We start from the raw sequence: 105085 nt of genomic DNA on the forward strand, positions 1-105085 counted from the left end.
CGCCGCCCTCGCCCCGCGCTACCCAAATCACAACAAATTGCCCGAAAATCGGGCCGGCGATGCTGCGGCAGCTGCATCGCACGTTACTTGTTACTGCCTCAACGTCTGGTCAAAGCGCTTTTTCAGCAGGGTGCTAGGGCTCAGCCAACTCGTCAGACGCTTTCTCTCCCCACCCCCGCGACACTTGCGCGGAGCAAAGAGAACGTCGAGTTAGGGGCGGGAGAGCATACCCGTATCTTTCCCGCAAGCGCAACGGTAGTCAATATATCTGGAATCATAGATGCTTATTTAGCTCCAAAGTCCGTCGGTTGTTAGCTCGCCATAGTGCTTTTGTATTCTATCAGAAGCCTGGCACAATCGCTTGGGGAGAAGACATGATTGCGTGACCTTCTGCGCTGCATTGCTTCTGGGTTAAAATATTGATCAGTCATATTCGTTATCCGTTTGTTTTCAGGAAAATATGCATTAATAGCATTTAAAATATTCGGGTCATTGATAAAAAGCGGAAAATCATATTCAACGTGAACTAGGCAGCCCACATATGGGAACCCATCAAAAAGGTCTGCCAATCCTTTATCGTACGTAAGCATATAAGGGACTATTATTTCGCCATTCGATCCAGTCATGCATTGCTGTTGACGAGAGTACACGTGATAGATGTCCCACGCAAGATTTCGAGAACAGCAGTATGCCCTTTCACCACTAGATCCGAGCTTGCTCAATGGCTTAAATGCCCCGCTTTTCAGAAAATATTGCACGCCTGCCCACAGTGGGACACCCACAATCGCACCAAGAACACTATCCATCCATTCAACTAAATCTGCAGTGTTTCGTGCAGCTTGACTCGTGGAGGGGCTTCTCCTCTTAAGTAAAGCTATTTTAAGCACAATTAATTCAAAGATATTTACTTGCGATTCCACTTGATCGTGCAAGCCTGCCTTCAGAGCGCGATCGAAGTGTTGAAGCTGGTCTTGCGCGCGCGCAATTGCCGTAGCTTGATCTGAGTCTAGAAATTCAATCCGTTGACTTTTGGCAAAAATCTCCTGGTTCAATTCTGAAAAAAGGAATTCGGCTAAAATAGTCTCCCATATCTCGGAGAGGTTTTTTCCCTCCTTCAACATATGCGCATTTTCTAGTAGATATGGTAAAGTATCCCAATTGAATCGGCGTAGGCAAAAATCTGCCAAAACCTTCCTAAACTTCAGGGTGACGTCCCCTTGGTTTTTTCCAAAAATCAATTGTCTAAGATAAGAAGCGACGTTTGAATCGAATCCTATACTGTAGTTTACCGGGATGTAGACTTCTTGATAGTTGGCTAGCCGATAAAGAATTTCATTACTAACAAAGAAAAGTGAATTTCGACCAAAAGGAGACCTTAGATATGCTTTGCCCTCAAAATCTTGACGAGCAGGCCAGTGCATACGCCCCGATTTCTCATCACAGGCAAATAGATAGGTGTATCCCTGTAGATCACTAGCAAAAGCAAGCCAAACCTCCTGAAGCTCTCCAATTGTTCTCACTCCCTGTAGTGCCGCGAGTATAATAGGATCAATAGTAGGAGTGGGGTTTTGCATCAAGTTGGAAGGTATCTGATTTTTCGCGTAACCGATTGCCGCAGTCAGATGCTCTAGCAATTTTGAACTGGGTTGCAAACTTTTCGAACCAACAAATTACTAGATCTACCGATCACTTGTAGAATTGGTCCATGAAATTGATCGAATGGACTCTGCATTGAACGAGGCTCACCGCCTAGACATAACCGTGCACGTAGCTCTCAACGCGTCCCGGACCTGCTCGACGTCAAAGCGTACCAGATGGCCAATCTTGATGTAGGGGATCGTGCGCTGGGCCTGCATCTGGCGCAGCCAGCGAACGGAAGGGCGGCAGCCTGGTTCAAACAAGGCTTCAAGCAGGCCTTGGGCGTCTACGAGCTTGGCGGAGTCGGTCTTGGTGGCGGCAGGTGCATTCATGACACTTACCGATACGCAGGATGACCGGAGTTTTTTGTGCGCACCAAAACAATTTCTACTCGCTCAAGTAACGTCCGTCTTCCTTGCGCCAACGCGGTGCGGCGGTTCCTTTCGGCAGAGTGCTCCAGAACGCATCGGCTTCTTCGACCGAATAGAGGTCGAGATAGTGCTTGCGCACGACGGCCTCTGAGTTGCCCGACTGAAGGGCGGCATCGCCCACGGAACGGAAGGCACCCACGGTCATGGAAATGTAGGTATGGCGCAGCACATCATGGCCCAGCTCCCAATGCTTGCGAATATCGAGCCACATGTCCACGAAGCGGCGGGTGGGCATAATGGGGTAGCGGGACAGGGGGTAGCGCTCCAGCCAGACCCGCAAGTTCGGCTGAATCTTGATCACGCGCTTTTCGTTCACCTTCGAGACCTCCGGCTCTACGAAAATGACGCCCGTATCGAGCCGGATGTCCTGTGGCCGCAGTTTGCCAATCTCCCCATGCTGCCAGTCCGGGCGGATACCGGCGAACAGCGTGAGCGCGAAATACGGCACCATGCAGCCCTTTTCGCCCCACCAGGTGCCGCGCTTGTTCTGCTGGCCACGATACGCTTCCAGCCACCGCATCAGTTCGGCCGCACGGGCAGCAGGCAGCGTCTCGGCCGTGGCCCGCGCCTTGCGGATCTTGAACTGCTCCACCTCCAGCACCGGGTTGGCGCTGACATACTTTTGCTTGAGGCAGAATTTGAAGAAGGTGCTCAGGTATCCCCGGCGATTGTTCCAGCTTTTGAGGCTGCCGCCCCGATCCTCCAGATACTGCACCAACTCCTGCGGGAGAATATCGGATACCTCGCGGCCCGCGAAGCGCGCTTCAAAACGGCGCATCGCCATCGACAGGGATTTGCGGTGAGGCGCCGATAACGTGCCGCGTTCCAGCTCCCGCTGTTTGAGTTTCAGGTATTCTCTGACCGCGGTCTCAACGGTCACCGCTTCGCTTGGCTCGCGGTAGTGGCGCAGGAAGAAATCTACCGCAAAATCCAGCGACTTGTCCGAGCGCGCATTCTTCAGCCGGTTGACGGCGGCAATCGCATCCCGGTTCTGTTCCTGGGTCAGCGTGGTCCAGACCGTCTGCCCATCGGATTGCCCGTTGAGGTGCTCGACATCCAGCTTTTGCCGCTCGGCCACCGCCTCCGCTCGACTCTGGAAGTTCTTGCGGATACGCTTCCCGTTGAGCGTTCCGGAAAGCCGCCAGACCTCTTCTCCACTGGGATTGGAGTAACGGCTAATCTGGAATCGCTGCTTGGCCACGATTTGCCAATTTGCCAATTCAAATTGGCAAATCCAAGCTAAAACCGCTTAAACAGTGGTGCCCGAGGGGGGACTTGAACCCCCACGCCATTGCTGGCAACAGATCCTAAGTCTGCAGCGTCTGCCAATTCCGCCACCCGGGCAGGGTGGGCGTGCCACCAGTGTTGAGGGCGGCACGCAAAGTGAGTAAAAAACGGGGCTTTGGCGAGCGGTTCAAGCTTAAAGCTTGGGGCCGGCGGTGGGCGCCCGGGGTGGCGCTGCCGTGGGGGCAGCGGCCGGGGGGTTGGCTTAGCCGTGGATCTGGCGGGTGAGGTATTCGACCGCGCGTTTCACTTCGGGCTCTTGCTCCATGATGTTTTCGACTTGGCGGCAGGCGTGGATGACGGTGCCGTGGTCGCGCCCGCCGAAGGCGTCGCCGATTTCCTTGAGCGGGTGGCTCGTGAGGATGCGGCTGAGGTACATGGCGATCTGGCGGGGGAAGGCGATGTTGCTGGGGCGGCGGCGGCTCGACATGTCGCCCATGCGCAGGTCGTAGTAGTCGGCGACTTTGCGTTGGATCTTTTCGATCGTGACTTGCTGGCTTTGCTCTTCCTGGAGGATGTCCTTGATCAGGTGCTCGGCCATGGGGAGGTCGAGCGGGTGCTTGGTCAGCTTGGCGTAGGCGGCCACTTTCAACAGCGCGCCTTCGAGGCGGCGCACGTTGCGGGTGACGCGCATGGCGAGGAAGTTGAAGACTTCTTCGGTGAGGTTGGTGTAGCCGAGGGCCTGGGCTTTTTTGCGCAGGATGGCGGCTCGGGTCTCAAGGTCGGGCGCCTGGATGTCGGTGATCATGCCCCACTGGAAGCGGGAGACGAGGCGGCTTTCGAGGCGGGAGATTTCGCTGGCGGGGCGATCGCTGGAGAGGCAGATCTGGCGCTGGCTTTCGAAGAGTTCGTTGAAGGTGTGGAAGAATTCTTCCTGGGTGCGTTCTTTGCCTTCGAGGAATTGCACGTCGTCGATGAGGAGCACGTCGACCTTGCGGTAGAACTTGCGGAATTCGTCGAGCGTGTTTTCGCGGATGGCTTTGAGGAACTTGTTCGTAAACTTTTCGCAGGAGACGTAGACGACGTGCGCGTCGGGGTCGTTGGCCTGGATGGCGTGGGCGACGGCGTGCATGAGGTGCGTCTTGCCGAGCCCGGTGTCTCCGTAGAGGAAGAGGGGGTTGTAGGCGTTGCCGGGTTGGGCGGCGACGGCGAGGGCGGCGGCGTGGGCGAGCTGGTTGGAGGGCCCGACGATGAAGTTGTCGAACGTGTTGCGCGGGTTGAGGTAGGCGGTGCGGCGTTTTTTGACGTCGCGCGGCTTGCCGGCGCGGTCGGGGCTGCGGGGGAATTCGATGGCGTGGCCGGCTTCGCTGGTGGCGTCTCCGGAGGCTTCACCGCCTTGGCGGCTGGTGATTTCGATTTCCATTTCGCCGCCGGCGAGGCTGGCCATCTTTTCTCGGAGGAGGTCTTGGTAGTTGTCCTCCAGCCAGATGGCGGCAAAGTCGTTAGGAGCGATGATCAGCAGGGTATCGTCTCCGACGACTTCGGCGCGCAGCGGCTCAATCCACGTCACAAAGACGTCGCGGGGCAGCGTGGCCTCGAGATCGGAACGCAGAACGTTCCAAATGTCATTTGTTACAGGCGTTAGTGACATGACAGGCGGTGGATAAGGCGTGTTTTATTCACAATGAGCCACCGAGCGGCAGCGGGCCACATGCGGTTTGCCGGCGTGCGGCAAAGCATGCTCCACGTCTGTTTTGGAGACAAGAAGTCCCTGAGGAAAAAGTTCGTTCGATAAGCCCATTGTGCTAGTAAAAGTAGTGATATTCAGCGACTTAAGTCGCTCTAACCCCCAAGATCCAGTTGCCAGGGCCGCCGGGTGTTGTTCAGGCACGAGGTTGGCGGAGCGAGCTGGCAGGATCGAGGGGAAAAGTTATTCCCACTCGGGCAGAGGTTTCAATCCTATCTTTTGCACAAGTTGTTCACACACCCCCACCAATAACTCGCGTCACAAAAATGTTGCTTTCCTGTTTTGGGCGTACACGCGTTTTTGGCCTGTACTGGGGGGCGTGATTATGCGCCGGGTGTTTGTTTGGCCATGTAGGAGATGAGCTGTTCGTTGAACATTTTGGCGGGGTCGTGACCAATCTGCTTGAGGGCTTGGATCATGGCCGCCACTTCCACCAGCCGGGCCAGATCGCGCCCGGGGCGCACGGGTAGAATAACGTGCGGGACGGGTTGGCCGAGGATGTCGAAGATGTGTTGTTCGAGGCCGGTGCGGTCTTCGTCCATGCCGGGTTTCCATTCTTCGAAGGTGACGACGAGATTTATGTTCTTGCTTAAGCGTACCGCGCGGATTCCGAACATTTCGGCTATATTTACGATGCCGAGGCCGCGGCATTCCATGTAGCCGCGATTTAATTCGCTGGAGCGGCCCTGGAGTTCGTTTTCGTTGATCAGGCGGATGTAGACCATGTCGTCGGCCACGAGGCTGTAGCCGCGTTCGATCAGGGCGAGGGCACATTCGCTTTTGCCGACGCCGCTTTTGCCGCGGATGAGGGTGCCGATGCCTTTGATGTCCATCAGCGTGCCGTGCTCGGCGATGCGGGGGGCGAATTCGTGTTCGAGCCAGACGGTGGCGGCGTTGGCGACGTCGCGGCTGTTGAGGGGGGAGCGCAGGAGGGGGATGCCGCGTACCTCGGCCATCTTTTCCATGGCGAGGGTGGGCTGGTAGTTGCGCGTGATGAGGAGGCAGGGAATCTGGCGGTCGGCCATTTCGAGCAGCACTTCGTGCTGGCGCTCGTCGGGCAGGTCGCGCAGGTACATCATTTCGCCGGCGCCGAAGAGCTGGACGCGTTTGTGCCCGAAGGTCTTGAAGTAGCCGGTGAGCGCGAGCGCGGGGCGGTTGAGCGATTTGTCGCGGATGAGGCGGTCGAGCCCGGCGTGGCCTTGCACCACGGTGAGCTTGAGGGCGTCTTTGAGCCCTTCGTAGAATTTCTGGACGGTGATGCTTTCGGGGATCTTCGGCTGCGGGCGCGGGGGCATGGCAGCAGCATACGGCCTGGGGGGCGGGACTAAAGATTAAAATCTTCGCCGAGGTAAACGCGTTTGGCGTCTTCGCTTTGCAGGAGGTATTGGCTGTTGCCTTCGACGAGGACTTTGCCTTCGTGCAGGAGGTATGCGCGGTCGACGATGCTGAGGGTTTCGCGCACGTTGTGGTCGGTAATGAGGATGCCGATGCCGCGGCGTTTGAGGCTGGTGACGATGTTTTTGACCTCGGCCACGCTGATGGGGTCGACGCCGCTGAAGGGTTCGTCGAGCAGGAGGAATTGGGGGGAGGTGACGAGGGCGCGCGCGATTTCGAGGCGGCGGCGTTCGCCTCCGCTGAGGGTGTAGGCTTTTTGTTTGCGGCGGTTTTCGAGGCCGAGCTCGTCGAGGAGGCGGTCGACCCACTTTTTGCGGCCATTGGGGCGCAGGCGGAGGGTTTCGGCGATGGCGAGGAGGTTTTCTTCGACGCTGAGCTTGCGGAAGACGGATTCTTCTTGCGGGAGGTAGCCGATGCCGAGGCGTGCCCGTTGGTACATGGGCAGCTTGGTGATTTCGTCGTTATTGAGGTAGACTTGGCCTTGGGTCGCGGCGATGAGGCCGACGATCATGTAAAAGGAGGTGGTCTTGCCGGCGCCGTTGGGGCCGAGCAGGCCGACGATTTCGCCGGCTTCGACGGAGAGGTTGACGTCTTGCACCACGGCGCGGCGGCCGTAGACTTTGCGCAGGCCTTTGGCTTCGATGCGCGCTTTGCTGGCAGCGGGGGTGGGGGTCATGTGGGCTTCCTCTACGGCTGCGGGGTGGGCTGGGCTTCGGGCTGCTGGCCTTTGGGGGGCAGGGGCGCGGCGGGGGCGAGTTGTTTGCCGGTGGTGACTTTGGCCGGGTCTTGCTGGAGCCCCATGTCGGGGATGCCGCCGAGTTTGAGGCGCGAGCGGCTGGCGGGGGGCGTGGGGAGGTCTGGGTCGGGCACGAGGCGGATTTTCATCTCGTTCTTGTAGAGCACGAGCATGTAGCCGGGGTCGGCGATGATTTCCGTCTCGCCTTGCACGACGCGGGGTTGGTCGCGGAGGGTGACGACGCCTTCGACCGTGTCCATCTCGGCGCGCCCGGCGTAGGCGTCGCGCCCGGCCTGGGTGATGTGGACTTTGCCTTCGGCGATGATTTCCTGCACGGCGCCGATCTGGCCGACGGTGCCTTGGGTTTCACGCTCGGCCCCGGTGGTGACGCTGAGGCGGTCGCAGGTGAGGAGCATGTTGTTGCCTTCCACCTTCACGTCGCCATGGAAGTAGAAGAAGTTTTGCAGGGGGGTGCCCTGCCATTCCATCTCCTGGCTGGTGATGACGGTTTTCTGCGCGGGGGCGGTCTGGGGCGCGGGTTGTTGCGCGTGGAGGCTGCCGTGGGCGAGCAGGGCACTGAGGCAAATGAGGCGGGGCCACATCATTCGAGCAAGATCAGGTTATCGGCGATTTCGACGCGAGCCTTTTCCTTGATCTGGAGGAGGCGTTCGGCGCCGTCCCAGGTCCAGTCTTCACCGTCGACGGTAAAGCCGGGGCCTTCCATGTGGAGGGGGGAGTCGCCTTGGGCGCTGCGGTCTTTGAGGTCGACGATGGCGAGGGGGGTCTGGATGCGCCCGAGCACTTGCAGGTCGGCCCGGCCGGAGTAGATGAGCATTTCCAGGCCTTTGATCTCGCCTTGGGTTTCGCTGAGGTAGCGGCCTTCGTCGCCGCGGATCTCCCAGGTTTTGTAGGAGCTTTCGCCAAACATGGGGAGGCGGAAGTTTTTCAGCGGCGCGTCGGGCGTCAACTGGGCCTGCAGGGCCACGCCGGCGAGGCCGAGGGCCGTCCAGCGTAGGGTTCGGAGGTGGCGCGTCATGTTCGGGGGTTAAAACACCGGGCTTCGGCAAAAATCTCAAGCCCAGTCGACTACCTGTTGCACGAGGCGCTCGATGCCGGTGGCGACGTCGGCCACGTTTTGGCCGAGCATGTAGGCGGGGCTGGTGACGATTTTGCGGGCGGCGTCGACGTGGATCTGGTCGACGGGGCAGTCGATGTGCTTTGCGCCGAGCTTTTCGAGGCCGGCGGCGGTGTCGGCGTCGTTGCCGATCGTCAGCTCCACGTGTTGTTCGCCGAGCACGAGGGCGGCGACGGCGGGGGAGATGCAGAGAAAGCCGAGCGGTTTGCCGGCGGCGTGGGTCTGCTTGACGATGCGGGCGACTTGGGGGTGCACTTTGGCGTTGGGCCCATCGACGGCGAAGGTGCAGAGGTTTTTGGCCGCGCCGAAGCCGCCGGGGAAGATGATGGCGTCGAAGTCGTCGACTTTGGCCCCGGCGAGGTCGCCGATCTTGCCGCGTGCGATGCGGGCCGATTCGACGAGCACGTTGCGCTTTTCCTGCATTTCTTCGCCCGTGAGGTGGTTGATCACGTGCATCTGGTCGGTGTTGGGCGCGTAGCAGACGGGTTGTGCGCCTGCGCGGTGGATCGCGAGCAGCGTGAGCACCGATTCATGTATCTCCGCGCCGTCGAACACGCCGCAGCCGGAGAGGACCACTCCAATTCGTTTCGCCATAAAGTCTTCTGCTTCTATTTGGGGGTGAACGGGGCCAGCATACAGGCAGGCGCGGCGTTTGCCAAGTTCTGTGGCGGGGAAAGCGTTTTTTGGCGGTGGTTCTGGGTGGGTGGGGGAGTTTTTTTAGCCGCAGATGAAACGCGGATTTGCGCGGATGAGGCTCACGCAAAGCCGCGAAGGCGCAAAGGAGGTTGTTTAAAAAAGAAGATTATCCTCTGCCGTTTCGACGGGAGGCTCTGAATATGTCTCTTCTCTTGGCGGCTTGGCGTGAGGCACCAACCTTCCTGCTGCCTTTTTATCCGCCCAAATCTGGGTCTATCTGCGGCTGAATATGCTTTTCCTTATCGTCCGTGCACGAGGATGGTTTTCCAGTTGCAGAAGCTGTAGAGGCCGGCGGCGCCGAGTTCTCGGCCGAGGCCGGAGTCGTTGATGCCGCCGAAGGGGACCCGTGGGTCGCTGGAGACGGATGCGTTGACGGAGCAGCAGCCGGCGTTGAGCTCGTCGCGGGCGATTTGGCGGGCGCGGGCGATGTTGCGGGAAAAGATGGCGGCGCCGAGGCCGTAGCGGGTGTGGTTGGCGAGGTCGATCATCTCTTGCTCGCTCTCGGCGCGGACGATGGCGAAGACGGGGCCGAAGAGCTCTTCGTCGAACGCGGCCATGCCGGGCTGGACGCCGGTGAGGATGGTGACGGGGTAGAAGGCGCCGGGGTGGTCGGGCACTTCACCGCCGCAGACGAGCGTCGCACCGGCTTCGACGGTGCGCATGACCTGGTGATGCAGGCTGTCGCGCAGGTCGTGGCGGGCCATAGGGCCTTGGTTGATGCCTTCCTGGCGTGGGTCGCCCCAGCGGTAGGTGGCCGCGTGCTTCGCGAGGGCGGCGACAAAGGCGTCGTGGAGGTCGGCATGGACGATCATGCGTTTGGCGGCGATGCAGCTTTGGCCGTTGTTGCGCATGCGCCCGCGGATGCAGTATTCGAGCGCGAGGTCGAGGTCGGCATCGGGCATGATGAGGTAGGGGTCGCTGCCGCCCAGCTCGAGCACGACGGGTTTGAGGTGGCGGCCGGCTTGTTCGCCGATCTGGCGGCCCGCGCCGTCGCTGCCGGTGAGGCAGACGCCTTTGAGGCGGGGGTCGGCCAGCAGGGTGCTGACGGTCTCGTTGGTGGCCTTGATCTCCTGGAAGACGTGCTGGGGGAAGCAGGCGTTGAAGGCTTCGGTCAGGGCGTCGGAGCAGCCTGGCACGTTTGGCGCGTGCTTGAGGATCACGGTGTTACCCGCCAGCAGGGTGGGCACGGCGGCGCGGAAGGTCTGCCAGAAGGGGAAGTTCCAGGGCATGATGGCGAGGATGGGGCCGAGGGGCTGGTAGCTGAGGAAGCGTTCGCCTTGGTCGGCTGCCTGGGGTTGATCGCGCAGCAGTTCGACGGCGTGGCTGGCATACCATTGGCAGAGCAGCGCACATTTGCGGATTTCGGGGAGCCCTTCTTCGGGTAGCTTGCCCATTTCGTAGGTCATGAGCTGGGACCATTCTTCTTCGCGCTCGGCGAGGAGCCGCTGGAGGCGTTCGACGCAGGCCACGCGTTCTTTGGGGGGCACGCGGCGCCACCGGGTGAAGGCTTCCCGGGCCTGCTCGAGGCGTTGCAGGCAGATTTCCTCCACGTCGTAGGCGTAGGAGGGGCGTTTTTGACCATCCAGTGGGCAGATGGGCTGGTGGGTGGGCATGGTGAGTGACGACATCGGGCGCTTCTGGTCAAAAATAGCACAGGCGAGGCGACTTTGCCATTAGTAGCCATTCATGTACCATGAAGCGATAATAAACAGTAGGGTGGCATTTCGTGGCCGGGGGAGACAAAAAAGCCCGGGCGCAATGCGTCCGGGCGTGGAAAGAATCTAGCGGCTGGCCGGGTGGGTGCTGGAGCCGGAGGGCGGCGGGGGCGGCGGCTCGCTGGGGGGAGGGGGCGGCGTGTAGTTGGGGGGCGGCGAGGGCGGGGTGCCGGTGGGGCGGCCTCCCGTGGCCGGGCGGGCGCGGGCGGCAGGGGCTTCGGCGACGGAGACGAGCTCGACGTCGAAGATGAGGGTGCTGCCGGGCTCGATGGGGCTGCCGGGGCGGGCCGGGGCGTCGCCGTAAGCGAGGTCCGACGGGATGTAGAGGCGGGCCTTGCCCCCTTCCTTGATCAGCTGGATGCCTTCGGAGAAGCCGGGCACGACGCCGTTGAGGGGGAACTGGACGCCTTCGCCGGAGTCGAACTCGGTGCCGTCGATCAGGGTGCCGGTGTAGTTGACCGTGACGCGGTCGCTACCGGTGGGCTGCTTGCCTTCGCCGAGCTCGATGATTTCGTAGCGCAGGCCGGATTCGGCCTTCTGCACGTTGTTCTCGGCATCGAGCTTGGTGAGGTAGGCGGCGCCGGCTTCCTTGTTGGCCTTGGCTTGCTCGGCGGCCTTGGCTTCTTCCTTGGCCTGGAAGGCTTCCATCTTGCTCATGTAGATTTGCTGAGCTTTCTGGAGCTGGGGCTGGAAGTCTTCGGGCATGGGCTCGTCATTGGCGGTGGCGCGCATGCCGTCGAAAATCTGTTGGAGCTCGGAGTCCGTAAAGCCGATGTTGAGGCGCAGCTGCTGGGCCATGAGGCGGCCCATCGTATTCAGTGCCTCTTCGTCGGAGACGTCGACTGCGGGGGCGGCAGCGGCGGCGTGGTCGTGCCCGGCGTGATCATGGCCTGCATGATCGTGGCCGGCGTGGGGGTCGCTTGCCCCGGCTTGCGCTCCCAGCTGGCACACGAGGGCCAGGGAGGAACACAGCCAGAGAGCGCGCGTGTGGGATAGAAGGCGCGTTACCATCGCCCGTAGTATGGTTTCGGGAATGTCGCAGCGTCAACAGGAAGGATGGATTTCTTACGATTTGGCGGGCGGGCGCGGCGGGGGTTTAAAATGCTGAGGGCCGCCCGGAGGCGGCCCTTTTGGGCAGGACTCTCTCAAAATCCTGCCCATATCTCTGTCGCTGTCTTAACTTAGGCCTATCGCTTGCCAGAAAACTTGTTGCTGTGACTCTCTCTTCTAAAAACTGTAAAGTTTGTTGCACAATTTTCACACTTGGGCAAGCCGAAAGTGGGGGTACGCGATGGATAGGCCTCAGTGTTTGGGCTGGGGTAAGTCCTCTGGGCGGGTAGGCTTTTTGCCGCCTGGTGGCGGGGTTATTCGCCTGCCTCGGCCGCGTCGCCGGGCGTGCTGGCTTCGGCTGCTTCCGCGGCTTCGCGGGCGGCCTGGAGGCGCATGGCTTCGATCTTGGACTTGAGGTGCTGCTCGAAGAGCTGGAGGTGTTCCTCGATCCACGCGTGGCGTTCTTCGGCGGGCATTTCGATGATGCGGGCTTCGAGCGTTTCACGTTGTTCGGTGGCGAGGGAGACCCACCATTGGGTAAAGCGGCGCTGGCGGTTGGGCTGCAGCTCTTGCACCACGATGGCGACCTGGGGCGGCATGGGGGCGGGGGAGCGCATTTCGGCCAGCTTGATGCGCATGGCCTGGCGTTGCTCGGGGCTGAGGCGTTCGATCATTTCGAGCGACTGGCGCAGGCGCTGGAGGTCCTCGGGCTGCATGTTGAGGAGGAACTCGAGGGTGCGGAGCTGGGCGCGCAGCTTGTCGGCGTCGGGCAGGTCCGTCGGCGGGGGCGGCGGGGTCTTGCCTTTGAGCTCGGCGGGCAGCTCGGGCACTTCGTCGGGCGGGCTGCCGATGTCGAGCGACGGGGCGGCGTGGGCGAGCAGGGGCAGCCCGAGGAGGCAGGAAAGGGGGATGAGTCGGCTCCAGAGCATGATGACTTATTCGGCAGCGAGCAGTGCCAGGGCTTCGAGGTCGAGTTGGGTCATTTGCGGCGAGCTTGCGTTGGTCGAGAGGTAGTCGGTGAGGGCGAGCACGGCGGCGGTCTCTTCATCCCAGTCGGGCACGGCGGCGCGGGTGCCGGCGGGCAGGGTGCGGCGCGCGGCGAGCAGGGAGGCGTCGGCCGGCGCGGGGCTTTCCTTGGCGGCGGCGAGGGTGGGGGCCTGGGCGGGCTGTGCCACGGGGCCTGCCGCAAACTGGAGGGCGCCGAAGGCGAGGGCGAGCGCGGCGGCGGCGGCCCCGGCCAGGGGCAGCCATTGGGGGAAGCGGATGATCTTGGGCGTGCGTTCGGCCTCGATGCGGGCGAGGGTGCGGGGCGTAAAGTCGGCCGTGGGCTCGATGGGCCAGGCGGCGAGGTGTGCCTCCAGCTCTTCGTCCAGCCAGTCTTCTTCGGCGGGCTCCGCCTGGAGGCGTGCCTTTACCTGGGCGGCAAAATCGGCCGAGGCAGGCGGCGCCGACCTCTGGAAGAGGGTGTCGAGGCGGGCGTCGATGTGGTCGGAGTCTGGCATTGGGCGATGTTCGGCTTTAGTCGTTCAATCTGGTTAAACCAAGTCCTTCAGCTCTTGTTTCAGCGTTTGTCGGGCTCGGAAGATCCAGGTCTTCACGGCGCTCTCGGTCGCGTCCATGACTTGGGCGATCTCGGCATAGCTCAGCTCCTGCTGTTTGAGCAGGAGGATGGCGGTGCGCTGCTTTTCGGGCAGGCGTTCGAGGGCGAGGTCGAAGGCTTCTTCGATTTCGGCGATGTTGCGCTCTTCGTCGCCGCGCTCCACCGCGTGCAGCTCGGCCGGGTCGACGGCTTCGAGGGGTTTGCGCTGGCGGCGGCGGAACTCGTTGATGAGCAGCCGGCGGGCGATGTAAAAGAGGTAGGTGGAGAACTTGGCCCGGGGCTCGTATTTGGCCGCTGCGCGGTAGAGGCGGATGAAGGTGAGCTGGGCGAGGTCTTCGGCTTGCTCGACGCTGTGGAGCGAGCGGTAGAAGAAGTTGATCAGGGGGGTCTTCCAGCGTTCGATCAGCTCTTGCAGCGCGCCGTCGTCGCCATCGCGCACCCGCAGCATCAGCGCCACATCGGCGTCGTCGGTCTGCGAGTCGTGGGTGTCGGTGGCCATTTTTTGGGGGGAATATCGCAGCACTTCGCGCCGGCGTAAAGGGCCGAGTTGCCGCCGGGGGCCAATTAGCGCGTTGGGCGACCGCTGGGCGGGGCGTCTGGGGTGGAGAGGCTTGCGTGGGGGGAGCCGGCAGGGAGTTTTAGGCTGGGCTCATCGCCTTCGGCCATTCTGAGGATGAGCTTTTCGAACTCGGGGTACAGGACACGGTTGCCGTGGGCGCTGAGGTGGTCGCCGTCGAAAAACAACGGCAGCTCGCCGTCCATGGCATGGCAGGTCTCATCGGGGCACAATGTGAAAAAGGGATCCCAGACGACCAGCTCCGGGAACTCTGCCTGGAGCATTTCCATTTTTTCCATGACGAGCTGGCGGTGCTGAAGCAGCTCCTCGCGTTCCATGGTGAGCCCTCCTTCCGCGATGGGGTTCATTTTGTTAAACCAGTCGACGCAGCGAAAGGCGGGGGAGCGGTAAACGGGCTTGGGGGCGTCGATGATCAGGTGGACGGGCAGGGCCGCCAGGAGCTCCAGCTCTTTGACGGCTTCGGCATACCCGAGTTCGTGGTTTTTCACGATCTGAGCGGGGTCCAGTTCGGTTTCGTGTGTGGTGAGGTCGCCCGTGAAGCGGCGGACGCGCAGGGAGGGGAGGTAAACGATGTCCCCCGGGCGTGCGTTAGCTTTGATTTGTTCGTAGCCTTGCTGGAACCAAGGCGACAGTTCGCCGTTTTTTCCCACCGGATACATCAATTTTGCGACGGGGCGGCCGCCTTCCACGATCATCACGACTTTGATGCCGTGCTGGTCGGCCAGGGCTTGCACCGCCGTTCTGAAGGTGACGCCGTGCGAGTCGCCAAAAACGAATAGCTGCCTGCCTTCCAGTCTTCCGGAGCTGATGGCATTCGGGTCTTTCCACTCGGCAGGGTACCAGGCCTCCTTGTCCCGCGTGCGGCTCAGGGTGTAGTGGCTTTTATCCTTGAATCCTTTGTGGGCCACGAATGCGCAGGCGCTGATGGCAGCGATGCCGGTGACGACGATTCCCCACTCCGGGAGCAGGCGGCCGAAGCGGTGTTTGCGGACAGGCGTTTCCACGAAGCGGTAGGAGAGGTCTCCAAGGGCAACGCTCAGGACGAGGGCGATGAGCATCGTGGGGGCGCTTTCCAGCCCTGCCGTCCAGCGGAGCAGCACGAATACGGGCCAGTGCCAAAGGTAGATGGAGTAGGAGCGTTTGCCTACCCAGATCATGCTCCGCGAGGCCAGGGCGCGGGTGATGAGGTTCTTTTCTTCGCTGTGGCAGATGATGCCTGCGATGAGAAGGAAGGTCCCCGCGACGGGGAGCAGGCCCATGGGGGAGGGGTGGTGCCCGTGGTTCCCGATCGCGACGCCGGCGAGGAGAAGAGCGGCGCCGGTCCAGACGACGCGGTTGCGCCACTGAGGCTGGAAGATGAAGAGGTTGCTGCCGGTCCAGAGCTGGTAGAGCAGGGCCCCGGCTGCAAGCTCCCAGAAGCGGTTCTCCAGGAGGTAGAAGGCGGCTTTGGGGTAGGTTGCAGAGCGGAAGGTCGACAATGCGATCGAGAGCAGGAACAGGCCGAGCAGAGTGTAGCTGCCGATCTGCTTTAGCTTCTGGTTTGCGTTTCTGGTCTTGAGCCAGAAGTAGACGATGGGCGGAAAGATGAAGTAGAACTGCTCTTCGATGCCGAGCGACCAGGTGTGCGTGAAGGCGTTGAACTCCGTACTGAGGGCGAAGTAACCGTGGCTATGCCAGAACAGGGCGAGATTCCCAAGGCCGAAGAAGGCCAGCACGCCCGTCTTGCCGGTCGTCTGGGTGTGCCACGACTCGGGGACGAACAGAATCACGGCAGCCGTGGTGAGTAGCAGGCACAAGACCAGCGCCGGGAAAATGCGAAGGATGCGGCGGGCGTAGAAGCCGGTGATAAATTTCCAGAGCCCGTCGTTGCGGTGGCGCACCAGCGAGGCTGTCACCACAAAGCCCGAGATGACAAAGAAGATGTCTACCCCGGTGAAGCCTCCGGGCAGGAAGCTGGCCTTGAGGTGGAAAATGACGACGGCGATAACGGCAAACGCCCTCAGCCCATCAATCGCGGGTATGTAGGAGGACTTGTCGTAGATGGAGGATTCAGTGATCGAGGCCATGGCAACGAGAAGAGATCGAAGGCAGGATTGTTTTCTCGTTGGGGCCCTGCAAACCTAATCCTTGGTGGAAAGCGCCGGGGGGCGGGCCACATTTCATAAAAGGGCCGAGTTGCCACCGGGGGCCAATTAGCGCGTGGGGCGACCGCTGGGCGGGGCGTCTGGGCCAAAGGGCACGTTGCCATTGCCAGCCACGTGCGGATGCGTCACATGTAGGCACCATGATTGCGCTCACGTCTCGACTGGCCTTGTGCCTGGCTTCTATCAGCTGCGCGGCGGCTCTCTCCGCTGCTACCTACCGCGTCCAGGTGGACGGGTTTACCACCGGCGAGCCGGATATGGATGGCGGGGGCGAGGTGCAGACGCGCCAGGCTGGGGTCTCGTTTGGGGTCGACGCGGGCGATTACCGCCAGGGCGGCCTTTACGCAGGCGAGCTGGGCTACAGCTTGCGCCACTACGATGTTTCAGACTGGGACTACGAGGGCGACTTCGAGCAAATGGGCCTGTCGCTGCGCTACGCCACCCAGCTGCAGGGGCGTTGGGGCCTCACGGGCTTTGGCGCGGCCAGCTTTGGCCAGGGCGAAGAGGGCGACTGGGGCGAGGGCGGGCGCTACATGGTGGCGGCGCTGGCGGATTACTCGTTTAGCCCCACGCTCACGGTCAGCTTTGGCGCGGCGTATATGACGCGTCTGGGGGAGAGCAACCGGGTGTTGCCGCTGGTGGCGATCCGTTGGCAGATCGACGGGCGCTGGGCGCTGCGCACCTACGATGGCGTGTATGTGAGCTATGATGTCACGGGCGACGGCCAGCAGTCGTTGGAGCTCTTTGCGAAGTGGCAGAGCGACACCTACTCGGTGGGCGAGGCACCCAATGGGCGGGAAAGCTACCTCGACGATGAGGGCTTCCTGGCCGGCGTGGCTTACAAGGTGGCTTTGCCCAGCGGCTTTGCGGTGCGCCCCTACGCGGGCTACTGGTTCAGCCGCGACATGGAGGTGCGCGATGAGGACGAGCGCACGCTGATCAAGCGCGACATCGACGACACTTGGCTCCTCGGCGTCACCGCCTCGCTGGAGTTTTAAAGGGCGACGGGCTTTTTTTAATTTGAGCCGCTGTAGGCACCCGTGGGAAGCGGGTCGATCGCTTCCCCGGGCGTGTCGCTAAATGCGGACGAGTTTCATCAGGGGCTCGAACCGCAGGAGGGAGGAGCGTCTGCCTGAGGCCGGTCGGACGATTTGCAGCAGCCCTTCGTCGAGCAGGAGGGAGGTAAAGCGGTTGGCCGTCTGGCTGGGGATACCTGAGTCTTTCGTAAAGTGACTGTTGCGGAAGACGGGGTAGGTAAACACGTAATCGAGGGCGTGCAGCGAATATTTCGAAGAGAGCAGGGTCGCGAAGCGCTCTTTCATCTGCTCGTAGAGCCCGCGGATGTTGCTGGTGATCTCGAGGTTGTACTGGGCCTGCTGGGCGACGGCATCGAGGAAGAACGAGCACCAGTCTTCCCACTTGTTGTCGGCCGAGACTGCTCGCATCTTCAGCACATACTCTTTTTTGTGATCTTCGAAGTAGCGGCTGATATAGAAGTGCGGGGCGGAGATGGCGCCTTCCGCCCAGAGCATGAGGGTGATGAGGACGCGTCCGACTCTGCCGTTGCCGTCCTTGAACGGGTGGAGGGCTTCGAACTCGACGTGGGCCAGAGCCGTCCTGATCAGGACAGGGATCGACTTGTCTCCAATGAGCTTGAACAGCGCTTCCATCCCGGTTTCCAGCTTTTCCGGGGCAATGGGCACGAAGTGGATCGTGCCAGAGGCCTCGTCGCCGATGTAGTTTTGCTCCGTCTTGAGGGCTCCGGGGGATTTGGTGGCTCCACGGCCAAAAGAGAGGAGTTGCTGGTGGATGCTCTTGAGCAGGGAGGAGGTCAATGGGCGCCCTTCCTGGATCTGGAGCTGGGCGGTGTGCAAAGAGCGCGCATACAGGATCGTCTCCACGGCATCGGAGCGTTGCTCGAGGGTGGGCTGCTCGTCGTCTGCCGCGTATTCGGCATCCAGTTGGAGAATTTCGTCCATCGTGCTGATGGTGCCTTCCATCCGGGACGAGACGACGGCTTCCTGGTTGCGCAGCGGGGCGAGGAAGATCTCGCTGTTGTGCATCGTCTTGAGCGCTTCGTCGTAGCGTGCGAGCGCGTCGGTGGCCTGCAGCAGCTCTGGCAGAAGGCGGCTGAAGTCCAGCTTCGACGGGGGGAATTGCCCGTCGTGGTAATGTACGGCGTGGCCTAGGTCGAGGTTCATGGGTGGCGCGGCTTGTTTTTTACCCAAGCCCTGTTTTTAAAGCACAAATGATTTTGTTCTTTATTTATGAGGAACAAAGTAGCTTGTCTCTCAAAATTCCGCATTTTTGATCAACAAACTATTTTGTATTTCATCAATGAGAGACAACGGGGCTTGTTTCTCATAATTCGCGATTTTTGAGAGACAAATCCTCCCCCGCTGGCTTACCGCTTTAATCGCAAACCCTGGTGGCTAGGGAATAAAGCCCCGCTCTCAGGCCTGTTCGGGGGGTACGGCGGCCTGGCCGTGGTTGATCGCGGCGACGAGGGCCGTGCCGCCCAGCACGTTGCCGATGAGGGTGGGCAGGAAGAAGCGCAGCCACACTTGGCCAAACGCGATCTCGCCCGAGAGGAAGGCGTAGCTCGTCTCCACAAAGCCCGCCACCACGTGCGAAAACGAGCCCAGCCCGATCACGTAGGTGATGATGATGATCATGGCCACGCGCGAGGTGCCGGCAAAGGGCAGCAGCCACACCAGCGAGGCGATCAGCCAGCCGGCAAAGATCCCGCCCATGAAGTTATGCGAGGCCGACTTTTCGGCCACCTTGGTCGCGATCTCGTGCGCGTGCTCCAGCACATGGGGTGGCATCGGGTCGGCGTAGTAGACGACGGCGGCAAAGATGAAGGCGCCCAGCAGGTTGGCCCCGAGCACGGTCGACCACAGGCGCGCCACGTTGCGCAACTCGGCCAGCCCGCAGTGGCGAAAGAGCGGCAGCACAGGCGTCACGGTGTTCTCGGTAAAGAGCTGCTGGCGGCCGAGGATCACGAGCAGAAAGCCGATGCAGTAGCCAAACTTGGTGATCAGCTGCGGCCACGAGGCATCGGGCGGGAGGTGGGCGGAGAGCGCGGCCTCCGTCACAAACGAAAAGCCCATCGCCAGCCCGGCCCCGAGGGCCGACCAGAAGAGCTGCGCGATGGGCCGATGCAGCTCGTGCTCGCCCTCCGTATATACGGCTTGGTAGACGGAGGCGGCGCTGGGCGCGGCAAACAGGCGCTCTTCGCGCACGCGGGTTTGAGATTTGGGAGCTTGAGACACAGCTGCCCCCACGCAAGGGACGTGCCGGTTTCGTGCAAGCCTGCCATCCGCCGGGTGAAAGTGGCCCTGCAACCTGCACGATGTAGCGGGTCGGGCAGGGCGGTGTGGATGACACAAGCCATTCATATCGAGAGGCTAAAGCGTTTTTCTGCCCTCGGCTGGCATGGTTGAAGCAAAAAGGGAGGGCGAAAAGCGCGCGGTGGCCAACCCCACCGAGCCCCGCCGGGTCCTGGAACCGCAGGCGGCTCTTCACTAAACCTCGTTAATCCGATGAAAAACCGTTACTATCTTCTCTCGACGCTGGCCCTCGCCGGCCTGGGTCTCGCTGGCTGCAACGATCGCGAACAAGCGGCCGAATACGACACGCAAGAGCGCTCCGAAGAGCTGGCTCAAGACATGGAGCGCGAGTCCGAGCAATTTGCCAACAACGCCGAACGCACGGCGCGCGAGTGGGGCAACCAGGCCCAGAACACCGCCGAAGAATGGGGCGACAGCCTCGAAAACACCTGGAACAACGTCCAGAGCTACACGGCCGACCAGAGCGAAGACTTTACGCAAGAGCTGCAGGAAGCCGGCGACAACCTCGAGGGCGAGCTGGCCGAGCTGCGTGAGCGTGGCGGCGACCTCTCCGGCGAGGCCCGTGCTGAATTCGACGAGGCCATGCGCAACCTGGAAGACGCCCGCGCCAACCTCGACCGCCGCCTCGAAGGCGCTGGCGATGTGACCGAGGCCAACTGGGAAGAATTCAAGGACGGCGTGGCCGATGCCTGGAACAAGATGAAGCAGTCGTTCCAGCAGGCCGAGAATGCGGTCGACGAAAACGCCTAAGCCGCACGATTTTTTCTCACCATCCAGCCACCTTCCGGATCCGGGGGTGGCTCTTTTGTTTGCAAAATGCAGCCAGCGGGTGGGGGTACCTGCATTTTGCCTGCGAAAAGCAATATCGCCGTAACGTAGGTCGATGTTAAATCGTTGAAAATAAGCGAATTGAGACGGTTTCGGTGCGCTTTGGCACGCCTCTGGCAAAAGGAAAATGGTATGAAACTCAAGAACCTCCTCTTCTTCCTCGGTCTCATCTCCGCCCTGTATGTCGTTACGGGGTGCAATACCACGGAAGGCTTCGGTGAAGACATCGAGTCGGCCGGCGAAAACCTTTCGGACGCCGCTCGCGACGCCAACTAAAACGGGCGCCGCAAGGCGCCTTTTCTATCCTTTCTCTTCTCTATCACACATTTACCAACCTCCTCCACTTCCGCATCATGAAACTGCACAACCTCCAGAATCTTCTCGTTCAACGCCTGCGCAACCACTGGGACTGCGAAGACAAGATGGTCGACACCATCCCGGCCCTGCGCATTGCTGCCAATTCCAACCGCCTCACCCTGGCTCTGGCGCACTACGAAGACCTCAGCGCCAAGAACATCCGCCGCCTCACCACCTGCTTTGAGCACCTCGACACCGTGCAATTCGGTGGCCGCTGCATCCCTTCCGAAGCTTTCATGATCGAGGTGGAAGACCTCGTCTCCAGCGAGGGCGACCCCCGCGTGGTCGACCGTGGCATCATTTCGCTGGTCTCCGCGCTTACGCAGCTCAAGCACGCGCTGTATCAGTCTACTGAGTCCATTGCCGAAGAGCTGGGCCTGAGTGAAGTGGCCGAGCGTCTGCGTTTTGCCGCCGAAGACGAGCTGGCTGCCTTCGAGGAGTTCCAGCATCTGGGCGTGCGCGAAGAAGCCCGCGCCGAGCCGACCGCCATCCCTGCCTAAACCCGTATCGCCATGGACGTTATCCGCATCATTTTCGCCATCCTTTTGCCGCCCTTGGGCGTATTCCTGCAGGTGGGCCTCGGCCTTCACTTCTGGATCAACATCGTACTCACCCTCTTTGGTTACATCCCGGGCATCATCCACGCGATCTGGATCATCGCCAAGAAGTAGCGCGCCCCAGCGTCCTAACCGCTACGCGCGCTTTTACCTCCCGGCGTCTCCTTCGCCCTTGACCATCCTCGCCCGATGGCCGTCTATTGCCGGCGATGGACTCGCTCTTCGCGCTGGCTTACTGGGTACACAACCTCGATCCCTTCATCTTTGAGATCCGCGAAGGGGTGGGGCCCCGTTGGTATGGCGCGGCCTACATTGCCGGCCTGCTGCTCGCGTGGTGGCTGTTGCGCCTCTATTACCGCCAAGGCCGTTCCTTCCTGGATGCCGGGCGGCGCGAATTCCTTTTTTACGGCCTCGTCATTGGCGTGTTTGCCGGTGGCCGCCTCGGCTACGCCCTGCTCTACGACCCGGGCCTGCTCTTCCCCAACCCGCTGAGGCTCTTTGCGGTGTGGGACGGGGGGATGGCCAGCCATGGTGGCTTCCTCGGCGTGGCCCTCGCCATCTGGTTCTGCGCCCGCCGCTATCAGGTGAGCACCCGCGCGTTGGCCGACATTGTGGCGACCACGGCAGCTCCCGGCCTGTTCTTTGGCCGCCTCGCCAACTTCATCAACGGCGAGTTGTGGGGCAAAGTCACGGACTTCAAATACGCCGTCATCTTCCCCGAGGCCCCCGTGCGGGCCGACCAGTTCATCACCTACAGCGAGCAACTGGGCCGCTACGTGAATCCCCGGCACGCTTCCCAGCTCTACGAGGCCGCGCTGGAGGGGCTGGTGCTCTTCGCCTACGTGCAGTGGCGCTTCTGGCAGCGCGACCCGGCGGCGGTCAAGCCGGGCCTGCTCACGGGCGAGTTCCTCATCGCCTATTCGCTCCTGCGCGTGGTGGGCGAAGTGTTCCGCGAGCCCGATGCCGCCCTGATCCTCGGGCTGAGCCGGGGCACCTGCTATTCGCTCGTGTTCCTCGCGGTGGGCGTAGGTATGGTCGTGATGGCTTATCGTAGTAAGCCTGTGGATACAAGGCCCCAAGCCATCGGGTAGAAGGGCCTCGAAAGGCGGCTTCTACTTGTCGTTTTGCGCTGCCGTGGCAAGGTATGCCGCATGGCTTGCGTATCTGGTATCTCGATGGGTGCCCGGCTCACCCGTAGCGGGCGCTTCGTAGCTTGGCTTTGGCTCTGGACGGCACTGGTGGCCGCGCTCCCGGCGGTGTTGCTCAAGTTCCCCACGATCGAAGACATGGCGCGTTACCCGGTGGACGGCCTGGAGCACCGCACTATTGTAGTAGCCCATAATTTCGACCGCCAGGGCGACGGCGGGGGCGGCGAGTTTTACCTCGACCGCTCGGGCCTGCTCGGTAAAGACGCCGAAAACGGCGTCACCATCTGGCAGGCCAACGGGCCCGGCCGCACGCAAACCTATTGGCGCAGGCTGGACGAACCGGGCGGGCAAGGCATCTCCTGGCGTTGGGCCGGCGTGCGCACCTCCGACGACCCTGCCGACGCGGAGGTCAACGGCGAGCGTTTCCGCGCCTTGGCCGAGTATCTCCGCCAGAGCAACCAGCCGCTGCTGCTCGACGGCGGGCGCGCCTACCTCGCCGGGGCCATCCACTTGCGCCGCCCACTGGTCATGATCCCCGCCGGCGGCATCATGGTCCGCGCCGACGAAGAAGATGTCTGGCAGTTCCAGCACTGGGTGCAAGACAACCGGGCGGCTTGGATCGATACGAGCGCCAAAAACCTGAAAGGCCCCATCCGCAACGCACGCTCCCGCCCCGAGTGGTTTGGCGCAACCGGCTACGGGGTCAAGGGCGAGCACAATGCCCCCCATATCAATGCCGCCTTTCAGATCGCGCGCGTGGTCGAAATCGCCGGCCACTACAACATCGGCAGCGAGCCCATTCGCTTTCCGCAAGATGGCCGGTTGACCGGGCAGGTGGCCGAGCCGGGGCGCGACTGGGGGCGCCCAGGGGCTTCCATCCTGCGCCGCACCGTCGACGGGGTAGGCCTGCTGATGGAGGGCGGCCCCACGCTGGCCCAGCAGCTCCGCTCCCTCCACCTCGACAACCTCTCCATCTACGGTGGCGATTCATCCTTTAGCACCAACCTGATCGAGGCCCGCCGCGTCGCCTACCTTATGTTCGACGAGTCGGTGACGATCACCGGCCCTTTTCCGCACATGCGTGAGGGTGGGTATCGGCTTTTTTACGGCGAGCAGGTCTTCGATTCGCAGTTTTTCTCCCGCTTCATGGGCGGCGGCAACGGCAAGGATATCCCCACCATCGAGATTCGCCCGGGCCCCAAATACAGCTCCAACCAGCTCTTCTTCGGCGCCCGCGTGATGGAGGGCTTCCGGGGCACGGCCGTCAAGATCGTAGGCCCCGCCAACCACATCACTTTCGACGGCCGCAAGCTGGAGACCAATTACCACACGATCCGCGGCGATGCCCCTCCCGCCCTGATCTTCGAAAACTGCAACATGGTGAATTTCGACTACGTCAACATTTTCTACGCCGGGGACGAGATGAACGTGCCGGCGGTGGTCGAGTTCAAGGACTGCTGGAACGTCTTTGGCCGGTTGATCATCGGGGCCTCCCGCTACACCACCCAGACTTACCCGCACCAGATCCAGGGCGGCGAGCTGGATGCAGGGCAGGAATACAAGGTGCAAAAGGCCTCCGCCGCCTTTGATGCCGCAAACCTCGGAGCGGAGGAAGATACCGACGGCCGGCTCAAGGTGGCTCAGAGCGGCTCCCCCGAAGCCTGGGGCGACACCGTGCTGCGCCCCCTCCTCCCGCCCTCCAACAAGGTCCGCTTCGATCACCTCATCCGCTTTTCGGGCAGCCACATGAAGTCGGGGATCGACCTCGAAGTCGTCATCTACGACGGCTCGACCGAGGTCATCAGCAACTTCCGCGACCACGTGGCGGTGCAGATCGACGAGCCTTATAACGCGGAGCGCATCGACGTGCGCGTGACCCCGCCTCGCCACGTACCCAATGGCCGCGTGCGCGCCACCAACCTCGAACCGCCCCTCGACCAGCCGGCCCAGAACAAATGAAGCTTGTCGTGGCGGCAAATGTTGCCTAGCTAGAGCGCCATGGCGTTTGACCGCATCCTCATCGTGGACGACGAGCGCATTGTGCGCAAAGCGCTCTCCACGTGGCTGCGCAAGCGCCAATACCAGGTCGGCGCCGCCGAAAGCCTCGAAGAGGCCCGCAAAAGCCTCAACCAGCTCGCCTACGACCTCATCTTCCTCGACGAGCGCCTGCCCGACGGTGAAGGCTCCGAGTTTTTGAAGGAGATCGCCGACTTTCCCGACGCCCCCATGGTCGTGATGATGACGGGCTTCGGCAACGCCGACTCGGCCATCCAGTGCATGCGCGCCGGCGCTTTCGACTACCTGATCAAGCCCTTCCCCAACGAGCAGATCGACGTCGTCGTCAAAAAAGCCGAAGACTACCGCCGCGTCCGCCAGCTCACCCGCTTTTACAGCGGGGCCGACGAGCAGCAGAAAGACTCGCTCCTCATCGGCCAGAGCGCCCAGATGCAACAGGTGAAGGACTTGATCCGCCGCGTGGCCCCCACCCAGGCCACCGTGCTCATCCACGGCGAAAGCGGCACCGGCAAAGAACTGATCGCCAAGGAAATCCACCGCAACAGCGACCGGCGCGACCAGCCCTTCATCCGCGTCAACTGCGCCGCCATCTCCGAAACGCTGATCGAGAGCGAATTCTTCGGGCACGAAAAAGGCGCCTTCACCGGGGCCGACCGCCGCCACGCCGGCCGCTTCGAGCTCGCCGACCGCGGCACCATCCTGCTCGACGAGATCAGCGAGGTGTCCCCCGCGCTCCAGGCCAAGCTGCTCCGCGTGCTCCAGGAGCAGGAATTCGAGCGCGTGGGCGGCACCAGCACCATCCGCGTCGACGTGCGCGTGATCGCCACCACCAACCGCGAACTGCAAAAAGCCGCCGAGCGCGGAGAGTTCCGCCAAGACCTGTATTACCGCCTCAACGTCTTCCCCATCTACAACCCGCCTCTGCGCGACCGGCAAGACGACATCCCCCTCATCGCCCGCTACTTTATCGACCTCGCCCGCCGCCAGCACGGCGTGGAAGTGACCGGCCTGAGCCCCGAAGCCCTGCAGGCCCTGCTCGACCACCCCTGGCCCGGTAACGTGCGCGAGCTGCGCAACCTGATCGAGCGCGCCGTCATCATGACCAGCGGAGGCGGCAGCATCCAGCCCGCCGCCCTGGGGCTCGAAACCGCCGCCGGCAGGGCCGATGCCCCGCCCAAAAAAGAGGGCACCCCCTCCCTCCAGCGCCATGCCTTCACCTCTTTGGCGCCGGAAAGCCTTCCGCCCCTTGAACAAATCGAACAAGAGCATATTCTGATGACTCTGAACGCTTTCCAAGGTAACCGCACGCGCGCGGCCGAGCAGCTCGGCATCAGCCTGCGCACGATGCGCAACAAGCTTCGCCAGTATCGCGACGCCGGTGTGCCGGTGCCCAATTAAACTCCCTCATGCCCAACTGTCTCGACCTCAGCCGCTTTGCCCCCTGGGCGGAAGAAGCCCGTGCCCAAGCCATGCGCAAGCTCCTCCACGACGGCGGCAACCAGCTCCTGGGCGTGCTCTCGCTGGCCGAAAGCTGGCGCGACGAAGAGCCAGACGAGGAATCGAAGGAAGACTGGCAGGAAGTCTACCTCGCCGCGCAGATGCTCAAGACCCAGCTCGCCCACATGCGCGAGATCCTGACCGAAGACAGCAGCTCCACCCGCGTCGAAGCCATCGCGTGGCTGGAGACCAATCAGGCCCTGTTGCAAGACCTGCTGCCGCGCGGCATGCGCTGGGAGTGCCACACCAACGCCGAGAGCGCCCGCCTCCCGGTGCCCGAATCGCGCTGGCGCGACTTCCTCGTGGCCTGCATCATGTTCCAGATCGGCGAAGTCACCGGCCAAGGCACGCTGCATTGCCGCCTGGAGCGCCACGGCCCGCGGCTGGAGCTCTCGTGGCTCTACGAATCCCGGCGCGCCGAGATTTTTGCCGAAATCCAGGAGCGCATGAGCGAGCTGTGTGCCGCCATCGGCTGCGATCACGAGATCGAAGTCCTCCCCGGCAGTATCGAGACCCGCATGGGTTGGACGATCGAAGGCGCGGAAGAACCGCCGCCGCTCCGCAATGAGTGACCCCTTCTGGTCGTTAATCGCCGGGGCCTGGGTCGGGCTGCTCTTTGCCGCCTCGTTTGCCAGCTCCACCGTCTGGCTCTGCCAGCTCACCTACAGCGGCTACGTGCGCCTCGCGCTGGCCGTGCTCCTCGCGCTCACGGGCGGCACCGCCTGGGCCGTGGGCCTGTTGAGCGCCGGTTGGCTCGTCGCCTGGTGGTATGCACACCCGCTGGCGCTGATCCTCGGGGGGCTGGCCACCATCTGGCTCTTCATCTCGGCCCTCGCCGTGCGCCGCGCCCCGCCCCTGACCGGCCTTGTGGTGGAGGTAGACCCCGAGCAACGGCGCGGCCTCGTGTGGCAGGCGCTCAAGCGCCCCCTCTCATTCTGGGGCACCTACGTTTTCGGCCTGGGCGCGCTCAATTTGGCCGAGCGTCACCCCGAGCCCTGGGAATTCATCGGCTGGCTCCCGGCCTTCCTCGGCGGCCTCCTGCTCGGGCAAGCCGCCTGGTTTTGCTTCTTTATCCTGCTCGCCTGGCTCGGCCGCTCGATCGAGCCCGAGATCTGTCTGCGCTCGCTCAACAAGCTCCGCTTCCTCAGCTTCGTCATCCTGCTCGGCCTCGCGGTGCTCAACCTCGTCAACTTCGTGACCTACCTGTTGGGCGGGCTGTGAGGAAGAGGGACAAGGGGTAATCTGGGAGTGCGGCGCTCTGCGCCGATCTGGATTCTGGAGCAGGCTGCGGTGGTCCACTACAGCGACCGTATCTTCAAACTCGCTTGGCGCTAAACCAGATCGCCGCGGAGCGGCGCACTCCCAGAGCGCGTGGGGCGAGGTGGTGCCACCGCCCTACCGCCCGTCCCAGGTCAGGGATTCGCCGGCGGGGAGGGAGACTTCGCGGGTGGCGTCGCCGTGGCGGAGCACGGCCTTGTTGCCGAGCAGGGAGCGCACGGTCGCTTGCTGGAGCTGGCCGCCCTTCCATTCCAGATCCACCTCAAAGCCGCCGCGCGCACGCAGGCCGTGGACGGAGCCGTCGGGCCAGGCGCTGGGCAGGGCGGGCAGCAGATCGAGCTCGAACTGCATTGATTCGCCCGCCAGCGACTGCGGATCGAGCGGCAGGTGGCTTTGCAGGAGCATCTCGACCATGGCGGAGGTGCCGCCAAAGTTGCCGTCGATCTGGAAGGGCGGGTGCGCGTCGAAGAGGTTGGGGTAGGTGCGCGAAGGGTCGAGCAGCAGCTTGAGGATCGAGTAGGCGCGGTCGCCGTCGTGCAGGCGCGTCCAGAGGTTGATGCGCCAGGCGATGGCCCAGCCCGTGGTGCGGTCGCCCCGGGTGTTGAGGGTCGTGCGGGCGGCCTCGCTCAGCTCGGGCGTGCGCTGGGGGGTGATCTGGTTGCTGGGGAAGAGCGCGTAGAGGTGGGAGACGTGGCGGTGCTGCTGATCGGTAGCAGAGGCGTCCCAATCTTCGAGCCATTCCTGGAGCTGGCCTTGGCTGCCCACCTGGTCGGGCGGCAGGCGGTCGCGCGTGGCGAGCACCTGTTGACGCCAGTCGGCATCGCGCCCGAGGATCTGGGCGGCGGCGGCCGTCTGGGCAAAGAGGTCGCGCAGGATCTGGCTGTCCATCGCCGGCCCTGCGGCAATCGAGAGGCCGCTGTGGTGCGCGTTTTCCGGCGACATCGAGGGGCTGGTGACGAGGTAACCGTGCTTGGGCTCTTCCACGAGGTTGGCGAGGAAGAACTCCGTCGCGCCCTTCATGATCGGGTAGGCGCGCTGGAGGAAGGCCCGATCCCCCGTATAAAGGTAGTGCTGCCAGAGGTGGGTGCTGAGCCAGGCGCCGCCGCAGGGCCACATGCCGTAAAAGGCCGAGTCGATGGGGCCGGAGGCGCGCCAGAGGTCGGTATTGTGGTGCGTTACCCAGCCGCCGGTGCCGTAATGCGCCCAGGCAAAGCGGCGGCCCGTCTTCGCGAGGTCTTCGAGCAGGGCCCAGAGCGGTTCGTTCAGCTCACCGAGGCCGGTGGGGTTGGCCGGCCAGTAATTCATCTCGGTGTTGATATTGATGGTGTATTTCGAGCCCCAGGGCGGGTTGATCGAGTCGTTCCAGATGCCTTGCAGGTTGGCGGGCTGGGAGCCGGGGCGGGAGCTGGAGATCAGCAGATAGCGCCCGTAATCAAAATACAGCGCGGCCAGCGAAGGGTCTTCGGCCTCTTGAAAGGCGACTACGCGCTCGTTGGTCGGCAGTTTGGCCGCCGGGGTGGTGGCCGGGAGGTCGAGCGTAGTGCGGTGAAAGAGGCGCTGGTGTTCGCGCACGTGGTCCGCCTTCAGCGCGTCGTAACTGCGCAGGGCGGCCTTTTCGAGGGCCAGCAGGTTTTTCGCCGTCGGGTCGCCATTCACAGTCTGGTAGTCGACGTAGCTGGTGGCGGCGCTGATCAGCAGCACGACGGCTTCGGCGCGTTCGACCCGCAGTTGCTGGCCCAGCGGCACGATTTCGCCCGCACCATCTTCGAGCAGCACACGCACGCGGGTTTCGAACTTCAGGCCTGCTTCGATGCCCTGCATGCCCGTGTTGGTGCCGCTGAGCACGAGCGTATCTCCTTCGACACGGCTCGTGGCGGGCAACGGGGACTGAAAGCCGAGGGTGAAGCCCAGCCGGCCAGTGCGGTCGGGCCGTTCCACGTTTTTGGCGCTGAGGCGGACGACGATCACCTGATCCACCGGGCTCGCAAAGACCTCCCGCACGTGCACGGTGGGCCCCGCCCGGAAGGTCGTGCGGGCGATGGCCGTATCGAGGTCCAGCTCGCGGCGGTAATCGCGGGCCGTTTCGAGGATGGAGGTGGTGATGAGCAGGTCGCCGATCGTCTGATACGGCATCTGCTGCATCGGCTGGGCCATGAAGCGCTCCTGCACGAGGTCCTGCGCTTCCTGATACTCGCCCCGGTTCAGGCGGTTACGGAGGCCGGGCAGGATGTCTCGTGCGTTCGGGCGGGCCGGGTCGTAAGGGCCGCCCGCCCACAACGTGTCTTCGTTGAGCTGCAGGCGCTCTTGCCCGATGCCGCCAAAAACCATTGCGCCGAGCCGCCCGTTGCCCACGGGCAGGGCCTGGACCCACTCCGTGGCCGGCTCTTGGTACCAGAGCACGGGGGGCGGGTCTTCCTCCGCTGGAGCGGCGGGGGTGAGCACGGGAAAGAGAGTCAGGGCTAGGAGGGCGAACGGGGTAGAGAAACGCATCGGCCCGAGCCTGTCGCCGCTTGCCAGGAAGGGCAAGAAGGCCCTCGGTCTTATTGTTGAATCACCCGGGCACGAAAAAGCGCGGCGGGGAAGGTTCCCGACCGCGCTTGGAGAAAGAATCGTTTGCGAGGCCGCCTACGCCCGTGCTTCCGCAGGCTGGAGCTCGTTTTCGAGCTGGCTCGTGCGAATGATGTAGAGCGGCAGGGCAACCACGGCGACCAGCGAAATGGCGGCCGCGACTTGATTGAAGGTGCTCTGGAAGGTGCTCATGTCGACGGCACCGGCGAGGGCGCTGTTGAGCACCGGCAGGCCGAGGGCGATCAGCACGCTCACGGCGAGGCCCGTGCCCGCCTTGGCCAGGTCGAGCGCGGCCAGGCGCACGCCCACGGTGACGGAGGTGGGGCGCTCCATGATGCGCAGGCCGATTTCGCGACCGGCGAGCATCCCGATGAAGACCCAGGTCGTGCTCATCGGCATGTTGCTGTGGAACTTGAAATACCAGAGCAGCACGCCGTAGAGCAGGTCGATCAACGTGGCCGAGCGGATGTCGACGGTGTTGCGCTTTTGCAGCACCACCTTCTGGATCGCGCCGCCGTGCGAGTAGAAAATGAAGCCCTGCACCGCGACCATCCACACCAGCGCCAAGACCAGCCAGCTGGTGTCGAGCGGGCGGGGCAGGTAGATGAAGATGTTGGCGAGGTCCTGCGTCAGCCAGCCGCTCCAGAGGATGGCCGTACAGATCCACTGGGCCACGATCCAGCCCGTGTGCGGCTCCTGGGCCTTGATGTGCAGCGTGCCTTCGGAGGTGGGCACATGGGCCGTCCCGTCGCCATTGGCGCCGATCACCGCCGGCTTGCGGTGCCACTTTTGCTCCAGCACCTTGGCGATGCCCACATAGATCACGAGGGCGGCCACCAGAGCCACGCCGTAGCCGAGCAGCGATTTCTCCAGCATGCCGGGCAGGGCCGAGCCCATGAACACCAGCAGGATCAGGAACGAAGTGCTGACGGGGAAGCCGAAGCGGGTCAGCCCCAGCAGGATCGCGGGTGCGATGAGGTGAGTCCAGTTGAACTGGATCTCCGAGAACTCAGGAAATTTTGCCAGACGGCCGTGCGTCGCGTCTCCATGGAACCACCCCCAGAGGATCGTGGCCACCATCACCGTCGAGGCGAAGGCGAAGAGCAGCCACCAAGGGCGTTTGCTGTTCGACGCCAGGAACGTGCCCAGCGTCTGTATGGAGTCGTTGGCGACGATCGCATACGCCGCCAACAGAAAACCGATTACCATCACAATTGTGTCCATATCGGATAAGTCGAAGTCCACGTAGAGGGATGGCCTCCGGTTCGCACCACCGTTGCTCAGACAATACCTCCACGCCCCATCTACGGCTGACGGCACACCCGTTGTAAAGATCAAGGGTTTGTCTTCACGAAAATGTAACATAAGTGCCGCTTTGTTACGATTTCGTAACTCAACGCGGTGCTGCGCCTTGCACGGAGGGGTGCGGCGGCGGTTCTTTGCCCCGGGCACGGTGCACGAGGGCGCTCACCCGGTGGCGGGCATCTTCGGCGGCCAGATAGGTCGCCGGCACCAGCAGGAGAGTGATCACCGTCACGAAAAGCACGCCAAAGCCGAGGCTGATCGCCATCGGGATTATAAAGCGCGCCTGCACCTGCGTCTCGAAGATCATCGGCGCGAGGCCCATGAAGGTGGTCAGCGAGGTGAGCACGACCGGGCGGAAGCGCCGGCGGCCCGCGTCGACCAGCGCCTTGTGCAGGTCCATGCCCTCGCGCCTGCGGTCGTTGACGGCCGCCACCAGCACGAGCGAGTCGTTGACCACCACACCACTGAGCGCGACCAGGCCAAACATGCTGATGATGCTGAGGTTGTAGCCGAGCAGCAGGTGGCCGATCACGGCGCCCACCAGCCCGAACGGCACCACCAGCATGATGATGAAGGGCTGCAGGTAGCTGTTGAAGACCACCGCCATGAGGCCGTACATCACCAGCAGCGCGATCAGCATGCCCGTCTGGAGCGAAGCCATCGACTCCTGCTGGTCTTCCTGCTCGCCCGAGACGAATTGCTCCAGCCCCGGGTAACGCTGCTTCAGCTCCGGCAACTCGGCGGCGAGAACCTGAGCCGTGATCTCGCCCCCGGTCGTCACCTGCTCGTCTACATCGGCCGTCACCTCGGCCACGCGGCGCCCGTCTTGCCGGTTGATCGTGGTGGCGGAGTGCCCGCGCTCGAAGTAGGCGGCCTCGGGCAAAGGGATCTCGCCCCCCTGCGGCGTACGCAGGATCAGGTTGTCGACCAAATAGCTCGTGTTGCGCTCGTCGTCGGGCAGGCGCACGTAGACGCGCAACTCGTCGCGCCCCCGCTGCTGGCGCTCCACCTCGGCCCCAAAGATCAAGCCGCGCAGCTGCTGCGCCAGATCGGCCTCGGTCAGCCCCCGCGCCCGGGCCGAAGGGCGCAGCGTGAGGTCGATCTGCTCCTTGCCCTCCTGAAAGCCGTCGTCGACGTCGCGCACGCCATTATAGCGGCGCAGGCGCTCCGCCAGCTCGGCGGAGGCTGCCTCCAGGGTGCGCAGGTCGCTGTGGACGAGCTGGATCGAGACGGCGGAGCCGGTGGCGGGCCCGGTATCGTAGCTCACGCGAAAAGTCTCCGCGCCCGGGATCTCACCGATTTTCTCGCGCAGCAGGTCTGCAAAGTCGCGGGTCGAGATCGCGCGGTCGGCCCCCGGCACGAGCGACACTTCCACGGCGGCGAGGTGGCTGCCGCCGGGCGTGCCGCCAAAGTTGCCCGGCCCGGCGGTACTGGTGGCCTGCGAGCCCACCATGGCAAAGATGCCCTCGGCGATGTCGCCCTGCTGGTCGTCACCCTGTTGCTGCCGGGCCTCGTCGAGCGCCGCGCGCCCACCGTTGACGATCTGGCGCATCGCCCGCTCGGTCTGCTCCTGCGAAGTGCCGTAGGGCATCGTCAGCGCCACCGAGACGCGGTCGCCGGAGATGTTGGGGATAAAGGTCGTGGGCAGATAGCCGCTGGCGACAAAGCCGATCACGATGATCAACACCCCGTAGGCCGCCGCCAGCGTCAGGTAACGCCAACGCAGCACGCGCTCGATCACCGGCGGGTAATGAGCGTCCACCCACGAGCGGAAGCCCTCGGAGAAGCGGTTTTGCGCCCGGCTGAGGCGGGCGAAAATGCCTTTGCCCTCCGGCTTCTTGTTCGGGTCGCCCGCGTGCTCGGCCAGGTGAGACGGCAGCACGAGCAGCGATTCCACCAGCGAGATGAGCAGGATGGGGATGATGATGAGCGGGATTTCGCTGAAGAACTCGCCCGCCACGCCCGGCACGAAGAGCAGCGGCGAAAAGGCCACGATCGTCGTCATCACGGCGAAGACCACCGGCACGAGCACCTCCTTGGTGCCTAGCAGGGCCGCGAGGCGGGGGTTGTCTTCCTGGCTGCGCCGGTCGGAAATGGCCTCGCCGACCACGATCGCGTCGTCCACCACGATGCCGAGCACCAGCAGGAACGCGAAGAGCGAGAGCATGTTAATCGACACGTCGAAGACCGGCATGAAGATAAACGCGCCCAGCAGCGAGATCGGCAGCCCTAGCGTGACCCAGAAGGCCAGGCGCGGCCGCAGGAACAGGCCGAGAATGATCAGCACCAGGATCACGCCCAGGCGCCCGTTTTCGATCAAGAGGCCGATGCGGTCGCGGAAAATCTCGCTGCTGTCGTTCCAGGTGGTGATGGAGAGGTTTTTGGGCAGCTCCAGGCGCTTGCGTTCGAGGTAAGAGCGCACGGACCCCGTAATCTCCAGCGGCGTCTGGTCGCCCACGCGGTAGATCTTCAGCCGCACCGCGCGCTCGCCGTTGAAGTAGGCCGCAATGTCTTCGTCGCGAAAGCCGTCGACCACCGCCCCCAGGTCGGCCAGCGTCACGACACTGCCGTTGGGCTCGCGGATCACCGCCACGTCGCGAAATTCGATCCCGTATTCGCGCTCCTCCGTCACGCGCAGGCGCAAGTCGCCACTCGGGGTCTCCAGCGCGCCCGCCGGCAGCTCGATCGAGGCGGCGTCGACGGCCTGCGCCACGTCCTGTACCGAGAGCCCGTAACGGCGGAGGTTGGCCTGCGGGATCTCGATGCTGATCTCCGGCTCCGGCAAGCCGTCCAGCTCCGTATAAGTGATCGGCGTCTGGTGCAGCAGGTCTTGGCGCACCTCCTCGGCCAGCATCTTCAGCTCTTGCGGCGTGGCCTCGCCGTGGAAGATCAGCGAGATGACCTGCGTGCGGTTGTCGGGGATGGTGATGATCGGCTCTTCGGCCTGGGCGGGGAAAGAGCGGATGGCGGCGACCTCGTTCTTGATGTCGTTGAGCGCCCGCTGCCGGTCGGTGCCGGTAATCAACTCCGCCAACACCGTGCCGCTGCCCTCCGAGGCCGACGCACGGACTTCCTTCACCCCGTCGACCCCGCGCACCGCGTCCTCGATCGGCAGGATAATGGCCTCTTCGACCTCTTCCGGCCCTGCCCCGGGGTAGGGCACGGAAATCGTCACCTGGTCGAGCTCCACCTGCGGGAAGACCTCCTGCTGTGCGCGGAAGGCCGTGAGCAGCCCGCCCGCCAAAAAGAGCAGCATGATAAGGTTGGCCGCGACAGGGTGGCTGATAAACCACGCCACGATGCCCTTCTGGCCCGCCATCGGGTCCTTTTTCGCCTGGTCGTTGTCTTGCTCGGCCATGGCTCAGGACGCGGAAGCGTTGGACGTTGAAGTTTGGCCGCCCGACTCCTGGCCGGGGCCGCCCTGCTGGTTCTGCTGCCGTTGCCGTTCGACTTCTTCGGCCCGGCGCAGCTTCATGCCCTGGACGGGGTTGGACAGCGGAGAGGTGACGAGGCGGTCGTCTTCCTGCAACTCGTCGCCCACGTAAAAATGTTCCGGCGTCTGCCACACGATGTCGACCGGCTGCAGGTGCAGCTTGCCCTCGCGGTAGACGTATACCTGGTTGCCCTCGCGCAAGGCCGACCACGGGACCTCCACCAGCGGGCGCTCCATCGGCGTCTCGATCCGCACCTCCACATAAGCGTTGAGCAGCAGGGGCAGCTCCGGGGTTTCGCTCGGTTCGGCTTCGGCGGAGGGCAGCCGCAAGGGGTCTTCGACCTCGATCAGCACGCGCGCCATGCTGCCGTTTTCATCGAGATCGCCATAAAGGCGGGAGACGCGGCCTTCGCGCTCGATCCGGCGCTCGCCCAGCTCCTGAATCACGCGCACGCGGGAGGCTTGCCCCGGTGTGGCGTTAAAGCCCGGGATGCGCAGGCGGTCGAGCTGGCGCACCGGCAGGCTGGCCTCGACCCAAAAGACATCGTCGCCAATCAACTCGATCAACTGTGTCTGCGGGGAGACGAGCTGCCCGATCTCCGCATCCTCCTGCCGGATAAAGCCGTCGAACGGCGCGGCGATGCTGGCCTTGTCGAGCTGCAGGCGGGCGCGGTCGAGCTGGGCGGCTGCCGTCTGCACCTGGGCGCGGGCGCTCGCCATCTGGGGCTCACGCAGCGCCAGCGCACGGTCGGCCGGGGCCTCGTTTTCGACGTTTTGCTGGTAATACTCCCAGTCCAACTCCGCCACGTCCTGCCGGCCCTCTTCCAGTGCCAGCTCGCTCTCGGCCTGGGCCAGTTGTCCGGCCGCCTCGGCCACCTGGTGGCGGTAAACGCGCGGGTCCACCTGCACCAGCAGCTCCCCGGCTTTTACGCGACCTCCCGGGCGCACGGCCGGGTGCAGCTCCACGATCTTGCCCTCCACCTCCGTCTGGATCCAGGCGCGGCGGGCGGGCATCACGCTGCCGTAGCCATGGACTTCCAGCGGCTCGGAGCGGCGCTGCACCGTCATCGTCTCGACCACCGGCCCGAGGGTCTGCGGCTGTTCCTTTTGCGGTGGCTGCTTGAAAACGAAAAGGGCCATCGTGATGCCGATGGCGAGCAAGAGGACGAGCACCGGCAGGCCGAGGCGGAGAAACTTGGCGCGTTTCTGATTCATGAGGCGGAGGAGGCACGGGGGTTGCGGACGGCGGTGGGCAGGGCTTCGTCGCTGGCGACGGCGCGGAAAAGCTGTAGGCGGTTCAGCCAACGGTCGCGGCGGGCTTCGAGCAGCGCAATCTGGGCGTCGCGCAGACCCTGCTCGGCCTCCAGCACGCGCAAGTAATCAATGGCACCGTTCACGAAGCGGCTACGGGCCAGCTCGAGGCTCTGCTCACTCTGGCGTAGCTGCGAGGCGGCGCTGGCTTCGTAAGACTGGAGCTGCTCGGCCTGGCTGAGGGCGTCGGCCACCTCGCGCAGGGCATCCAGCCACGCTTGGGCGTAAGAGAGGCGGGCCACATCGGCCTGGGCGCGGGCAATGTCTTCCCCCGCCGCGATCCGCCCGCCGTCGAAGATCGACTGCTGGGCCTCGCCTGCAAGCGTCCAGAACACTGTATCGAGCAGGTTTTCCAGCTCCGTCGCCTGCCAAAAGAGGTCTGCGGAGAGGCTCAGGGCGGGCAAGCCTTCGCGAGCGGCTGCAGCCGCCTGGGCATCGGAGGCCTGGAATTCGTAATACGCCTGCCGCAGGTCGGGGCGGTTTTCCAGCAGATCCAGCGGCAAGCCGGGCGCGGGCAGGGGAGGGAGCGGCGGCAGTTGCGGCGCAGCGTCAAAGGTCACGTTTTGCGGCGGGCGACCCGTCAAGGTCGCGAGCTGGTGCGCGAATTGGTCGCGCTCTGCCTGGGCGAGGTAACGCTGCCCGCGTAACTGCTCCGCCGTCTGTTGCTGCTGGGCGAGGTCGAGCGCAGACGTCTGCCCTTGGCCCACCCGGCGTTCGAGCAGCTCGATCTGGTCGTCGACGGCGTCGAGCTGGCGCTGCAGCAAGGCAAGCCGGGCGTCGGCGGTGCGCAGTTGCAGGAAGGCCTCCGTCACCTGCGCGGCCAGGGAAATGGCGAGGCCCTCGATCTGGGCCTGCGTGGCCGCCACCTGACGCTCGGCGGCGGCCTCCTGCGCGGCGAGGCGGCCCCAAAGGTCGATCTCCCACGAGGCGGCGAGCCCGGCGCGGTAGGTGGTGTCGGTGTAAGCGTCGGGGACGTCCTGCCCCTGTCCCCCGCCCGGCGACTGCTGACCACCCCCGGCCAACGCGGCGGAGGGGCCCATGATCGGCTGCTTGCTGCGCTGCACCTGCCCGGTGGCACTGAGCGTCGGGAGCCGCCCGGCCCCGGCTTGGCGGGCTTGCGCGAGGGATACCTCCAGTTGCGACCAGGCCTGTTGCCAACTCGGGTTGCGGTCGAAGGTTTGCGCCAGTAAGTCGGCCAGCTCGGGCTCTTGCCAAATATCGGCCCACTGCTCCGGCGGCACCGTTTCCTGCGCCACTTCACGAAATGCACCGGGCATCGGCACCTCCGGGCGCTCCGCATGGAAGTCGCTGGCCTGGTGGCAACCGCCGAGCACGAGTGCGGCCACCCCCAGAATCGGTAGACGGAGGCTGAAACAGGGAGACATGCCCGCAGTAGTGGCAGGTGCCGTACCATCCCCTCCCTCTTGCGTTGCATAACGTTGATAAAGGCTTGATCTGGAGCGTAAAACAGCCGTTTGCCCTTCAGAACGGGTCAGGCGGCTTTGCCATCTGCAACGTGCTGGAGCCGAAGAAGGTGCATCGTTGCGTTCGCCGAAGATGCGGGCCGTTAAAGACGGCGCGGATAGCTTGAACACCCGGTGGGTTCGTGTAATCATGGCGGCATGAGCGCACCGTTCACGGCCGAATTCGCGCCCGGTAAGCCGGGAGTTGCCCCACGCTGGTCCTCGACCGTCAAAGACGGCGTCGGGACCGCCTTCCAGCGCGAAAGCCTCGTCTGGTTCACGCTCGGGCAGGGCGTGGTAAAGGAGGTCTTTTACCCGACGATCGACACGGCCAACCTGCGCGACACCGGCTTCCTCGTCACCGGCCCCGACGGCTTTTTCTCCGAAGAGCGCGTCGATACCGAGCACGAGACGCAGATCCTCGAACCTGGCGTGCCGTTTTACCAGGTCACCAACACCTGCAAGCAAGGCCGCTACCGGATTCACAAGGAGATCATCTGCCACCCCGCGCGCGAGGTGCTGCTCCAGCGGGTCCGCTTTGAGGCGCTGCAGGGCCGGCGCGAAGACTACCGCCTGTATCAGCTCATCAACCCCCACCTGCGTAACAGCGGCGCGCACAACAACGCGCTGGCCATGGACATCAAGGGCCGCCCCTACCTCTGTGCCGAGCGGCAGGGCGTGTGGCTGGTCGCTGCCTGTGATCGCCCGTGGCTGGCCCGCTCCGTCGGCTACGTGGGCGTGAGCGACGGTTGGCAGCAGTTGAAGGAGCAGGGCGAGCTGCAAGAGCGTTACCACCGGGCGCCCGACGGCAATGTCGCCCTCTGCGGCGAAATCGAGCTGGGCGGCAGCGACGAGTGGATCCTCTCCGCACTCTCCTTTGGCCGGAGCGCGGCAGAAGGCGCACACCACGCACACGCCTCCATCATCGAAGGCTGGCAGACCGTCTGCGACGTCTACACCGACGCCTGGCGCGACTTTCTCAAGGGCTGCAGCGCGCCCGACCTCAAGGCAGCCGATCAGGACCTGCTCCACACCAGCCGCATGGTCCTGCGCGTGCACGACGGCAAGCAATACCCCGGCGCGCTCGTCGCCAGCCTGTCTTACCCCTGGGGCTCGCACGAAGACGGCAACAGCGAATCCGGCGGCTACCACCTCGTGTGGCCGCGCGACCTGGCGGAGGCCGCGCTGGGCTACCTGGCGGTCGACGACCCGCAGTCGGCCCGGCAATCGCTGATCTACCTGCTGGGCAACCAGGAGGAAGATGGCCGCTGGGCGCAAAACATGTGGCTCGACGGCAGCCCCTACTGGACCGCCAACCAGTCCGACGAAACCGCCTACGCGCTGCTCCTGGCCGAAGTGCTCCACCATGCCGACGTGCTCAAAGGCATCAACGTCTGGCCCGCCGTGCGTAAGGCGGCCGAGCACCTGCTCGTCAACGGCCCCGGCACCGCGCAAGACCGCTGGGAAGAAGTCAGCGGTTACCCCATCTTTACCCTCGCAGCGGAAGTGGCCGGCCTCATCGCCGGCGCACACCTCGCCCGCGCCTATGGCGACGACGCCTTCGCCACCTTGCTCGAAGAAACGGCGGACGACTGGAACGCCTTTATCGACGACTGGCTCTACGTGACCGATACCGCCCTCACCCGCGAGCTGGAGATCGACGGCTTTTACCCGCGCACCGTGCCCTTTGCCGGTGTCTCGGGCGGCGACCCCGCAGGCGCGAAAGTCACGCTGGCCAACCGCATGGAAGAGCCCTACGCCGTGCCCGCAGGCGAGCTGTCGAGCGCCGACGCGCTGTCACTCGTCTGGCTCGGGCTGCGCCACCCCAACGACCCCCGGATCGAGAACACGCTGAAGGCCATCGACGCGACGACCCGTTGCGAGACGAAGGCCGGGCCCGGCTGGTATCGCTACCGCTACGACGGCTATGGCGAGCGCCCGGGCGGCGAACCGTTTGAGGAGGCTGGCATCGGTCGCCCCTGGCCCCTGTTGACCGCCGAGCGCGCCAACTTCGAGCTGACCCGCGGCAATCGCGACGAGGCCAAGCGCCTTTACGAGACCGTCTCCCGGATGGCCAGCCGCTGCGGCCTGCTGGCCGAACAGGTGTGGGACGAGGACGACATCCCGGAGAAGTGCCTCTTCAACGGGCAGCCTACCGGCTCCGCGACCCCGCTGGTGTGGGCCCATTCCAGCTTCCTCCAGCTCTCGCGCTCGCTGCACGAAGGCAAGGTCTTTGGCTGGGCCCCCTCCGCCCACGCCCGCTACGTAGGCGAAGACGAGCCGCCGCCCGCCCGCGCGATGTGGCGCTTCGATACGCCCGTGCCCCGTATGCAGCCCGACCGCACGCTACGCCTCATGCTCACCAGCCCGGCCCGCGTCCGCTACACGACCGACGGCTGGAAATCGCAGCACGACCTCGAGACCCAGGCCAATGGCGCCATCCACTGGGCCGACCTCCCGACCGAAGACCTCGAAGCAGGCGCCGAAGTCGTCTTCACCTTCTACTGGACCGACTCCGCCAAGTGGGAAGGCAAAGACTTCACCGTGCGCGTGCAGGAGTGGTAGGGGTGCCCCCCCCTCAGCTCGAAGGCGAGGCGGTTTCTTCGAGCCATTCGAGGGCGGTGGCCAGCGAGTTGCAATGCTCGGCCACCGGCTCCAGATAATTGCGACGCGAAGGGTCGGGGTGCGCGGGGCGCTGGAGAAACATGCGGTAGGCTCCAGCTTCGCTTTGCCAGCCCCGCTCGGCCCAATCGGCCTGAAAGAGGCGCATCGCCCCATCTTCCGCCACCGAGCGGAGGGGGGAGAGGGCGGCGCGCTCGGCCGGGAGGCCCATGCGCTCCAGCATGACACGGCGGGCCTGGGCGCAAGGCTCGCGCGCCACATCGGCCAAAGTCAGGTGCGCAGGATCTTCGATCGTCGCCTGCGTTACCCGGACGCCGTGCCAGGCCCAGAGCTGCCAGCCATCCGGGAAGATCATGGCCGGGCCGTCGGCACAGTGCGGCAAGCCTGCCTCGTCGAGGTGCAGGCGGTCGGGCAACTGGGCCGCGATGGCCAGATCGTCGAAAAGCCAATACATGGAACAGACGCGGGCGATCTGGCGCAGCGGCAGCACTGTCCAAAAATGTGCGCTCGGCCCCAGGAGGGCGGCGCTGGCCTCGATTTCCGCCAGCTCGCTGGCCCCGAGATTGCCGAGGCCGGAGAGCAGACTGGCCTCGACCACCGCATCGGCATTGGGCGGCAGCACGTCGAAGTCCAGCTCGGCCAGGCCGGGAAGCACCTGCGCGAGGGCGCCGTTGGCCTGTTGGGCCACCTGTTGCCAGATATCCCCCTGGCGGCCCCATTGGGCGTGCAGGGCGTCGCGCCACACGGCACGCTGCACAAATTCGGGCAAACTGCTGCCCGTGCCTTCGGAAAGTGGTGCCGTCACGGTGCGCTCAATCGCCTGTCTGGCATCGTCGCGCAGGCGCTCGTGGGCCCATTCGCGGGTATCCTGGAGCAGGAGCTTGTTGAGGTCGTAAATCATGTCGACCATCTCGCTCGCCTCCGGAGTCTCGTAATCGTGCAGCCAACTCGCCAGCAACGCACCGGCCAAGGGGCTGCCGACCACCACGCGGTGGCGGGGTGGGGCATAGCCCAGGTGGCGGTAACAGGCGTGCAGCCGCGCTTGCAGCGCCACAGGGGGCAACGGCCCCACCAATCGCAAGCACCCGTTCCAGTAGCGGACGATTTGCTGGAGCCTCTGGTCGGACGAGGAAAGTTGCGATGGTTGCGGCATGGCGGCTGGGCAGGGGTTTTTACCCTAAATCGGAAGGATGACCGCTACTTTGAGTCGGTTTTTTTTGAATGGGCGATTTGTAAAAAATCTGGCCCTTAGTCCTTCAAGCAAATCGGCTACCAATCTGACTCACTTAAGGCAGGGAAGTACGGAAGATGTTCCAAATGCCTGTTTCACCCGCAAAATTTTCACAAAAAGGCGCGCCCCGATGTAAAAAACGTCCATTTATGCCAATCTTGCGCCGCCAGAAACCCTTTCAGGACGAGCCTCTTTTTTTCCTCCCCCTGCGCTGCCAACGGTGCAACCTGACCGCCAAGCGGCGTTCGTGTCGTTGTATTTTGAGAACCAGCACCTTCCGCCGCCGCCCTCAGGCCGGGCGCAGCGTGTGCAGCGTGATCTCCCCGGGGCAGTTGATCCGCGCGGGCACCCGGCAGCCCCCCGTGCCCCGGCTGGTATAGCCCACCATCTCGCCCTCGCGCCAGCCCCCGGCGATCACGCGGCGCGGTAGATCGTCGATGGCGACAATGGCACGGCCCCCGGGCAGGCACAGTTGCCCCCCATGGGTGTGGCCGCAGGGCGAAAACGCCACCTCGGCGGCATCGGCCTCGCGCGATACCTTGAGGTCGGGCCCATGTTGCAGGAGGATGCGCGGGCACTCCTCCGCTGGAGGAGCCCCATCCAAGGCCTTCGCGAGGTCCCCCGTCTCGTAAAAGAACGTGTCGTCGATCCCCGCGAGGGTAAACCGGCGGCCCCGGAAGGGCAGCACCACGTGCTCGTTCATCAACAGGCGGATGAGGCCGGTCGCCTCCAGCGGCTCCGCCAACTCCAGCTCGTCGTGGTTGCCCAGGGTGCCGTAGACGGGCTGGGGCAGGGCGGCGAGGATCTCGCGGTTGAGGCGCAGCACCAGCTCCTGCGGCGTGTCGTAATCGTTGCGGAAGTCGCCCGTGATCACGCACAAGTCGCACTCCACCCCGCGCACCCCCTCGACGACTGCCGCCACCAGGTCCGGCGCGATGTCGGCATGGAGATCGGTCAGGTGCAGGATGCGCAAGCCGTCCAGGTCGGCGGGCCAGCGCGGGCAACGGTGCTCCAGGTGCACCAGGCGGGGCTGCACAAATTCTTGTCGGGCACTTTTGTAAAGACCGGTGGCCCGCAGCCCCCACTCGACCAGCCGGTTGACGGGGAGGAAGCGCCCGGCGTGCTGCAGCAGGTTGCGCCGCTCCAGCGCGATGCTCTTGCGGCTCCGGTGGCGCTCCAGCCGGTGCGCATGATGGCCCGGGCCCAGCCGTTCGGCCAGGCTGTGAGCGGGTGGCGGGACGAAAGGGATGCGCGAATCGGCGACCTGCATGGCACGCGCACCATGCGTCAGAAGGCCCGCGTTGGCAAATCCTCTCTTCCCTTGCCTTGACTTGTCTTCCGGCCAGCCGCAGATTGGCCGATCTTTTACGTTTGCTGATTTCACCCGATGAGCGAAGATTTTCCCAATGCCGCGCTGATTGATGGAGCCGGGCTGCGGTTCGGCATCGTCGCCGCGCGCTTCAACCAGCGCCATGTCGACGACCTGCTCGTCCAGGCCCTGGACGCCCTCGACCGTGCCGGCGTCGCCGCCGAAGACATCGAGACGGTGCGTGTGCCCGGTTCGCAAGAAGTGCCCTACGCTGCCGCCATGCTGGCCAAGACCTACGAGTTTGACTGCATCATCGCGCTCGGCATCGTCATCGCCGGCGGCACCAGCCACCACGAGATCATCGCCGAGTGCACCGCGCAGGCCCTCCAGCGCGTGGCCATCGACACCGAGATCCCCGTTATCAACGGCATCGTGACGGTCAACAACGAAGCCCAGGCCGTCGAACGCAGCGCCGGCCCCACCGGCCGAGGCCGCGCCTTTGGCGAAGCCGCCCTGCAAATGGCGGACGTCAAGCGCCGCCTCGTCGGCCGCCTCGACGAGATCGATGCCATCCGTGCCGCCGAAGCCGCCCAGTGGGGCGCCGGCGATGAAGAGCCCCCTTCCCCCGAAGATCCTTGGAAACTGTAGTGAAGAATTCCCGCCGACGAGACAATCGCGTCGCTGCGATGCAATACCTCTTCCAGTGGTCCTTCAACCCACCGGAAACCCGCTTGCGCCTCGACCGCGACATCCGCGCGTTTTTCGAAACGATCGACCCGGAGCGCGAGCGCGTCTACTACAGCTTTGCCGAAGAGCTGATCTACGGCGCGCTCGACCACCGCGAAGAGATCGACGAAGTGATCAAACGCTACGCCAAGAACTGGGAGTTTGGCCGCATCGCCAAGATCGACCTCGCGATCCTGCGCCTCGCCATCTACGAAATGATGGCCCGCCGCGACATCCCCCCCATCGTCAGCATCAACGAAGCGATCGATCTCTCCAAGGAGTTCTCCAACCCCGATGCCAAGCGCTTCATCAACGGCATCCTCGACCAATACAAGCTCACCCTCGACCGCCCCCTGCGCACCGCAGAATAGAGGAGAGGGCCGAGAGCCGGTTTATTTTGAAAAGCAGCTTTCGCGAAGGAGGCTGCTTTTTTAGTGGGCGGGTGAGGGGCTGACCTCAACCCTACGCTAAGAGGTGCAAAGTTCTGGCTTGCAGGAGCATCGAGCATCCCGGAGGGATGACAGCTAGATAGCCGGTGGTTGAGGACGCCTCGCGTCCGACACCACCGGGACAGTAACGAATCAGAGTTTGCACCTCGGAGATGTGCCACTGCGGCACAGTCTGCCCCGCAGCCCCCTAAATCACCCCGGCGCGGCGGAAGGAGTAGACGTCCTGGCCGGCGATGATGAGGTGGTCGACGATGCGAAGCTCCAGCGGTTTGGCGGCGAGCTGGAGTTGCCTGGTCAACTGGATGTCGGCGCCGGAGGGCTGGGCGCGGCCGGTGGGGTGGTTGTGGACGAGGAGGATGCCGCTGGCTTTTTTACGCAGGGCCGTTTCGAGAATGCGGCGGGGGTAGATGTAGACGCTATCGAAATCGCCCTCTTCCACCCGGTCGAAGGCGTTCGGGATCAGGCGGTTGGCATGGTCGAGGTAGGCCACTTCAAAGACTTCGATCTGCAAGCCCCCGAGGCGGTGGCGGTAATAGGCCTCGATGTCGGTGCCGCTCTGGAGCAATTCGCCGCGTTCGATGCCCTGCTGCAGGTAAAGGTCGGCCGCTTCGCGGACGAGGCGGAAGACGAGGCTGCTGGCTTCGCCCATGCCGTCGATCTCCTGCAAATCGCGCGGGTCGGCATCGAGCACGCCTTTCAGGGAGCCGAAGCGTTGGATCAGCAGCTTCGCCAGCGGCTTCACGTCGCGCCGGGGGATGGCCAGCGTGAGGAGCAGCTCGACCACCTCGTGCGGCGCAAAGCCGTTGAACCCCGTCTGGGCAAAACGGTGCCGCAGGCGGGAACGGTGCCCGGCGGGCGAGGGGGTGTCGTCAGAGCGAGGAGGCATGGCCACGAAAGCCCTGGGAGTGTGCCCCATATACGGCTGTTTGAAAAGGCCCATTTGGACGCCCGCTCAACATTGGCCGGGTTTATGCAGAGCAAAGGTATGGAATCCGCCGTCCGTATTCTGGCCTTTGCGCTCATGTTGTCACCGACGTGGGCCTTCGTGCTGGACCACGCCCTTTTTGCTGCGAGCTTTGACAGCCTCACCTGGGGGCTGGGTGGGCTTGGGCTCGCGCTGCTGGCGGCCATGCTTTTGCCCGAGAGCGTGCGCACCCGCACGTTGATCGCGCTGGCGTTCCTGCTCGCCGGCCTGCTACAGATCGGCCTGATCAGCGTCTACGTCCTCGGGGAAGACGGGTCGTTCCTCGCGGTGTGAGCAGATGCGGCGGTCGTAAAGATCCCCGCGTGTCCAGGTAATTCAGGTAATTTCACCTACGCTACAAGAGGTTTCCTCGAGAGCCTTCATCAGCTCTTCAAGTGCTTTCGCCCGTTCGGATGAGTTCATTTCCATTGGTTCGTTGCATAAAAGGGCGCCGGGGCGGATAAAGGGAGGCCGCACCCGGCGCGGGGATCTGCACTGTGGGGGAAAGGCTCTAACGCTCCTCTTCCAGCGCTTCGGCTTTGGAGAGTAGCTCGACGAATTCCTGGCGGTCGGGGTCGTTGGCGGTGGCGCTCTTCGCCATTTGTAAGAGGCGCGGCCAGCCGAATTCTTCCACCGCATCGCTCTTTCGCAGCTTGAGGCCAAACCCGGCGACCGCTGCGCTGAAGCGGAAGTCTGCGCTGGCCTGCTGGGCGCGCACCGCTTTTTGCGGCGCAGCGACCGGGAACTCGCGCAGCGTGCTCGTTTCGCTGAAGCCGTCGAGCGTGCCGTTGTCGACCTCGGCGGCCTTGTAGCGCAGCTTGACCGTGGCCAGCTCGCCCGAGGCGGCAGCCGGGGCTTCCGCTGCGCGGGTGGGCTGATACTTCAGGCCGTCGACCGTGCCTGCGGGCTGCCATTCGACGCCGGGCGGGATGATTTCGTAGAGCGCGACCACCTGGTGCCCGGCTCCGATTTCGCCCGCGTCCTTCTGGTCGTTATTGAAGTCCTGGGCGGCGAGCGCGCGGTTTTCGTAGCCGATCAGGCGGTAGGCCTGCACGTGGGCGGGGTTGAATTCCACCTGGATCTTCACGTCTTTGGCAATCGGCACGAGGTTGCCGACCGCCCCGTCGACGAGCACCCGGCGCGCCTCCTTTTCACTGTCGATGTAGGCGTAGTTGCCGTTGCCCTTGTTCGACAGCTCTTCGAGCGTGGCATCCTGATAGTTGCCCATGCCGAAGCCGAGGATGCTGAGGTAGACGCCAGTCTTGGCTTCCTTTTCGATCAGGTTGACCAGCTCGCTGCGATTGGTGACGCCGACGTTGAAATCGCCGTCGCTGCAGAGGATCACACGGTTGGCCAGCTCGGGCGCCAGGTGCTTGCGCGCTTCGGCGTAGGCCCGCTTGAGGCCGCCTTCGCCGTTGGTGCTGCCGCGCGCGCCCAGTTGGTCGATGGCGTGCAGGATCGTCTCGGTGTTGTTGGCGGTGGTGGAGGGCAGGGCCACGTGGTCGCTGCCGGCATAGGTGACGATCGCCACCCGGTCGCGGGCATCGAGGCGCTGCACCAGCTCGCGCAGGCCGGCCTTGACCAGCGGCAGTTTGTTTTGGGCGTTCATCGAGCCGCTGACGTCGATCAGAAAGACGAGGTTGGTGGCGGGGCGCTCTTCCCAGGGCATTTCGTAGCCCTTTACCGCGATGCGCAGCAGCTGGTGCTCGGGAGCCCAAGGGGCTTGCGCGATCTCGGTGTGCACGGCCAAGGGCTCGTCGCGGGTCTCGGGTGCGGCGTCCTGATAGCGGAAGTAGTTCAGCAGTTCCTCGATCCGCACCGCGCCTTCTGGCGGTAGCTGGCCCTCGTTGAGGAAGCGGCGCACGTTGGCGTAGCTGGCAGTGTCCACGTCGACGGAAAAGGTCGAGAGCGGCTCGTCCACCGGCGAAACGAAGGGCTTTTCGTCCAACGAATCATACGCCTCGCGATCCGTCGGTGCAGGCTGGACCTCGATTGGGCGCGGCATGGGTACCGGCGGCACGTCGCTGGGTGGTGCGAAGTATTGCAGGGTGGAGGCCGCCGGGGCGATCTTGGCGGAAGGGGGCGCAGGAATGATACGGCGCCGCTCCACGCCAAGCGATGTAGTGCTACGAGCGTCTGCGGAGCTAACCTCAAATGGACTCAGATCAAACACCCTTTCGTCGGAGTCTGTGGCATCCGCTGCGGCTACCGGCGTGTATGGGGGCAGGCTTTGCGGTTGGGGTGCGCTTGTTTCCGGCGCGGCAGGCAGGCCGCCGACCATGGTCTGGGTCGAGGCCAGCCCCTGCAGGTCGGGCGTGCTCAAGTCGAGCGGCTGGAGCGGCACGGGGCGTTCGGGGGCGGCATGGGACACTGGCGCATCTAAATTATACATCTCAATGCGGGCGCGAGGGGAGGGGCGGGGGCGCAGGTCGACGTTTTGCAGCTCTTCAAGCGTGGGTGCGGCGTTTTGGCGGGCCTGCTGCTCGGTCTGCTCCTTCAGGGCGAGGAGGTCCACCTCCTGCAGCGCCTGCAGGCGGCGGTTGTCTTCGGCCACCCGGGCCGCTTCGTCGGCCTCCAATTGGTCCACCAGCTCCTGAATCGCGCCCCGGCGCAGGTCGTCTTCCGAGGTCGGCTCGATCCGAGTCAAGGTCTGCCCGGTGTTCTGCGGCTCCATCAGCATCTGGACGATGTTCATGGCGTAATACATGCCCACGAGCACGAGGCAGGCGGCCGCACTGGTGAGGAGCGCCTGATAGGTGAGGAAGGGCGTGCGCTTGAGCTGCGGGGCCTTGGCCTTGAGCGCCTCGACGCGGGCCTTGCGCTGGTCGTCGTTGAGCACCCGCTTCTGGGCGGCCTTGGGGGCGATAAAGGGCGTGGGATCGGCCACAGGAACCTGCTCCTGCAGGCCGCTGGGCAGCGGCTCCGCATCGTAGGCGTCGAGCAGCAGGTTGCCGAGCTGCTCGGTCTCCGCCACGTGGGCGGCGGCTGCGGGATCGTCGCGCAACAGTTGCTCCACTTGGGCGCGTTGTTCGGGCGTCAGGTCTTCGCCCAAGGCGTAGGCGGTCAAAAGGGATTGGTCTTCGGGCTTCATCGTGGTGGCTCCGGTTAGCGGGGGGAGGGCAGCAGGTCGGTCTGCGAGCGCACTTGCTCGCGCAGGCGCTGGAGGGCCTGGTGGAGCAGCACGCCCACGTGGTTGACGGTTTTCTGCGTCGTCTCGGCGATCTCCTGATAGCTGAGACCGGCCTGGAACTTCAGGCGCAAGACCTCCTGGTGGGCCGGGGGCAGGGTAGCGATGAGGGCGAAGACGCGAGCGGTCGTGTCGCTCGATTCGGCCGCAGCCGCCGGCGAGGGATCGCTGGCGGAGAGCTGGGCGGCGGTGGGTTCTTCCAGAGGGTTCATCCGTTGATGGCGGCGGAGGTGGTCGAAGACCCGACTGCGGCAAACGGTGAAGAGCCAGGCGGGGATGCGCGGCTCGAGCTTGGCGCGGCTTTCCCGGCAGAGGCGGAGGAAGGTCTCCTGCACGGCGTCGGCCGCCACCTCGGGATCGTGGGCGAGGCTGCAGGCGTAGCGCAAGAGCGCGGGCCGGTGCTCGGCGAAGAGGGCTTGCGCCCATTCGTGGTCTGGCGCGGCGGCAGGGTGGGGTTCCATTCGGCTCGGCGGGGGAAAATTCGGGTCGGTTATCAACGGGTATACGCAGCAGCGCACCCCTTTCTTAATCACAAAAGTGTGCGCATTTCCTCGCGCCCGCCACAAGGAAAACCCGCTGAGAGGCCGGATGGTTGCAGTTGGGGGCGGTAATGGAGGGCAGTCGAAGAAAGCCTTGCCAGTCAAAAGGCAGGCCGATTGTGTTTTGTGACAGTTTGGGAGGGAGTTCCACTCCTGAGCTATGGTGCGTAGTGTATAGAATTCTGTTATGCAAAAAAGCTTCTCTTGGGTCACAGGCGAAATACCCCTTCGCTGGAGGATTTTTCTGATCACTGTCGTCTGCACATTATTCGGAGCTACGACGATGCCGTGGGGCTACCTCACCGGCGATATTGACTTCAATATGGGAGATCGGTTGCAGCATGTGACGGGTCTTTACGCATATGCCCAGGATGACTGGCGTTGGCCGATTATGCATACGGACGATCTGTCCTATCCTGATGAAGTCAGTGCAGTCTATGCGGATGTGATTCCCGCCATGGCGATCTTGTACAAAGCCTTTTACAAGGTCGTGCCAGTCCTCTGGAACCCTTTTGGTTGGTGGATTCTCTTTTGTCTGGTGGCCCAAGGCGTCGTTGCCACCCTGTTAATGGATCGTCTGAACGTAAAGGGGACGTTGGCTGTGCTGTGCATCGCGATCCTGGTCGTGCATTTGCCTGCACAGTTATTTCGTTACGGGCATGCGGCATTATGTGCGCACTTTCTCTTTACGCTGTTCTTCTTGTTGGTAGTCGAGTCCAAACACAGGCATGGTTGGCTTGGGAGTGCGATAGGTGGCGCCTGCATCATTGCGCTTTCCCTTTTCATCCATGGCTACCTGTTTGCCATGATCACTCCCATGGTATTTGCATGGTGGTTCTGGTATTGCCTGCGTGGCAATGCCCCCCTGCTGGCAAAGCTTGCGACGCCTTTGCTCTACGCATGCCTTGCTTATGGGTTGATGGTCGGGATCGGCTATTTTTCCAAGGACAACCTTTTGTCAGGGGCGGGCTGGGGTGACTATGCGATGAATGTCGCCGCGCCCTTCACCCCCCAACGTTCCGGGATCATCCCCGGCTTTGATGGGATTTTTGAGAGTCGCTCCGGCGAGTACGAAGGGCTTAACTACCTCGGTCTCGGTGTGATTTTACTGTTGCTTTATTCCTTTGTCCGCTTCTGGCGTCAGGTGAAAGCCAGCGTCGCCCAATTCTGGCCGGTCGTGTTGATCTTGTTTGGCTTGATGGTGTTTGCGTGGTCCGGGAGAGTTTATTTTCTCAGCCACAATCTCGTTAATTACGAGATGCCAGACCTTACGAATATCTTTGGTACCTTTCGCAGCAGCGGCAGGTTTTTCTGGCCGGTAGGGGTGGCACTTGTTTATTTGCCCTGCCTTCTAGTGTGGAGGCACCATCGCCGCAGTATTGCGACGGGGATATTGTTGACTGCGGCCGTGATCCAGTTGGTGGACACCTGGCCTTGGCGCACTTTTCATCGGGTTCCCACCAAGCCGGAGGGTGTCGTCTTTTATGCTCCTGAGTGGGAGGATGAAATGAAGCATTACGAGCAGGTGTTCTTCTACCCGGGCGTGATGTGCAATGGGACTGAATATATGAGCGCGATGCAGCGCCTGTGGTACTATGCCGCCCGCGCCGGTAATTCTACCAATAGCACTTACCTCGCGCGGGAGTTTCGCACCTGCGACGATTACATGAACGACTTTGGAGTGGAGGATTTTGCAGAGGAAAAGGGCCTCTTCTTTGTCAGCGACGCCATCATTGAAGGTAAGTATCTGTCCATGCGCGTTCCTGCCTCCAAGTCGGTTTGGGAGTATGAGAAAGGCTATATCGTAGCCGATGGCGCGGAAACCTTCGATTCGTTGGTTTCATTGGGGATTGTCCGACGTCTGGATCCCGCGATCTCTTCGGAAGTTGCAACCTATTCTTTCGGGACGGGGGGCGAAGGCGTGTCGTTACTGGGCGAAGGGTTTTCCGGCCCTGAACCTTGGGGGGTGTGGGGAATCGCCCAGGATACGTCTCTTCGCATCCCGCTTGTCGAAGGGGCCACCGAAGTGATGATCGACTTGAAGATCGGAGCCTATTTGCCGGAAGAGAATTCGGAGCGGCAGATCACGCTTTCCGTCGATGGAGTGATGCTCGGGGAATATGCGTTCAACCGACCGACGGCTATCCAGACGATTTCGGTCCGCCTCCCGGAGGCTCAGTTGCGCGACCGGCGGGTGGCAACCTTGCACATCCGGATCAACGAACTGGCGCAGCCCGCCGACTACACCTCGGGCCCGGGCGATACGCGGACGCTTGGAGTCTCGTTTTACGAGATGCAGGTAAAGCAGCGTAAGCCTTCTCCGGACGCGGGGCAGTAGCTGCTGGGCTCAATCCATCCCGGCAGGCGCGGCCCTCATCTTTCTCCTTGCCATCGGGCGGCTTTTGCCTGAGTCTGCCCGACTCTTTGCCTCTGGACTTTTTCCAGGGGCGTTCTTACATCAACCCTCAGCAAGCGTAAACCCTTAACCCGTTGTCCATACAGGGCTTAAGAAGCTTCGGCTTTTGAAGCGAATCCCAGGCAGCGGCTTATAGTTTCACCCTTAACCAGATTATGGCATCCTCCGTAATGGAAGAACTGCTGGCCCAGAGTCAGTTCACGCAACTGACTGAAGGCCAGATCATCAAGGGAACGGTCACCGAAATCCGCGAACACGACGTCGTGCTCGACATCGGCGCCAAGGCGGAAGGCATCGTCCCGGCCCACGAATTCGAAGACGTGGGCGAGCTGCAGATCGGCGAAGAAATCGAGGTATTCCTCGAGCGCCTGGAAGACCGCGACGGTAACCCCGTGGTCAGCTACGACAAGGCGCAGCAAAAGAAGAACTGGGAGAACATCCTCGCCAAGTGCGACGAAGGCAGCGTGATCAGCGGCCGCGTCAAGGGCAAGGTCAAGGGCGGTCTCGTCGTCAATATCGGCGTCGACGCTTTCCTCCCGGCTTCGCAGATCGACATCCAGCCCCCGAAGAACCTCGAACAGTACCTCGGGCAAACTTATGACTTTAAGGTCCTCAAGATCAACACGGAGCGCCGCAATATCGTGGTCAGCCGCCGTGAGCTGATCGAAGAGCAACGCCTCGAAAAGCGCCGCAAGCTCCTGGCCGAAATCAAGCCGGGCGACGTCCGCCCGGGCACGGTCAAGAACATCACCGACTACGGTGCCTTCATCGACCTCGACGGCCTCGACGGCCTCCTGCACATCACCGACATGAGCTGGGGCCGCATCAGCCACCCGAGCGAAATGCTGAAGGTGGGCGAAGAGGTCAAGGTGATGATCATCGAAGTCGACCGCGACCGCGAGCGCGTTTCCCTGGGCCTCAAGCAAACCACGGAAAACCCGTGGGAAGGCATCGAGAACCGCTACCCGGTCAACGCCAAGGTGCGCGGCCGCGTCGTCAACCTCGTCAACTACGGCGCCTTTGTGGAGCTGGAAGAAGGCGTGGAAGGCCTCGTGCACGTCACCGAGATGTCCTGGGTCAAGCGCATCAACAAGCCCAGCGAGCTCCTCAAGGTGGGCGACGAGATCGAAGCGGTGGTGCTCGGCATCAACAAGGAAGAGCAGAAGATCTCCCTCTCCCTCCGCCAGCTCGAGCCCAACCCGTGGGATATGGTCCGCCACAACTACCCGGTGGGCGCCCGCGTCCGCGGCAAGGTGCGCAACCTCACCTCCTACGGCGCGTTCGTGGAGCTGGAAGAAGGCATCGACGGTATGGTCCACGTGTCCGACATGAGCTGGACGCGCAAGATCAACCACCCCAGCGAAATGGTGAAGAAGGGCGACGAGATCGACGCGATCGTGCTCGACGTCGACGCCCAGAACCAGCGCATCAGCCTCGGCATGAAGCAACTGGCCACCGACCCGTGGGACGAGATCGACACCTACTTCAAGATCGGCGACCTCGTGAAGGGCACCGTCTCCAAGATCACCTCCTACGGCGCCTTCGTGGAGCTGAAGGAAGGTATCGACGGCCTGGTGCACATCAGCCAGATCAGCGAAGACCGCGTCGAAAAGGTGAAGGACTACCTCAAGGTGGCCGACCAGATCGAAGCGCGCGTGATCAAGATCGACCGCGACGAGCGCCGTATCGGCCTCTCGATCAAGGCAGCCGGCTACGACGAAGCGCAAGTGCGCGCCGAGAGCCAGGCCTTCTCCTCGATCTCCGGCGACGAGCTCACCAGCCTCGGCGACATCCTCGACGAAGCCACCCGCTAGTCGGCTCCTCCCGAGTCTGCCAAGCGACCCTTTCAGCCTCCGATGCCTCGCGCGTCGGAGGCTTTTTTGTGCTCAAGCGCGTGTGTGCACCACGGGCAAAAGGGGTTGCTCTGGGGCGGCGCGCAGCCATAACTCCACCAGATGGCGGCGAATGACGAGCGTGTGAAGCGATGGCCGTGGCGGGAAGTGCTGCTGACGGCGTTGGTGGCCGCAGTGGGGCTGCTGGTCGGCCTGGGACGCACCTGGCCGCTGAACGGGCCCATCCTCGCTACAGGGGACGGCGGCACGTGGGAGCACTACCGCTGGCTCTTCGCACAACTGCTCGACTGGTGGCCTTTTCCACACCTTGAGTATGGCGGCGATCTCGCCTTCTACCCCTACGGCACTTCGCAAGTTTTCACTTCGTGGACGTTTGAGCAGCTTTACCTGACGACGGCGCTGGAGCGGTTATTCGGCCCCGGCCCATGGATCGACGTGTATTACATCGGCTCGCAACTGGCGACTGCACTCGGGCTCTACTGGATCCTGCGAAGAGTCTACGGGCGCGGTTGGGGGGCCTTGGCCGCGTGTGTGGTGGCGGGGGCGAATTTTTACCTGCTGGCGAAATTCCCCGGGCACTTCAACCTGTCTCACGCGCACTGGGCCTACTTCACGGTGGCGAGCCTGCATCTCTTGATGCACCGGCTGGTGGCCTTCGAGCGGCTTTCGTTGGGGCTGGTGCTGTGGATGGTCCTGTGCGGGATTTGCTGCCTGGGCATGGAGCTCGGGTATGTCGCCGGCTTTGCCTACACCTTTACCTTGTGCCACATCGCGGTGTTCCTCGTCTGGTGGCTCTGCCATCTGCGGCCGGTCAACACCTACCTCTGGACACAACTGAAGGGCTGGCAGGCAGAGCTGAAGAGCTGGCGGGTGTGGGCGCTGGGGGCGGCGATCCTGCTGGCGGCCTATCTTTACCTGCCGCAGATCTACTGGCTGTGGCGTGAGTTGGCTCAGTTCCCGTCAGCGGAAATGCCGCACGGGCTCAGCTTTACGCACCCGATGCGGATGCTGTTGCCCATCGTGCCCGATTTTACGCCCGAGATGGCGATGAACACCTCGTTTTTTCAGGATCGAATGGAGACGCCGTTTGCCTGGCAGCCGGGGCTCTCGCTTTTTGTACTGGGCATGGTCGGCTTCTTCCTCGCCGCCGACCGCAGGCGCAGTGTGTGGATCGGGTTGCCGCTGCTGTGTTGCCTGTTGATCTACGCACTGCTCCAGTCGAGCTTCCACCCGTTCAATTGGCTGCCATGGATGGAGCACATGCGCATGGCGGCCCGTTTCAGCCTGATGCTGCCGCTGTTGTTTGTGCTGGCGTGGCTGCCGCAGGCGGCGCGGATCTGGCGGACCCGTTCTGGGCAAGTCTTCTACGGGCTGCTCGGCTTGTTGTTCCTGTTGGAGCTGAGCACTGCCTGGCGCTTCCTCTGGGGGACGCGCTACGTTGAGCAGCCACCGACCCCGGAGTTTGTGCACCTGATGGAGACGATTCGGGAGAGCCCGGGCGAAGCGGTGCTCTACTGGCCTTTTTGCGTGGCGGGCGGCAACGGCGTCGGCACGGGGGAGTTCGGGCCCTATTACCACCCGCAGGCGGGGATGGAGAGCACCCAAGTGTTTCATGAAAAAAAGATGATGAGCCGCTATTTCGGCCGCATCCATTGGGACCAGTTGGAGCCGCTTTACCGGGCGGGTTGGGACCGCATGTTCATGCCCGACAGCGAGGAGCTGTTCACCGCGCAAGGGCAGGGCCGTGACTTCGATGCCGCGCAATGGGCGTTCATGACGGATTTCCTGCGGCTCAACGATTTCTGCGGCGTGCTCGTCTTTGCCAGCATGCTCCCGCCGGAGACGGTCGAAGGCTTCCGCGCCCGGATGGGCGAGCCGGTGGCCGAGGCCGTCGTCTATGGCGAGCATGCGTTGTTTTTCCGCAAGCCCGAAGCGTGGCAGGCCGGGGAAGACCCCGTAGCGGGCCGGGCGCTGAGCCTCGACGATTACGAGCAGGCGGAGGAATCTGCGCCGCGCGATTTTTAAGGTGCGTGCGTGCGGCCGAGCGCTTTTAATCCCCTCCCATGAAATTTGCGCTCATCGACGGCTACAACCTCGCCTTTCGTGCCTTCTACGGCTTGCCGGAACTGACCCGGGCCGACGGCTTTCCGACGGGGGCCCTGCATGGCTGGGTGCGCACGCTCTGGTGGGTCGATGACAATGTGGGGGCCGACCGCCTCGTCGTGTTCTTCGACTTGGGTGAGCCGACCCGCCACACCACGCTGCAGGCCGATTACAAGGCGCAGCGCACCGAGACGCCTGCCCCGTTGAAGCAGCAGATCCCTTACATCAAGCAGTGGACGCGCGGCATGGGCTACCTCGGGGTAGAGAAGGACGGCGTGGAGGCCGACGACCTGATCGCCAGCTACTGCAAGCACCTGACTGCCGAGGGCCACGAAGTCGTAATCGTGAGCGCCGACAAGGACCTGACGCAGCTCGTCAACAACGAGGTGATGCAGTGGATGCCGCCGCCCACCGCCAACCCCCGTCTCGGCTGGCGCCAGATGGATGAGGCGGCCGTCGAGGCCAAGTTTGGCGTGCCGCCCAAGATGATCCCGGACTACCTGGCGCTGGTCGGCGACACCTCCGACAACATCCCGGGCATCGCCGGCGTGGGGCCCAAGACCGCCGCCAAGTGGCTGCTGCAATACAAGTCCGTCGAGGGCGTGATCCAGCATTGCGGCGAGCTGAACCCCAAGCGCTTCCAGGGGCTCGTGCACGCCGGGCAAAACGACCTGCGCCGCAACCTGCAGATGACCACGCTCGACTGCACTCAGCCGATCGAGCCGCTGGGCGAAGGCCACCCGGATGCCGACCTCGTGATCAACCTCCTGACCGAGATGGGGATGACGCGCAGCGCCGACGAAGCGGTCAAACGCTTTGCGAAGCGCCAAGGCTAAGCGATCGCACTGCGGTAAGGTGATGCACGCCTCTGGTTTGCTGGATGCCCCAGCTCCCCGGAGGGTGTGCCACGGCGGAAATGTCCGCTCGAGGCTTCCCTAGTGCTTCGGCTCGTGGGTGCCCATGGGGGCAGCCTTGTCGTCACGCGAGGCGGTTGCCTTGCCGTCCAGCTCCAGCTCTTCAATCGGCTTGTTGTAGATGTAGCCGACGCCGTGGATGGTCTTGAACGCTTCGAGGTCGAGGCCGTGGGCGGCGAAATTGTTGCGGATCTTGACGATGTACTGGTCGAGGCTGCGGCTGCGCACGTCGGCATGGATGCCCCATACGCTGTGGATCAGGCTCCGGCGGGTGATGACCGCGTTCGGGTTCTGATGCAGGTAGGTGATGATGCCGAGCTCCTTGCGGCCGATCTTCTCGATTGCATCGTCGGGGAAGCTGATCTCCATGCGCGCCGGGTTGACGGTGGAGCCGCAGAAGCCGAAGGGCTGTTGCGAGATCGTGGCGTTGCGGGTGACGTGGTGGTCGTAGGCCGTTTCCGCCCGGCGCAGCACCGCGTGGATGCGTGCGATCAGCTCCGGGAAGCTGAAGGGCTTGGTGATGTAGTCGTCGGCGCCGATTTCGAGGCCCTTCACCTTGTAGATCTCGCTGTCGTCGGCCGTCAGAAAGATGATCGGCACGGTGATGTTCTGCTGGCGCAGCTCTTCGACGAGGGTGAAGCCACTCTGGTCGGGCAGGCGCACATCGAGCAGCAGGAGATTGGCGAAGTTGTTTTGCAGGAAGCGCAGGACGCCATTTGCCCGGTGGTATACTTGGGTGATCATGTCGGCAGCCTCCAGCTGCTCCGAGATCATCTGGGCGATTTGCTTGTCGTCCTCGACTACGAGGATCAATGGCTTGGATTTAGCCATAAGTAAGCGGTAAGTAGGGTGGAAACGGGAACAAGTTCGGGGTAGGCCGATGCTTGAACAATGGTAATAATCAGCGAGGTAGCGTAGCGTAGCCTAAGATTTTACATGTGTAAAATAAATTTTCCACGTATTGCAACCGTTAGTCTTGAGGGGATGTCTTTGGTCGCTTTCCAGGGGTAGAATATGGGCTTTACCCTTGCCGGCTAAAACGCCACGCTGCGCGGGATGAAGACCTTTGAAGAACTCTTTGCCGAGCTGAAGGCCAAGGCGGAACGCAACGACCCCAATTCCGGGACCGTGAAGGAACTGCAGAAGGGCAGCCACTTCATCGGCAAGAAGATCCTCGAAGAAGCGGGCGAGGTGTGGATGGCTTCTCAGCACGAGGGCCGCGAGCGCACGGCGGAGGAGATCAGCCAGTTGTTTTACCACGCCCAGGTGATGATGATCGCCCAAGGGCTGGAGCTGGAAGACGTCTACCGCCACCTGTAGGCCGCGAAAAAAATCGGCCTCGTGTCACAGGGGCCGTGGTTGCTTCGTCTGGATTGGTGATGAACACCCACACCCATTCCAAGCAACTTACGCCCGGCGCCAAAGTCCTCGTGGTCGGCGGCACCGGCCTCATTGGCGCCAAGCTGGTCGCCAGCCTGCGCCAGAGCGGTTACGACGCCGTGGCCGCTTCGCCTTCGCGGGGCGTCAACGCGGTGACGGGCGAGGGCCTCGCCGAAGCCATCCGGGGCACGCAAGTCGTCGTGGATGTCTCCAATGCGCCTTCGTTCGAGGACCAGGCGGTCTTCGACTTTTTCTCGGGTTCGACCCGGAACCTCGTGGCGGCGGCCCGCGATGCCGGGGTGCAGCATTACATCGCCCTGTCGATCGTCGGGACCGACCGGCTGCTCGCCAGTGGCTACTTCCGCGCCAAGCTCGAGCAGGAGCGCCAGATCGCAGCCAGCGGCATCCCCTACACGATTGTGCGGGCGACGCAGTTCTTCGAGTTTGTGGACTCCATCGCCTATGTCGCCACCCAAGGGCAAGTGGTGCGGGCTTCGAGCGTGCAGATGCAGCCCATTCTCGCCGACGATGTGGTGGCGCTGCTGGTGGAAGATGCGGCTTCCGCCCCGCAGAACCGCATCGTCGACATCGCCGGCCCGGAGGTGATTCGGCAGGACGCCTTCCTCGGCCAGTTCCTCACCGCAACCGAAGACGCGCGCCGACTGGTGGTGGACCCGGACGCGGGCTACTTCGGCATCCCGGTAGAAGACGACAGCCTGGTGCCGCTCGGTGAAGCGCGACTGGGGCAGGCCCGCTTCGGCGACTGGCTGGCGGCGCGCACGCAAAAGGTGACCGCGTAAAAGCGTCTGCCCATGCGCGTTTCCGCGTCCCCCAAGCTTGGCGTGGCGATCCTCTGCCGCTACGCTGCCACCCTCACCACCGCCGCCTCGTGATAGAAGCCTTCGATACCCACCGCTCGCTCATGTTCGGGATCGCCTACCGGATGCTCGGGCGCGTTTCCGAAGCCGAAGACGTCTTGCAGGAAGTCTGGCTGCGCTGGCAAAAGCAGGACCCCGCGCAAGTGCGTTCGGCCAAGGCTTGGCTGGTCTCGGCCACCACCCGCCGCTGCATCGACCAGCTCCGCTCGGCGCGGCGAGAGCGCGAGCAATACTACGGCGTGTGGCTGCCCGAGCCGCTGATGCCGCGCGATGATGCCGACGGGGGGCAAGCGGCGGAATTGGCCGACTCGCTCACCGTCGCCTTCATGATGCTGCTGGAATCGCTGGGGCCGGAGGCGCGGGCCGTCTTCCTCCTGCGCGAGGTCTTCGGCTACGACTATCCCGAGGTGGCGGGCATCGTGGGCAAGAGCGAAGCGGCGTGTCGGCAGAGCGTGCGCCGGGCCAAGGCCCAGCTCCAAGGGCGTCCGCAGACCGTCTCGGAGCCGACCGAGCTGGCGCGGCGGCTGGTTGAGGAATTTCTGGCCGCCGTCAACACGGGTGAAGTAGAGCCGGTGCTCTCGCTCCTGAGCGAAGACAGCCATCTCTACAGCGATGGGGGAGGGCGCGTAAAGGCCGCCGGGCTGCCAATCCTGGGGGCCGACCGCGTCAGCCGCTTCATGCTGGGCGTGTGGCCGCGCTTTGGGGCGCTGTTGGAGCGCCGTCGGGTCGACATCAATGGCGCGCCGGGCCTGTTGATGAGCCTCGATGGTCAGGTGCACTACGCCATTTCGTTTGAGGTCGCCCGCGGACGGATCCAGAACATCTACATCAGCTGCAACCCTGAGAAACTACGGCACTTGGCGCGGCAGGAGGCAGGCTGAGATGCTCCTCTCGTAGTCTGGGGTGGGTCGTTTCTTCCACTTTCGCAGCCGGGCCCGAGCGTTCTGGTAAGGTGAAGATGTGTTGAGCTGGATCATGCGACCGAGTGTCCATTGGCGGTACCACGCTTCGCCATATAGCTCCTGATTGCTGAGCTGGTTTACCTCGTCGAGGATCTGCCGCTGGGTCGTCCGCAGTCGCTCGATCCGTTGACCGTAGGGCACGGAAGCATAGTCCCGGTAAAACTTCTGTGCGAGACGGCCCAGTTCATTCCACTGGTATCCGGTTTCAGGGAGATCTGGGGGCTGCCCCGCTTTCGTTTGCGCGAGCCATTTCAGCACCAGCTCATGCCACCCCAGCAGGTAGGCTACGAGATCTGCCGGGCTCATGCGGGTATCCTTGGCGTGCCCTTCCATCGAGCGCACCAGCGCCTCGGGCTCGGCTAGCGCGTCCAGCTCCGGCAGCAGCCGGTTGAAATGCGTCTGGATCGCCACGACTAGTTCCTCCTTTTTGGCAGGGATGGCCATCAAGAAGTCCTTAGCCTTGGCTTTGAGAGGAGTCGAGCAGGCAACTTGGGCAAGCGCGGCTTGACCCTGCTGGTGCAATGAGGTACGCAGGCTAATCGATATGTACAAGATCGCTGTACCCAACAAGGGTGCCCTTTCCGAGGGTGCCGTCGAGATCCTCAACGACGCCGGTTACCGCTGCAGGCGGTATGGCCGGGAGCTGGTGGTGCGCGACGCGGAACACGAAGTGGAATTCATCTTCCTCCGCCCGCGTGACATCGCCGTATATGTGGGCTCGGGCATCATCCATGCAGGTATCACGGGGCGCGATCTGGCGATGGACAGCCGGGCCGAAGTCGTCGAAAAGATGAGCCTCAACTTTGGCCGCTCCCGCTTCTGCTACGCCGTGCCGGCGGAAAAGGACCTCACGCCCGAGCAGTTCGGCGGCCTGCGCGTCGCCACCAGCTACCCCGCCGTGGTCGAAGACGACCTGAAGAAGCGCGGCGTGGAAGCCGAGATCGTCCGCCTCGACGGCGCGGTGGAAATCTCCATCCAGCTGGGCGTGGCCGATGTGATTGCCGACGTGGTCGAGAGCGGTCGCACGCTCTACGAAGCCGGTCTCAAGATCGTGGGCGAGCCCATCATGCACAGCGAGGCCGTCGTCATCGCCCAACAGGGCGCGGAAGAAGAGCCGGAGCTGAAGTCGCTGTTGCAGCGCGTCAGCGGCATTCTCGTGGCCCGCAGCTACGTGCTGATGACCTACCTCGTGCCCCGCGACAACCTCGAAGCCGCCTGCAAGGTGACGCCGGGCGTCAAGTCGCCCACCATCGCCCCCGTCAGCGAAGACGGGTGGGTGAGCGTCTCCGCCATGGTCAAGAGCAAGGGCATCAACCGCATCATCGACGAGCTCGAAGCGCTCAACGCCAAGGGCGTCATCGCCAGCGCCATCAAGACCTGCCGCCTCTAGGGGCAGCGGGCGAGACTGTTTCTTGCGCCAACGAAGGGGAACCGTTGCCCCTTCGTTTTTTTTGGCCGATGGCAGAGATGGACGTCGCTTTTGGCAGGCAGTGCTTCACTCCTAAATGATTCTCCCCTTGCTCGTTGCACAAGCCGTGCTACTTTGCGGGGATGGATGAAGTGAGTATCAGCGTCCGGCCTCTGACCCTCGACGATTACGACGACCTGCGCGAAGCGATGGTGCTCGCCTATACAGGCGTGCTGGAGCCGGCCTGGACCAAGCGCGAATACCAGCGCCTGCTCAAGGTCTTCCCCGAAGGCCAGATCGCAGTGGTGGTGAACGACAAGGTGGTGGGCGGTGCGCTCGCCATCATCATCGACTACGCCAAGTTTGGCGACCGCCACACCTACGAGCAGATCACCAACCAGAACAAGTTCGACACGCACGACGAAGATGGCGACGTGCTCTACGGGCTCGATATTTTCGTGCACCCCGAGCACCGGGGCCTGCGCCTGGGCCGCCGCCTCTACGACGCCCGCAAGGAGCTGTGCGAAAACCTGAACCTGCGCGCCATCGTGGCCGGCGGGCGCATTCCCGCCTACCGCGACTATGCCGACGACCTCACGCCGCGCCAATACATCGAGCGCGTGCGGCTGAAGGAGATCTACGACCCGATCCTCACCTTCCAGTATTCCAACGGCTTCCACGTCAAAAAGATCCTGCGCGGCTACCTGCCCGAAGACCAGGCCAGCAAGACCTACGCGACCCTCCTCCAGTGGGACAACATCTACTACGAGGAAAAGCCCAGCCTCTACGCCTCCACCAAGACGGAGGTGCGCATCGGCATCGTGCAATGGGGCATGCGCCCAGCCGCCACCCTGCAAACCCTGCTCAACCAGGCCGAATATTTTATCGACACCGTCAGCGACTACGAGAGCGACTTCGTGATGTTCCCGGAGTTCTTCAACGCGCCGCTGATGAAGGAGTTCAACGAGCTGAACCAGGCCGAGGCCATGCGCCAGCTAGCCCAGTACACCGGGCCCATCTCCGAGCAGATGCGCCAGTTCGCCGTCAGCTACAACGTCAACATCATCGCCGGCTCCATGCCTTACGTGGACCCCGATGATGGCCACCTTTACAACGTCTCCATCTTCTGCCGCCGCGACGGCTCGTGGGACATGGTGCGCAAGATCCACATCACCCCCAACGAGCGCGACAGCTACGGCATGGTGGGCGGCAACGAAGTGGTGGCGCTCGACAGCGACTGCGGCAAGATCGGCATCCTCATCTGCTACGATTCGGAATTCCCCGAGCTGCCCCGCCTCCTGCGTGAGCAAGGCATGCGCATCCTCTTCGTGCCCTACATGACGGATCTGCAGACGGGCTACCACCGCGTGCGCTACTGCACCCACGCCCGCGCGATCGAAAACGAGATCTACGTGGCCATTGCCGGCAGCGTGGGCAACCTGCCCCGCGTCGACAACATGGACATCCAGTACTCGCAATCGGCCGTCTTCAGCCCCTGCGACTTCGGCTTCCCCACCAGCGGCATCGTCGCCGAGGCGACCCCCAACACCGAAATGGTGCTCATCGCCGACGTGAACATGGATTTGCTGACAGAGCTGCACCAAAAAGGCTCCGTCACCAACATCAAGGACCGCCGCACCGACCTCTACTCCCTCAAGCTCCGCGCCCGCGGCAAAAAAGAGCAGGAGCCCATCCCGGCCGAGCAACGGACTTCGCAGCAGCAGGGCTGAGACAGGGTAGAAGAGGTATTGTGAGCCGCAGGTTGGGTCTCAAGAGCCAACGACTTCCAGCCCCTGAAAAAGCTGGAAATGTCGATCATGCGTCATCAGCGGCAACCCCAATTCCTTGGCGGTTGCCGCGATCCAGATATCGTTTTCGGGTACAGGTGTCCCTGCTTGGGATAAGCCGAGCCTCAAACCAGCGTAAATCCTCGCTGTCTCCTGAGAAGGGGTGACGCAGGTCACCACCGACATAAACTCCTCCAGCTCCGCCAGCCGCGCCGCTTGGCGTTGTGCCTTCAAGGCACCGAAATAAAGTTCGCCATAGGCGGCAAGTGGCATGAAGAGCTGAGAAGCACGTAGGAGCGTAGCCTTCACCGTCTCATTGCGGCGAAAGTGAGCAACTACCACGCATGAATCCAGCACCAGAGAGTGCGAACTACCAGCCATCATGGTCGATTTGGCTGCATTCGTCGATGGCGGCAAGCCACTCCTTAGCCTCTTCGGCGCTCAAGCAGCCGGAGGTCCTTTCGAGCACCGACTGCTTTTTAACGGTAGCGGCACCTTTCAAGGCGTGGATAAACTGAGCGGCCTCTTGCTGCTGCGCAGGAGGCAGTGCCTTGAGTTCTTCGATTACAACCTGAAGCGTGCTCATCAGAGGATATTATTGTGGAGAGAGCTCGCGGAAGCAAGCCGCAGATCACGCATCCCGAGGAGATGAAAAAAAGCCCGAAGGCGCAGACCTTCGGGCGTCAGATCCAATTTGACTAAGAGGAAAGGCTAGTTGGCCATCTTGGGCTCGACGTTGCGGGAGTAGAACTCCTGCAGCACTTCCATGCGCTGCTGCTCGCGGCGCTCTTCCTCGATTTCGTCGGTCGAGCGTTGGCGCTCCTTGGCGACGAGGATCTTGCGCATACGGGTCAGCGCGATGTTCTGGAGCTGGCGGACGCGTTCGCGGGTGATGCCGAACAGTTCGCCGACTTCTTCGAGCGTCTTGGGCTTTTCGCCACCAAGGCCGAAGCGCAGGCGGATGATCTCGGCCTCACGCGGGTCGATCTGGGCGAGCATGCGGTTCAGCTCGTTGATCAGCGTCTTGTTTTCGAGGTCGTCGAGCGGGTTGATGCTCGATTCGTCGCCGATCAGCTCACCAAACTCGGTACCATCTTCGTCGCCGACGGGGGCGTCGAGGCTGGTCGGGCGCACGGAGACGCTCTTGAGGTGCGCCACCTTGTTGACGGGCATCTCGAGCTCGGCGGCAATCTCCTCATCGGAGGGTGCACGACCGAGGGCCTCTTCCAGCTCCATCGTTACGCGGCGCATCCGGGCGATCTTGTCGACCAAGTGGACGGGCAGGCGGATGGTCTTGGACTGGTTGGCGAGCGCACGCTTGATGGATTGCTTGATCCACCAGGCGGCGTAGGTGGAGAGCTTGCCGCCCTTGTTGGGGTCGAAGCGCTCGACTGCCTTCACCAGGCCGATGTTGCCTTCGCTGATCAAGTCGAGCAGCGGGAGGCCGAAATTCGAATAATCGTGGGCGATCTTCACGACCAGGCGCAGGTTGGCCTTGATCATCTTCTCGCGGGCACGGGGATCACCTTGTTGGATCAAGGCTGCCAGTTCCACCTCCTCGGAGGGTTTGAGGAGAGGGGTCTTGCCGATTTCCTGAAGGTAAAGCTTGATGGCGCTGCGCTCTGAAGGGGGCAAGTCGCGGACGTCTTCCGCCTGATCAGAGTTGGAGCGATTTTCCGCATCTTCGACCCGGAAACGATTGGGAGCCTTGAACTGAAGTGCTTGCATGGCGAATAGGTGTTCGGGTGAACCGATTTGACGACGACTACTCCTTTACCACTTTTGATGCCGATTCTGAAAAACCGCTCAAAATTTAGAACGATTCCAGATTAAAACGGTAGTTTATCTCGAAGCCAAGCTACCGCCAAATCAACGGGCAAGATGCACGTCCAGCGGTCTGATTCAGCCACGAGCGGTTAGTACCGTCTTTTCAGCAACAGCAGCATACTGCTTTGCCGGCAGGGGCGCAATCTCAACTTCAGCCTAAGCACGTTGGGGTGGCATTTTCCCTAAAGCGAATAAAGAACGACACTTATGAGAGTCGTCGTTCCCGAATTTATTCCGCTAGAATTAGCTTTGGGCCGGATTCAGATTTTCCGCCAGAGCGACGGCTTTCAGCAGTCCGCTCGCCTTGTTGACCGTCTCGAAATATTCACTTTCTGCGACGGAATCGGCGACAATGCCCGCTCCGGATTGCAAAATGAGACGTTCACCCATCTTGAGGGCAGTGCGTATTGCAATGCAGCTGTCGAGGTTGCCATCGTAGCTGAAGTAGCACACTGCTCCGGCATAAGGCCCGCGCTGCTCCTTCTCCTGCTCGGCAATGATCTGCATCGCTCGGATCTTCGGCGCGCCGCTCACCGTCCCGGCCGGGAAGGTGGCGCGCATCAGATCGTAGGCATCCTTTTCCTTCGCAAGCTGGCCTTCGACGTGACTCACAATGTGCATCACGTGCGAGTAACGTTCAATGGTCTGATATTCTGGCACATCCACTGTGCCATATTCGCACACTCTGCCCAGGTCGTTGCGCGCGAGGTCGACGAGCATGAGGTGTTCGGCCAGTTCCTTTTCGTCACCGAGCAGATCGACTTCATAGGCGAGGTCGTCTTCTTGCGTTTTGCCACGTGGGCGGGTCCCGGCGATGGGGCGCATCTCCGCCTTGCCGTCGGTCAGGCGCACGTGCACCTCCGGGGAAGCGCCGATGAGCTGAAACTCGCCCGGGTCGTAGAGGAACATGTAGGGCGAGGGGTTGACCACGCGCAAGGCCCGGTAGAGGTCGAGCGCGCTCGACTTGAATTCCTTCTCGAAGCGCTGGCTGAGCACCACCTGGATGATGTCGCCCGAGCGTACGTATTCCTTGCCGCGCTCGACCATCGCCTCGAATTCCGCCTGCTGGAAGTTACCGGCGGGCACCTGGATCTCGCCCGTTCCGGCGACCGGCACCGTGCGGACCGCCCGGCCTTCCTCCAGCGTGCGGGCGAGCTTGGTCAGCGTTTCGCAGGCTTTGGCGTAGGCCGTCTCGGCGTCGGTGCCTTCGAGGTGGGCGTTGACGAGCAGGCGCAGCGTCTGCCGCGCACGGTCGAAAATCACCAGCGTATCGCAAATGACAAAGTGTGCGACGGGCAAACCATGCACATCGCGCTCGGCCAACGGCACGGTCGGCTCGACGGCGTGGATGTATTCGTAGCCGAGCATACCGACGGCACCGCCGACGAAGCGGGGCATATCGGGCAGCTTCACCGGGCGGTAGCGCTGCATCTCGCGCTGGATCACGTCGAGCGGATCCTTCGGCGTGGCAAAACGCTCCACCTCGCCCGAGCGGTCGGTAATGGTCGTTTCGCCGCCCAGGCGCGCCTCGATCGTGCGGCGCGGGTGCGTGCCGATAAACGAGTAGCGGTTCAGGTTTGCGCCGCCTTCGATCGATTCGAGCAAAAAGGCCGCGCCGCCCCACGACCGCAGCTTGGTGTAGACCGAGACGGGGGTCTCGAAGTCAGCCATCAAGTCGGTATAAACCGGGATGAGGTTACCCTGCGCGGAAAGCGCTTTGAACTCATCGAGGGTCGGGGCAATGTGCATCCCACTAGCTTTGGCGTGCCACGCGCGGTTTGGCAAGAACGGGAAGTGCCCGAGGGCTAAGGCAGACCCTACGTGCGGAAGAAGTCGAGCGCCTCCGCCACCACCACCTCCGGCGCGTCTTCCTGCACCAGATGCCCGGCAAACGGCACACTTCGGAGTTCACAGTGCGGCAGCATGGCCGCCAGCTCTGCGCCGCGTTTCGCGGGGATCCACTCGTCCTCATCGCCCCACAAGAGGCGCACCGGGCAATCGACCTGCCCCAGCCCGTCGCGAATCTCGTCGGTATAGCGTTGGTCCATCACGGCGATCTGCCGGTAAAAGGCCGCCTGGTTTTCCGGGCCCAGCCATGGGCGCAAGTAGCCCTCCCAATCCACCTCCGGCAAGTCGCCCGACATGGCGGAGGAGATATAAGCGCGGAGCAGGGCCTTGTGCATGTAGGCCGGCATCCCGGCAAAAGCTGGCTCGTGTTGCCTTACGTGCTGGACGAAGGGAGAGCCCCAGGGGCTGAGTGCCACCGGATCGATTAACATCAGTTGACGGTAGCGCAGGCCCGAGACCACCCAGCCGCGCAAGGCTGTGCAGCCGCCAAAATCGTGCGCGAGCACCCGCGGGGCATCGAGCTGCCAATGGCGCAGCAGCTCGGCCAAGACCTCGTTCTGCTTGTCGAGGGTGGGGGCGACAGACGGGGCTTTCTCGGAGCTGCCATAGCCAAGCAAGTCCCACTCAAAGACGGTGTAGTGGCGCGCCAGCACCGGCACGATCCGGCGCCACACGTAGTGGGAAAAGGGCGTGCCGTGGATCAACACCAAGGGCTCGCCCGCCCCGGATTTCCACCACGCGATGCGACCATAGCGACTCTGGAACGCTTCCATATGTAATACCGAATCGAAGCCGCGGCCTGGTTCAACCGGTAGGGGTGGTTTTTATACCAAATTATCCGCCCAAGTAGATCACCCGCAGCCAGAGGCCGAGCGTGCGGGTATCGGGCGAATCGGAAACGGCGGACGGGCTTTGCGCGCCGGGCACGTGCAGTTCCAGTGTCAGGTCGCCCATGGTCTGCCATTGCTCGGGTGAGAGGGTCAGCTCGTAAACGCCGTTGTCGGGGTGGGCCCACTCGGCCACGGCCTGCCCGTGCAGCAGCACGACGACCTTTTTTTCGCCCCCGAAGGTGCCGGCGGTGAAGCGGATCCGTAGGGGCTGGCCCCGGGGCAAGGCGCGCAGCAGTTCGTGGCGCAGGGTGAGACGGTTGGGCGCGGCGGACGACCACCGGAAGTCGCCGTCGGGCGAATGCTCCAGGCCGTGCCAGCCTGCGCCGAAGCTCAGGCCCGGGTGCGTCACCGGCAGCGGCTCGCCGGGTTGGGCCGGCACGATGTCGCGGCGGTCGAGGGCCTGCCGTTGCCGCTCCAGCCGCTCGGGCGTGGCGAGGAACTGTGCGAAGCGCCAGTCCCAGAGGATTTCGCGACGCTCGTTGAGGTTTTGCACGCCGTTCCAAGCGAGCGTCGAAGGGTTATACAGCCCCTGCACGGCATTGACCCACACCGAAAAGGCACCCGTCACGAGCAAGGCCACGCCACCCACGGCGCGGCGCACCGCCACGGCATCCGTGCGCCAGGCGGCGAGCGCGAGCGGCCCCAGCAAGGCCCAGCCGGGCAGGCAATCGGCCAGCAGGCGCGGCCCGAATGACCAGCCACCCTCCCAGTATTCCCAGGAGGCGATCAGCACGAGGTAGGCTGGGATCACCACTGCCGGGATCAGCAGCTTGCGCTTGTCGGGCAAGCGGCGTGCGTAAACCACAGCCAGCACCAGCACGACCAGCAGCACGGGCGAAAAAACGAACAGGCCGCGCGAGGGGCTGAAGAGCACCCCGTAGGCAAGGATCTGCACGAAGTGCCACGACAGCTCGAACGAGGTGCCGGAGTAATAATGGGTGCCCGGCAGCTCGTGATACAGCGGGTAAAACACCGCCAGATAGGCGAGCAGCGGCGGCAACGAGCCCAGTACCGCCCACGGCAGGCGACGGCGGTCGCAGAGCAGCAGGTAGCCCAGCACGGCGGCGATGATGAAGGCCCCATGCGGGCGGGCGATGAAGACCAGAAAGAGGCAGAAGCCGCCCAGCACCGCCCATACGCGACGCTCCGCAAAGCGAGGATCGAGCAACAGCCAGAGGGCGGCGAGCGACCACAGCAGCAGACCCGTTTGCCCCCAGAGCACTGTGCCGGCGGTCGAAGCGAGCGAGGTGCCCAGCGTAAACGCGACCGCCCAGGCCAGCGCGACGCTGCGTGGCAGCCAAATGCGCGAGAGCGCGTAAACAAGTAGAAAGGCCGCGCCCAGCGTCAGTGCGGCCAGCCCTTGGTGCCACGCCCGCGCGTCCGCAATCTCAAACATGTCGTAGCCCAGTTGGCGCGCCAGCCAGATAGCCGGGACCGCCACGAGGCTGTTGCCGAGGGGGTAGGCGTAGAGGACCTCGCCCTCCGGCGTCTCGAAAAACTGATAGCGGTAGCCCCAGGTGCGGTAGTCTTCGCCGCGCTCGGCCTTGTAACCGCTGAGGCTCACCGTGCCGTGGTCGACGACCGACTGGCTGACGAGCAGGGTGCCGCGCGCGTCGGTGAAAAGCTGGTTGGGCGCCCGCCAGGCGATGACGGTCACGACGACCGCCAGCAGCCACGGCAGGATCCTGAGCAGGCGCGTACCCATGCCGAACCTGCTCCTATTCAACGGTCACGCTTTTGGCGAGATTGCGCGGCTTGTCCACCGGCAGGCCGCGTGCGAGTGCCACGTAGTAGGCAAAGAGCTGCACCGGGATGGTGAAGAGCACGGGGTTGAGGATCTCGTGGCCGCCCTCTGGCAGGCGCACGATGTCATCGGCCGCGTTGTCGGGCACGTCATTCTCGTTGGCGTTGGTGATGAGGATCACCGGGCCCTTGCGCGCGCGCACCTCCTGCACGTTGCTCAGCATCTTGGGCAGGCTTTCGCCGCGCGGCACGAGGAAGATACTGGGGCAGCGCTCGTTGATCAGCGCGATGGGTCCGTGCTTCATCTCCGCCGCCTGATAGCCCTCGGCGTGGATGTACGTGATCTCCTTGAGCTTCAACGCGCCTTCGAGGGCAATCGGGTACATGTCCTGCCGCCCCAGGAAGAGCATGTCTTCAAAGTGCGCGTATTTGTTGGCCAGTTTCTGGACCTGATCGGCCAGATTGAGCACCTGGGCGACATGGCCCGGCAGGCGTCGCAGGTTGTCGACCATCGCCCGGCCTTCGGCGTAGCTCAGGTCGCGCATCCGGCCCAGGTAGAGGGCTACCATCGCGGTCAGCACGAGCTGGGAGGTAAAGGACTTCGTCGCCGCGACGCTGATTTCCGGGCCGCAGTGCTGGTAAATGCCACCGTCGTTTTCGCGGGCGATGGTGGAGCCGACCGTATTGGTGATGGCCAGCGTGCGGTAGCCCTTGCGCATGGCCTCGCGCATCGCCTCCAGGCTGTCGAGGGTTTCGCCGCTCTGGCTGATCACGAAGACGAGCGTATTCTTGTCGAGCGGGGCGTTGCGGTAGCGGAACTCGGACGAGTATTCCACCTCCACCGGCAGGCGGGCGTAGCGTTCGACCATGTATTCGGCCACCATGCAGGCGAGGTAGGCCGTGCCCTGGCCCAGGAATACCACGCGGTCGATCTGGCGCAGCTCGCGCGGTTCCACGTTGAGGCCCCCAAACTTGGCGGTCGAGCCATCGTCGGAGAAGCGGCCCCGCATGGCGTTTTCCAAAGCCTTGGGCTGCTCGAAAATCTCCTTCTCCATGTAGTGGGCGAAGCTGCCGAGGTCGGCCTCTTCGATATTCCACTCCACCTGGCGCACGATCGGGTCGACGCTCTCGTCGAGCACCGTGGTGATCGAGTAATCCTGCGGGCTCAGCGTCACCACCTGACCATCGTCCATGTAGACGACGCGGCGGGTGTAGTTGAGGAATGCGGCCACGTCGCTGGCGATCATGTTCTCGCCCTGGCCGATGCCCACACAGAGCGGCGAGCCCTTGCGCGCCCCGACGATCTCGCCCGGGCGCTCGATGCAGACGACGGCCAGCCCGTAGGTGCCCTCCACGTGCAGCAGGCTCTTGCGCACGCTCTCGGTAAAGCGGTTCTTCGTCTCCTGCTCGGGCTCCTTGGCGTAGTGGTAGGCGATGAGGTTGGCCAGCGCCTCCGAGTCGGTCTCGCTGACAAAGCTGTAGCCCTGGCCTTCGAGGAAGCGGCGGATCGACTGGTAGTTCTCGATCACCCCGTTGTGCACGATGGCAAACTTGCCGTCGCTGCTGCGGTGCGGGTGGGCGTTGCAATCCGTCACCGCGCCGTGGGTGGCCCAACGCGTGTGGCTGATCCCCGTCTCGGCGGCATGGGGGTGCTGGCGCATCAGCGCACCCACCTTGTCCGGAGACCCCGTTTTCTTGAGGATCTGCAGATCGGCCGCGCCGTTGAGCAGGGCGACACCCGCGCTGTCATAGCCGCGATATTCGAGGCGCTTCAGCCCTTCGAGCAGGATGGGGCCCGCCTGTTGATGGCCCACGTAGCCGACGATTCCACACATATTAAGTTTGCATCCAATGTGAGCCGTGGATTTTGATCAAGCCTGATCGCCCTAGCGGTCACCCAACTACCTCAGCTAGAGCCCACAATCCCCCTTACGCCCCTCATGCGTCAGAATTCTCCGATGAAAACCCGCGTGATTTGCGTTGTCATGGGCGGCGGTCGCGGTACCCGACTGCACCCGCTCACGGCAGAACGCTGCAAACCCGCGGTTCCCCTGGCTGGCAAGTATCGTTTGGTCGACATCCCGATCAGCAACTGCCTCAACTCCGGCCTCAACAACATTTTCGTGCTGACCCAGTTCAACACGGCCTCGCTGCACCGGCACATCCAGGACAGCTACAAATTCGACCCCTTTGGCGGCGGCTTTGTGGACATCCTCGCCGCCGAGCAGACGATCCGGGGCGATAACTGGTATCAGGGCACGGCCGACGCCGTGCGCCAGAACCTGCACCACTTCAACATGTCGGACAACGATCTGGTGCTGATCCTCTCCGGGGATCAGCTCTACCAGATGGATTTCCACGACCTCATCACCCAGCACCTCGAGTCGGGCACGGACATCACCATCGCCGCCAAGGCGATGCGCACCCACGAAGTCCACGGCCTCGGCCTCATGCGCGTGCGGGACGATTTGACGATCGAGGAGTTTGTCGAAAAGCCGACCGACCCGAAAATCATCGAAGGCCTCGCCGTGGGCGAAAGCATCGCGGCCAACCTCCAGACCGATGGCGACGCCAAGTACGTGCTCGCGAGCATGGGCATCTACTGCTTCAACGGCAGCGTGCTGCGCAAGGCGCTGGACAACCACCTGACCGACTTCGGCAAGGAGATCATCCCCCACCTGCTGGGCGAGCTGAAGCTGCGCGGCTACGTGTTCCAGGGCTACTGGGAAGACATCGGCACGGTCAAGTCGTTCTACGAGGCCAACCTCGCTCTGACCGACGTGGTGCCGCCCTTCAACTTCTTCGATCAGGAAAACCCGGTCTACACCCACGCCCGCTACCTCCCGGCCTCGAAGATCAACGGCGCCACCTTCACCTCCTCCATCATGGCCGGCGGCTCGATCCTGACCCAGGCCACGATCAAGCGTTGCGTCATCGGCGTGCGCTCGGTGGTGCGCGAAGGCAGCTACCTCGAGAATGTCGTGATGATGGGCTCGGATTACTTCGAGACCGACGCTGAAAAGCAGTCCCTCCAAGGCACCGAGCTGCCCAAGATCGGCGTGGGCAAGAACTGCCACATCACCAATGCGATCATCGACAAGAATGCCCGCATCGGCGACAACGTGCGCCTGAGCCCCGAAGGCAAGCCCGACCTCTTCAAGCAAGGCGACGTGATGATCCGCGACGGCGTGGTCATGGTCCCCAAGGGCGGGGTCGTGCCCAGCAACACCGTCATCTAAGCGCGCACGGTCTTTATCTGGAACAGGAGTTAAAAAGAGTTCAAAGGAGTGATTCTGCGATCAGAATGAGGTTTTTGGGCAGAACGGCGTTGTCTTCTCGATCCTCCCTCTATTTTTGTCATTCCTCTCTTTTTAACTCCTTTTAACTCCTGTTCCATTTACCTGTCTACCCATGAGTGAGTCGCGAAATCTGGTGCTGATCGGCATGGCCGGGGCCGGGAAATCCACGGTCGGCGTGCTGCTGGCGCGGGAATTGGGGTTCGACTTCATGGATGTCGACATCGAGATCCAGAACCGCTACGGCGAGCGCCGCCTGCAGGAGATCGTCGACGAGGTGGGGCAAGACAAGTTTCTCGACATCGAGGCCGACGTCTGCGCCTCCCTCAACCCCCGCCGCACCGTCATCGCCACCGGCGGCAGCGTGATCTATCGCGACCGCGCGATGAAGCACCTCCATACGCTCGGCCCCATCGTGTGGCTCCGCGTGCCGTTGCCCGAGATCGAGCGCCGCATCGCCGCCTTCCCCCAGCGCGGCCTTGCGATCAAGCCGGGCCAGACCATTGCTGACCTCTTCAACGAGCGCGAACCGCTCTACTCCCATTACTCCGACTGGGTCGTCGATTGCTCCGACCACATTGAAGCCGTCGTCGCCGACATCCGGCAACGTATGGAGCAGCAGGGTTAAGCGCTACCCGAGCAAGTAGCCGTAGCGCAGGCGCTTGAACGTTTCGAGCTGCCATTGCACGAAGCCGTGCGAAAGCTGGGGTGAGCGGTAGACCTCTCGCGCGCTGGCCGAGGCTTCCGCTTCCAGGCCCATCTTCCACAGGCACCAGGCCTTGGCCATGGGCAGGATCGCTTGCCCCACCTCGTCGAGGAAGGTGGCCGACCACGCAAACGCCGCCTCGACCTCCTCGCGCGTAAAGTCGCCAAAGTCGCTCACGTGCGGCAAGTCGGCCGGAACCGCCTGTTTGCAGGCGAAACTGACCGTCGTACCATTGGGGACTTGGTAGACAGGCTCGAAATAGTCCCGCAGGCGATGCATGAAGACCTGGATAAACGACTCGGTGTGCCACAGGTAGTCTTGATTGACGAGCATTGCGCCGGGCAAGAGGCAGGGCATGAAGCTGTGCACCGTGTGGTCGGCAATCGCGATCGACTTCCATACATCGTTGATCAGCAAAGCAATCGGCTGTCCTGTCCAGGGCTCGACTTCGAGGTCGGCCGCATGGGAGTCGATGTACGGTGCGTATGCGCCCACCCATTCGCGGAAGAGCGGCTGAAAATCATCCCCCGGCTTCATCCCCGCCGCGCCGGGCAAGTCGGAGACCCATGCGTCGAAGCTCTTCAGCCATTTGAAGGCGTCGTAGGCGTGAATCCGCAGGTCGTGTGGCATACGAGGTGTCGCCGTCGGGTTGCTCAACAAGCCCCGCGCCGCCGACCGGGCAAACGAACCCAGCCACGAGCCGAAGTCGACCACTTGCCCTCGCGAAAAATCCAGGCGCGAGGCCAGCCACTCGACGTAAAGCTGCTCTTCAAAGCTCGTCGCGCCGAGATAACTCTCCCGCGTAGGCAGGCCGAGGGCTTCGATAAAACCGACCGCCTCACGCGGCAAGGGCTGATGCAAGGCATGAAGGGGCGTCACTAGGGAAGAAAAAGCATGCATGGATCGGGGGCCCGGATGGGGAAAGGCCATTCTTCACGCGCGAACGACCGGAGGTCAACCAGCGGAGCCCGCTGTGGGGCGAATATCCTTGCGAATTCCAGTTTTCAGTATTTACTGAAAATACGATGAGTAGCTCTACCGATACCCCAGCGACCGCCTCCTGCGACTTCCAACGTGTGCGCGACGACTTTGTGCGCAGTTGGGGGGCGCTCGGCACGTCGTGGGGCATCAACCGCACGATGGCGATGATCCACGCCCTGCTGCTCATCTCGCCCGAGCCGGTCTGCACCGACGACGTGATGGAGGCCCTGCAGATCAGCCGAGGCAACGCCAATACCAACCTGCGCGAGCTGGTAAGCTGGGGGCTCGTGCATCCCGAGGTGATCCCCGGCCAGCGCAAGGACTACTTTGTGGCGGAGAAGGACGTGTGGAAGATCTTCTGCATCGTCACCCGCGAGCGCAAACGGCGCGAGACCGAGCCGGCGCTGCGCGTGCTGGCCGACTGCGCCGACCGTAGCGAACAGTTCGACACCCCCGAAGGCCGCGAGTTCCACCGCCAGATCAACGAGCTGGCCAAGTTTGTGGAGCTGACCAACGGCATCATGGAGCGCGTCGCCCGCAGCGAGCAAAACCAGATCCTGCCGCGCATATTGCCACTGTTGAAGTGGGGAGAGGGTAAATGAGATGATGAAATTGCTGGTATTCTACGACCAAGACTGTGCGTTTTGCCGCAAGTGCAAAAACTGGCTCATCCGCCAGCCCGCCTACCTCGAGCTGGAGCTGCTCCCCGTGCAGGCGCGCAGCGTGCAGATGGCCTACCCCGAGCTGGCCGAACACGACGCGAGCGAAAACATGATCGTGATTAGCGACACCGGCCTCGTCTACACCGGCGACGACGCCTGGATCACCATCCTCTGGGCTCTCAAGGACTGGCGCGACTGGGCCAACCGCCTGCAGCAACCGGCCCTGCGGCCCCTCGCCCGCCAATTCTGGCAACTCGTGAGCCAAAACCGCTACGCTCTCAGCGCCCTCCTGCCCGAAAAGGCCACCGAAGAAGAGCTGCGAGAGCACCTCTCCGAAGTGCAGCTGGTGTAGATCGCCTCCACACGCCGCAGGGTGGGGCAGGGCAACCGTTTCGCTGAGCCGCTTCTATCCGCCCGCCTGCTGCAAGAAGGCCAGAAAGCGTGCTTCGTGGGCGCGGAGGTGACGATGCTTCTCCTCGACGGTAACTTCGGGCAGACAGCCGTCGTTTTCGTAGGAGGCGAGCAAGGCGGGGTGGATGTAGTATTTGCGGCAGGTGGCCGGGCGGTTGTGCAGCTCCTGGGCCACCGCCTTGACCGTCTCGACTACCGTCTTTTTGCGAGCCGTCTTGCCTTCCTCCCGGCAATCGGCACCGCTCAGGCGGTCGTAGGCAAGGGTGCTGGCGTACCAGGTGCGCAGGTACTTCGACGATAGCCAGTCGCCCGCCAGCTCGTGCAGGTAGGCATTGACGTCGGCACTGTCGACGGGGTGCACGCTGCCGTCGGCCTCGCGAAAGGTGAAGAGCCGCTGGCCGGGCAAGTCGTGGCAGAGGCTGATGACCTTGGCCACGCGGCGGTCGTCGAGGTCGATCGTGGTTCCGACCCCCGATTTGCCGACAAATTCGAGGTGGATGTGGTAGCCTTCTACCTCCGCGTGGTCTTCGTCGAGGGTCGTGAGGCCGTGGCTCTGGTTCTCCTGGCGATAAATCTCGTTGCCCACCCGGATGCCGGTGCGGTCCATCACACGCAAAAGGGCCGCGATCACCTTGCGGCGGTCGAGCTCCGGGCGGCGCAAATCGGTCTGCAGGCGCTGGCGCAGGGCCGGCAGCACCTCGCCCACCTCGCGCAGCCGCTCAAATTTGCGGTCGTTGCGTTTCTGGCTCCAGTCGGGGTGATAGCGGTATTGCTTGCGCTGGCGGGCATCGCGCCCGGTGGCCTGCAGGTGTCCGTTGGGCAGGGGGCAGATCCACACGTCGCGGTAGGCAGGCGGGATGGCGAGCGACTTGATGCGCTGGATAACTTCGCGGTCCCGGATCCTCTCCCCCCGCTCGTCGAGGTAATAAAAACCCTTGCCTGCCCCCTTGCGGGTAAAGCCCGGCTGGGAATCGCTCACGTAGACCAGTTTCACGTCTGCCAGCCTCTGCAGATCGCGGGCCAGAGTCCGGCAGAAGAGGGACCGCAGGGGAATGTAAAATTCTGATAAGAATGAATCTCAATTTTACTTTGACCCTTTAGAACCGGCTGCTAGGGTGCCCATCTTGCTCTATGAGCGTATCCCAGCTGTGTCTACATCAGGTTGAGCCAGGTCAGGAAGCCATCATCGAGGCGCTGACCTTGGACGAACGTGAGTCCATCCGGTTGATGGAGATGGGCTTGCTGCCTGGCACCCATATCAAGGTCATCCGTTATGCCCCGCTTGGCGACCCGATGGAGGTCGAGGTGCGAGGCTATTACCTTTCGCTGAGGCGGCGGGAAGCATCGGGCATCTCCGTGCGCTTCGTCTAGCGCCCAGCTTTTGCGATTTTCCCATGGCGGCTCCTACACCCACCCTTTCTCCCGAAGATCCGAACGCTTCACCGGGCGCCCAAGCGGCCGACGCCCAGGCTAGCCGGCTTTTTGCGCTGGTGGGGAATCCCAATTCGGGCAAAACCACGCTCTTCAACGCGCTGACCGGCCTGCGCCAGAAGGTGGGCAACTATCCGGGCGTAACGGTGGAGCGCAAGGAGGGCATCTGCTACTCGCAGCATGGCCGCCCGATGCGGATCGTCGACCTCCCGGGCTCCTACAGCCTCAGCGTGCGCTCGCCAGACGAGAAGATCATGCGCGACGTGCTGCTGGGCCGCCGGAGCGACATGCCGGCGCCCGATGCGGTGATCTGCGTGATCGACGCCAGCAACCTCGAGCGCAACCTCTACCTCGCCACCCAGGTGATCGAGATCGGCCTGCCGACGATCCTGGTGCTCAACATGATCGACGTGGCCGAGCGCCGGGGCATCCGCGTCGATACCGAAAAGCTGAGCCACCGCCTCGGCGTGCCCGTGATCCGGTGCGCCGCCGCCAGCGGCAAGGGCGTGACGGAGCTGAAGCTGGCCATGAGCCGTGCCGACCTCCCGTCTTCCAGCCTGCGCCTGCCCGTGCCGGAGCTGATGCAGGAGGCGATCAAGGAAATTGCGCCCGTGCTCAAGCGGGGGGCGCGCCCGCATCAAGGCCTGGCCCGGGCAGAAGCCCGCCTGCTGTTGGCCGACATCGACCATTTTGACCCGACCGACGCCGGCCCCGCCTCGACGCGCATCCAGCTATGGGTGCAGCGCCTCGACCGCGAGCTGCCGGGCTGGCGCTCCGAGCGCATCACGCAACGCTACGCCCAGATCGGCGACCTGATGCGCGAGACGGTCCACCGCTTCAACCCGAACCGCAAGAGCATGACGGAGCGGATCGACAAGGTGCTGCTCCACCCGGTGGGCGGCATCGTCGTGCTCTCCTGCGTGCTCACCCTGCTTTTCTACAGCGTCTTCCAGCTGGCAGTGCCCTTCATGGACGCGATCGACGGCCTGGTCGGCGCGGTGGGTGAATGGGCGGCCGCTATGCTGCCCGAGGGTGCCTTGCGCGGCCTGATCGTCGACGGCATCATCGCCGGCGTAGGCGGCGTGGTGATCTTCCTGCCGCAGATCCTGCTGCTCTTTTTCTTTATCGCGCTGCTGGAGTCGACCGGCTACATGGCACGCGCGGCCTTCATGCTCGACAAGCTGATGAACAAGGTGGGGCTGCATGGCCGCAGCTTCATCCCCCTGCTCTCCAGCTACGCCTGTGCGGTGCCCGGCATCATGGCCACACGCACGATCGAGAGCGCCAAAGACCGCCTGGTGACGATCCTCGTCGCGCCGTTCATGACGTGTTCGGCCCGGCTCCCGGTCTACCTGGTGCTGATCGCGGCCCTTTTCCCCGAAGGCGAAGGCACGGCGCTGCAGCGTGCGCTGATCATGTTTGGCCTGTACATGCTCGGGACGGTCAGTGCGCTGCTCTTTGCGTTGATTTTCAAGAAGTTCCTCTTCAAGGGGCAGACGCCTAGCCTCGTGATGGAGCTGCCCTCCTACAAGTGGCCGCAATGGGGGCAGATCGCGCGCGAAATGTTCGACCGTGCGGTCATCTTCCTGCGCCGCGCCGGTACCGTGATCTTTGCGCTGAGCATCGTGCTGTGGTTTGGCATGAACTACCCGCAGACGCCCTTCAGCGAGGAAATCCCCGAAGGGGCGACCGAAGAGCAGGTGGCGGAGATCGAGGCGCACCACGCGCAGGAGCACCTCGCCAACTCCTTTGCCGGTCGCCTCGGGCACACGCTGGAGCCGATCTTCTCCCCCCTGGGCTACGACTGGAAGATCAACATCGGCGTGATCGCCAGCTTTGCCGCCCGCGAAGTCTTCGTCTCGACCATGGCCATCGTCTACAACGTCGAAGACGGCGGCGAAGACACCGATTCCCTGCTCGACAACCTGCGCAACCAGAAGCGGACCGACGGCTCGCCCGTCTTCACCCCGCTGACTTGCCTCAGCATCATGGTCTTCTTCGTCTACGCCCTGCAGTGCCTCAGTACGGTGGCGGTCGTCAAGCGCGAGACCCAGAGCTGGCGCTGGGCGGGCTTCCAGGTCGTCTACATGTTTGCGGTGGCCTGGATCGCCGGCGCGCTTGTCTTCCAGCTCGGCCAGTTGCTCGGCTTCCAATAACCCCGTATCTTTACCTTGTCATGCCGACCGACCTCCAAAGCCTGCTGATTTACCTCATTGTGGCCACCGCCGTCGTCTGGCTGGTGCGCGGGCTCATCTTCCGCAAAAAGAAGGCCTGTGGCGGAGGCTGCGGTGGTGACTGCGCGGCGCCCGTGAAGCGCAACCCCGTGATCGAAAAGGCCGTCCAGCGCCAGCAAAAGCCGGGCAGCAAGTAAACTTTGCACGCCCCTATTTCCTCGCGCTTGGGCCACCGTTTTCAACAATAGCGCCGCATGGAAGATTGGCCCGATTTGCGCGTCTACCAGCCTGAATTGCCCGCCGAGGGTGGGCCGCAACGCTTTGCCCTCAGCGCGGAAGAGAGCCACCACCTGGTAAAGGTACGCCGCGCACGCGAAGGCGAGCCCGTCTTGCTGCTCGATGGCAGCGGGCATCGCTGGCTGGGCACGCTGACGGTCGCCCACGCGAAGCAGGCGGAGGTGGAGGCGCGGGCGATTGCCTCCCTGCCGGTGCCGCCGACCCGGGTGATTGTGGGCCAGGCGCTGCCCAAGGGTAAAACGATGGACAATGTCGTCCACCGCGCCGCCGAGCTGGGCGTGGCCGTGCTGGTCCCGCTGGCGACCCACCACAGCGAGGTGTCGCTGGACGCCAAGCGGGCCGACAGCAAGGTGGAGAAGTGGACGGCAGTGGCCATCGAGGCGCTGAAGCAGTGCGCCAACCCTCACCTGCCGGAGATTCCGCCCGTGCAGTCGCTGGAGGCGTTTTTGCAGGCGCAGGCCGGGGCGGAGGTCAAGCTGGTCGCGGCTCTCACCCCCGAGACGCGCCCGCTGTTGGAGCTGATGCAGGCCCTGTCGCCGCGCCCGGGCTCAATCGCCCTGTTGGTGGGGCCGGAGGGCGATTTCTCGGATCGCGAGTATCAGCAGATCTTTGCCCACGGCTACCAGCCGGTGAGCCTGGGGCCGCGCATTCTGCGGGTAGAGACGGCCTTCGTCAGCGCGGTGAGCGTCATTCAGGCCGCGCTCGGGCAATAAGATTCATTTCTTTCGCGTTTTCTGTGCATTAGCGGCTCGAATTAGGTTGAGTACCGCAAATTGACAGCTTAGCCTGCCTGTAAATGCCACAGCCAGTCACTTTCAACAATACCGTGTTGCGCGACGGCCACCAAAGCCTGGCGGCCACCCGGATGCGCACCGAGCAAATGCTGCCCGCCCTCGCCGATCTCGACGCCCTGGGCTTCGGCGCGCTCGAAACGTGGGGCGGCGCGACCATCGACGCCGGGCTGCGGTTCCTGAACGAATTCCCGTTCGACCGCCTCGACCGCATCAAGGAAGGCACGCCCAATACGCCGCACATGATGCTGCTGCGCGGCCAGAACATCGTCCAATACGCCAATTTCCCTGACGACGTGGTCGAAGCCTTCGTCGAGCGCTCCGCCGCGCACGGCATGGACATCTTCCGCGTGTTCGACGCGCTGAACGACCCGCGCAACCTTCAAGCCGCCGTCAACGCGGTGAAGAAGGTCGGCAAGCACGCCCAAGGCACGCTCTGCTACACCACCAGCCCCTTCCACACGGTCGAAAAGTTCATCGAGCTGGGCGAGGAGATGGAGAAGATCGGCTGCGACTCCATTTGCCTCAAAGACATGGCGGGCCTCATCCCCCCGCACCGCACCAAGCTCATCGTCGAAGGCCTCAAGAAGCGCGTGAAGATCCCCGTGTGGGTCCACACGCACGAAACGGCCGGCCTCGGCGGCGCCACCTACTACGCCGCCATCGAGGCGGGCGCGGACGCGGTGGACTGCTCGATCACGCCCTTTGCCAACGGCACGGCCCAGCCCGACACCGTGCGCATGATGGCCATGCTCGAAGACCACGCGCGCCGTCCGGACTACGACATGAAGCGCCTGGAGCGCCTGCGCGAGCACTTTACCAAGGTCTACGGTGAGCTCAGCTCCTTCACCCAGCACCAGAACGAAGTCGTCGACAGCGACGCGCTCGTCTACCAGGTGCCCGGCGGCATGCTCTCCAACTTCCGCAACCAGTTGAAGGAGCAGAAGATGGAAGACCGCTTCGAGGAAGTATTTGCGGAAATCCCCCGCGTGCGCGAAGCCCTCGGCTGGATCCCGCTCGTCACCCCCACCTCGCAAATCGTGGGTGTGCAAGCCATGCTCAACGTCAAGTTTGGCCGCTGGAAGAACTTCAGCCCGCAGGCGATGGACATCGCGCTCGGCTACTACGGCCAGACGCCCGCGCCGGTCGACCCCGAGGTGCAAAAGCTCGCCTCCGAGAAGGCCAAGAAGCCGGTCATCACCGAGCGCCCGGCCGACCTGCTCCAGCCGCGCATGGAAAAGCTGCGCGAAGAGCTGAAGAAGGAAGGCCTGCCGACCAACGACGAGCATTGCGTGATCTGGGCCATGTTCCCGCAAGAGCTGAAGAAGCACTACGCGAGCAAGAACGCGCCCAGCCAGCCGACCACCGTCAGCATGGCCACGCCCGCCGCTGCCGCACCGGCTCCCGCTCCCCAGGCCGCGCCGGCCCCGGCTGCCACTGCTCCGGCCCCCGCCGGCGGTGCCAAGTGGAAGAAGATGCGCCTCAACATCAACGGCCACGCTCTCGAAGCCACCGTCGAAGAGATCAAGTAGGCGCCTGCGCGCAGTCCAGGTTTTGCAGTTTCAAGACGAGTGCCCGCGTGGCGCTCGTCTTTTTTGTTGCAGCACCGGTTGGCTCAGGCAGACACAGTCCCCGCCAGTCGTTGAGCAAGGTGGGCGACGTTTTGGCGAGCGTCGAAGTGGGTGCGGGCCCAGCTCTGGCCGTTGGTGTGCAGCTTTTCGGCGAGGGCGGTGTCGTGGGTTAGGCGGGTGAGCGCAGTGGCAAGATCGTCGACCGTTTCGGCGAGCAGCCCGTTTTCCTCCGGCACGATGACTTCGGCCACGCCGCCGACGGGAGTCGCGACCACAGGGACGCCGGCGGCGAGGGCTTCGCCGATGATGTTGGGCAGGCCCGCGCGGTCGCCCGAGGCGGCAACGACGCCGGTAAAGAGCAGCACATCGGCCCAGGCGAGGGCTTCGGCCACGGTGGCAAAGGGTTGGGCGCCGGTCAGTTGCACCTCGGCGGTGAGGTCGCGTTTCTGAAGGTCGGCGGTCAGGGCTTGGTGCAGCGGGCCGCCGCCGATGATGCGGGCCGTGAAGGGCACGCGTTCGCGCTTCAGGCGGGCGTAGACTTCCAGTTGGCGCGCATAGCCCATCTTTTCGACCAGACGGCCGACGCTGAGGATGCGCAAGGGGCGGCGCTCAGGGCGCACGGGTGTGACGACAGGCCAGTCCACCAAGCCGCGACGGATCAGCCACACGCGCTGCGGGTCTGCGCCGAAGGCGATCAGGCGTTCGTGCCCGGCTCCGGTGCTGGTGCGGATGCCTTCAGCGGCGGCGATCTTGGTGGGCAGGAGGGCGTCGCCGCCGTCTTCAAAAAGGTCGTAGGCGTGGCCGCCGAAAGAGTAGGGGGCGCCGGTCAACTCACGGGTCAGCCACAGGGCCGTCGTCGGCGCACTGGCCCAGACGGCGTGGCGCAGGTCGGCTGCGGCCCATTCGTGGGCGTAGCGCAGACCGGCCGCGAGGCCCAGCCATTGCTCGCCCGCGTTGATCAGGTTGGGCAGGGGGCTTTCGAGCAGCGTCCGCAAGGGCCGCGTGAGTGCCTTCGGGTTACGCCACAGCCAGCCAGGTAGGCGGGCGATGGCTTCAGTGATGCCGCGCAGGCCAAAGCGCTCGATCGGCACGCCGTGGAAGCTGTCGCTACCGCCCCACAAGGAGTAGAGGCGCAGGGGGCGGCCTTGCTCGATCAGGGCCTCGATCTCACGCTGGACAAAGGTCTCCGTCGAGACGGGAAAGGTGGTGAAGACGAAGACCCAGGCGCTCATGAAACGGCGGCGACCGGCGCCAGCTCGTGGGCGGTGGCGGCGCGCTTGGAGCGCACGCCGAGCATCTCGGCGATGTCGTGCAGCAGGTCTTCCGGGCGGTCGTCGGCGCGGAGCTGGCGGAAGCGGTGCAGCAGGCGCTGGTAGTCGCCCGGACGGTCGAGCCAGCGGGCGAGCAGCTTTTCCAGCTCTTCCTCGTTGTGGACGAGTTCGCCTGCGGCCTGCGCCTGGAAGTATTGCACCGTGAGGCGTTCCTGGGGCATCATGCCACCGAGGGTGTGGAAAACGACGGGGCAGCCGGCCTGCAGAGCTTCGGCGGCGGTATTGGCGCCGCCACGGGTCACCACGCAGTCGGAAGCGCGCATCAGCTCGGGCATGCGGCGGCTGAAGCCTTCGAGGTGCAGCGCCAGTTGCGGGTGTCGCTGGTGCCAGGCACGCACTTGTTCGCACGCTTTCTCGTTGCGCCCGCAGACAACGATGGCCTGCACGCGGTCGGCGAGGGGGAGGAGCGAGCGCAGGAAACGCAGGTGGTGAGATGCGCCTTGGCTACCGGTGGAGATGAAGACCGTAAAGCGCTCGGGGTGCAGGCCGAAGCTTTGGCGTGCGGCCTTTTTCTCGACCAGGCTGTAGGAGCCGCCGAGAGCGCGGCGCGGGAGGAAATTGGTGAGCACGCTGGCCTTGTCGGCCGGGACGCCCAGCTCGATCGCGTGCATGCGGGCGGCGTTGGTGCGGGCGACAAAGCGGTCGACGCTCGGCTCGGCCCAGTTGACGCTGAAGCCGCGTCCGCCGCTCCATTCGCCGCAGTAAGTCATCGTGCGCACACTGTCGCCGAGGACTTTACGGGCATCCTGGAAGTAGCCCCGGTTGGTGCAGTCGTGCAGGGAAAGGACGAGGTGGGGGCGATAGCTTTGGAGCAGCTCGCGATAATACCGGCCGCCGTAGGAGACGGATTGGCTGTGCGTGGCCGTAAACAGCTCGACGATTTCCCAATACAGGTTGTGGGCGATGGGCCCGTGCCGCTGGATCTGGTTGTAGAGCCACACGCCAAAGGCGCCCAAGCGGCTGCTGTTCTCGATGATCTGCTCCTGGCGGACTTCAAATTGGTCCGGGTAGAGCTCCTCGACCCAGTTGCGAAACGCTTCTGCCCTACGGTCATGACCACTACCGGTCGATGAGCTGAGGAGCAGGATGCGGCGGCGGTTGTCTGGGCGAGCGTGCGATGGGTTCATGAGAGAAGAGCTGCGTGATTGGTTTTACCACGACCCAGAACCAGACAGACATTAGCACCGCCGAAACCACTGCTGTTCGTCAAGACCAAATTCGGTTGGGCGTCTTTTGTCTGTCGAATAATGTCGAGCCCTTCGGCTTCGGCATCGAGTTGAGAGATATGGGCTGAGCCGGGCATAAAGCCCTCGTTGAGAGCGAGGACACAGAAGGCGGTCTCCATGATGGAGGAAAGGCTGAGGCCGTGGCCGGTGAGGGCCTTGGTGCTGCTGATCGAGGGGCCATGCGCGGTGCCGAAGATGGCTTTGAGGGCCTTGCATTCGGCGGCATCGCCCACCGGGGTGGAGGTGGCGTGGGCGTTGACATAGTCGATCTGCCCGGGCGTGACTTCGGCGCGGGCGAGGGCCATTTCCATCGCACGCCGCAGGCCGTCGCCGTCAGGGTGGGGGGCGGCCACATGAAAGCCGTCGGTCGCCTGTCCCCAACCGTGGATTTCGGCCAGTTCGGGTGCGCCACGGGCGGCGGCGGCTTCGCGCGATTCGAGCACCATGGCCACAGCGCCGCCGGTGCCGACAAAGCCGTCGCGGCCTTGGTCGAAGGGGCGGGAGGCGAGATCCGGATCCGTTTGGCGGGAGAGCACGCGCATGCCGGCAAAGGGCGCGATGGTCTCGCGATTGCAGTCTTCCGCGCCCACTACGATCATGCGGTCCTGGCGGCCCAGGGCGATTTCTTCAAAGGCGTAGCCCAAGGCATGGCCGCTGGAGGCGCATGCCGAGACGAAGCCGGTGGAGGCTCCCCGGATGCGGTGCAGCGCGCAGAGGTTGAAATTGAGGGTGCCTGCGATCGAGGCTACGATGCCGAGCGGCGAGCAGCGCATGGGGCCAAAGCGGTCCATGCGCGTCATGTGGTGGTGCACCATCATGGTCGAGCCGGCGGAGGCGGCAAAGAGACCGGTGCGCGGGTTCGAGACCTGGTCGGCATCCAGCTTGGCTTCTTCGATCGCTTGCTGGACGGCGTAGGCGGCATAGATGCCGTGCGGGGCGAGGCCGCGCAGTTGCTCCAGGCGCAGCTTGAGCGATGCCGGGTAGGTCCAGTCTTCCTGATCTGCCGAATCGGTGTTGAAGCCTTCGACCGGCGCGGCGAGCGCGATGGGAATCTTCGGATCTTCGAAGGGCGGGAAGGGCCGGATACCGTGCTCCATCCGCCGCAGCCGGTTCGAGACGGAGCTGCGGTCGGTGCCGAGACAGGTCGCCCAGCCGAGGCCGGTGACCACGACGGGCTGCAGAGCTTGGTAGCGAGGGTTCAAGTGAGCTAGAGAGAAGTCGGTTCGCTTTCCCCGTCTTCCGTGGAAAACGACGCAATCGAAAGCGCGAGTTCTTCTACTTTAGCCACTTTGGCGCCATTGCAAGTTATGGTGCCGGAGAATTGTGCGAGCGGGGAGTGGACGCGCAGCAGTTTCACCTTGAGCTGCAAGGTGTCTTGCGGTCGGCAAATACGGTGGCAGCGAATGCCTTCGGCCGAGAGGAAATAGATGGACTTGGGGTCGACGAGGCCCTTCAACTCGGCCTTCTGGCTCTTGAGCAGGTAGAAGACGGCGAGCTGGCCGAGGGCTTCGAGCATGAGCGAGGCCGGGAACACGGGGTTGCCGCGGAAGTGGCCTTCGAGGAACTCTTCCTGCCCCGAGATGCGGTAGCTGCCCTCGGCGAATTCGCCGTCCATCTTCGCGTCGTGCAGGAAGAGGAAGGGGGGCTGGTGCGGCATCAGGTTGAGCAGTTGCTCGAAGGTAAACTTTTCGCCGCCGAACTCGATCGGCTCGCCCTTGATCTTGGCGTCGAGGTAGCGCTTCACATCGCCGAGGGTGCGCAGGTGGCGCAGTTCCTCGTTCTCGATCGAGATCGTGAGCACTTCTTCCGTCAGCATGACGATTTCGACGAGGAGCAGCGAATCGATGCCGAGATCTTCCATCAGGCGGACGTCGTCGCCGCCTTCCCAGATCTTCGGGCGGACTTCTGGATCGGCAAAGCGTTCGACGATCCCGAGCACGATGGTGGGGATCAATTCAGGATCGCGGCTGGTCTGGAAGCTGATCGCTGCTTCAATCGTGCGCTCGGAGCATCGCTTCAGCGATTCACGCAATTCCTGTTCTTTCAGCGTCGATTGGGACATGCACAAGTATGGTGAGGGGCAGACGAAATGAGGGGGTCTGCGCACATTGGGATCAACAAGCGTAAGAAATCAAGCTTAAGCTTGCCCCTTCGCTAGGCAAGTGAGAATACCGCGAGCATGTTTCCTTCCCGGAATCCCCGGCGCCGGGCGGTGGTTTTTGCCGTAGCGATGCTGCTGACAATCCTCATGTTTTCGGCCCGCCCAGTGCCGCCGCCTGCCGCCATCCTGCCTCTCTGGACCTTCGACAAGGTGGGGCATTTCGGCGTCTTCGGGCTGCTCGCGACGGCGTGGATCCGGACCGGGCTCAGGCCTTGGCAGGCCGTCTTGCTCGTCGTCGCGTACAGCGTGGTAGACGAAACGGTGCAGGGCATGAACCCCGTGCGCGTCTTCGACCTGCGCGACATCGTGGCCAATGCGGTGGGCGCCGTCGTGGCTGCTGTGGCGTGGTGCTACTGGGGGGCTTATCGCCGCCTGCTCGAAACCCGCGTATGTTGACTTGCCTGCGGGCTTCTCCTGCGCACGCTGGCGGCATGGCAGCGGGAAAAGTTCCAGCAGACATCGAGAAACAGGCGGCGGCCCTGCGCGCACAGATCGAGCGGCACGAGCACCTCTACCGCGTCGAGCATCAGCCCGAGCTGACCGACCAGCAGTTCGACGCCCTCGCGCGCGAGTTGCAGGAGCTGGAGCAGCAATACCCGGCCTTGGTCACACCCGCGAGCCCGACCCAGAAGGTGGGCGACGACCGCAGCGAAGGCTTTGTCACCGCCCGGCACCGCGTGCCGATGATGAGCCTCGCCAACACCTACGAGCAGGGCGAGCTCTTCGCCTGGGCCGACCGCCTCGTCAATGCCCTGAAGGGCGCGGGCGTCGAAGAAACGTGGGTGTCGCGCGGTAAGCTGCCCCTACTGGTCGAGCCCAAGATCGACGGCACCGCCATCAGCCTTACCTATGAAAAGGGCAAGCTGACTCGCGCCGTGACCCGAGGCAGCGGCACCGAGGGGGACGACGTGACGCTGAATGCGCAGACCATCTCCTACCTGCCGCAGCAGTTGCGTGGCGAGCCGGGAGACTGGCCGGAGCTGGTCGAGATTCGCGGCGAAATTTACCTGACCTACCAGGAGTTCCAGCGCATCAATGCGGAGCGCCAGGAGGCCGGGCTGGATACCTACATGAACCCGCGCAACCTCGCGGCGGGCACGTTGAAGCTGCTCGACCGTCGACTGGTCGCGAGCCGCCGGCTGGAGCTGGTCGTCTACGGGCTGGGGATCTGCGAAGGCTATACCTTTGAGCGCCAGAGCGACCTCGCGCCGACGTTCCAGCGTTGGGGCCTGCCCACGGTCGAGAAATTCTGGCTGGTGGAGGGCATCGAGGCGGCCTGGGGCGCGGTGGAAGAGCTGGACCGCCTGCGCGGCGATTTCGCTTACCCGACCGACGGTGCGGTGCTGAAGCTCGACGTGCGCGCGGCGCAGGAGGCGGCGGGGCAGACGGCCAAGGCCCCGCGTTGGGCCATCAGCTACAAGTTTGCGGCGGAGCAGGCCGAGACGGTGCTCAAACAGATTTCCATCCAGATTGGCCGCACGGGTGCCCTGACCCCGGTGGCCGAGCTGGAGCCGGTGCTGCTCGCCGGGACGACGGTCAAGCGGGCCACGCTGCACAACGAAGACGAGATCCAGCGCAAGGACATCCGCGAAGGCGATACCGTGATCGTGGAAAAGGCGGGCGAGATCATCCCCGCCGTGGTCAGCGTCGTCACCTCGCGCCGCCCGGCCGACAGCGTGCCGTTTGACTACGCGGCGCGGCTCAAGGAGCTGGGTTTCGACGCCGAGCGAGTGCCCGGGCAAGCCGCCTGGCGCTTGCGCACGACCGATAACCCCGAGCAGGCGCGGCGCGGGCTGGAGCACTTCTCCGGCCGCACCGCGATGGACATCGAGGGCCTCAGCACCAAGAGCATCGAGCTGCTGATGGAGAAGGATTTGGTGCGCGATCCGGCGGATATTTATCAACTGACCGTCGATGCGCTGCTCGCGCTGGACGACCGCCGTTTTCGCCAGAAAAGCGCCGAAAACCTGATCGAGGGCATCGAGGCGAGCAAGCAGCGCGACCTCTGGCGCCTGTTGCACGGCCTGGGCATCCCGCTGGTGGGTGCAGAGGCGGCGAAGATCCTCGCCCGCTCGTTCCGCTCGGTGGCAGCGATCCGAGAAGCGAAGGTCGAAAAGCTGGTCGCGCTCAACGGGATCGGCGACAAGATGGCGGAGAGCATCCGCCAGTGGTTCGACGAGGAGAAGAATCAGGCGTTGCTGGAGCGTCTGGCCAAGGCGGGGCTGCGCATGGAAGCGAGCGCCGACGAGTTGCCGCCGGAGCCGGGCGAAGCGAGTGAGCTGCCGCTGGCGGGCAAGACGTTTGTCATCACCGGCACGTTGCCGAGCTGGAGCCGCGACGAGGCCAAGGCCGTGATCGAAAAAGCGGGCGGCAAGACGACCGGCAGCGTGAGCAAAAAGACGGATTACCTGCTGGCGGGCGAAGAGGCGGGCAGCAAGCTCGACAAGGCCCGATCCCTTCGCGTCCCCGTGATCGACGAGGCCCAACTGCGCGAAATGATCGGGTAGGGCAGGGCTCCGGGCACAAAAAAACGCGGAACCTGGTTGTGGGTTCCGCGTTGGTAAAAAGGTAAACGAAGCGATCTAGGCCACGCGCTCGACGATGAGTTCGGGCGGGGTCGGGCGCTTGGGAGCGAGGCGGTAGGCCTGCTTGAGGTATTCGAGGGCGCTGTCGAGCTTGGACTCGTCGTTGTAGTGGATCATCATCAGCGGCTCACCTTGCTTGACCTGGGTGCCCACCTTCTTGATCTCGCTGACGCCGACGGCCGGGTCGAGCTTGCCGCTCTTGTCGCCTTCGGCCAGGATCTGCACGCCGCGGGCGATCATGCCGGCGTTGATCGTGTGCACGTAGCCGCGCTTGGGGGCGGGCAGCTTGCGCACGTATTTGGCTTCGGGGAACTTGCTCGGGTCGTCCAGCACGGAGGTGTCGCCGCCTTGGGCTGCGACCATTTCCTTGAACTTCTCGAAGGCCGCACCTTCCTGCAGCGCGCGTTGCACGCTTTGCTTGGCGCTGAGGGTCGAGCCCGCGACGCCGGCGAGGCGCACGATCTCCATGCCCATCTTCAGCACCAGCTCTTGCAGGTCTTCGGGGCCTTCGCCCTTGAGCAGCTTGATGGCTTCCTTGATTTCGAGGGCCGTGCCCACGGTATCGCCGAGCGGCTGGTTCATGTCCGTCACCAGCGCGACGCAGCGGCGCTTCATTGAGCGGCCGACGCGGGTGATGAAGCGGGCGAGCTGCTTGGCCTGCTCGACTTCCTTGATGAAGGAGCCGTTGCCCCACTTCACGTCCACCACGAGACCTTCGGCACCCTGGGCCAGCTTGCGGCTGAGCACGGAGGCCGTGATCAGGGGCAGGCTCGGCACCGTGGCGGTGGCCTGGCGCATGTGGTAAAGGATGTCGTCGACCGGGGCGATTTCCTTGTTCTGCTCCGCGATCACACAGCCCACGTCGTTGAGCTGGTCGACAAAGCTGTCGAGCTTGAGCTGCGGGTTGAACTTCGGGATGGAGGAAAGCTTGTCGAGCGTGCTGATGACGAAGTCTTCGTCCTGCCCGTTCATGTTGGGCATCACGACGCCGCAGGCGGCTGCGAGAGGCAGGAGGACGAGGCCCGTCTTGTCACCCACGCCGCCGGTCGAGTAGCGGTCGATCTTGGGTTTGGTGATGCGGGAAAGGTCGACCACTTCGCCGGAGAGCATCATCTCTTCGGCTAGCGTCGCCGTTTCCTGGGCGCTCATCGGCTGGAAGTAGATGGCCATGCAGAGCGCGGCGAGCTGGTGCTCGGGCATCTCCTTGTCGATCACGGAATCGACAATGTAGCGAATTTCATCTTCCGTGAATTCACCGCCATCACGTTTTTTCTCGATCAGGTAGGCAAAGGACGGCGGGATAAACTTGCGCGCGGATACGATTTTTTTTCTCATGCTTACGTTCGGACGGCTGACCGGTTTGGAGGCTACTCCGTAAGCCTCTTACTCTTAGACCATTATATGGCGTTTTGTCGAGCTTATTCTCGCAATGCGGCTTTTTGTTGTATATGCGCCGCCCGACGTGGAGGCAGCAAGGGGCTTTCGATCGCCATTCTCGTGCCTGTAATTTAGCACACTTCGCAGACTTGGCCGCTGAAATCTGCACCCGGCCTGATCGCGGCGATCAGCGAGGCTGCCAATCGGCTGCAAAACGTAATTTTGGTTTGACCAGTAACGCGTTTTCGATCCTGCTCCACCGTTCTCAAGTCAAACCATTCAGAAATGTTTAAGAAAACCCTTATCGTGGGTCTGCTCGCTGCTTCGAGCACCCTGTCTGCTGAATTCATCACCGGTGCTTCCGTCGGCTACCTGTTCGAAGCCGAAGAGCCCATGTACACCGCCCGTTTCGGCTACAGCTTCGCCCACACCGCCGCCCTCAGCGGTATCGTGGAAGCTGAAATCGGCTACACGTCGGAAGATGATTACGACATCGACACCGGCATCATCCCGCTGATGGCCAACTACCGCCTGCAGGTCGCCGACGCCTCCTCCGGCCTCTCGCTCTACGTGGGCGCTGGTCTGGGTTTCTCCAAGGTTACGCTGGACACCAATAGCAACCTTGGTGAAGACGACGATTACACCTTCACTTGGCAAGTGCTGGCCGGCATCGAATACGCAGTGGCCGAAAACGTCTCCTTGCGCCTCGGCTACCGCTATATCGAGCTGGACGACGTCAAGCTGTTCGAAGACAGCTGGTTCGGTGGCGAGTATGAAGTCGGCTACGACAGCGCTGTCGAACTCGGTGTGAACTTCAGCTTCTAAGGTCTGACCGGCTTTTGTTTCCCAAACGGTGCCTGTTCTTGTGGGCACCGTTTCTTTTTGCCCACGGTGCGCGGACTTCCGCACTTGCCCTTTGGCGGGCGGTCTCTTTCATTGCCCGCTTATGGAGCAGATCGCGTTTTCCCCCGCGCAGGTGATCGACCAGGCGCTGCGGCAAGTGGCCGCCGGACTCGAAGACTTCGGACCGGCCTTCGACCCGCAAGTGCGCCCCGCCGATCCCCGACATGGCGACTTCCAGGCCAACGGCGTCCTGCCTTGGGCCAAGCAGGCCAAGAAGAACCCGCGCGCGCTCGGCCAGGCCCTGCTCGATGCCCTTGCCGCTTCCAACCTGCTCGACGCCGCCAACGTGCAGTGGGAGCTCGCGGGCCCCGGCTTCATCAATTTCCGCCTCACGCCGCAGTTCCTGCTCCAGTGGCTGCAAAGCTTTCGCGACGAATCGGCCTTGCGCACTGGCGCGGGTCAGAGCGACCACGGCCGCACGGTGATCGTCGACTACTCCTCGCCTAACACGGCCAAGGAGATGCACGTGGGCCACATCCGCTCGACCGTCATCGGTGAGGCCGTCGCGCGCCTGCTGGAGTTCTGCGGCGCCAAGGTGATCCGCGACAACCACATCGGCGACTGGGGCACGCAGTTTGGCATGCTCATCTGGGCAGTCAAAGCCACCGGCACCGACCTGACCCAGGTGCAGGAAGTGACCGAGCTGGAGGCTCTCTACCGCAAGGGCAGCGCGCATTATAAGTCCAGCCCCGAGGCCGAAGACGAGTGCCGCAACGAGCTGGTGAAGCTCCAGCAGGGCGATGCCGAAAACCTCCGCATCTGGCAGCAGATCACCGACGCCAGCTGGCGCAACTTCCAGCAGATCTACGACATGCTCGGCGTGAAGTTCGACGAGGTGCTGGGTGAGAGCTTTTACCGCGACAAGGTCGACCGCATCTACGCGGAGCTGGGCGACCTCAACCTCGCGCAGGAAGACCAGGGCGCGCTGGTGGTGTTCCACCCCGAGCATCCCCGCTTCAAGACGCAGCCCTTCCTCGTGCGCAAGAAAGACGGTGCCAGCAACTATGCCAGCACCGACCTCGCCACCATCCTCCACCGCGTCGAGCACTTCAAGGCCGACGAAATGCTCTATGTCGTGGGTCTGCCGCAAGGCGACCACTTCGAGCAGCTTTTCCTGACCGTGCAGAAGTGGTTTGCCGCCAAGGGCTACCCCGTGCCCGAGATGCGCCACCTGGGCTTCGGCACCGTGTTGGGTGAAGACGGCAAGGCCATCCGCACCCGCTCCGGCGAGAGCGTGAAGCTCAAGGACCTGTTGAACGAGGCCATCGAGCGCGCCCGCTGCACCGTAGACGCCAAGCAGGCCGAGCGCCCGGCAGAGGAACGCCTGAGCGACGAAGCGTGTGCCGAAATCGCCCGCGTCGTCGGCCTCGGTGCCATCCGCTATGCCGACCTTTCCCAAAACCGCACCAGCGACTACAAGTTTAGCTGGGAGCAGATGCTCGCCATGGAAGGCAACACCGCCCCCTATCTGCTCTACGCGGTGGCCCGCCTGCACAGCATTTTCCGCCGTCTGGGCGTGACCCCGGGCGATGTGGCCGCCGAGCAAGGCGCCAGTGCCCCGGAGGCAGAAGAAGAAATCGCCCTCGCGCGCAAGCTGCTCGCCTTCCCCTCGGTGATCGAGCAGACCCGTAGCGACCTGCGCCCGCACTTCCTCTGCACCTACCTTTTCGACCTCGCCGGCGTCTTTAGCAGCTTTTACAACGCCTGCCGCGTGATGGTCGACGAACCGGATGTGCGCGCCCGTCGCCTCGTCCTGGCCAGCCGCACGCTTACCGTGCTGGAAACCGGCCTCCACCTGCTCGGGCTCGAAACGCTCGAGCGCATGTAATCCTTAGCTCCCTCATATGAAAGCACTCGTCAGCCTTTGCCTCGCCCTCCTGGCCGCCGCCCATCTCTCCGCCCGCACGGTGGAAGAGCAACTGGCACTCGGCAGCGGCCAGCTCGACACCCGCGTCTACATCGCCGACCACGGCCAAAGCCTCTCGCTGCAGCTCGATGTGGCGCAAGAGGGCATCGAGGCGCTGCTCCAGATCGGCCCCGAAAGCCGCACCATCGTCAGCGTGCCGGTGGAGACGCGCAACGGTGCCTTCACCATCGGTCGCGAGTACGTGCGTGACGCCCGCATCGTTTTTGCCGATCAGGCCGGCCACACCGCCACACTTCCCCTGGCGCAGCTCTTCCGCGCTTCGGAACTGCCCAGCTCGCGCCCCGCCGGCCCGCCCGCCGAAACGCGCCAACCAGCACCGGAACCCGAGCGCGACTCCCAGAGCTACTCCCGCGGCAAATCCCGTTTCCTCCGCGTCGAGTAAGGTTTCGCTTCGGGAAAGGCACATCACTCTGGGACTGCGGCGCTCCGCGCCGATCTGGTTTGAATAGCAAGCTACATTACGCCCGGCGGGAACGACCGTAGACTTTGCACGCTGCTTTAAGAACCAGATCTGGGCAGAGCCCAGCACTCCCAGAGCGCCCATCTTTGCGGCGCTGCGCCTTGGAGTAAATTTTCCCCCTACCCTTACGCGATTTCCCAATCGTAAGGATGCTCGCTGAGCAGCTCGGGCGCGCCGTTTTCGCGGATGCGCACGACGTCTTCGATGCGGCAGCCGCCGAGGCCGGGGTAATAAAGGCCGGGTTCGACCGTTACGACGTGGCCCGGTTGCAGCACGTCGTCGATTCGGCTGACGCGAGGGGGCTCATGCACTTCCAGACCGAGCCCATGCCCCAGGCCGTGGAAGAAGCCGACCGGGACGCCGTCGCGGTCTTCGGTCTTGAAGCCCTTCGATTCGAAGAACTCGCACACCCACTGATAGAGGTCGCGGCCATTGGCGCCCGCTACGTGCTGCTTCAACACCGTCTGCTGGGCCTCCAGCACGGTCTCGACCAAGACACGCTGCTGCTCGCTGGCCTTGCCCTTGAGGTAGGTGCGGGTCATGTCGCCATGGTAGCCGCTGGCGAGGTCTTTGGGGAAGATGTCGACCACGATCAGCTCGTTGGGGCGGAGGGGGCCGGCACCCCGATGGTGGGGGTCGCAAGCCTGGTCGCCGCCTGCCACGATGGTGTCGTGCGATTCGGCGCCACGCTGCAGACAGTCGATCTCGATCAGGCGTTGCAGGCGCTCGCTGGTCAGGTAGTCGCCTTCGAAGTAGAGCTTGCCGTCGCGCACGGCGCTCGCGCGCAGGGCGTTTTCGACCACGCGGAAGCCACCGGCAGAGGCGGCGTTGCCGGCGCGGATGCCAGCCGCCTCGTCGTCGCGCTTGAAGGCGCGCTGCGGAAAGATCATGCCCTCGGCCACCTTGACCTTGAGGCGGCGGTTTTTGAGGTCGAAGGCCAGCCCGGTGGGGAAGTCGTGCGGCACGAGGAAGCCCGGCAGGTCGAACTCTTCGGCCAGCAGGCGCAGGATGTCGACCGGCAGCTTGGTGCGTTGGCCAAACTTTTCGCGTGCCTTGGCCGCCCAGGTTTCCCACGAGAGGACTTCGTCGAAACGGCCGTCGCGGCGCACGCGGGCGTATTCCAGCCGGTTGACGACGGCGATGGAGCGGCCGTGGCAGACGAGCGCCAGGATGGGGTCGGGCACGGAGACGCCGCCCAGGTAGAGGACGTCGGCGCTTTGGTGGGTGGAGGCGTAGAGCAGGGGGCAAAGCTCGGCAGGCATGGAAAATTAGGATTGTGATAGGTCCGCAAGTGTCTAGTCCTTTCGCCTATGAAGCCGAAGCTCTCCCATTGGTTGCGCGTTTCCCTGCTTTTGCTCGTCGCCGCTCTGGCGGGTTGCGATTCCGGAAACCCGAAGGCCGATCAGGTGGCGAGCCGCGACGAGGCGGCCCCCTTCGAGCAACGCTTCCCCATCCAGCTGGGCGACCAGACGATCAACGTGCAGCTGGCCATCTCGCCCCGCGAAGGGCAGCAGGGCCTGATGTATCGCGAGAGTCTGGACGAGAACGAGGGCATGATCTTCCTCTATCAGGCGCCGCAGCCGATGAGTTTCTGGATGCAGAACGTGCCGATCAACCTCTCGATCGGGTTCTTCGACCCGCAGGGCAGGCTGAAGGAGGTCTACACGATGTTTGCCTACAACACGCAGTCGATCAAGAGCCGCAGCAGCAACCTCCAGTTTGCCATCGAGATGCGCGACGGCTGGTATCGCGACCACAACATCGCCGCCGGTACCCAGCTCGACATGGAGCAGCTCAAGGCCGCCATGCGCGCTCGAGGGGCCGACCCCGCCGATTACGGATGGGTCGAAGAATAGTCGCCGCCCCCAGTTTTTCCTCGCAAACCACCCCAACGGGTGGTTTTTTGTTGGCACCCCACAAGAGTTATGGCGCTGGTCCTCGTTGTAGATCGCGAAGCCAAGGTGCAGGACGCCTTTCGCTTCATCCTTGAACCCCTCGGTCACGAAGTGCTGGCCACCGCACGGCCCGATGAGGCGTTGTCGCTCTTTGAGCAGCGCCAGCCTGCCGTGACCGTGCTGGAGCAGGAAAACCAGGGCTTTGCGCTGCTCGAACGCCTGCGCCGCCAACAGCACGACGCGGCCGTGATCCTGGCCAGCTCCCGTGCGCGCAAGGAAGATGCGCTGCGTGCGATGCGCAGCGGGGCCCGCGATTTCCTCGTGAAGCCGATGCGCTCGGCGGAGTTTGCGGGCGCGATCCACCGCCTGCTGGAGCAGCAGCGGGCGGCCGCCGGCCAGGAGCCCGAGTCGGCCCACCATGCGGTGGAAGACGTCTCACTGCTGGGCCTGTATGGGCAAGATCCATCCGTGGTAGCCATGCGCGAGCAGATCCGCGAGCTGCTGGAGCAAAACCATTGCGGCTTCCTGTTGATCCAGGGCGAGACGGGCACTTACAAGCGCGAGATCGTGCTCTACCTGCACGAGCACCGCCCGGCCCCCAAGGGTGACTACATCCAGCTCGATTGCTCGCTGGAAGAGCCGGATGCGCTCCGCGAGCTGCTGATCGGTACCGACGGCAAGGGCGGCACCTTGCTGAAGAACCACCCGGGCTCGACCTTGCTGCTGGAGAAGGTCGAGAGCCTGCCGAAGGATATTCAGGACGAGCTGGATGAGGTGATCGAGCTCTATCAGGAGCACAATCTGATCGTCTTCCTCGCCGATCACGACCTGGAGCAGGCGATGGCCGAAGACCGCTTCCAGATCTCCCTCTTTTTCAAGATCAGCCAGCAACTGATCGACCCGGCCCCGCTGCGCAACCGTCTCGACGACTTGCCGGGCCTCTGCGCCTTCATCCTCCACCATTCGCTGGAGTTGACCGACGAGCAGCGCCAGACCGAGTTCACCCCCGAGGCCCTGCATCTGATGATGCAATACCGCTGGCCGGGCAACCTCGTCGAGTTGGAGAGCGTCGTCGTGCTCGCCGCCCTGGAGGCCGAAGGCGAGACCATCACCGAAGAAATGATCCGCCGCCACCTCGGCATGTAACTGATCCAGCAGCCCTCTGGGACTGCGGCGCTCCGCGCCGATCTGGTTTCGCGGCAGGCGGTGGTGATGTGGACGTTCCTCCCCCTGTGGCACCCCTCCAGGGTGCATTCTTTCCTCGAACGTTTTCCTGCAGTGTCGGTTCGCCTTGCGAACCTCAACTGCAGGCTAAGAGATAGCATCCCTTCAGGATGCTGCAACTTTCAGCAAGCCAGAGGCTTGCCAGCCCCTAGCGCGGGGTTGAGGTTCGCACCGGCGGACCGATACCCCGGGTTATTCTAGCCGCACAAAGCACCCCGGAGGGGTGCCACTGCGGCGAAAAACTCCCGCGCCCCTACGCCGTGGCGGTGCCTTGTTGGCGCTGGGCGGCGATTTCGGCGAGCAGCTCTTGCTCCTTCTCCATGAACTCCTTGACGAGGCGGGCTTTTTCTTCGCGTAGCCAGCGCTCCTGCTCGGCCTTGCGCTGGTAGATCTCCTTGTTCTTTTCGCGGGCTTCACGCAGGTGCTTGGAGATCATTTTCTTTTCTTCGAGCAGGTTCTGGGCTTCCTGCGCCACGGTGCGGCTTTGCTCTTCGACCTCGGCCAGCATCTGTTGCCGCTCACGCCCAAGGCTTTCGCGGGCTTCGTGCAGCTCGTTTACTTCCAGGTCGAACTGGTGGAAGTTAGCCTCCAGCTCCTGCTCGCGCTCGAGCAATTCGTTTTCGCGCCGCTCCAGGTCGTCGATGGTCGAGACGAGGTTGCGCTCGCGGTCTTCGATCTGGCGCTGGCGGTCCTGGATTGCCTGTTCAAATTCGGCGGTCTGCGCCTGTAGGGCGGCTTCGAGGTCTTTCAGCTCGTGCTCGCGCTGTTCGGCCGCATGGCTGAACTCTTCGCGATCGCCTTCGAAGGCCTGCATGCGCTGCTGGAGCGACTCCATGTCGGTCGTCAGGCGTTGGCGGCGCTCGCTCAGTTGGGTGTTTTCCTGCTCGTAGCGTTCCTGCCAGGCAGTCTTTTCCTTCTCCAGCTTTTCGGCTTCTTCGCGGGCGACCTTGAGGCGGGCTTCGGCTTCGCGCTGGCTTTCGCCCAGGCGACGACGCAGCTCGGCCATCTCGGCTTCCTGGTCTTCCAGCTCGACGAGGCGCAAGTCGTAGGACTCGCGCTCGGAGGAAAAGCGTTGTTCGGCTTCGGCGAGGGCCGCCTGAGCTGTCTCGATCTCGGCCTGACGCTCTTCGAGCTGCGCCCGCCCGGCTTGGATCATCTCTTCCTGCTCGGAGAGTTCGACTTCGCGGACCTGCAGTTGGTTGTCGAGCATAGTCTGCTCGTCCATGCGCTGTTGCATGGCCTCTTCGGTCGCCTGCAGCTTGGCTTCGCGGGCCTGCAGGGCGGCTTCGGCGGCTTCGACTTCTGCCGCGCGTTCGTCGAGCTGGCGCAGGCGGTCGGCGGCTTCGGCCAGCTTCTGCTCGCGGGCGGAGATTTGCTCCTGGCGCTCATCCAGCTCGCGCTCGAGCTCCGCGATCTCTTCGGCCCGTTCGTTGGCCTCCATCATGCGCTGGCGCACGTTTTCGAGGGCCAGCGCGTTTTCCTGTTCAAAGCGTTGCTTGGCGGCGGCGAGGGCCTTGTCGGCATCGGCAATCTGCGCCTCCAGCTCGGTCTTCTGCTGCTCGTGGGCGGCCAGCTCGATGCGCACGTCGTTGAGCGAGGCTTCCAACCGGGCGTCTTCCTCGCGTTTGACGGCGATGTCGTGCTCCAGCGCCTTCTTGCGCTCGGCCACCTCGGCCAGTTCCTGCTCGACTTGGAGGCGCTTCTGCAGCTGGTTTTTCAGCGCTTCATCGAGCTGCGCACGTTGCTGCTCCAGCTCTTGCTGCAAGGCGGCCTGCTCTTGTTCGCGGGTCTGCGCGCGGGTCGAAGCCTCCTGCACCTCACGGTCGCGCTGTTGCCACTCGGCTTCGCGCTGGCGGAAGAGGGCGTCCTGATCGGCGATAAGGGCCTGACGTTCTTCCAGCGCCTTGGTCTGCTCCATCAGGGCCAGCTCGCGCTCTTCCAGGGCTTCGGTGCCTTCCTGCACCAGCAGGCGGTCGTGGTTGAGCCGTTCGAGCTTGAGGTGCATCTCGGCTTCGCGGAACGAGATGTCTTGCTCCTTTTCGGCCAACTCGGCCTGCCAATCGCGGACGCGTTCCTCGATCTCGGCAAAGCCTGCGTCGTCTGCGGCGGCAGGGGCCGCCGGGGCGGGCAGGGAGGTCTGGTTGAGGGCGGGCAGCTTTTCGAACAAGCCGCGGCTCAAGACGAGCTGACGCCGGGCCGGCGCTCCGAGGCCGGTGATCTTGAGCAGGCGTTCGCGCAAGACGGCTTCTTCGAGCGGCCATTCAAATACATCGTCCAGGCCCGCGCGCATGGCTTCGACCACGTCGCCAAAGCTGGCCGTGGGGGAGGCGAGGATCACGGGCAGGCGGGGGAAGGCGTCCTTGACCCGTTGGGCGGCTTTCAGCGCGTGCTCTGTCGTATCGCCACCGATCAGCACGCCCGAGGCGGCCTCTTCCGGCAGGCGCACGAGCAGCTCGTCGACCGCATCCAGGCAGAGGGAGTCAAACCCCAACTCGTAGAGGCGCAGGATGAGACCGCAGCGCAACGATTCGTCGGGCTGAAGGACAAACCACGGTGCCGATAGGCGGGAGGTGACGGAAACAGGCATGGCAGCAGGGGGCAAAGGAAGGGGGAAAGCGAGGGGCGGGGGCAACGCCAGTTAGGGCTTATCGGCCAGAAGATCAACTTCTTAACCCGAGGGCGAGCCTCCGTGCGCAACGCTACCGTAAAAATCCCCTCCGGCAGAGACAAGCGGAAAGACCTCCTGCTTATGATTAGAGGTAAACAACCTATACATTTCGAGAGTTCTCCGCCGATACTACATTTGTCCTTTACATCTCGTAAGCTGGTAGTCAGTAAACAATTACCCCTAAAGTTCCTCGCATAACTACCCTCAACTCTCTAACCACAGCAGTTCGACCTGCATCGAACTGGAAGGCTGACCTATGGACCCTCTGCCCTTGGGCCTAGTCTCCGACCAAACGGACTCGCAACTTGCGTTTGCCCTGGTTGGTGATTCGCCCGCGCTCTGCTACAAAGCCCTGTATCGCAGCCCCAAAAACCGGGAAGATTGGGACAAGCTGCTGCCTGGTTTCCTGCCCGCCCCGGACGAGCTGAACCTGCGCTATTTCCTCGCCTCCAAGGCCACCGTTACGCGGTTTCGCCTGGAGCCGCCCAGCTCCTGGAAACAGGACCGCGCCGCCGTCTGGCCAGACTTGCGCGAGGCGGGCGTGCGCCCCGAAACCCACCTGCTGGGGCTCTTCCAGGCCACGACCGGCGAAGCCTACGCGGGCGAAGGCCCCGCCCTCGCCATTGCCGTGCCCCGCAACGAGGTGCGACAGATCGGCCGCCTGCTGGACAACAGCGAGGTGAGCCTCGATCGCCGCCACGTGCTGGCCGCGTTGCCCGCGAACCTCAGCTACCTGATCCCGATTGCCCGGGCTCAGGACCACGGCGGCCCCGTCGCTCTGGTGGAGCTGCACGACGACCGCTGCGACTTGTGGATCATGAGCGGGCGCGGCCTGCGCCTGCATCGCCAGACTTCGACCGGCCTCAACAGCCTTGTGGCCCGCTTGCAGCAAGAGCTGAACCTCAAGTTCCCCGGTTCGGCCGCCAAGCTCGTCTACGAAGGGCTTTACGACTTTTCCGCCTCGGCCGAGGCGTTGACCCAGGAGATCGGCCAACGCCTGCGCCAGGACCTGAACGCGACCGAAGAGATCATCGGCGAACCCGTCCGCGCCCTCGCCTTCTCCTCCCTGCCTCCTTCGGCGGACTGGATGACGGAGGCGATCGGTGCCCATGCCGAGCGTGCGGTCTTGCGCTGGCCCGCCCCCCAAGGCGGTGCACAGCCCGAAAACGAGAGCGAGAAGGTGCCGCAGACTTTGTTGGCCCCCGCTGTCGCCGGTGCTTTGGCCCGGATCGAGCGGCCGAGCGAAACCGCCTGGCAGTGGTATCTGGAAGACGAAGAGTGCCCGTTCCTCGTGCCGAGCGATGTGGCGGCAGCCGATACGCCCAAGGGCATGACGCGGGCCACTTTCGTTTCCATCGCCGGAAGCCAGGCGGAAGCCGAAGAGCCGACGATGGACCCGGAGGAAGACTTTGAAGTGGGTGAGGAAGCGCCTGCCCCTGCCGCCAAAGCGCCGGAACCGGTCAAGCCGACTCCCGCCCCGGTAGCTGCCAAGCCCGCGCCCACCCCGGCTCCGACGCCGGAGCCCGTGCCCGAGCGCAAGAAGGGCAGCCCGCTGCCCCTGATTGCCGCGATCATCGCCTTGCTGCTCATCGGCGGTGGTATCTTCTTTGCCATGGGGCAAGGCAAGAGCGCCGAGCCGACCGCCAAGGTGGTGCAGGCCCCGCAAAAGACGCCGGAGCAGCTAGCCCAGGAGGCCGAAGCCAAGCGCCAGGCCGAAGAGGAGGCCCAACGCCAGGCGGAGGAAGAAGCCCGCCGCCAGGCGGAAGAGGAAGCGAAGCGCAAGGCAGAGGAAGAAGCCCGCATTGCCGCCGAAGCCGCCGCCCTGGCCGAGAAGATCGTCGCCGCCGAGGCCGCCCGCGAGAAGGAGCATGCCGCGATGGAGCAGGAGGCCCGCATGGCCCGCCAAGGCAAGCTCAACATCTCCGGCCTGCCCGAAGGCACGGTGATCAAGCTCAACGGCAAGGAAGTCGGCCAGACCTCCCTTTCCGACTACGCAGTCGACCCGGGCACCTATTACGTGGCCTTCGAGCACCCGGACTACGAGCCGCTGGTGCGCGAGATCAATGTCCAGCCCCGTGGCAGCCAGCGGATCAACGATGTGGAGCTCGCCGCCAGCACCGGCCATGTCAAGGTGAGCGCCCAGCCGCTGGGCTCGCATTTTGCGATCTTCCGCGCGGGTGCAGATGAGCCGGTGCGCGAAGGCACCACTCCAGCCGAGTTTGACCTGCCGGTGGGCACCTACCACGTCTCCTTTAGCCGCAATGGCTGGGAAGACCGCTCGGAGTCGCTCGTGGTGGGCCGTAACAACCATACCGAGATCGCGACGCAGTTCCCGGTGGCGAGCATTGCGCTCAATACCGTGCCCAGCGGGGCCAACGTGAGCATCGGCGGGATCAAGGTCGGCACTACGCCTTACAGCAACCCGACTGTCGCCCCCGGCATCTACCAGTATCACATCCATCGTCCCGGCTATGAGTCGGTCGACTTCGACATCGCGGTGCGGGCCGGCGAGCAGTTTGCGCACGAGCTGGAGCTCAACGACCTCAGTCGCGTCTTCCGCGCCAACGAGATCGACGTGATGCCCATCCCGCTCTACCAGCCCGAGCCAGACATCGGCGATGTGCGCAAGACGGAGGAAGTGGTCGTGGAGTTTGTGATCGACCCAGAGGGCCAGCCGACCGACATCCAGATCGTCCGCACCAGCAACGAGCGCCTGAACAAGGCCGTGCTCAAGGCGGTCGACGAATGGCGCTTCCAGCCGGCCATGCGCCGCGAAAACGCCGTGCGCCTCAAGGTGCGCCTGCCGCTGGTGTTCAGCTCTGAGCGCAACGCGTCCTGACATCCCTGCACGCAAGGATTTTTCCAAACAGAAAGGCGACCTCTATCGGGTCGCCTTTTTTGGTGCTCACACTGTCCTGTTCAATCCTCCTTCGGGCGATTCTGGAGTTGTTGGAACCACCAGCCGAGCAGGCCCAGCAGCAGCGAGGCGGCCAGTGCGAGCCCAAAGCGCCCGAGATCGTTCCACAGCGGCACGCCCGGCTGCATCAGGCCAAACGCGTCGGGCCCGCCCACGATAAACCAGAGGCCGAAGACGAAGCGGAAGGCCCCGGTGAAGGCCGTGAGCAGGAGCAGCGAAGGCTGGACCAGCAGGGCCGCGAGGCCGCCCGCCACCAGCCCGGCGATCCAAGGGCCAAAAGTCTGCATCCAGTAGGGCTCGTTTTGCAGCGCACTGGCGGCGAGCAGGCCCACGATGCCGCCTACCAGCAGCGCGATAAGGGCCCGCAGCATCTGGAAGGCGAGCAGCGCGCCCAGCAGCAGGCCGACGCAGGCGGAGACGCCGGTGGTGATCCAATGCCCGCCCGACCATTCCCAGGCGACGAGCCCGAGGCCTACCGCTGCCGTCAGCCCCAGCAGCATTGAGAGCGTGGTGCGAAACAGCTTGAAGCCGAAGAAGCAGTCGAAGAGCCCCCCGATGGCCACGAGGGCATAAACGGCCAGCGCGACCGGGTAGGGCAACAGGATCGTCTCCATCATCGAAAAAGGTAGCCGCCGGAGAGCGCGGCACGAGCACAAAGCGGGCGTCTAATCCAGGTCGCGCTCCGCCAGGTCGTCTTCGCCCCAGCCAAAGAGGTGCCCCAGCTCGTGCAGGTAGGTGCGCTCCACTTCCTCCGCGTATGTGTTGCCTTCATCCTCCGCGTAATCGGCGATATTGGCGTAAAAGAGGAAGATGCGCGAAGCCATGGGCACGTCGTCCACATCGGTGGGCTCGCCCTCGAACAGGCCGAGCAGGTCGTCGCCCAGGGCCTCCGCGATCTCGTCGTCCGGCACCGGCAGGAAGACGACCGGCACGCGCTCCGCCCGCTCGCGCAAGATGGGCGGCAGGGCTTGGAGCGCCTCCGCCACGATGCGTTCCGCTTCTTGCTGGAGGCGCCGGTCGTTCATCGGCAAGGCGTATTAGCCTTCGTGGCGGCGGAAGACGACCACGCCGTTGTGGCCGCCGAAACCGAGGTTGCTCGACATCGCGATGCGCACCGGCTGGTGCACGGCCTGGTTGGGCACGTAGTCGAGGTCGCAATCCGGGTCGGGCGTGGTGTAGTTGATCGTGGGCGGGATCACACTGTCGGTGATGGCCTTGATGCAGGCGATCGCCTCGATGCCGCCCGCCGCGCCGAGCAAGTGGCCCGTCATCGACTTGGTGGAGCTGATCTTGAGGCGCTTGGCATCTTCGCCCCACACACCCTTGATCGCCAGCGTCTCGCCGCGGTCGTTATAGGGGGTGGAGGTGCCGTGCGCGTTGATGTAGTCCACATCCTGCGGCTGGATGCCGGCCGAGCGCAGGGCGTTCTGCAGACACACCTTGAGGCCCATGCCATCGGGGTCGGGCGAGGTAATGTGGTAGGCGTCGCAGGTCGAGGCATGGCCCGCCAGCTCGCAATAAATTTTGGCGCCGCGCTTCTGGGCGTGTTCCAGCGTTTCGAGCACGAGTACGCCGGAGCCTTCGCCCATCACAAAGCCGTCGCGGTCCTTGTCGAAGGGGCGGGAGGCCGTCTGCGGGGCGTCGTTGAAGCTGGTGCTCATGGCCTTCATGCTGCAAAAGCCGCCGTAGCCCAGGCGGGTAATGCTGGCTTCGGCGCCGCCGGCGAGCATCACATCGGCCTCGCCCAGCAGCAGCATGCGCATGGCGTCGGAGATGGAGTGCGTGGCGGTGGCGCAGGCGCTCACGATGCCGTAGTTGGGGCCTTTGAGCCCGAGGTCGATCGCGACGATGCCGCTCGCCATGTTGGTGATGATCATCGGCACCATGAAGGGCGAGATCTTGCGGGCACCGCCTTCGAACATGCGGAAATTCTGCTTCTCGATCGTGTCGATGCCGCCGATGCCGCTGCCTACGAGGCAGCCGACCCGGAAGGGATCGAGCCCGGCGGTATCGAGGCCGGCGTCGAGATAAGCCTGGCGCGAGGCCGCCACCGCCAGCTGCGTGTAGCGGTCGCGCTTGCGGGCTTCCTTCACATCCATGTGGTCTTCGGGCTTGAAGCCCTTGACCTCGCCCCCGACCTGGCAGGGCATCTCGGAAACGTCGAAGCCCTGGACACGGTCGATCCCGGAGCGGCCAGCCTGCAGGCCGGCCCAGAATTCATCTACAGTCTGACCGAGGGGCGTAATGGCCCCGAGACCGGTCACGACGATACGCGGATGCTGTGGCAATGTGGACATGCAAAAAGAGGCCTACAAGAGGCCTCTATTTAGAAAGGTTAAATCGACTGCTCCCATCCTAGGACGGGAGTCAATTTAGGCACTCTTGCTCTTGATGTAGTTGGTGACGTCACCGACGGTCTGAAGCTTTTCGGCTTCGGACTCGGGGATTTCGCCACCCAGCTCATCACTGAATTCATCTTCGAAGGCCATCACCAGCTCGACGACGTCGAGTGAGTCCGCGCCCAGATCTTCAATGAAGGAGGCTTCGGGAGTGATTTGCTCCTCGTTCACGTTGAGTTGCTTGACGATAATGTCTTTGACGCGATCTTCGATGCTCTGGTCTGCCATCTTGACTTGGCGCTAGGGGTTAAAAAAAGAAGGTTAATTTCACATCACCATACCACCGTCAACCGTAAAAGTTTGACCGGTGATATAGCCTGCTTCCTCGGAGGAAAGATAAGTAACGAGTCGGGAAATATCCTGCACGGAGCCGAGGCGGCGCAGCGGCACCTGTTGCACGATGACTTCCTTCGTCTTTTCGTCGAGCACCGATGTCATATCGGTCTCGATAAAGCCCGGGCACACGGCGTTGGCGGTGATGCCACGCTTGGCGAACTCGCGGGCGACGCTCTTGGTAAAGCCGAGCATGCCAGCCTTGGCGGCGGCGTAGTTGGCCTGGCCGGCGTTGCCCATCAGCCCGACGACGGAGCTGATGTTGATGACGCGGCCCCAGCGGTTGCGGCCCATGGGGGTCGTCAGCGCGCGGGTCCAGAAAAAGCACGAATCGAGGTTGGTGCGGATCACGTCGTGCCAGTCTTCGTCCTTCATGCGCATCATCAGCGTATCACGCGTGATGCCGGCATTGTTGACGAGGATGTCCACGCCCTCGAGCTCCGCCTCGGCCTTTTCGCCGAGGGCCTTGACGGCCTCGCGGTCGGAAAGGTTGGCGGCGAACACATGGGCGCGTTCGCCGAGTTCGGCGGAAAGCGCCTCCAGCTTTTCGGCGCGCGTGCCGTGCAGGCCGACGATGGCGCCCTGGGCATGCAGCTTGCGGGCGATGGATTCGCCAATGCCGCCGCTTGCGCCCGTTACAAGGGCCTTGCGGCCCGTCAGATCCAGCATGTCATATCCCCTTCGGAATGAATTCGTCTCAGCCCTTGATCGCCTTCAGAACGCCGTCGATATCCTCCGGCGCACCGACGGAAACGGCGTTCACGGAGCGGTCGATGCGGCGCGCAAGGCCGGAAAGCACCTTGCCGGCGCCGACCTCGTAAAGCGTCTCGATTTCGGCAGCGGCAAACCAGGAGACCGTCTCGCGCCAGCGCACGCGACCGGTGACCTGCGCCACCAGCAGCTTCGCGATCTCGTCCGGATCCTCGACCGGCGCGACGCTGACATTGGCAATCACGGGAACCACCGGAATGGACTTCTTGACCCCGTCAAGCGCCTCTTCCATGGCATCGGCCGCAGGCCTCATCAGCGAAGAGTGGAAGGGTGCGGAGACCGGCAGCAGGATGGCGCGCTTGGCGCCCTTCGCGCTCGCAAGCTCGGCCGCCTTTTCGACAGGCGCCTTC

91 protein-coding genes and 1 tRNA gene are annotated in these 105085 nt (G+C 63.6%); 40 read left to right on the plus strand and 52 right to left on the minus strand.

Translation table 11 applies throughout. From position 1 onward, the window contains the following. Nucleotides 1-311: 311 nt before the first annotated feature. The 16 genes from Q7P63_04605 to Q7P63_04680 form a co-directional block, all read right to left on the minus strand. Entirely contained in the window at nt 312-1574 is a 1263-nt protein-coding gene (locus tag Q7P63_04605; protein ID MDP0499363.1) for a hypothetical protein, read from the minus strand. A gap of 168 nt (nt 1575-1742) precedes the next feature. Next, nucleotides 1743-1970, minus strand: a complete 228-nt coding sequence (locus tag Q7P63_04610) for a hypothetical protein (GenBank protein ID MDP0499364.1) — start codon at nt 1968-1970, stop codon at nt 1743-1745. Between the two features lie 55 nt (nt 1971-2025). Next, nucleotides 2026-3270, minus strand: coding sequence for a site-specific integrase (locus Q7P63_04615; protein MDP0499365.1), 1245 nt, complete (start codon nt 3268-3270; stop codon nt 2026-2028). Nucleotides 3271-3326: 56 nt separating this feature from the next. Then, a tRNA-Leu gene (locus Q7P63_04620) sits at nt 3327-3413 on the minus strand. A 145-nt stretch (nt 3414-3558) separates the two neighbouring features. Next, nucleotides 3559-4944 carry a chromosomal replication initiator protein DnaA gene (dnaA, locus tag Q7P63_04625; protein ID MDP0499366.1) on the minus strand — a complete coding sequence of 462 codons (1386 nt, stop codon included), beginning with the start codon at nt 4942-4944 and terminating at the stop codon, nt 3559-3561. Nucleotides 4945-5363: 419 nt separating this feature from the next. Beyond that, nucleotides 5364-6335, minus strand: a complete 972-nt coding sequence (gene hprK, locus Q7P63_04630; GenBank protein ID MDP0499367.1) for an HPr(Ser) kinase/phosphatase — start codon at nt 6333-6335, stop codon at nt 5364-5366. Between the two features lie 29 nt (nt 6336-6364). Then, on the minus strand, nt 6365-7111 hold the full coding sequence (gene lptB / locus Q7P63_04635) for an LPS export ABC transporter ATP-binding protein (GenBank protein MDP0499368.1): 747 nt from the start codon (nt 7109-7111) through the stop codon (nt 6365-6367). An 11-nt stretch (nt 7112-7122) separates the two neighbouring features. Further along, on the minus strand, nt 7123-7776 hold the full coding sequence (locus Q7P63_04640) for an LptA/OstA family protein (protein ID MDP0499369.1): 654 nt from the start codon (nt 7774-7776) through the stop codon (nt 7123-7125). Further along, nucleotides 7773-8207: a hypothetical protein gene (locus tag Q7P63_04645; protein ID MDP0499370.1), complete on the minus strand. Its 435-nt coding sequence runs from the start codon at nt 8205-8207 to the stop codon at nt 7773-7775. Before Q7P63_04645 ends, Q7P63_04640 begins: the two co-directional genes overlap by 4 nt. A 36-nt stretch (nt 8208-8243) precedes the next feature. Beyond that, complete coding sequence (gene elbB, locus Q7P63_04650) at nt 8244-8900, minus strand: isoprenoid biosynthesis glyoxalase ElbB (GenBank protein MDP0499371.1); 657 nt, start codon at nt 8898-8900, stop codon at nt 8244-8246. A 341-nt stretch (nt 8901-9241) separates the two neighbouring features. Continuing rightward, nucleotides 9242-10630, minus strand: coding sequence for an NAD-dependent succinate-semialdehyde dehydrogenase (locus tag Q7P63_04655; GenBank protein MDP0499372.1), 1389 nt, complete (start codon nt 10628-10630; stop codon nt 9242-9244). A 153-nt stretch (nt 10631-10783) separates the two neighbouring features. Then, the gene (locus Q7P63_04660) at nt 10784-11668 is read right to left on the minus strand and encodes an FKBP-type peptidyl-prolyl cis-trans isomerase (GenBank protein ID MDP0499373.1); all 885 of its coding nucleotides are present in this window, start codon (nt 11666-11668) and stop codon (nt 10784-10786) included. A 413-nt stretch (nt 11669-12081) separates the two neighbouring features. Continuing rightward, nucleotides 12082-12696 (minus strand): hypothetical protein, encoded by a 615-nt coding sequence (locus tag Q7P63_04665; GenBank protein ID MDP0499374.1) that lies wholly within the window; start codon nt 12694-12696, stop codon nt 12082-12084. A gap of 6 nt (nt 12697-12702) precedes the next feature. Beyond that, nucleotides 12703-13269, minus strand: a complete 567-nt coding sequence (locus Q7P63_04670; protein MDP0499375.1) for a hypothetical protein — start codon at nt 13267-13269, stop codon at nt 12703-12705. A gap of 33 nt (nt 13270-13302) precedes the next feature. Beyond that, entirely contained in the window at nt 13303-13866 is a 564-nt protein-coding gene (locus Q7P63_04675) for an RNA polymerase sigma factor (protein ID MDP0499376.1), read from the minus strand. Between the two features lie 65 nt (nt 13867-13931). Beyond that, on the minus strand, nt 13932-16010 hold the full coding sequence (locus tag Q7P63_04680; protein ID MDP0499377.1) for an acyltransferase family protein: 2079 nt from the start codon (nt 16008-16010) through the stop codon (nt 13932-13934). Nucleotides 16011-16228: 218 nt separating this feature from the next. On the opposite strand from Q7P63_04680, the gene Q7P63_04685 reads away from it, so the two are divergent. Continuing rightward, nucleotides 16229-17086 carry a DUF6268 family outer membrane beta-barrel protein gene (locus Q7P63_04685; protein MDP0499378.1) on the plus strand — a complete coding sequence of 286 codons (858 nt, stop codon included), beginning with the start codon at nt 16229-16231 and terminating at the stop codon, nt 17084-17086. A gap of 78 nt (nt 17087-17164) precedes the next feature. Here Q7P63_04685 and Q7P63_04690 read toward each other — a convergent pair whose 3' ends face one another. Both Q7P63_04690 and Q7P63_04695 read right to left on the minus strand, forming a co-directional pair. After that, complete coding sequence (locus Q7P63_04690) at nt 17165-18289, minus strand: Fic family protein (protein MDP0499379.1); 1125 nt, start codon at nt 18287-18289, stop codon at nt 17165-17167. Between the two features lie 252 nt (nt 18290-18541). Next, complete coding sequence (locus Q7P63_04695; GenBank protein MDP0499380.1) at nt 18542-19363, minus strand: formate/nitrite transporter family protein; 822 nt, start codon at nt 19361-19363, stop codon at nt 18542-18544. A 270-nt stretch (nt 19364-19633) separates the two neighbouring features. Here Q7P63_04695 and Q7P63_04700 point away from each other — a divergent pair, with 270 nt between their 5' ends. From Q7P63_04700 to Q7P63_04740, 9 genes are all read left to right on the plus strand, one after another. After that, nucleotides 19634-20191: a hypothetical protein gene (locus Q7P63_04700; GenBank protein MDP0499381.1), complete on the plus strand. Its 558-nt coding sequence runs from the start codon at nt 19634-19636 to the stop codon at nt 20189-20191. Between the two features lie 210 nt (nt 20192-20401). Continuing rightward, on the plus strand, nt 20402-20545 hold the full coding sequence (locus Q7P63_04705) for an entericidin A/B family lipoprotein (protein MDP0499382.1): 144 nt from the start codon (nt 20402-20404) through the stop codon (nt 20543-20545). A gap of 77 nt (nt 20546-20622) precedes the next feature. Further along, entirely contained in the window at nt 20623-21126 is a 504-nt protein-coding gene (locus Q7P63_04710; GenBank protein MDP0499383.1) for a DUF892 family protein, read from the plus strand. Between the two features lie 12 nt (nt 21127-21138). Continuing rightward, nucleotides 21139-21297: a YqaE/Pmp3 family membrane protein gene (locus Q7P63_04715; protein MDP0499384.1), complete on the plus strand. Its 159-nt coding sequence runs from the start codon at nt 21139-21141 to the stop codon at nt 21295-21297. Nucleotides 21298-21392: 95 nt separating this feature from the next. Then, nucleotides 21393-22274, plus strand: coding sequence for a prolipoprotein diacylglyceryl transferase (lgt, locus tag Q7P63_04720; GenBank protein ID MDP0499385.1), 882 nt, complete (start codon nt 21393-21395; stop codon nt 22272-22274). A gap of 84 nt (nt 22275-22358) precedes the next feature. After that, on the plus strand, nt 22359-24290 hold the full coding sequence (locus tag Q7P63_04725) for a hypothetical protein (protein ID MDP0499386.1): 1932 nt from the start codon (nt 22359-22361) through the stop codon (nt 24288-24290). Between the two features lie 39 nt (nt 24291-24329). Beyond that, the gene (locus tag Q7P63_04730) at nt 24330-25745 is read left to right on the plus strand and encodes a sigma-54 dependent transcriptional regulator (GenBank protein MDP0499387.1); all 1416 of its coding nucleotides are present in this window, start codon (nt 24330-24332) and stop codon (nt 25743-25745) included. An 8-nt stretch (nt 25746-25753) separates the two neighbouring features. Then, nucleotides 25754-26416: a hypothetical protein gene (locus Q7P63_04735; protein ID MDP0499388.1), complete on the plus strand. Its 663-nt coding sequence runs from the start codon at nt 25754-25756 to the stop codon at nt 26414-26416. Continuing rightward, the gene (locus Q7P63_04740; protein MDP0499389.1) at nt 26409-27065 is read left to right on the plus strand and encodes a hypothetical protein; all 657 of its coding nucleotides are present in this window, start codon (nt 26409-26411) and stop codon (nt 27063-27065) included. Before Q7P63_04735 ends, Q7P63_04740 begins: the two co-directional genes overlap by 8 nt. 174 nt (nt 27066-27239) lie before the next feature. Here Q7P63_04740 and Q7P63_04745 read toward each other — a convergent pair whose 3' ends face one another. The 5 genes from Q7P63_04745 to Q7P63_04765 all read right to left on the minus strand — a co-directional run bounded on the left by Q7P63_04745 (nt 27240) and on the right by Q7P63_04765 (nt 37124). Further along, nucleotides 27240-29564: a glycoside hydrolase family 95 protein gene (locus Q7P63_04745; GenBank protein MDP0499390.1), complete on the minus strand. Its 2325-nt coding sequence runs from the start codon at nt 29562-29564 to the stop codon at nt 27240-27242. Nucleotides 29565-29747: 183 nt separating this feature from the next. Beyond that, on the minus strand, nt 29748-30914 hold the full coding sequence (locus Q7P63_04750; protein ID MDP0499391.1) for a hypothetical protein: 1167 nt from the start codon (nt 30912-30914) through the stop codon (nt 29748-29750). 169 nt (nt 30915-31083) lie between these two features. Continuing rightward, complete coding sequence (locus Q7P63_04755; protein ID MDP0499392.1) at nt 31084-34353, minus strand: efflux RND transporter permease subunit; 3270 nt, start codon at nt 34351-34353, stop codon at nt 31084-31086. A gap of 3 nt (nt 34354-34356) precedes the next feature. Further along, nucleotides 34357-35643, minus strand: a complete 1287-nt coding sequence (locus Q7P63_04760; protein MDP0499393.1) for an efflux RND transporter periplasmic adaptor subunit — start codon at nt 35641-35643, stop codon at nt 34357-34359. Next, nucleotides 35640-37124, minus strand: a complete 1485-nt coding sequence (locus Q7P63_04765; GenBank protein ID MDP0499394.1) for a TolC family protein — start codon at nt 37122-37124, stop codon at nt 35640-35642. Before Q7P63_04765 ends, Q7P63_04760 begins: the two co-directional genes overlap by 4 nt. Nucleotides 37125-37361: 237 nt before the next feature. Between Q7P63_04765 and Q7P63_04770 the strand changes: the two genes are divergently transcribed. Then, nucleotides 37362-39767, plus strand: a complete 2406-nt coding sequence (locus Q7P63_04770; GenBank protein MDP0499395.1) for a glycoside hydrolase family 15 protein — start codon at nt 37362-37364, stop codon at nt 39765-39767. Nucleotides 39768-39780: 13 nt separating this feature from the next. On the opposite strand, the gene Q7P63_04775 is transcribed toward Q7P63_04770, so the two are convergent. After that, entirely contained in the window at nt 39781-40977 is a 1197-nt protein-coding gene (locus tag Q7P63_04775) for a hypothetical protein (protein ID MDP0499396.1), read from the minus strand. A gap of 367 nt (nt 40978-41344) precedes the next feature. Further along, nucleotides 41345-42325, minus strand: coding sequence for a metallophosphoesterase (locus Q7P63_04780; GenBank protein MDP0499397.1), 981 nt, complete (start codon nt 42323-42325; stop codon nt 41345-41347). Between the two features lie 117 nt (nt 42326-42442). Between Q7P63_04780 and ribH the strand changes: the two genes are divergently transcribed. Beyond that, on the plus strand, nt 42443-43012 hold the full coding sequence (gene ribH / locus Q7P63_04785; GenBank protein MDP0499398.1) for a 6,7-dimethyl-8-ribityllumazine synthase: 570 nt from the start codon (nt 42443-42445) through the stop codon (nt 43010-43012). Then, the gene (nusB, locus tag Q7P63_04790) at nt 43012-43461 is read left to right on the plus strand and encodes a transcription antitermination factor NusB (GenBank protein ID MDP0499399.1); all 450 of its coding nucleotides are present in this window, start codon (nt 43012-43014) and stop codon (nt 43459-43461) included. The genes ribH and nusB overlap by 1 nt, the downstream gene beginning before the upstream one ends. 265 nt (nt 43462-43726) lie before the next feature. On the opposite strand, the gene radC is transcribed toward nusB, so the two are convergent. Further along, nucleotides 43727-44425 carry a DNA repair protein RadC gene (gene radC / locus Q7P63_04795; protein MDP0499400.1) on the minus strand — a complete coding sequence of 233 codons (699 nt, stop codon included), beginning with the start codon at nt 44423-44425 and terminating at the stop codon, nt 43727-43729. A 99-nt stretch (nt 44426-44524) separates the two neighbouring features. On the opposite strand from radC, the gene Q7P63_04800 reads away from it, so the two are divergent. After that, nucleotides 44525-44797, plus strand: a complete 273-nt coding sequence (locus tag Q7P63_04800) for a hypothetical protein (GenBank protein ID MDP0499401.1) — start codon at nt 44525-44527, stop codon at nt 44795-44797. Nucleotides 44798-45014: 217 nt separating this feature from the next. Here the strand turns inward: Q7P63_04800 and Q7P63_04805 are convergent, their stop codons facing one another. Both Q7P63_04805 and Q7P63_04810 read right to left on the minus strand, forming a co-directional pair. Then, on the minus strand, nt 45015-47594 hold the full coding sequence (locus tag Q7P63_04805; GenBank protein MDP0499402.1) for a von Willebrand factor type A domain-containing protein: 2580 nt from the start codon (nt 47592-47594) through the stop codon (nt 45015-45017). A 14-nt stretch (nt 47595-47608) separates the two neighbouring features. Next, nucleotides 47609-48151, minus strand: a complete 543-nt coding sequence (locus tag Q7P63_04810) for a sigma-70 family RNA polymerase sigma factor (protein MDP0499403.1) — start codon at nt 48149-48151, stop codon at nt 47609-47611. A gap of 361 nt (nt 48152-48512) precedes the next feature. On the opposite strand from Q7P63_04810, the gene Q7P63_04815 reads away from it, so the two are divergent. The 4 genes from Q7P63_04815 (at nt 48513) to Q7P63_04830 (ending at nt 55437) form a co-directional block, all read left to right on the plus strand. Further along, nucleotides 48513-50567 (plus strand): DUF6311 domain-containing protein, encoded by a 2055-nt coding sequence (locus Q7P63_04815; protein MDP0499404.1) that lies wholly within the window; start codon nt 48513-48515, stop codon nt 50565-50567. Between the two features lie 233 nt (nt 50568-50800). After that, a complete protein-coding gene (gene rpsA / locus Q7P63_04820) occupies nt 50801-52459 on the plus strand; it encodes a 30S ribosomal protein S1 (GenBank protein ID MDP0499405.1) in 1659 nt (552 codons plus the stop codon). Between the two features lie 141 nt (nt 52460-52600). Beyond that, nucleotides 52601-54523 carry a hypothetical protein gene (locus Q7P63_04825; GenBank protein MDP0499406.1) on the plus strand — a complete coding sequence of 641 codons (1923 nt, stop codon included), beginning with the start codon at nt 52601-52603 and terminating at the stop codon, nt 54521-54523. Between the two features lie 38 nt (nt 54524-54561). Next, nucleotides 54562-55437, plus strand: coding sequence for a 5'-3' exonuclease H3TH domain-containing protein (locus Q7P63_04830; protein ID MDP0499407.1), 876 nt, complete (start codon nt 54562-54564; stop codon nt 55435-55437). Nucleotides 55438-55536: 99 nt separating this feature from the next. Here the strand turns inward: Q7P63_04830 and Q7P63_04835 are convergent, their stop codons facing one another. After that, the gene (locus Q7P63_04835; GenBank protein MDP0499408.1) at nt 55537-56346 is read right to left on the minus strand and encodes a response regulator transcription factor; all 810 of its coding nucleotides are present in this window, start codon (nt 56344-56346) and stop codon (nt 55537-55539) included. 225 nt (nt 56347-56571) lie between these two features. Between Q7P63_04835 and Q7P63_04840 the strand changes: the two genes are divergently transcribed. The 3 genes from Q7P63_04840 (at nt 56572) to Q7P63_04850 (ending at nt 58654) form a co-directional block, all read left to right on the plus strand. Beyond that, nucleotides 56572-56835, plus strand: a complete 264-nt coding sequence (locus Q7P63_04840) for a phosphoribosyl-ATP diphosphatase (protein MDP0499409.1) — start codon at nt 56572-56574, stop codon at nt 56833-56835. A gap of 59 nt (nt 56836-56894) precedes the next feature. Then, a complete protein-coding gene (locus Q7P63_04845; GenBank protein ID MDP0499410.1) occupies nt 56895-57695 on the plus strand; it encodes an NAD(P)H-binding protein in 801 nt (266 codons plus the stop codon). A gap of 89 nt (nt 57696-57784) precedes the next feature. Then, the gene (locus tag Q7P63_04850; GenBank protein ID MDP0499411.1) at nt 57785-58654 is read left to right on the plus strand and encodes an RNA polymerase sigma-70 factor; all 870 of its coding nucleotides are present in this window, start codon (nt 57785-57787) and stop codon (nt 58652-58654) included. Here the strand turns inward: Q7P63_04850 and Q7P63_04855 are convergent. Beyond that, complete coding sequence (locus Q7P63_04855) at nt 58622-59179, minus strand: ClbS/DfsB family four-helix bundle protein (GenBank protein ID MDP0499412.1); 558 nt, start codon at nt 59177-59179, stop codon at nt 58622-58624. The genes Q7P63_04850 and Q7P63_04855 overlap by 33 nt on opposite strands. A gap of 100 nt (nt 59180-59279) precedes the next feature. On the opposite strand from Q7P63_04855, the gene hisG reads away from it, so the two are divergent. Together hisG and Q7P63_04865 are read left to right on the plus strand one after the other, a co-directional pair. Continuing rightward, complete coding sequence (hisG, locus tag Q7P63_04860; protein ID MDP0499413.1) at nt 59280-60125, plus strand: ATP phosphoribosyltransferase; 846 nt, start codon at nt 59280-59282, stop codon at nt 60123-60125. Nucleotides 60126-60286: 161 nt separating this feature from the next. Further along, nucleotides 60287-61873: a bifunctional GNAT family N-acetyltransferase/carbon-nitrogen hydrolase family protein gene (locus Q7P63_04865; protein ID MDP0499414.1), complete on the plus strand. Its 1587-nt coding sequence runs from the start codon at nt 60287-60289 to the stop codon at nt 61871-61873. Between the two features lie 39 nt (nt 61874-61912). On the opposite strand, the gene Q7P63_04870 is transcribed toward Q7P63_04865, so the two are convergent. The 7 genes from Q7P63_04870 to glmS form a co-directional block, all read right to left on the minus strand. Beyond that, a complete protein-coding gene (locus tag Q7P63_04870) occupies nt 61913-62314 on the minus strand; it encodes a type II toxin-antitoxin system VapC family toxin (GenBank protein ID MDP0499415.1) in 402 nt (133 codons plus the stop codon). Beyond that, a complete protein-coding gene (locus tag Q7P63_04875; protein ID MDP0499416.1) occupies nt 62301-62516 on the minus strand; it encodes a hypothetical protein in 216 nt (71 codons plus the stop codon). Before Q7P63_04875 ends, Q7P63_04870 begins: the two co-directional genes overlap by 14 nt. Before the next feature lie 125 nt (nt 62517-62641). Continuing rightward, nucleotides 62642-63658 carry a sigma-70 family RNA polymerase sigma factor gene (locus Q7P63_04880; GenBank protein ID MDP0499417.1) on the minus strand — a complete coding sequence of 339 codons (1017 nt, stop codon included), beginning with the start codon at nt 63656-63658 and terminating at the stop codon, nt 62642-62644. A gap of 342 nt (nt 63659-64000) precedes the next feature. Then, nucleotides 64001-65506, minus strand: coding sequence for an anthranilate synthase component I (gene trpE, locus Q7P63_04885; protein ID MDP0499418.1), 1506 nt, complete (start codon nt 65504-65506; stop codon nt 64001-64003). Between the two features lie 68 nt (nt 65507-65574). Continuing rightward, nucleotides 65575-66378: an alpha/beta hydrolase gene (locus Q7P63_04890; GenBank protein MDP0499419.1), complete on the minus strand. Its 804-nt coding sequence runs from the start codon at nt 66376-66378 to the stop codon at nt 65575-65577. Nucleotides 66379-66439: 61 nt separating this feature from the next. Further along, a complete protein-coding gene (locus Q7P63_04895; GenBank protein MDP0499420.1) occupies nt 66440-68200 on the minus strand; it encodes a hypothetical protein in 1761 nt (586 codons plus the stop codon). A gap of 13 nt (nt 68201-68213) precedes the next feature. Beyond that, nucleotides 68214-70073 carry a glutamine--fructose-6-phosphate transaminase (isomerizing) gene (gene glmS, locus Q7P63_04900; protein MDP0499421.1) on the minus strand — a complete coding sequence of 620 codons (1860 nt, stop codon included), beginning with the start codon at nt 70071-70073 and terminating at the stop codon, nt 68214-68216. Between the two features lie 123 nt (nt 70074-70196). On the opposite strand from glmS, the gene Q7P63_04905 reads away from it, so the two are divergent. Together Q7P63_04905 and thrB are read left to right on the plus strand one after the other, a co-directional pair. After that, a complete protein-coding gene (locus Q7P63_04905; protein ID MDP0499422.1) occupies nt 70197-71477 on the plus strand; it encodes a glucose-1-phosphate adenylyltransferase in 1281 nt (426 codons plus the stop codon). 172 nt (nt 71478-71649) lie between these two features. Then, the gene (gene thrB, locus Q7P63_04910; GenBank protein MDP0499423.1) at nt 71650-72162 is read left to right on the plus strand and encodes a homoserine kinase; all 513 of its coding nucleotides are present in this window, start codon (nt 71650-71652) and stop codon (nt 72160-72162) included. A 3-nt stretch (nt 72163-72165) separates the two neighbouring features. Here thrB and Q7P63_04915 read toward each other — a convergent pair whose 3' ends face one another. Further along, nucleotides 72166-73119, minus strand: coding sequence for a hypothetical protein (locus Q7P63_04915; protein MDP0499424.1), 954 nt, complete (start codon nt 73117-73119; stop codon nt 72166-72168). A gap of 146 nt (nt 73120-73265) precedes the next feature. Here Q7P63_04915 and Q7P63_04920 point away from each other — a divergent pair, with 146 nt between their 5' ends. Together Q7P63_04920 and Q7P63_04925 are read left to right on the plus strand one after the other, a co-directional pair. Further along, entirely contained in the window at nt 73266-73823 is a 558-nt protein-coding gene (locus tag Q7P63_04920; GenBank protein ID MDP0499425.1) for a transcriptional regulator, read from the plus strand. Nucleotide 73824: 1 nt separating this feature from the next. Further along, nucleotides 73825-74235, plus strand: a complete 411-nt coding sequence (locus Q7P63_04925; protein ID MDP0499426.1) for a DUF393 domain-containing protein — start codon at nt 73825-73827, stop codon at nt 74233-74235. Nucleotides 74236-74289: 54 nt separating this feature from the next. Here the strand turns inward: Q7P63_04925 and Q7P63_04930 are convergent, their stop codons facing one another. Further along, complete coding sequence (locus tag Q7P63_04930; protein MDP0499427.1) at nt 74290-75288, minus strand: DNA topoisomerase IB; 999 nt, start codon at nt 75286-75288, stop codon at nt 74290-74292. A 137-nt stretch (nt 75289-75425) separates the two neighbouring features. On the opposite strand from Q7P63_04930, the gene Q7P63_04935 reads away from it, so the two are divergent. The 5 genes from Q7P63_04935 (at nt 75426) to Q7P63_04955 (ending at nt 80519) form a co-directional block, all read left to right on the plus strand. After that, the gene (locus Q7P63_04935; GenBank protein MDP0499428.1) at nt 75426-75665 is read left to right on the plus strand and encodes a FeoA family protein; all 240 of its coding nucleotides are present in this window, start codon (nt 75426-75428) and stop codon (nt 75663-75665) included. Between the two features lie 23 nt (nt 75666-75688). After that, the gene (gene feoB, locus Q7P63_04940; protein MDP0499429.1) at nt 75689-77881 is read left to right on the plus strand and encodes a ferrous iron transport protein B; all 2193 of its coding nucleotides are present in this window, start codon (nt 75689-75691) and stop codon (nt 77879-77881) included. Between the two features lie 20 nt (nt 77882-77901). After that, on the plus strand, nt 77902-78096 hold the full coding sequence (locus Q7P63_04945) for a FeoB-associated Cys-rich membrane protein (GenBank protein ID MDP0499430.1): 195 nt from the start codon (nt 77902-77904) through the stop codon (nt 78094-78096). A 57-nt stretch (nt 78097-78153) separates the two neighbouring features. After that, on the plus strand, nt 78154-78909 hold the full coding sequence (locus tag Q7P63_04950; GenBank protein ID MDP0499431.1) for an RsmE family RNA methyltransferase: 756 nt from the start codon (nt 78154-78156) through the stop codon (nt 78907-78909). An 83-nt stretch (nt 78910-78992) separates the two neighbouring features. Then, nucleotides 78993-80519, plus strand: coding sequence for a pyruvate carboxylase subunit B (locus tag Q7P63_04955; GenBank protein ID MDP0499432.1), 1527 nt, complete (start codon nt 78993-78995; stop codon nt 80517-80519). 83 nt (nt 80520-80602) lie between these two features. On the opposite strand, the gene Q7P63_04960 is transcribed toward Q7P63_04955, so the two are convergent. From Q7P63_04960 to Q7P63_04975, 4 genes are read right to left on the minus strand one after another with little or no spacing between them, the layout of a single operon-like run. Beyond that, nucleotides 80603-81790, minus strand: coding sequence for a glycosyltransferase (locus Q7P63_04960; protein MDP0499433.1), 1188 nt, complete (start codon nt 81788-81790; stop codon nt 80603-80605). Beyond that, nucleotides 81787-83016, minus strand: a complete 1230-nt coding sequence (locus Q7P63_04965; protein MDP0499434.1) for a glycosyltransferase — start codon at nt 83014-83016, stop codon at nt 81787-81789. The genes Q7P63_04960 and Q7P63_04965 overlap by 4 nt, the downstream gene beginning before the upstream one ends. Continuing rightward, nucleotides 83013-84317 (minus strand): beta-ketoacyl-[acyl-carrier-protein] synthase family protein, encoded by a 1305-nt coding sequence (locus Q7P63_04970; protein ID MDP0499435.1) that lies wholly within the window; start codon nt 84315-84317, stop codon nt 83013-83015. The genes Q7P63_04965 and Q7P63_04970 overlap by 4 nt, the downstream gene beginning before the upstream one ends. A 5-nt stretch (nt 84318-84322) precedes the next feature. Then, nucleotides 84323-85177, minus strand: coding sequence for a phosphopantetheine-binding protein (locus tag Q7P63_04975; protein MDP0499436.1), 855 nt, complete (start codon nt 85175-85177; stop codon nt 84323-84325). A gap of 117 nt (nt 85178-85294) precedes the next feature. Between Q7P63_04975 and Q7P63_04980 the strand changes: the two genes are divergently transcribed. Both Q7P63_04980 and ligA read left to right on the plus strand, forming a co-directional pair. Next, the gene (locus tag Q7P63_04980; GenBank protein ID MDP0499437.1) at nt 85295-85672 is read left to right on the plus strand and encodes a VanZ family protein; all 378 of its coding nucleotides are present in this window, start codon (nt 85295-85297) and stop codon (nt 85670-85672) included. A gap of 35 nt (nt 85673-85707) precedes the next feature. Then, nucleotides 85708-87783 carry an NAD-dependent DNA ligase LigA gene (gene ligA, locus Q7P63_04985; GenBank protein MDP0499438.1) on the plus strand — a complete coding sequence of 692 codons (2076 nt, stop codon included), beginning with the start codon at nt 85708-85710 and terminating at the stop codon, nt 87781-87783. Nucleotides 87784-87858: 75 nt separating this feature from the next. Here the strand turns inward: ligA and Q7P63_04990 are convergent, their stop codons facing one another. Next, complete coding sequence (locus Q7P63_04990) at nt 87859-89196, minus strand: thymidine phosphorylase (protein ID MDP0499439.1); 1338 nt, start codon at nt 89194-89196, stop codon at nt 87859-87861. 327 nt (nt 89197-89523) lie between these two features. On the opposite strand from Q7P63_04990, the gene Q7P63_04995 reads away from it, so the two are divergent. From Q7P63_04995 to Q7P63_05005, 3 genes are all read left to right on the plus strand, one after another. Beyond that, nucleotides 89524-90063 (plus strand): outer membrane beta-barrel protein, encoded by a 540-nt coding sequence (locus tag Q7P63_04995; GenBank protein ID MDP0499440.1) that lies wholly within the window; start codon nt 89524-89526, stop codon nt 90061-90063. 121 nt (nt 90064-90184) lie between these two features. Next, nucleotides 90185-91969 (plus strand): arginine--tRNA ligase, encoded by a 1785-nt coding sequence (argS, locus tag Q7P63_05000; GenBank protein ID MDP0499441.1) that lies wholly within the window; start codon nt 90185-90187, stop codon nt 91967-91969. A 16-nt stretch (nt 91970-91985) separates the two neighbouring features. Continuing rightward, a complete protein-coding gene (locus tag Q7P63_05005) occupies nt 91986-92450 on the plus strand; it encodes a hypothetical protein (protein MDP0499442.1) in 465 nt (154 codons plus the stop codon). Nucleotides 92451-92653: 203 nt separating this feature from the next. Here Q7P63_05005 and Q7P63_05010 read toward each other — a convergent pair whose 3' ends face one another. After that, nucleotides 92654-93790, minus strand: a complete 1137-nt coding sequence (locus Q7P63_05010; protein ID MDP0499443.1) for a Xaa-Pro peptidase family protein — start codon at nt 93788-93790, stop codon at nt 92654-92656. A 48-nt stretch (nt 93791-93838) separates the two neighbouring features. Here Q7P63_05010 and Q7P63_05015 point away from each other — a divergent pair, with 48 nt between their 5' ends. Next, nucleotides 93839-94384 (plus strand): DUF192 domain-containing protein, encoded by a 546-nt coding sequence (locus Q7P63_05015; protein ID MDP0499444.1) that lies wholly within the window; start codon nt 93839-93841, stop codon nt 94382-94384. A gap of 69 nt (nt 94385-94453) precedes the next feature. Continuing rightward, nucleotides 94454-95569, plus strand: a complete 1116-nt coding sequence (locus tag Q7P63_05020; protein ID MDP0499445.1) for a response regulator — start codon at nt 94454-94456, stop codon at nt 95567-95569. Nucleotides 95570-95900: 331 nt separating this feature from the next. Here the strand turns inward: Q7P63_05020 and Q7P63_05025 are convergent, their stop codons facing one another. After that, the gene (locus Q7P63_05025; protein MDP0499446.1) at nt 95901-98234 is read right to left on the minus strand and encodes a hypothetical protein; all 2334 of its coding nucleotides are present in this window, start codon (nt 98232-98234) and stop codon (nt 95901-95903) included. A 337-nt stretch (nt 98235-98571) separates the two neighbouring features. Here Q7P63_05025 and Q7P63_05030 point away from each other — a divergent pair, with 337 nt between their 5' ends. Beyond that, entirely contained in the window at nt 98572-101154 is a 2583-nt protein-coding gene (locus Q7P63_05030; GenBank protein ID MDP0499447.1) for a TonB family protein, read from the plus strand. A gap of 80 nt (nt 101155-101234) precedes the next feature. Here the strand turns inward: Q7P63_05030 and Q7P63_05035 are convergent, their stop codons facing one another. The 6 genes from Q7P63_05035 to Q7P63_05060 form a co-directional block, all read right to left on the minus strand. After that, entirely contained in the window at nt 101235-101849 is a 615-nt protein-coding gene (locus tag Q7P63_05035) for a hypothetical protein (protein MDP0499448.1), read from the minus strand. A gap of 48 nt (nt 101850-101897) precedes the next feature. Then, nucleotides 101898-102257 (minus strand): metallopeptidase family protein, encoded by a 360-nt coding sequence (locus tag Q7P63_05040; protein MDP0499449.1) that lies wholly within the window; start codon nt 102255-102257, stop codon nt 101898-101900. Between the two features lie 12 nt (nt 102258-102269). Beyond that, on the minus strand, nt 102270-103529 hold the full coding sequence (gene fabF / locus Q7P63_05045) for a beta-ketoacyl-ACP synthase II (protein MDP0499450.1): 1260 nt from the start codon (nt 103527-103529) through the stop codon (nt 102270-102272). A 75-nt stretch (nt 103530-103604) separates the two neighbouring features. Continuing rightward, nucleotides 103605-103859, minus strand: a complete 255-nt coding sequence (gene acpP, locus Q7P63_05050; GenBank protein MDP0499451.1) for an acyl carrier protein — start codon at nt 103857-103859, stop codon at nt 103605-103607. 39 nt (nt 103860-103898) lie between these two features. After that, on the minus strand, nt 103899-104633 hold the full coding sequence (gene fabG / locus Q7P63_05055) for a 3-oxoacyl-[acyl-carrier-protein] reductase (protein MDP0499452.1): 735 nt from the start codon (nt 104631-104633) through the stop codon (nt 103899-103901). 28 nt (nt 104634-104661) lie between these two features. Next, nucleotides 104662-105085 (minus strand): ACP S-malonyltransferase (locus Q7P63_05060; GenBank protein ID MDP0499453.1); only part of this gene is annotated, 424 nt, incomplete at its 5' end.

This window comes from Verrucomicrobiota bacterium JB022 (genome assembly GCA_030673845.1).
GTDB lineage: Bacteria > Verrucomicrobiota > Verrucomicrobiia > Opitutales > Oceanipulchritudinaceae > WOUP01.

What these genes read in the sequence shown, in the direction of transcription:
- Q7P63_05020 (MDP0499445.1), top strand. Translation starts at nt 94,454, where the DNA reads ATGGCGCTGGTCCTCGTTGTAGATCGCGAAGCCAAGGTGCAGGACGCC.
- Q7P63_04800 (MDP0499401.1), top strand. Translation starts at nt 44,525, where the DNA reads ATGGAATCCGCCGTCCGTATTCTGGCCTTTGCGCTCATGTTGTCACCG.
- Q7P63_04685 (MDP0499378.1), top strand. Translation starts at nt 16,229, where the DNA reads ATGATTGCGCTCACGTCTCGACTGGCCTTGTGCCTGGCTTCTATCAGC.
- ligA (MDP0499438.1), top strand. Translation starts at nt 85,708, where the DNA reads ATGGCAGCGGGAAAAGTTCCAGCAGACATCGAGAAACAGGCGGCGGCC.
- Q7P63_05035 (MDP0499448.1), bottom strand. Translation starts at nt 101,849, where the DNA reads ATGATGGAGACGATCCTGTTGCCCTACCCGGTCGCGCTGGCCGTTTAT.
- Q7P63_04905 (MDP0499422.1), top strand. Translation starts at nt 70,197, where the DNA reads ATGAAAACCCGCGTGATTTGCGTTGTCATGGGCGGCGGTCGCGGTACC.
- Q7P63_04705 (MDP0499382.1), top strand. Translation starts at nt 20,402, where the DNA reads ATGAAACTCAAGAACCTCCTCTTCTTCCTCGGTCTCATCTCCGCCCTG.
- Q7P63_04755 (MDP0499392.1), bottom strand. Translation starts at nt 34,353, where the DNA reads ATGGCCGAGCAAGACAACGACCAGGCGAAAAAGGACCCGATGGCGGGC.
- Q7P63_04805 (MDP0499402.1), bottom strand. Translation starts at nt 47,594, where the DNA reads ATGAAGCCCGAAGACCAATCCCTTTTGACCGCCTACGCCTTGGGCGAA.
- Q7P63_04980 (MDP0499437.1), top strand. Translation starts at nt 85,295, where the DNA reads ATGTTTCCTTCCCGGAATCCCCGGCGCCGGGCGGTGGTTTTTGCCGTA.
- Q7P63_04840 (MDP0499409.1), top strand. Translation starts at nt 56,572, where the DNA reads ATGAAGACCTTTGAAGAACTCTTTGCCGAGCTGAAGGCCAAGGCGGAA.
- Q7P63_04610 (MDP0499364.1), bottom strand. Translation starts at nt 1,970, where the DNA reads ATGAATGCACCTGCCGCCACCAAGACCGACTCCGCCAAGCTCGTAGAC.
- Q7P63_04835 (MDP0499408.1), bottom strand. Translation starts at nt 56,346, where the DNA reads ATGGCTAAATCCAAGCCATTGATCCTCGTAGTCGAGGACGACAAGCAA.
- Q7P63_04770 (MDP0499395.1), top strand. Translation starts at nt 37,362, where the DNA reads ATGAGCGCACCGTTCACGGCCGAATTCGCGCCCGGTAAGCCGGGAGTT.
- Q7P63_05030 (MDP0499447.1), top strand. Translation starts at nt 98,572, where the DNA reads ATGGACCCTCTGCCCTTGGGCCTAGTCTCCGACCAAACGGACTCGCAA.
- Q7P63_04895 (MDP0499420.1), bottom strand. Translation starts at nt 68,200, where the DNA reads ATGGGTACGCGCCTGCTCAGGATCCTGCCGTGGCTGCTGGCGGTCGTC.
- Q7P63_04655 (MDP0499372.1), bottom strand. Translation starts at nt 10,630, where the DNA reads ATGTCGTCACTCACCATGCCCACCCACCAGCCCATCTGCCCACTGGAT.
- rpsA (MDP0499405.1), top strand. Translation starts at nt 50,801, where the DNA reads ATGGCATCCTCCGTAATGGAAGAACTGCTGGCCCAGAGTCAGTTCACG.
- Q7P63_04965 (MDP0499434.1), bottom strand. Translation starts at nt 83,016, where the DNA reads ATGAACCCATCGCACGCTCGCCCAGACAACCGCCGCCGCATCCTGCTC.
- Q7P63_04990 (MDP0499439.1), bottom strand. Translation starts at nt 89,196, where the DNA reads ATGAGAAAAAAAATCGTATCCGCGCGCAAGTTTATCCCGCCGTCCTTT.
- Q7P63_04700 (MDP0499381.1), top strand. Translation starts at nt 19,634, where the DNA reads ATGAAAAACCGTTACTATCTTCTCTCGACGCTGGCCCTCGCCGGCCTG.
- Q7P63_04955 (MDP0499432.1), top strand. Translation starts at nt 78,993, where the DNA reads ATGCCACAGCCAGTCACTTTCAACAATACCGTGTTGCGCGACGGCCAC.
- acpP (MDP0499451.1), bottom strand. Translation starts at nt 103,859, where the DNA reads ATGGCAGACCAGAGCATCGAAGATCGCGTCAAAGACATTATCGTCAAG.
- radC (MDP0499400.1), bottom strand. Translation starts at nt 44,425, where the DNA reads ATGCCTCCTCGCTCTGACGACACCCCCTCGCCCGCCGGGCACCGTTCC.
- elbB (MDP0499371.1), bottom strand. Translation starts at nt 8,900, where the DNA reads ATGGCGAAACGAATTGGAGTGGTCCTCTCCGGCTGCGGCGTGTTCGAC.
- Q7P63_04815 (MDP0499404.1), top strand. Translation starts at nt 48,513, where the DNA reads ATGCCGTGGGGCTACCTCACCGGCGATATTGACTTCAATATGGGAGAT.
- Q7P63_04855 (MDP0499412.1), bottom strand. Translation starts at nt 59,179, where the DNA reads ATGGCCATCCCTGCCAAAAAGGAGGAACTAGTCGTGGCGATCCAGACG.
- Q7P63_04890 (MDP0499419.1), bottom strand. Translation starts at nt 66,378, where the DNA reads ATGGAAGCGTTCCAGAGTCGCTATGGTCGCATCGCGTGGTGGAAATCC.
- Q7P63_04975 (MDP0499436.1), bottom strand. Translation starts at nt 85,177, where the DNA reads ATGTCCCAATCGACGCTGAAAGAACAGGAATTGCGTGAATCGCTGAAG.
- feoB (MDP0499429.1), top strand. Translation starts at nt 75,689, where the DNA reads ATGGCGGCTCCTACACCCACCCTTTCTCCCGAAGATCCGAACGCTTCA.
- fabG (MDP0499452.1), bottom strand. Translation starts at nt 104,633, where the DNA reads ATGCTGGATCTGACGGGCCGCAAGGCCCTTGTAACGGGCGCAAGCGGC.
- thrB (MDP0499423.1), top strand. Translation starts at nt 71,650, where the DNA reads ATGAGTGAGTCGCGAAATCTGGTGCTGATCGGCATGGCCGGGGCCGGG.
- Q7P63_04735 (MDP0499388.1), top strand. Translation starts at nt 25,754, where the DNA reads ATGCCCAACTGTCTCGACCTCAGCCGCTTTGCCCCCTGGGCGGAAGAA.
- Q7P63_04645 (MDP0499370.1), bottom strand. Translation starts at nt 8,207, where the DNA reads ATGACGCGCCACCTCCGAACCCTACGCTGGACGGCCCTCGGCCTCGCC.
- lptB (MDP0499368.1), bottom strand. Translation starts at nt 7,111, where the DNA reads ATGACCCCCACCCCCGCTGCCAGCAAAGCGCGCATCGAAGCCAAAGGC.
- Q7P63_05010 (MDP0499443.1), bottom strand. Translation starts at nt 93,790, where the DNA reads ATGCCTGCCGAGCTTTGCCCCCTGCTCTACGCCTCCACCCACCAAAGC.
- argS (MDP0499441.1), top strand. Translation starts at nt 90,185, where the DNA reads ATGGAGCAGATCGCGTTTTCCCCCGCGCAGGTGATCGACCAGGCGCTG.
- Q7P63_05015 (MDP0499444.1), top strand. Translation starts at nt 93,839, where the DNA reads ATGAAGCCGAAGCTCTCCCATTGGTTGCGCGTTTCCCTGCTTTTGCTC.
- Q7P63_04880 (MDP0499417.1), bottom strand. Translation starts at nt 63,658, where the DNA reads ATGCAAGCACTTCAGTTCAAGGCTCCCAATCGTTTCCGGGTCGAAGAT.
- hprK (MDP0499367.1), bottom strand. Translation starts at nt 6,335, where the DNA reads ATGCCCCCGCGCCCGCAGCCGAAGATCCCCGAAAGCATCACCGTCCAG.
- Q7P63_04825 (MDP0499406.1), top strand. Translation starts at nt 52,601, where the DNA reads ATGGCGGCGAATGACGAGCGTGTGAAGCGATGGCCGTGGCGGGAAGTG.
- Q7P63_04920 (MDP0499425.1), top strand. Translation starts at nt 73,266, where the DNA reads ATGAGTAGCTCTACCGATACCCCAGCGACCGCCTCCTGCGACTTCCAA.
- Q7P63_04830 (MDP0499407.1), top strand. Translation starts at nt 54,562, where the DNA reads ATGAAATTTGCGCTCATCGACGGCTACAACCTCGCCTTTCGTGCCTTC.
- Q7P63_04950 (MDP0499431.1), top strand. Translation starts at nt 78,154, where the DNA reads ATGGAAGATTGGCCCGATTTGCGCGTCTACCAGCCTGAATTGCCCGCC.
- ribH (MDP0499398.1), top strand. Translation starts at nt 42,443, where the DNA reads ATGAGCGAAGATTTTCCCAATGCCGCGCTGATTGATGGAGCCGGGCTG.
- Q7P63_04810 (MDP0499403.1), bottom strand. Translation starts at nt 48,151, where the DNA reads ATGGAACCCCACCCTGCCGCCGCGCCAGACCACGAATGGGCGCAAGCC.
- Q7P63_05040 (MDP0499449.1), bottom strand. Translation starts at nt 102,257, where the DNA reads ATGAACGACCGGCGCCTCCAGCAAGAAGCGGAACGCATCGTGGCGGAG.
- Q7P63_04715 (MDP0499384.1), top strand. Translation starts at nt 21,139, where the DNA reads ATGGACGTTATCCGCATCATTTTCGCCATCCTTTTGCCGCCCTTGGGC.
- trpE (MDP0499418.1), bottom strand. Translation starts at nt 65,506, where the DNA reads ATGCACATTGCCCCGACCCTCGATGAGTTCAAAGCGCTTTCCGCGCAG.
- Q7P63_04775 (MDP0499396.1), bottom strand. Translation starts at nt 40,977, where the DNA reads ATGCCGCAACCATCGCAACTTTCCTCGTCCGACCAGAGGCTCCAGCAA.
- lgt (MDP0499385.1), top strand. Translation starts at nt 21,393, where the DNA reads ATGGACTCGCTCTTCGCGCTGGCTTACTGGGTACACAACCTCGATCCC.
- Q7P63_04875 (MDP0499416.1), bottom strand. Translation starts at nt 62,516, where the DNA reads ATGAGCACGCTTCAGGTTGTAATCGAAGAACTCAAGGCACTGCCTCCT.
- Q7P63_04780 (MDP0499397.1), bottom strand. Translation starts at nt 42,325, where the DNA reads ATGCAGGTCGCCGATTCGCGCATCCCTTTCGTCCCGCCACCCGCTCAC.
- Q7P63_05025 (MDP0499446.1), bottom strand. Translation starts at nt 98,234, where the DNA reads ATGCCTGTTTCCGTCACCTCCCGCCTATCGGCACCGTGGTTTGTCCTT.
- Q7P63_04925 (MDP0499426.1), top strand. Translation starts at nt 73,825, where the DNA reads ATGATGAAATTGCTGGTATTCTACGACCAAGACTGTGCGTTTTGCCGC.
- Q7P63_04680 (MDP0499377.1), bottom strand. Translation starts at nt 16,010, where the DNA reads ATGGCCTCGATCACTGAATCCTCCATCTACGACAAGTCCTCCTACATA.
- Q7P63_04865 (MDP0499414.1), top strand. Translation starts at nt 60,287, where the DNA reads ATGGATGAAGTGAGTATCAGCGTCCGGCCTCTGACCCTCGACGATTAC.
- Q7P63_04845 (MDP0499410.1), top strand. Translation starts at nt 56,895, where the DNA reads ATGAACACCCACACCCATTCCAAGCAACTTACGCCCGGCGCCAAAGTC.
- Q7P63_04995 (MDP0499440.1), top strand. Translation starts at nt 89,524, where the DNA reads ATGTTTAAGAAAACCCTTATCGTGGGTCTGCTCGCTGCTTCGAGCACC.
- Q7P63_04945 (MDP0499430.1), top strand. Translation starts at nt 77,902, where the DNA reads ATGCCGACCGACCTCCAAAGCCTGCTGATTTACCTCATTGTGGCCACC.
- Q7P63_04935 (MDP0499428.1), top strand. Translation starts at nt 75,426, where the DNA reads ATGAGCGTATCCCAGCTGTGTCTACATCAGGTTGAGCCAGGTCAGGAA.
- Q7P63_04870 (MDP0499415.1), bottom strand. Translation starts at nt 62,314, where the DNA reads ATGATGGCTGGTAGTTCGCACTCTCTGGTGCTGGATTCATGCGTGGTA.
- Q7P63_04750 (MDP0499391.1), bottom strand. Translation starts at nt 30,914, where the DNA reads ATGGACACAATTGTGATGGTAATCGGTTTTCTGTTGGCGGCGTATGCG.
- fabF (MDP0499450.1), bottom strand. Translation starts at nt 103,529, where the DNA reads ATGTCCACATTGCCACAGCATCCGCGTATCGTCGTGACCGGTCTCGGG.
- Q7P63_04730 (MDP0499387.1), top strand. Translation starts at nt 24,330, where the DNA reads ATGGCGTTTGACCGCATCCTCATCGTGGACGACGAGCGCATTGTGCGC.
- Q7P63_04740 (MDP0499389.1), top strand. Translation starts at nt 26,409, where the DNA reads ATGAGTGACCCCTTCTGGTCGTTAATCGCCGGGGCCTGGGTCGGGCTG.
- Q7P63_04690 (MDP0499379.1), bottom strand. Translation starts at nt 18,289, where the DNA reads ATGAACCTCGACCTAGGCCACGCCGTACATTACCACGACGGGCAATTC.
- Q7P63_04710 (MDP0499383.1), top strand. Translation starts at nt 20,623, where the DNA reads ATGAAACTGCACAACCTCCAGAATCTTCTCGTTCAACGCCTGCGCAAC.
- dnaA (MDP0499366.1), bottom strand. Translation starts at nt 4,944, where the DNA reads ATGTCACTAACGCCTGTAACAAATGACATTTGGAACGTTCTGCGTTCC.
- glmS (MDP0499421.1), bottom strand. Translation starts at nt 70,073, where the DNA reads ATGTGTGGAATCGTCGGCTACGTGGGCCATCAACAGGCGGGCCCCATC.
- Q7P63_04725 (MDP0499386.1), top strand. Translation starts at nt 22,359, where the DNA reads ATGGGTGCCCGGCTCACCCGTAGCGGGCGCTTCGTAGCTTGGCTTTGG.
- Q7P63_04665 (MDP0499374.1), bottom strand. Translation starts at nt 12,696, where the DNA reads ATGCTCTGGAGCCGACTCATCCCCCTTTCCTGCCTCCTCGGGCTGCCC.
- Q7P63_04760 (MDP0499393.1), bottom strand. Translation starts at nt 35,643, where the DNA reads ATGAATCAGAAACGCGCCAAGTTTCTCCGCCTCGGCCTGCCGGTGCTC.
- hisG (MDP0499413.1), top strand. Translation starts at nt 59,280, where the DNA reads ATGTACAAGATCGCTGTACCCAACAAGGGTGCCCTTTCCGAGGGTGCC.
- Q7P63_04675 (MDP0499376.1), bottom strand. Translation starts at nt 13,866, where the DNA reads ATGGCCACCGACACCCACGACTCGCAGACCGACGACGCCGATGTGGCG.
- Q7P63_04960 (MDP0499433.1), bottom strand. Translation starts at nt 81,790, where the DNA reads ATGAGCGCCTGGGTCTTCGTCTTCACCACCTTTCCCGTCTCGACGGAG.
- Q7P63_05005 (MDP0499442.1), top strand. Translation starts at nt 91,986, where the DNA reads ATGAAAGCACTCGTCAGCCTTTGCCTCGCCCTCCTGGCCGCCGCCCAT.
- Q7P63_04670 (MDP0499375.1), bottom strand. Translation starts at nt 13,269, where the DNA reads ATGCCAGACTCCGACCACATCGACGCCCGCCTCGACACCCTCTTCCAG.
- Q7P63_04605 (MDP0499363.1), bottom strand. Translation starts at nt 1,574, where the DNA reads ATGCAAAACCCCACTCCTACTATTGATCCTATTATACTCGCGGCACTA.
- Q7P63_04765 (MDP0499394.1), bottom strand. Translation starts at nt 37,124, where the DNA reads ATGTCTCCCTGTTTCAGCCTCCGTCTACCGATTCTGGGGGTGGCCGCA.
- Q7P63_04640 (MDP0499369.1), bottom strand. Translation starts at nt 7,776, where the DNA reads ATGATGTGGCCCCGCCTCATTTGCCTCAGTGCCCTGCTCGCCCACGGC.